General features: G+C 37.8%; 95 protein-coding genes and 2 pseudogenes (1 of these 97 only partly in view). 36 read left to right on the forward strand and 61 right to left on the reverse strand.

Annotated features, from left to right (window positions below):
• Positions 1-244, reverse strand: the beginning of a protein-coding gene (locus tag V5M36_RS09770) for a nicotinate-nicotinamide nucleotide adenylyltransferase (RefSeq protein WP_338558408.1). Its footprint begins 326 nt before the window's first position; 244 of the gene's 570 nt are visible here — the first part of the coding sequence; it begins with the start codon at positions 242-244; its stop codon lies off the left edge, out of view.
• Positions 245-347: 103 nt separating this feature from the next.
• On the opposite strand from V5M36_RS09770, the gene V5M36_RS09775 reads away from it, so the two are divergent.
• Both V5M36_RS09775 and V5M36_RS09780 read left to right on the forward strand, forming a co-directional pair.
• Positions 348-1,148: an enoyl-CoA hydratase-related protein gene (locus tag V5M36_RS09775; protein WP_338558410.1), complete on the forward strand. Its 801-nt coding sequence runs from the start codon at positions 348-350 to the stop codon at positions 1,146-1,148.
• Between the two features lie 200 nt (positions 1,149-1,348).
• Positions 1,349-2,131, forward strand: a complete 783-nt coding sequence (locus V5M36_RS09780; RefSeq protein WP_338558412.1) for a nitroreductase family protein — start codon at positions 1,349-1,351, stop codon at positions 2,129-2,131.
• Here V5M36_RS09780 and V5M36_RS09785 read toward each other — a convergent pair.
• Positions 2,128-2,445, reverse strand: a complete 318-nt coding sequence (locus V5M36_RS09785) for an NGG1p interacting factor NIF3 (protein WP_338558414.1) — start codon at positions 2,443-2,445, stop codon at positions 2,128-2,130. The two genes, V5M36_RS09780 and V5M36_RS09785, sit on opposite strands and share 4 nt — an antisense overlap.
• Before the next feature lie 52 nt (positions 2,446-2,497).
• Between V5M36_RS09785 and V5M36_RS09790 the strand changes: the two genes are divergently transcribed.
• Entirely contained in the window at positions 2,498-3,106 is a 609-nt protein-coding gene (locus V5M36_RS09790; protein ID WP_338558417.1) for a hypothetical protein, read from the forward strand.
• Between the two features lie 315 nt (positions 3,107-3,421).
• Here V5M36_RS09790 and V5M36_RS09795 read toward each other — a convergent pair whose 3' ends face one another.
• Positions 3,422-3,550 carry a KGW motif small protein gene (locus V5M36_RS09795; RefSeq protein WP_338558419.1) on the reverse strand — a complete coding sequence of 43 codons (129 nt, stop codon included), beginning with the start codon at positions 3,548-3,550 and terminating at the stop codon, positions 3,422-3,424.
• 169 nt (positions 3,551-3,719) lie between these two features.
• Positions 3,720-7,553 (reverse strand): phosphoribosylformylglycinamidine synthase, encoded by a 3,834-nt coding sequence (gene purL, locus V5M36_RS09800; RefSeq protein WP_338558421.1) that lies wholly within the window; start codon positions 7,551-7,553, stop codon positions 3,720-3,722.
• Between the two features lie 1,033 nt (positions 7,554-8,586).
• Here purL and V5M36_RS09805 point away from each other — a divergent pair.
• Together V5M36_RS09805 and V5M36_RS09810 are read left to right on the forward strand one after the other, a co-directional pair.
• On the forward strand, positions 8,587-10,224 hold the full coding sequence (locus V5M36_RS09805) for a sodium:solute symporter family transporter (protein WP_338558423.1): 1,638 nt from the start codon (positions 8,587-8,589) through the stop codon (positions 10,222-10,224).
• Between the two features lie 10 nt (positions 10,225-10,234).
• Positions 10,235-10,366 carry a putative transporter small subunit gene (locus tag V5M36_RS09810; protein ID WP_338558425.1) on the forward strand — a complete coding sequence of 44 codons (132 nt, stop codon included), beginning with the start codon at positions 10,235-10,237 and terminating at the stop codon, positions 10,364-10,366.
• Positions 10,367-10,479: 113 nt separating this feature from the next.
• Here the strand turns inward: V5M36_RS09810 and pstB are convergent, their stop codons facing one another.
• The 4 genes from pstB to V5M36_RS09830 form a co-directional block, all read right to left on the reverse strand.
• Entirely contained in the window at positions 10,480-11,403 is a 924-nt protein-coding gene (gene pstB, locus V5M36_RS09815; RefSeq protein ID WP_338558427.1) for a phosphate ABC transporter ATP-binding protein PstB, read from the reverse strand.
• Positions 11,404-11,416: 13 nt separating this feature from the next.
• Positions 11,417-12,811, reverse strand: coding sequence for a phosphate ABC transporter permease PstA (gene pstA / locus V5M36_RS09820; protein WP_338558430.1), 1,395 nt, complete (start codon positions 12,809-12,811; stop codon positions 11,417-11,419).
• Positions 12,811-14,190, reverse strand: a complete 1,380-nt coding sequence (gene pstC / locus V5M36_RS09825) for a phosphate ABC transporter permease subunit PstC (protein WP_338558433.1) — start codon at positions 14,188-14,190, stop codon at positions 12,811-12,813. The genes pstA and pstC overlap by 1 nt, the downstream gene beginning before the upstream one ends.
• Before the next feature lie 94 nt (positions 14,191-14,284).
• Positions 14,285-15,310 (reverse strand): substrate-binding domain-containing protein, encoded by a 1,026-nt coding sequence (locus V5M36_RS09830; RefSeq protein ID WP_338558436.1) that lies wholly within the window; start codon positions 15,308-15,310, stop codon positions 14,285-14,287.
• A 334-nt stretch (positions 15,311-15,644) separates the two neighbouring features.
• Between V5M36_RS09830 and V5M36_RS09835 the strand changes: the two are divergent.
• Positions 15,645-15,926 (forward strand): annotated as a pseudogene (locus V5M36_RS09835) (aromatic ring-hydroxylating dioxygenase subunit alpha); the annotation flags it as partial.
• 442 nt (positions 15,927-16,368) lie between these two features.
• On the opposite strand, the gene V5M36_RS09840 reads toward V5M36_RS09835, so the two are convergent.
• The 3 genes from V5M36_RS09840 to V5M36_RS09850 form a co-directional block, all read right to left on the reverse strand.
• Positions 16,369-17,739: an MFS transporter gene (locus tag V5M36_RS09840; protein ID WP_338558439.1), complete on the reverse strand. Its 1,371-nt coding sequence runs from the start codon at positions 17,737-17,739 to the stop codon at positions 16,369-16,371.
• A gap of 497 nt (positions 17,740-18,236) precedes the next feature.
• Entirely contained in the window at positions 18,237-19,769 is a 1,533-nt protein-coding gene (locus V5M36_RS09845) for a pyridoxal phosphate-dependent decarboxylase family protein (protein WP_338558442.1), read from the reverse strand.
• Positions 19,769-21,142 (reverse strand): diaminobutyrate--2-oxoglutarate transaminase, encoded by a 1,374-nt coding sequence (locus tag V5M36_RS09850; protein ID WP_338558445.1) that lies wholly within the window; start codon positions 21,140-21,142, stop codon positions 19,769-19,771. Before V5M36_RS09850 ends, V5M36_RS09845 begins: the two co-directional genes overlap by 1 nt.
• Before the next feature lie 470 nt (positions 21,143-21,612).
• Between V5M36_RS09850 and V5M36_RS09855 the strand changes: the two genes are divergently transcribed.
• A complete protein-coding gene (locus V5M36_RS09855; RefSeq protein ID WP_338558448.1) occupies positions 21,613-22,317 on the forward strand; it encodes an SIMPL domain-containing protein in 705 nt (234 codons plus the stop codon).
• Positions 22,318-22,679: 362 nt separating this feature from the next.
• Here the strand turns inward: V5M36_RS09855 and V5M36_RS09860 are convergent, their stop codons facing one another.
• Both V5M36_RS09860 and V5M36_RS09865 read right to left on the reverse strand, forming a co-directional pair.
• A complete protein-coding gene (locus V5M36_RS09860; RefSeq protein ID WP_338558451.1) occupies positions 22,680-23,774 on the reverse strand; it encodes a fatty acid desaturase family protein in 1,095 nt (364 codons plus the stop codon).
• A 12-nt stretch (positions 23,775-23,786) separates the two neighbouring features.
• Positions 23,787-24,854: a ferredoxin reductase gene (locus V5M36_RS09865; RefSeq protein WP_338558454.1), complete on the reverse strand. Its 1,068-nt coding sequence runs from the start codon at positions 24,852-24,854 to the stop codon at positions 23,787-23,789.
• A 151-nt stretch (positions 24,855-25,005) separates the two neighbouring features.
• On the opposite strand from V5M36_RS09865, the gene fabR reads away from it, so the two are divergent.
• The gene (gene fabR / locus V5M36_RS09870) at positions 25,006-25,701 is read left to right on the forward strand and encodes an HTH-type transcriptional repressor FabR (RefSeq protein WP_338558457.1); all 696 of its coding nucleotides are present in this window, start codon (positions 25,006-25,008) and stop codon (positions 25,699-25,701) included.
• A gap of 122 nt (positions 25,702-25,823) precedes the next feature.
• Here fabR and V5M36_RS09875 read toward each other — a convergent pair whose 3' ends face one another.
• On the reverse strand, positions 25,824-27,530 hold the full coding sequence (locus V5M36_RS09875; RefSeq protein ID WP_338558460.1) for an AMP-binding protein: 1,707 nt from the start codon (positions 27,528-27,530) through the stop codon (positions 25,824-25,826).
• A 318-nt stretch (positions 27,531-27,848) separates the two neighbouring features.
• Between V5M36_RS09875 and V5M36_RS09880 the strand changes: the two genes are divergently transcribed.
• Positions 27,849-29,051, forward strand: coding sequence for an iron-containing alcohol dehydrogenase (locus V5M36_RS09880; protein ID WP_338558462.1), 1,203 nt, complete (start codon positions 27,849-27,851; stop codon positions 29,049-29,051).
• 63 nt (positions 29,052-29,114) lie between these two features.
• Positions 29,115-29,918, forward strand: coding sequence for an enoyl-CoA hydratase-related protein (locus V5M36_RS09885; protein WP_338558464.1), 804 nt, complete (start codon positions 29,115-29,117; stop codon positions 29,916-29,918).
• 139 nt (positions 29,919-30,057) lie between these two features.
• Here the strand turns inward: V5M36_RS09885 and rapA are convergent, their stop codons facing one another.
• Entirely contained in the window at positions 30,058-32,886 is a 2,829-nt protein-coding gene (gene rapA, locus V5M36_RS09890; protein WP_338558466.1) for an RNA polymerase-associated protein RapA, read from the reverse strand.
• Between the two features lie 229 nt (positions 32,887-33,115).
• Positions 33,116-33,760 carry an RluA family pseudouridine synthase gene (locus V5M36_RS09895; protein WP_338558468.1) on the reverse strand — a complete coding sequence of 215 codons (645 nt, stop codon included), beginning with the start codon at positions 33,758-33,760 and terminating at the stop codon, positions 33,116-33,118.
• 292 nt (positions 33,761-34,052) lie between these two features.
• Here V5M36_RS09895 and V5M36_RS09900 point away from each other — a divergent pair, with 292 nt between their 5' ends.
• Entirely contained in the window at positions 34,053-34,748 is a 696-nt protein-coding gene (locus V5M36_RS09900) for a hypothetical protein (protein WP_338558470.1), read from the forward strand.
• A 331-nt stretch (positions 34,749-35,079) separates the two neighbouring features.
• Here V5M36_RS09900 and V5M36_RS09905 read toward each other — a convergent pair whose 3' ends face one another.
• The 4 genes from V5M36_RS09905 to V5M36_RS09920 form a co-directional block, all read right to left on the reverse strand.
• Positions 35,080-35,496: a GlcG/HbpS family heme-binding protein gene (locus V5M36_RS09905; RefSeq protein ID WP_338558472.1), complete on the reverse strand. Its 417-nt coding sequence runs from the start codon at positions 35,494-35,496 to the stop codon at positions 35,080-35,082.
• Positions 35,497-35,602: 106 nt separating this feature from the next.
• Entirely contained in the window at positions 35,603-36,898 is a 1,296-nt protein-coding gene (gene hemL, locus V5M36_RS09910; RefSeq protein ID WP_338558474.1) for a glutamate-1-semialdehyde 2,1-aminomutase, read from the reverse strand.
• A gap of 105 nt (positions 36,899-37,003) precedes the next feature.
• Positions 37,004-37,624, reverse strand: a complete 621-nt coding sequence (gene thiE, locus V5M36_RS09915; protein ID WP_338558476.1) for a thiamine phosphate synthase — start codon at positions 37,622-37,624, stop codon at positions 37,004-37,006.
• Between the two features lie 135 nt (positions 37,625-37,759).
• Positions 37,760-38,143, reverse strand: coding sequence for a DUF962 domain-containing protein (locus V5M36_RS09920; protein WP_338558479.1), 384 nt, complete (start codon positions 38,141-38,143; stop codon positions 37,760-37,762).
• 249 nt (positions 38,144-38,392) lie between these two features.
• Here V5M36_RS09920 and V5M36_RS09925 point away from each other — a divergent pair, with 249 nt between their 5' ends.
• Complete coding sequence (locus V5M36_RS09925) at positions 38,393-39,853, forward strand: CYTH domain-containing protein (protein WP_338558482.1); 1,461 nt, start codon at positions 38,393-38,395, stop codon at positions 39,851-39,853.
• Between the two features lie 111 nt (positions 39,854-39,964).
• On the opposite strand, the gene V5M36_RS09930 is transcribed toward V5M36_RS09925, so the two are convergent.
• Positions 39,965-40,597 carry a hypothetical protein gene (locus V5M36_RS09930; RefSeq protein ID WP_338558485.1) on the reverse strand — a complete coding sequence of 211 codons (633 nt, stop codon included), beginning with the start codon at positions 40,595-40,597 and terminating at the stop codon, positions 39,965-39,967.
• Between the two features lie 119 nt (positions 40,598-40,716).
• Here V5M36_RS09930 and V5M36_RS09935 point away from each other — a divergent pair, with 119 nt between their 5' ends.
• Entirely contained in the window at positions 40,717-41,112 is a 396-nt protein-coding gene (locus V5M36_RS09935; RefSeq protein WP_338558487.1) for a DUF3144 domain-containing protein, read from the forward strand.
• A 153-nt stretch (positions 41,113-41,265) separates the two neighbouring features.
• Positions 41,266-42,330, forward strand: a complete 1,065-nt coding sequence (locus V5M36_RS09940) for an amidohydrolase family protein (protein ID WP_338558489.1) — start codon at positions 41,266-41,268, stop codon at positions 42,328-42,330.
• Between the two features lie 83 nt (positions 42,331-42,413).
• Here the strand turns inward: V5M36_RS09940 and V5M36_RS09945 are convergent, their stop codons facing one another.
• The 3 genes from V5M36_RS09945 to V5M36_RS09955 all read right to left on the reverse strand — a co-directional run bounded on the left by V5M36_RS09945 (position 42,414) and on the right by V5M36_RS09955 (position 47,831).
• Entirely contained in the window at positions 42,414-45,191 is a 2,778-nt protein-coding gene (locus V5M36_RS09945) for a M16 family metallopeptidase (protein WP_338558492.1), read from the reverse strand.
• Positions 45,192-45,413: 222 nt separating this feature from the next.
• Complete coding sequence (locus V5M36_RS09950; RefSeq protein WP_338558494.1) at positions 45,414-46,241, reverse strand: PhzF family phenazine biosynthesis protein; 828 nt, start codon at positions 46,239-46,241, stop codon at positions 45,414-45,416.
• Positions 46,242-46,439: 198 nt separating this feature from the next.
• Complete coding sequence (locus V5M36_RS09955; RefSeq protein ID WP_338558497.1) at positions 46,440-47,831, reverse strand: L-cystine transporter; 1,392 nt, start codon at positions 47,829-47,831, stop codon at positions 46,440-46,442.
• Between the two features lie 105 nt (positions 47,832-47,936).
• On the opposite strand from V5M36_RS09955, the pseudogene V5M36_RS09960 reads away from it, so the two are divergent.
• A pseudogene (locus tag V5M36_RS09960) lies at positions 47,937-48,236 on the forward strand (flavin reductase family protein); the annotation flags it as partial.
• 114 nt (positions 48,237-48,350) lie between these two features.
• Here the strand turns inward: V5M36_RS09960 and V5M36_RS09965 are convergent.
• The gene (locus V5M36_RS09965) at positions 48,351-48,893 is read right to left on the reverse strand and encodes a M23 family metallopeptidase (RefSeq protein WP_338558499.1); all 543 of its coding nucleotides are present in this window, start codon (positions 48,891-48,893) and stop codon (positions 48,351-48,353) included.
• Positions 48,894-49,501: 608 nt separating this feature from the next.
• Between V5M36_RS09965 and V5M36_RS09970 the strand changes: the two genes are divergently transcribed.
• Positions 49,502-50,287 carry a pseudouridine synthase gene (locus tag V5M36_RS09970; protein WP_338558501.1) on the forward strand — a complete coding sequence of 262 codons (786 nt, stop codon included), beginning with the start codon at positions 49,502-49,504 and terminating at the stop codon, positions 50,285-50,287.
• A 118-nt stretch (positions 50,288-50,405) separates the two neighbouring features.
• On the opposite strand, the gene V5M36_RS09975 is transcribed toward V5M36_RS09970, so the two are convergent.
• A complete protein-coding gene (locus V5M36_RS09975) occupies positions 50,406-51,818 on the reverse strand; it encodes a heavy metal sensor histidine kinase (protein WP_338558503.1) in 1,413 nt (470 codons plus the stop codon).
• On the reverse strand, positions 51,818-52,486 hold the full coding sequence (locus V5M36_RS09980) for a heavy metal response regulator transcription factor (protein ID WP_338558505.1): 669 nt from the start codon (positions 52,484-52,486) through the stop codon (positions 51,818-51,820). The genes V5M36_RS09975 and V5M36_RS09980 overlap by 1 nt, the downstream gene beginning before the upstream one ends.
• Before the next feature lie 118 nt (positions 52,487-52,604).
• Between V5M36_RS09980 and V5M36_RS09985 the strand changes: the two genes are divergently transcribed.
• Both V5M36_RS09985 and uraH read left to right on the forward strand, forming a co-directional pair.
• Positions 52,605-53,105: a GlcG/HbpS family heme-binding protein gene (locus V5M36_RS09985; RefSeq protein ID WP_338558507.1), complete on the forward strand. Its 501-nt coding sequence runs from the start codon at positions 52,605-52,607 to the stop codon at positions 53,103-53,105.
• A gap of 33 nt (positions 53,106-53,138) precedes the next feature.
• Positions 53,139-53,537, forward strand: a complete 399-nt coding sequence (gene uraH, locus V5M36_RS09990) for a hydroxyisourate hydrolase (protein ID WP_338558509.1) — start codon at positions 53,139-53,141, stop codon at positions 53,535-53,537.
• Between the two features lie 661 nt (positions 53,538-54,198).
• On the opposite strand, the gene V5M36_RS09995 is transcribed toward uraH, so the two are convergent.
• Positions 54,199-55,902, reverse strand: a complete 1,704-nt coding sequence (locus tag V5M36_RS09995; RefSeq protein ID WP_338558512.1) for a M61 family metallopeptidase — start codon at positions 55,900-55,902, stop codon at positions 54,199-54,201.
• A gap of 179 nt (positions 55,903-56,081) precedes the next feature.
• On the opposite strand from V5M36_RS09995, the gene V5M36_RS10000 reads away from it, so the two are divergent.
• The 5 genes from V5M36_RS10000 (at position 56,082) to V5M36_RS10020 (ending at position 61,936) form a co-directional block, all read left to right on the forward strand.
• Positions 56,082-57,392, forward strand: a complete 1,311-nt coding sequence (locus tag V5M36_RS10000) for a D-alanyl-D-alanine carboxypeptidase family protein (protein ID WP_338558514.1) — start codon at positions 56,082-56,084, stop codon at positions 57,390-57,392.
• Between the two features lie 115 nt (positions 57,393-57,507).
• Entirely contained in the window at positions 57,508-58,794 is a 1,287-nt protein-coding gene (locus V5M36_RS10005) for an NAD(P)/FAD-dependent oxidoreductase (RefSeq protein WP_338558516.1), read from the forward strand.
• 135 nt (positions 58,795-58,929) lie between these two features.
• Positions 58,930-59,412, forward strand: coding sequence for an FKBP-type peptidyl-prolyl cis-trans isomerase (locus V5M36_RS10010; RefSeq protein ID WP_338558518.1), 483 nt, complete (start codon positions 58,930-58,932; stop codon positions 59,410-59,412).
• Between the two features lie 166 nt (positions 59,413-59,578).
• Positions 59,579-61,009: a deoxyribodipyrimidine photo-lyase gene (phrB, locus tag V5M36_RS10015; RefSeq protein WP_338558520.1), complete on the forward strand. Its 1,431-nt coding sequence runs from the start codon at positions 59,579-59,581 to the stop codon at positions 61,007-61,009.
• Between the two features lie 129 nt (positions 61,010-61,138).
• Positions 61,139-61,936, forward strand: a complete 798-nt coding sequence (locus V5M36_RS10020; protein ID WP_338558522.1) for a DUF4198 domain-containing protein — start codon at positions 61,139-61,141, stop codon at positions 61,934-61,936.
• Positions 61,937-62,152: 216 nt separating this feature from the next.
• On the opposite strand, the gene V5M36_RS10025 is transcribed toward V5M36_RS10020, so the two are convergent.
• Both V5M36_RS10025 and yaaA read right to left on the reverse strand, forming a co-directional pair.
• On the reverse strand, positions 62,153-63,493 hold the full coding sequence (locus V5M36_RS10025) for an HD domain-containing protein (protein ID WP_338558524.1): 1,341 nt from the start codon (positions 63,491-63,493) through the stop codon (positions 62,153-62,155).
• A 27-nt stretch (positions 63,494-63,520) separates the two neighbouring features.
• Positions 63,521-64,300 (reverse strand): peroxide stress protein YaaA, encoded by a 780-nt coding sequence (gene yaaA, locus V5M36_RS10030; protein WP_338558526.1) that lies wholly within the window; start codon positions 64,298-64,300, stop codon positions 63,521-63,523.
• A gap of 124 nt (positions 64,301-64,424) precedes the next feature.
• Between yaaA and V5M36_RS10035 the strand changes: the two genes are divergently transcribed.
• Complete coding sequence (locus V5M36_RS10035) at positions 64,425-65,054, forward strand: alpha/beta hydrolase (protein WP_338558528.1); 630 nt, start codon at positions 64,425-64,427, stop codon at positions 65,052-65,054.
• A 103-nt stretch (positions 65,055-65,157) separates the two neighbouring features.
• Here the strand turns inward: V5M36_RS10035 and V5M36_RS10040 are convergent, their stop codons facing one another.
• The 6 genes from V5M36_RS10040 to V5M36_RS10065 all read right to left on the reverse strand — a co-directional run bounded on the left by V5M36_RS10040 (position 65,158) and on the right by V5M36_RS10065 (position 71,344).
• Positions 65,158-65,793 carry an FMN-binding negative transcriptional regulator gene (locus V5M36_RS10040; RefSeq protein WP_338558530.1) on the reverse strand — a complete coding sequence of 212 codons (636 nt, stop codon included), beginning with the start codon at positions 65,791-65,793 and terminating at the stop codon, positions 65,158-65,160.
• A 46-nt stretch (positions 65,794-65,839) separates the two neighbouring features.
• Positions 65,840-66,211, reverse strand: a complete 372-nt coding sequence (locus V5M36_RS10045; protein ID WP_338558533.1) for a hypothetical protein — start codon at positions 66,209-66,211, stop codon at positions 65,840-65,842.
• 109 nt (positions 66,212-66,320) lie between these two features.
• Positions 66,321-68,567: a bifunctional prephenate dehydrogenase/3-phosphoshikimate 1-carboxyvinyltransferase gene (locus V5M36_RS10050; protein ID WP_338558537.1), complete on the reverse strand. Its 2,247-nt coding sequence runs from the start codon at positions 68,565-68,567 to the stop codon at positions 66,321-66,323.
• A gap of 21 nt (positions 68,568-68,588) precedes the next feature.
• Positions 68,589-69,698, reverse strand: coding sequence for a prephenate dehydratase (gene pheA / locus V5M36_RS10055; protein WP_338558540.1), 1,110 nt, complete (start codon positions 69,696-69,698; stop codon positions 68,589-68,591).
• 246 nt (positions 69,699-69,944) lie between these two features.
• The gene (locus V5M36_RS10060) at positions 69,945-70,175 is read right to left on the reverse strand and encodes a hypothetical protein (protein ID WP_338558543.1); all 231 of its coding nucleotides are present in this window, start codon (positions 70,173-70,175) and stop codon (positions 69,945-69,947) included.
• A 26-nt stretch (positions 70,176-70,201) separates the two neighbouring features.
• Positions 70,202-71,344, reverse strand: a complete 1,143-nt coding sequence (locus tag V5M36_RS10065; protein WP_338558545.1) for an acyl-CoA dehydrogenase family protein — start codon at positions 71,342-71,344, stop codon at positions 70,202-70,204.
• Between the two features lie 315 nt (positions 71,345-71,659).
• Between V5M36_RS10065 and V5M36_RS10070 the strand changes: the two genes are divergently transcribed.
• Positions 71,660-72,655, forward strand: a complete 996-nt coding sequence (locus tag V5M36_RS10070; RefSeq protein ID WP_338558547.1) for a glycosyl transferase family protein — start codon at positions 71,660-71,662, stop codon at positions 72,653-72,655.
• Positions 72,656-73,076: 421 nt separating this feature from the next.
• Here V5M36_RS10070 and V5M36_RS10075 read toward each other — a convergent pair whose 3' ends face one another.
• On the reverse strand, positions 73,077-73,343 hold the full coding sequence (locus V5M36_RS10075; RefSeq protein WP_338558549.1) for a YeaC family protein: 267 nt from the start codon (positions 73,341-73,343) through the stop codon (positions 73,077-73,079).
• 2 nt (positions 73,344-73,345) lie between these two features.
• Positions 73,346-74,251 (reverse strand): NAD(+) kinase, encoded by a 906-nt coding sequence (locus V5M36_RS10080; RefSeq protein ID WP_338558551.1) that lies wholly within the window; start codon positions 74,249-74,251, stop codon positions 73,346-73,348.
• Between the two features lie 288 nt (positions 74,252-74,539).
• Between V5M36_RS10080 and mrcB the strand changes: the two genes are divergently transcribed.
• A complete protein-coding gene (gene mrcB / locus V5M36_RS10085; protein ID WP_338558554.1) occupies positions 74,540-76,945 on the forward strand; it encodes a penicillin-binding protein 1B in 2,406 nt (801 codons plus the stop codon).
• A gap of 104 nt (positions 76,946-77,049) precedes the next feature.
• The gene (locus tag V5M36_RS10090) at positions 77,050-77,604 is read left to right on the forward strand and encodes a tetratricopeptide repeat protein (protein ID WP_338564147.1); all 555 of its coding nucleotides are present in this window, start codon (positions 77,050-77,052) and stop codon (positions 77,602-77,604) included.
• Between the two features lie 63 nt (positions 77,605-77,667).
• On the opposite strand, the gene V5M36_RS10095 is transcribed toward V5M36_RS10090, so the two are convergent.
• Positions 77,668-78,594: a thiamine phosphate synthase gene (locus V5M36_RS10095; RefSeq protein ID WP_338558557.1), complete on the reverse strand. Its 927-nt coding sequence runs from the start codon at positions 78,592-78,594 to the stop codon at positions 77,668-77,670.
• 137 nt (positions 78,595-78,731) lie between these two features.
• Here V5M36_RS10095 and hemP point away from each other — a divergent pair, with 137 nt between their 5' ends.
• Entirely contained in the window at positions 78,732-78,902 is a 171-nt protein-coding gene (gene hemP, locus V5M36_RS10100; protein ID WP_338558560.1) for a hemin uptake protein HemP, read from the forward strand.
• Between the two features lie 302 nt (positions 78,903-79,204).
• On the opposite strand, the gene V5M36_RS10105 is transcribed toward hemP, so the two are convergent.
• The 4 genes from V5M36_RS10105 to V5M36_RS10120 form a co-directional block, all read right to left on the reverse strand.
• The gene (locus tag V5M36_RS10105) at positions 79,205-80,500 is read right to left on the reverse strand and encodes a sensor histidine kinase (protein ID WP_338558563.1); all 1,296 of its coding nucleotides are present in this window, start codon (positions 80,498-80,500) and stop codon (positions 79,205-79,207) included.
• Between the two features lie 269 nt (positions 80,501-80,769).
• Positions 80,770-81,432 (reverse strand): response regulator transcription factor, encoded by a 663-nt coding sequence (locus V5M36_RS10110; protein WP_338558565.1) that lies wholly within the window; start codon positions 81,430-81,432, stop codon positions 80,770-80,772.
• Between the two features lie 262 nt (positions 81,433-81,694).
• A complete protein-coding gene (locus tag V5M36_RS10115) occupies positions 81,695-82,084 on the reverse strand; it encodes a NirD/YgiW/YdeI family stress tolerance protein (protein WP_338558567.1) in 390 nt (129 codons plus the stop codon).
• Positions 82,085-82,480: 396 nt separating this feature from the next.
• A complete protein-coding gene (locus tag V5M36_RS10120) occupies positions 82,481-84,238 on the reverse strand; it encodes a GspE/PulE family protein (RefSeq protein ID WP_338558569.1) in 1,758 nt (585 codons plus the stop codon).
• A 228-nt stretch (positions 84,239-84,466) separates the two neighbouring features.
• On the opposite strand from V5M36_RS10120, the gene V5M36_RS10125 reads away from it, so the two are divergent.
• Positions 84,467-85,474 carry a hypothetical protein gene (locus V5M36_RS10125; protein WP_338558572.1) on the forward strand — a complete coding sequence of 336 codons (1,008 nt, stop codon included), beginning with the start codon at positions 84,467-84,469 and terminating at the stop codon, positions 85,472-85,474.
• A 23-nt stretch (positions 85,475-85,497) separates the two neighbouring features.
• Here the strand turns inward: V5M36_RS10125 and tsaA are convergent, their stop codons facing one another.
• Positions 85,498-86,208, reverse strand: coding sequence for a tRNA (N6-threonylcarbamoyladenosine(37)-N6)-methyltransferase TrmO (tsaA, locus tag V5M36_RS10130; RefSeq protein ID WP_338558575.1), 711 nt, complete (start codon positions 86,206-86,208; stop codon positions 85,498-85,500).
• A gap of 105 nt (positions 86,209-86,313) precedes the next feature.
• Here tsaA and V5M36_RS10135 point away from each other — a divergent pair, with 105 nt between their 5' ends.
• Positions 86,314-87,093 carry a ferredoxin--NADP reductase gene (locus tag V5M36_RS10135; RefSeq protein ID WP_338558577.1) on the forward strand — a complete coding sequence of 260 codons (780 nt, stop codon included), beginning with the start codon at positions 86,314-86,316 and terminating at the stop codon, positions 87,091-87,093.
• 95 nt (positions 87,094-87,188) lie between these two features.
• On the opposite strand, the gene V5M36_RS10140 is transcribed toward V5M36_RS10135, so the two are convergent.
• The 10 genes from V5M36_RS10140 to cxpE form a co-directional block, all read right to left on the reverse strand.
• Complete coding sequence (locus V5M36_RS10140) at positions 87,189-87,617, reverse strand: hypothetical protein (RefSeq protein WP_338558579.1); 429 nt, start codon at positions 87,615-87,617, stop codon at positions 87,189-87,191.
• A gap of 355 nt (positions 87,618-87,972) precedes the next feature.
• Complete coding sequence (locus V5M36_RS10145) at positions 87,973-88,917, reverse strand: metal-dependent hydrolase (RefSeq protein ID WP_338558581.1); 945 nt, start codon at positions 88,915-88,917, stop codon at positions 87,973-87,975.
• 380 nt (positions 88,918-89,297) lie between these two features.
• Complete coding sequence (gene ahpF / locus V5M36_RS10150) at positions 89,298-90,863, reverse strand: alkyl hydroperoxide reductase subunit F (RefSeq protein WP_338558583.1); 1,566 nt, start codon at positions 90,861-90,863, stop codon at positions 89,298-89,300.
• A gap of 487 nt (positions 90,864-91,350) precedes the next feature.
• On the reverse strand, positions 91,351-92,268 hold the full coding sequence (locus V5M36_RS10155) for a hypothetical protein (RefSeq protein ID WP_338558586.1): 918 nt from the start codon (positions 92,266-92,268) through the stop codon (positions 91,351-91,353).
• 36 nt (positions 92,269-92,304) lie between these two features.
• Positions 92,305-93,435 carry a toxic anion resistance protein gene (locus V5M36_RS10160; RefSeq protein ID WP_338558589.1) on the reverse strand — a complete coding sequence of 377 codons (1,131 nt, stop codon included), beginning with the start codon at positions 93,433-93,435 and terminating at the stop codon, positions 92,305-92,307.
• A gap of 8 nt (positions 93,436-93,443) precedes the next feature.
• Positions 93,444-94,226, reverse strand: a complete 783-nt coding sequence (locus V5M36_RS10165; protein ID WP_338558592.1) for a tellurium resistance protein — start codon at positions 94,224-94,226, stop codon at positions 93,444-93,446.
• A 457-nt stretch (positions 94,227-94,683) separates the two neighbouring features.
• The gene (locus V5M36_RS10170) at positions 94,684-97,086 is read right to left on the reverse strand and encodes a CSLREA domain-containing protein (RefSeq protein WP_338558595.1); all 2,403 of its coding nucleotides are present in this window, start codon (positions 97,084-97,086) and stop codon (positions 94,684-94,686) included.
• Between the two features lie 10 nt (positions 97,087-97,096).
• Entirely contained in the window at positions 97,097-98,893 is a 1,797-nt protein-coding gene (gene rbtA, locus V5M36_RS10175; RefSeq protein ID WP_338558597.1) for a rhombotarget A, read from the reverse strand.
• A 271-nt stretch (positions 98,894-99,164) separates the two neighbouring features.
• The gene (gene hda / locus V5M36_RS10180) at positions 99,165-99,872 is read right to left on the reverse strand and encodes a DnaA regulatory inactivator Hda (RefSeq protein ID WP_338558599.1); all 708 of its coding nucleotides are present in this window, start codon (positions 99,870-99,872) and stop codon (positions 99,165-99,167) included.
• Positions 99,873-99,896: 24 nt separating this feature from the next.
• The gene (gene cxpE / locus V5M36_RS10185; RefSeq protein WP_338558601.1) at positions 99,897-101,108 is read right to left on the reverse strand and encodes a chloramphenicol efflux transporter CxpE; all 1,212 of its coding nucleotides are present in this window, start codon (positions 101,106-101,108) and stop codon (positions 99,897-99,899) included.
• Positions 101,109-101,242: 134 nt separating this feature from the next.
• On the opposite strand from cxpE, the gene purM reads away from it, so the two are divergent.
• Together purM and purN are read left to right on the forward strand one after the other, a co-directional pair.
• Entirely contained in the window at positions 101,243-102,313 is a 1,071-nt protein-coding gene (gene purM, locus V5M36_RS10190) for a phosphoribosylformylglycinamidine cyclo-ligase (RefSeq protein WP_338558603.1), read from the forward strand.
• Between the two features lie 7 nt (positions 102,314-102,320).
• Positions 102,321-102,950, forward strand: coding sequence for a phosphoribosylglycinamide formyltransferase (purN, locus tag V5M36_RS10195; protein ID WP_338558605.1), 630 nt, complete (start codon positions 102,321-102,323; stop codon positions 102,948-102,950).
• A gap of 588 nt (positions 102,951-103,538) precedes the next feature.
• On the opposite strand, the gene V5M36_RS10200 is transcribed toward purN, so the two are convergent.
• On the reverse strand, positions 103,539-104,336 hold the full coding sequence (locus V5M36_RS10200; RefSeq protein ID WP_338558607.1) for an alpha/beta fold hydrolase: 798 nt from the start codon (positions 104,334-104,336) through the stop codon (positions 103,539-103,541).
• A complete protein-coding gene (gene sppA / locus V5M36_RS10205) occupies positions 104,333-105,349 on the reverse strand; it encodes a signal peptide peptidase SppA (protein ID WP_338558609.1) in 1,017 nt (338 codons plus the stop codon). The genes V5M36_RS10200 and sppA overlap by 4 nt, the downstream gene beginning before the upstream one ends.
• A 135-nt stretch (positions 105,350-105,484) precedes the next feature.
• Here sppA and V5M36_RS10210 point away from each other — a divergent pair, with 135 nt between their 5' ends.
• Entirely contained in the window at positions 105,485-106,435 is a 951-nt protein-coding gene (locus tag V5M36_RS10210; protein WP_338558612.1) for a lysophospholipid acyltransferase family protein, read from the forward strand.
• Here V5M36_RS10210 and V5M36_RS10215 read toward each other — a convergent pair.
• From V5M36_RS10215 to V5M36_RS10225, 3 genes are all read right to left on the reverse strand, one after another.
• Entirely contained in the window at positions 106,418-109,024 is a 2,607-nt protein-coding gene (locus V5M36_RS10215; RefSeq protein ID WP_338558614.1) for a DNA internalization-related competence protein ComEC/Rec2, read from the reverse strand. The genes V5M36_RS10210 and V5M36_RS10215 overlap by 18 nt on opposite strands.
• An 87-nt stretch (positions 109,025-109,111) precedes the next feature.
• Positions 109,112-109,789 (reverse strand): lipoprotein-releasing ABC transporter ATP-binding protein LolD, encoded by a 678-nt coding sequence (gene lolD, locus V5M36_RS10220; RefSeq protein WP_338558617.1) that lies wholly within the window; start codon positions 109,787-109,789, stop codon positions 109,112-109,114.
• Positions 109,782-111,017, reverse strand: coding sequence for a lipoprotein-releasing ABC transporter permease subunit (locus tag V5M36_RS10225; RefSeq protein ID WP_338558620.1), 1,236 nt, complete (start codon positions 111,015-111,017; stop codon positions 109,782-109,784). Before V5M36_RS10225 ends, lolD begins: the two co-directional genes overlap by 8 nt.
• Positions 111,018-111,040: 23 nt before the next feature.
• Here V5M36_RS10225 and V5M36_RS10230 point away from each other — a divergent pair, with 23 nt between their 5' ends.
• The gene (locus tag V5M36_RS10230; protein ID WP_338558623.1) at positions 111,041-111,604 is read left to right on the forward strand and encodes a PilZ domain-containing protein; all 564 of its coding nucleotides are present in this window, start codon (positions 111,041-111,043) and stop codon (positions 111,602-111,604) included.
• 95 nt (positions 111,605-111,699) lie between these two features.
• Here V5M36_RS10230 and V5M36_RS10235 read toward each other — a convergent pair whose 3' ends face one another.
• On the reverse strand, positions 111,700-112,590 hold the full coding sequence (locus V5M36_RS10235) for a DMT family transporter (protein WP_338558626.1): 891 nt from the start codon (positions 112,588-112,590) through the stop codon (positions 111,700-111,702).
• Between the two features lie 33 nt (positions 112,591-112,623).
• Positions 112,624-113,094, reverse strand: coding sequence for a YaiI/YqxD family protein (locus tag V5M36_RS10240; protein WP_338558628.1), 471 nt, complete (start codon positions 113,092-113,094; stop codon positions 112,624-112,626).
• Positions 113,095-113,698: 604 nt separating this feature from the next.
• On the opposite strand from V5M36_RS10240, the gene V5M36_RS10245 reads away from it, so the two are divergent.
• Both V5M36_RS10245 and V5M36_RS10250 read left to right on the forward strand, forming a co-directional pair.
• On the forward strand, positions 113,699-114,400 hold the full coding sequence (locus V5M36_RS10245) for a 3'-5' exonuclease (RefSeq protein ID WP_338558630.1): 702 nt from the start codon (positions 113,699-113,701) through the stop codon (positions 114,398-114,400).
• Between the two features lie 234 nt (positions 114,401-114,634).
• Positions 114,635-114,922 (forward strand): hypothetical protein, encoded by a 288-nt coding sequence (locus tag V5M36_RS10250; RefSeq protein WP_338558632.1) that lies wholly within the window; start codon positions 114,635-114,637, stop codon positions 114,920-114,922.
• Positions 114,923-115,343: the final 421 nt, after the last annotated feature.

Here is a 115,343-nt window from a genome sequence, read left to right on the forward strand (position 1 = left end):
AAACATCAATCACATGTATAAAATGAATGCGTTTTTGATCTGATTCAGAAAAGTTAGACAAGATCATCTGCTGCCTTTCATCCGCTGAAAAAGGATTTTTGATATTCCTTTCAGCTTGTGCAGAACCTAAAGCTAAAATTATATTTTGGCTATTTTTTAAAGCAATCTTAATGGTTTGCATATGTGCCAAATGGAACGGCTGAAAGCGACCAATAAACACCAGATAATCAAATTTATATTTCATAACGACGCTAACTTTTTATGAACTCGCCAGTTGTGCCACTTTAATAAATATGCGACATAATAGCATTCATAAAACTTAATCAATTGAAAGCAAGGATAGTACGATGACATTGAGCTGTATTCAACAACCTCATGAACATTTGAACGCTAAATTGGATCAAGGCGTTTTAACATTGGCCATTAATCGTCCTCAAGCCAAAAATGCATTGTACAGCGAACTGTATCTCTGGATTGCTCAAGCATTAGATGAAGCTGATTTAAATCAAGAAGTTCGAGTCGTGATTTTACGTGGTGAAGATACTGACTTCAGTGCGGGAAATGACATGCAAGACTTTATGAAGTCTGCGGCGATGAAAGACCAAATTCGTGCACAGGACGGCCCTCCATTTGTATTATTAAAATCAGCGGCCAAATTCTCAAAACCTTTAATTGCTGCTGTGCGTGGTGTTGCAATTGGCATTGGTGTTACGATTCTATTGCACTGCGATCTGGTATATAGCGATGATACCGCCCTTTTTCAAATTCCATTTGTGAGCCTCGGTCTGTCTCCAGAAGGCGCTTCGAGTAAATTATTGGTTGAACAAGCGGGTTATCACAAAGCAGCAGAGCTTTTATTTACTGCACAAAAATTTAATAGTCAGGTGGCTTTGTCTGCCAACCTTGTGAATGCCGTAGTTGAAGATGCTTACGCTACAGCTCAAAAACAAGCTGAACATTTAGCAGCATTGCCTTTGGCGTCGTTAAAGCAATCTAAAGCCTTAATGAAGCACAATGTTGATGAAATTGTGGAATGGATTGACCATGAAGCTGTTATTTTTATGAGTCGTGTGGGTTCACCAGAAATGATGGAAGCCGTTCAGGCCTTTATGCAAAAACGTAAGCCTGACTTTACGCAGTTTAATTAATTTAGTGCTTTTAAAATTGGATTAATCAAAACTCAGTGCTTATGGAATACTTTAAATTCCATGATTTAAATCCTAAGTTTTAAATCTTAAGTTTTAAATCCTAAGAGTTGAAAATTAAGTTTTTAGATAACTGCACTGAGTTAACAAGTTAATTTAACCCTGATGATACCTATCCCCTTTACATCGTTTTGAGAGTTGATATGTCAAATTCTAAGCCAAATTCAAAAACAGATTCTGATCAAACCAAAAAGCGTTATCATGAGGCTGCTCCACTCAATATAGATATTGAAAATTTTAGAAAAGTAGTCAAAAGTCGCCGTTCTGTGCGCAAGTTTACGGATAAACCGATTCCAACTGATGTTTTAGATGACTGCCTGGATTTGGCTTTACTGGCTCCGAATTCATCGAACTTACAACCTTGGACGTTCTATGTCGTTCAGAACCCAGCCAAAAAAGAAAAGATCATTAAAGCATGTCTCAATCAGTGGGCTGCACGTACTGCTGCTGAATTAATTGTATGCGTTGCGCGGACAGATCGTATCAATGAAATGGCAAAACGAAATATCAATGAATTTCCATTTCCTGAAGTTCCACCCCTGATTAAAAAATACTACACCTACATTCCATTGAATTATAAAACTGGTTATTTCAATGCGCTGGGTCGTTTTAAAAAAGTGTCTTTTGGTGTGGCACGTAAGTTAGGTAAACAATTGCCTGTTACAGCTTTTACGCCTGCCGACTCTATTTTATGGGCCAGCAAGACCACTGCACTCGCATGTGAAAACTTGGTTTTAGCCATACGTGCACATGGCTTTGATAGTTGCATGATGGAGGGTTTTGATGAGCCATTGGTTCGTCAAACTTTAAATCTGAGTGATGAAGAGCATCCGATTATGGTGATTGGCGCGGGTGAACGTGCTGAAGATGGCGTATTTTATCCGCAATATCGTTTTAATCGTGATTTGTTTATTCAGAAAGTTTAAAACTGAATATCTAAAATTTGTATGAATTCAAAGGCAGGCTCTTCGTAAGGATGGCTTGCCTTTAATGCTTTTACCACCACTGATGCTTTGTCTTCTGGAACTATGGTTTCAACTCGCCATTCTGGAATTTGTTCTAAGCTATCCAACTCGCCTATAAATGGTTGCGCCCCCTTAATCGGTTTGAATTGACCTGTGCCTAAGACTTGCCATGCACAATGTTCATAATTACCGATGCCACCGGCACCTGCTTCAAAAATGGCGAGCTTGGTTGATTCAAGATGTGATTCAGGAACGTAGTAAATGAGTTTAAGCATTATTTATCAAAAATCTATATATTAATAGAAATTATAATCTCAAAATTCCATTATGAATAATCATCCTTTACTGCAATATATTTCAACAACTTCAAAACATTTATTATGGCAATTTGGAAACAGTGGAACTTTCGGAATTCCTGAGGCTTTAAAAAACTCAGCAAATGAGACTTATCTTCAGACAAAACTTTCGAATGAAGCTCTTTATTTTTTACAAGTTAAAACTTTTCTAGACACTTTTGAAATAGATGAAAGTGATGTTGAGAAGTTCATGAAAGAGAACCCTAATAATCAAAGGTTAGGCTTTGAAATATTTAAAATTTTAGAAAGTACTACTCTTGAAAAGCAAGCTCAAATGCTTGCGAAAGCATTTTCTTTATATGTAAATAAAATAGCGTCTAAGCAAAATTTTGATGAATATACTTATATAACTATGAGACTGAATAGCCATCTTCTTTTTTTAATAGATGAATTGTATTCCATTAAAACAAATCGAGATGATCCTGATTTTGAATATGACATTGAAAATCCAAACATGGAACTTTTAAACTTCGGATTTTTAATTGAAGTATCTTCTCCACTTTACCCAGGTTCAATCCCAATAAGCAGATTTAAAAGAACTGATTTCTTTTATTCTTTTTACGAAAACATTTTCAAATAAGAAATCAAATTAAATAATTTGTAATTTAAATGTCGCAAATTAGGCAGAGATACAAGGATAGACCCCGCTCATAAGTCGAAAATACTCATTAAGTTACAATAAATTGATTTGTAAAATCCCTTCTCCCTTTGGGAGAAGATTAGGATGAGGGAATACTTATTATGACGGTATTGCGTCAATAATGTCTTTTGAAAGAAGTCTAATGCACACTCTGCCTAATAAAAAACTTTTATCTTGCACAAAAGCACTCCCCATGTTCTATCACATGTGTGGAAGTTCAATCCAAATAAAGAATCGCAAATCAAAACTACTCATTTACACATTCAGAATATAACTCAAAGAAAGAAATAAAACCTGCAAAACAATAACCACACCAAACCACATCCATCCTTTTTGACGTAGAGCGACTTTATCAATACTTGTATAACGTTCAATTCTTATCATTTTATCACCTCATTCCAATTTAACATCGAACAGGTATAGCGCAAAAAATCATCACTGATTTCTATACTCTACTCAATGCAAAAATTAAACCAAGTTTTAAACTGTAACATGCTTTGTAAAGGCAAAAAAAAGCCCCTTTCGGGACTTTTTCTTTATTTATGAATTAACATTAACCAATAAATTGACGTGCGTTACGGAACATACGTAACCATGCACCATCTTGATCCCAATCTTCTGGTTTCCAAGAATGCTGAACTGCACGGAAGTTACGTTCAGGATGCGGCATCATAATCGTTGCACGACCATCCGTAGACGTCACACCAGTAATCGCCTCAGGTGAACCATTTGGATTTAATGGATAATGCTGAGTTGGATTTCCAAAGCTATCTACATAACGTAAAGTCACTTGATTGCCTGTATTCAGTGCAGCAATGCTCTGCTCAGAAGCAACCACACGACCTTCACCATGTGCAACAGCGATCGGAAGAATCGAACCTTCCATCCCTTGTAACAGGACAGAGTTAGATTTTTCTACACGAACATTCACAGCGCGCGCTTCAAACATTTCTGATTGATTACGATGGAAACGTGGCCAATTTTCCGCACCAGGAATTAACGGTGCAAGTTGTGACAACATTTGGCAACCATTACAAATACCGAGTGAAAAGGTTTCATCACGGTTAAAGAATTGCTCAAATTGATCACGCAATTTTGGATTGAACAATACTGACTTCGCCCAACCACCACCTGCGCCCAATACGTCACCGTAAGAGAAGCCGCCACATGCCACTAAGCCTTCGAACTCATCTAGGCTAACACGACCTGCAAGTAAATCACTCATGTGTACATCAATGGTATTAAAGCCCACTTTATCAAAAGCGGCTGCCATTTCAACATGACCGTTAACACCCTGCTCACGCAAGATGGCCATATTTGGACGACGTAAATTGATATATGGAGCTTCAATTTCTTCATTCAAGTCAAATGTTGCTTGAGCGATTAAACCTTTATGCTCTTTATTTGCGATCAAGCTATATTCTTGATCTGCTGTTTCAACATTGTCACGTAAACGTTGGATTTGGTATGAAACCTCAGTCCAAGCCTGTTGTAATTCAACACGATCAAGGACTAAATCATTCACTGTTAATGTATCTGATTGATTTACAGTACCAACAACAGCGATTGCATCTTTCAATGTAGATGCAGCGACTTCCGCTTCTAAGCTTGCCCAGTCTGCTTTAGAAATTTGGAGTACTGCACCAATTTCTTCTGCAAATAACGCCGCTGTAGATTGTGGTTCAAGTGCCACACCTAAACGCGATGTAAACATCATTTCAGCAACAGTTGCCAATAAGCCACCATCACCAATGTCATGATAAGCCTTAATCAAGCCACGGTTATTCCAGTCTTGTACCAATGCAAAGAAGTCTTTGAATTCATCAAAACTATCGACATCAGGTGTAACAGAACCGATTGCTTTATAGACTTGCGCTAAGATCGAACCACCTAAGCGGAACTGACCTTTAGAAAGATCAATACGAACCAGTACAGATTCTTCATTTTTCAATTCTGGTGTAAGTGTCTTACGTACATCAAGTACTGGTGCAAATGCAGTAATTACACCTGACATTGGTGAAGTTACAGACTTATCTTCACCCTCATCATTCCACGTGGTACGCATAGACAATGAGTCTTTACCCACTGGAATTGCGATGCCCAACGCAGGACACATTTCCATACCAATGGCTTTCACGCCTTCAAATAAGGCTTGATCTTCGCCTTCTTGACCAGCAGCAGCCATCCAGTTTGCAGACAATTTAATGTCGCTAATCTGCTCAATGTTGGCACACATGATGTTAGTAATAGATTCAGCGACAGATAAACGTGCAGAAGCTGCAGGATTTAACAGTGCAACAGGTGGACGCTCGCCCATTGCCATCGCTTCGCCGGTATAACCTTGCAAACTTGTTGTGGTTACCGCAGCATCAGCCACAGGCACTTGCCAAGGGCCGACAAACTGATCACGCGCAACCATACCCGTAATCGAACGATCACCAATGGTAATAAGGAATGACTTAGAGGCAACTGTTGGATTTTTTAAGACACGGAAAATGGCATCTTTCAATTCTACTTTAGAGCCATCAAAGTCATCGCCTTTGCGTTCTATTGCTTCATAAGAACGACTCATGCGTGGCGTACCACCAAGCATCACTTGCATTGGCATATCCACAGCTTTGTTTTCAAACAGCGGATCTTCAACAGTCAAGTGACGTGCTTCAGTGGCTTCACCCAATACTGCAAACGGGCAACGTTCACGTGCACAAATCGATTCAAACAATTCTAAAGAACTAGGACGAATTGCAAGTACATAGCGCTCTTGTGCTTCATTTGACCAGATCTCCATTGGAGACATACCAGGCTCTAATGATGGAATCTTACGAAGATCAAGCACCGCACCCAATTCATGGTCATTCACCAATTCTGGCATTGCATTTGAAACACCGCCCGCACCCACATCATGTACAGATACGATTGGGTTGTAGTCTTCCATACGCCAGCAGGTATCAATCACTTCTTGGCAACGACGTTCCATTTCTGGGTTTTCACGTTGTACCGAAGCAAAATCTAGATTTTCACCCAATTTACCACTGTCTACAGAAGATGCTGCGCCGCCACCCAAACCAATCAACATGGCTGGACCGCCCAAAACAATCAGCAAATCACCTGGTAAAATCGGATCTTTTTCAACATGGTCAGGACGAATATTACCGTAACCACCCGCAATCATAATTGGCTTATGGAAACCTTTAACATCACCATTGACTTTTTGTTCAAAGGTACGGAAATAACCATTTAACGCAGGACGACCGAACTCATTATTGAATGCTGCGCCACCCAGTGGGCCTTCAATCATGATTTGCAGTGGAGATGCCATACGCGATGGTTTGCCGTAGTTCTCTTCCCACGGTTGTTCAAAGCCCGGAATATTCAAGTTCGAAGTAGTGAATGCCGTTAAACCCGCTTTTGGTTTACCGCCACGACCTGTCGCACCTTCATCACGAATTTCACCGCCCGAACCTGTTGCAGCACCAGCAAAAGGTGCAATTGCAGTCGGATGGTTGTGCGTTTCTACTTTCATTAGTATATGAGCAGCTTGGCTCTTATATTTATAAACGTGGTGACCTGACTCAACATCTAGTTTTGGATAAAAACGGTGAGTGTCGTAACCCACAATCACAGAAGCATTGTCTTTATATGCTGACAATACATCTGTAGGTGATTCTTTATAGGTATTTTTAATCATTTGGAACAATGACAATGGTTGTTTTTCACCATCAATCGTCCATTCAGAACCAAAAATTTTATGTCGACAATGCTCAGAGTTCGCTTGCGCAAACATCATCAATTCGATGTCATGCGGATTACGACCTATTTTATTAAATGCTTCTGTTAAATAATCAATTTCTTCATCAGACAGTGCAAAGCCAAATTCAGAGTTTGCTTTGACCAATGCTTCTTTACCTTGACCCAAGATATCAATTGAGTTCAATGGCTTTGGTTCAGTCTCTGTAAAGAGTGCGGCTGCTTGATCGATTTCTGTAAATACTGATTCAGTCATACGGTCATGTAGAGCCAGCTTAACCTGATCAGAAACTTCAGAAATACCTTTTAAAGTAAACAAAACACCGCGTTCTAAGCGGTGTATCGGTGTATTACAATTGGCAAAAATATCAGTCGCTTTAGATGACCACGGAGAAATCGTCCCCAAACGTGGTGTCACAAGAATCTGAATTTCATCAGCTGCTGCTTGGCGAACTTCAAATAACTGACCGTCATTTAAAAGCGCTAGTGCAGATTGTTGCTGCTGCTCGTTAAGCGCTTGATCAAACAGATAAATCCATTGACTTTCGATTGATTGAACTGAACTCATTGACGTTAAACGATTTAAGAGTTGAGTTTTCTTAAAAGAAGAATGTGCTGATGCACCGGCCACGATATACATGCTGATTTGGCTCCGCGGGCAGGATCTTGTGGATCATACCGCCAATGTGACTTGATAGAGAGCGCATATTCTACTTCGTATTCGCTTAATCAGCTAGATGAAAAAGCAAGTTTATCCTGATTAATGAATGCTGATTTTTATAAAATTCATTTAATTTCAGTGAAAAGATTTAAATTTTACACACTTTAGCAAATCTTAAAGTCGCTATATCCGTCATTTTAAACGACTATATTGATATCCAGTATGCATTTCGCTTTCGTCATGTTGAAGTCTTATTGATGATTTTAAAAGCACATTTGGTTTCTTCTTTTAAGCTATTCACCCAGTCACAAATCAAACTATATAGCAAATCAATGATCTGATCAGACTGCCAGTCATTCTTCTCATTACACTTTTAATCGTACTTCTAAAAATTCAGACACATTTTGATCATTCAGCATAGATCCCGATGTTAAATATTCACATTCTAATTTTTAGACACTTGAAGACGCTGCTCTTTCTGATATCCAGTAAATTTGAAAGGATGATAAACAGTCATTTAAATGATATTCATGGATTAATCATTAAGATCTTTTCATGAGAAAATAGTGCCAAAACAGTCTCAACTTATTACATAAACGCTACATTTTAAAATTTTGTTACTTGTTTTTTAAAAAAAATGATTTAAAACATATAGATAAATATAGTTCATTATAAGCAATTGTTTTAAATAGTATTTAGTTTCGCTCAAAACAAATAGATTTGAATGAAGATCTCCATATATCAGGCAAATTACTGGATTAATGTTGACTTCATCAGTATTTATGATGTTGTCATGTTACACTCAAAAACTGCTTTTTTGGGTATCCCATCATTAGGTCTTACCCGCAAACGTTAACGCGTGTTGTAGAAAATGGATAAATATCTTTTTATTACAGGTATTTAAATTTTTACAACATCCTGCTCTGTCTATACAAGAGCCTTAATCTGCCATTCATCAGATTGCTTATTTAACATCAAGCTAATCGAGGAATGACCCGCTTAAGGAATGAATATGTTTCAATTTTCTAGCACATCAGTTGTGCTATTGATGCTTTGTTTTTACGGTATTACTTTTTTTCTTTCGCTCAAAATCGGGCAAAAAAACGAAAATGTCGATGGCTACATGGTCTCGAATGGCTCGATCGGTTTTGGTATGGCTGCGGCTAGTATGACCGCCACTTGGATTTGGGCCGCTTCATTTTATGCAGCTGCTTCAGCAGGCTATAAATATGGTGTATCGGGCGCATTCCATTATGGTTTCTGGGGTGCATTGATGATTTTATTCATCTATCCCTTCGGCAAACGCTTTCGTAAATTAGCACCTAATGCCCATACCCTTGCCGAAATCATGCATGCACGTCATGGTAGTCAAAGCCAAATGATTTTGGCGGGTTCAAATATAGTCGGCAGTGTCATCAGCTTGATGGTCAATTTTACTGCCGCAGGTGCCTTGGTTGAGATTTTATCGCCATTGAGTTTTGTTCATGGCGTTCTCATTACCGGTATTGGGGTTTTATCGTACACCCTATGGTCTGGTTTCCGCTCATCAGTATTTACTGACTTCGGTCAGTTGATAGCCATGATCCTTGCTGCTGTGATCATTATCCCCACGTTATTTTTTACACTTGGTGGTCCAAGCCTGTTCCAAACAGGAGTGTCTAATCTAACGACTGAACAACTCGACTTTTTCTCAAAAACTGCATTTTTAGAACAAGGTGCACCCTTCTTTGTGGCAGTTTTAGCATATGCAATTGGTAATCAAACCATTGCTCAGCGCTTATTTGCTGTTCGTGAAGACTTAATAAAACCAAGTTTTATTACAGCAACCATTGGTTATGCAGCCATCGTAATTGGTCTCGGCATGTTAGGTTTATTGGCGCTATTTGCAGGCATACAGCCGATTGATGGCAACTTAAACAACCTCATTCCACAAATGGCAGCGACATATTTGTCCCCATTTATGGTTGCTTTGCTCTTTATCATGGTTATCGGGGCTCTATCATCCACTGCTGATTCAGATCTATCAGCACTGTCCGCCTTAGTCATGACCGATATTTACGGTAAGCAAATTGCAAAAAATCGTCCTGATCCGAAAAAAATGCTGTTCATTGGTCGGATCACCATGATCGTGGCCACGATGCTGGGCATGATCTTTGCCACGATGAAGTTTGATATTTTATCAATGCTGATTTTTGTCGGTGCACTTTGGGGTGCAATTGTATTCCCTGTTATTGCCAGTCTGTATTGGGACAGAGTTAATGCACGCGCCTTCAACTGGTCTGTACTCACTGCATTTGTTGCATTTTTATTGATTCGTTTTGAACTTATTCCATTACAAAGCTTCACAGCACTTGGCTTTGAAATTATTGCCACAGTGGGTGCAGGTGTTGTTTTAGGCCTAATGAGTTTTGGTTTCTTTGGTAAAAATGTGGCACTCGTGGTTGGGATTAGCTCCATCTTGATATTAATGCCCAACACAATCGATTTTTTACGTCACCACCTCACCCTTTTGAGTTCGCTGACTGCTTATGGTGCAAGTGCCGTGGTCTGTACCATTTTAAGCTTACTCAATAAACAACCAGCGTTTAATTTTAATAAAATCAATGAAAAGGTCATTGAATTCCACGATCTACCTGAACAAGGAAAATAAGGAGCCTCACATGAACCCTACTTTTTTAACACTCTACTTAATGCTATGGCCAACACTAGCGGTTGGTGTACTCATCACGCTCTGTGTCGGTTTATATCGGGACTATAAAGTAGCACTCGATAGCGGTGAATCATTGGTTTAGTGTCCAACATAAAGCACTGATATTAAAAAAGAGCCTCTAGGCTCTTTTTTAATTATTGTCATTCTAAAAGCATTCTCAAATCATTTTAAAGCCATTTTAAAAGCTGATTAAAATTAACCAAAGCGACCTGTGATATAAGCTTCAGTAAGCTGATGCTCTGGCTGCGTAAATACTTTTTCAGTTGAGTTTACTTCGATCAAATCACCCAAATGGAAATAAGCAGTACGATCCGATACACGTGCAGCTTGTTGCATTGAATGCGTCACAATTGCGATCGTAAATTGAGTTGAAAGCTCAGAGATCAACTCCTCAATTTTCGCAGTCGCAATTGGATCCAGCGCAGAACATGGTTCATCCATTAAAATCACTTCAGGGCTCACCGCAATAGTTCGTGCAATACACAAACGTTGCTGTTGACCACCTGAAAGACCCGTACCTGGCTGGTTTAAGCGATCTTTGGCTTCTTCCCACAGACCCGCTTTACGCAGACTATTTTCCACAATTTCTTCAAGATCATATTTATCACGAGCCAAACCATGAAGTTTCGGACCATATGCAACATTGTCAAAGATAGATTTTGGGAATGGGTTCGGCTTTTGGAACACCATACCGACTTGTGCACGAAGTAACACGACATCCAAGTTAGGATCATAGATATCTTGATTATCCAACAGTACTTTGCCCGTTACACGACAAGAATCAATCGTGTCATTCATGCGATTTAAAGTACGTAGAAATGTAGATTTACCACATCCCGATGGACCAATAAATGCGATCACTTCATTTTGATAGATGTTTAAATCAATGCCTTTAATCGCTTCAGCTTCGCCATAATAAACATGGACATCTGAAGTGCTGATTTTAACTTGATCAGACTTAGCATCTTTCTTACTTGAAGACTGTGTATCGAATTGAGAAACAAAAGAAGTAGACGTTTGTTTCTGATTCGCATCAGTTAATGTAGATGAAGTGTTTTCTGAATTCACTGATTTATCCTGTTCTAAGGGATTATTTTTTGTCGCTGTAAAAGTACTCATATCATGCCCTCAATTACCAGCGTACTTCAAATTTTTTGCGTAACCATATTGCCAGACTGTTTAAACTAATCATTAAAGCAAGCAATACAATAATGGCTGCGGCAGTACGTCCTTCAAAGAAATTACGTAATTCATTACCTTGCCATAAGAAGATCTGTACAGGTAACGCAGTAGATTGATCAAATGGAGTTGCAGGTACGCTCGCAACAAAAGCACTCATACCAATTAATAACAATGGGGCTGTTTCTCCCAATGCTTGTGCTACACCAATAATTGCACCCGTCAAAATACCCGGTAATGCAAGTGGAAGAACATGGTGGAATACGGTTTGTAAACGAGAAGCACCTAAGCCTAAAGCCGCTTGACGAATCGAAGGAGGAACGGCTTTTAATGATGCTCGGGTGGTAATAATAACGGTTGGCAAAGTCATCAAACTGAGAACTAAACCACCAACCAATGGCGCAGATAAAGGTAAATGCATCCAACCAATAAAGATCGCTGCACCCAGTAAACCAAACACAATCGATGGTACTGCTGCCAAGTTATTAATATTGACTTCAATAATATCTGTCAAAACATTCTTAGGTGCAAATTCTTCCAGATAAATGGCGGAAGCTACACCGATTGGAATCGAAATAAAGATCACAATCAACATCATGAACAAAGAGCCCATGAAAGCGCCTGCCAAACCTGAGGTCGCTGGTGAACTACGCGAGTCTGGACTGGTAAAAATGTTGGTGTTAAAGGTACTTTCGATCACACCTTTGGCTTCTAAATCATCTGCCAATTGACGAACTTCAGGGCTTAACTGTTGTTGCTCATCAGCCAGTGATCGATCGATCTTACCTTTGAGCCAAACATCGACATTTGCATCTGCCAATACTTTAATATCTTCTCTTTGACCCAATAAACTCGGATCATTCATAAACATATCTCGAATACGATACGTTTCTGAACTGGTATATAGAGTCGATAAGTCATCGCGTTGATTCGCAAGCGATGGATCCTTAGCCACAATCGCATTGACGATTAAGGCATCCCAATCCACCATACCCACTTCAGTTTGCCAAGCGATATAACGCTCTTGGAACTGTGCTGGCGTTTCAGTATCTGTTTGAACAGGCTGTTTTGACACTTGCACAATGGCAGGGTCAAAATAAACAGGAAGTTCCATACTACTTTGCCAAAATGCTGGCAAACCTTTCGCCAAGATACTGCTAAATAGTAAAGCTACAAACAATAGACCCGCTACAACTGATGACAAACCAAACATCCGAAAGGCTTTTTCCTTACGATGTCGTTTCGATAATGTACTGGCAATTTTCTGTTTACGTTTTTCACGCAGTTCGATTGCTGCTTGTGGGTCATTCATTGGTTGACCTAACGGAGAAGGATTTGAAGTGCTCATTAGTCGTATTGCTCACGATATTTACGCACGATAAACAGTGCAACAATGTTTAAGCCTAACGTAATCACAAATAATGTTAAGCCCAGTGCAAATGCAACCAATGCTTGAGGACTTGCAAAATCAGTATCACCTGTAAGTTGGTTAACGATTGTGATTGTGACGGTTGAGACAGCTTCTAATGGGTTGATATGGAGTAATGGACTATTACCTGCTGCCAGTACCACAATCATCGTCTCCCCAATGGCACGAGATGCGGCTAATAAAAAGGCACCGATAACGCCGGGTAATGCGGCAGGCAAGACCACCTGACGAATTGTTTCGGACTTGGTCGCACCTAAACCTAATGATCCATCACGTAATGAGCGTGGTACTTGCGTAATAATGTCATCAGAGAGTGATGACACAAATGGAATAATCATAATCCCCATCACAAAACCTGCTGTCAGTGCACTGGTAGCATTGATATGCAACCCAATAAGTTCACCCGCATCTTTCATGAATGGACCGATAATCATTAAAGCAAATACACCATAAACAATGGTTGGAATACCCGCTAAAATCTCAATGGTCGGTTTTGCCCAAGAACGAAAACTTGCAGAGGCATATTCTGCTAAATAAATGGCAATCATGAGACCGATAGGAATCGCGACCATCAAGGCGATACCACTCACCATGAGTGTGCCCCATAATAATGGCAAGAGACCATAACGCCCTTCAGCACTACCTGAAGTACTAAAGCCTGGATTCCATTCTGTACCGAAGAAAAAATCAATCGGATTGACAAAACTAAAGAATCGCATTGCCTCACTAAACATCGACATCACAATACCGATCGTGGTGAGGATGGCTACGCCTGAACACAAGGCTAAACTTATATTTAGAATTTTTTCAACATGATTACGGGCACGGTATTGATCTGATATTTTTTTCTTGGCCCAAACTAAGCCCATCAATGCGGCAGAAATGACCACAGCCACTTTTGCAAAAACACCGATACTTTGAAACTTAGCCAACTGCTCTGCGGCAGATAATTCATAAGGAAGAGCTTGATCACTCACCCCAAACCCAGAGGCAATCGCCTGAACACGATCCACTAAAACACTAATGCTCGCGGGGTCTAACGTTGCAGATATATCTGCAGGGATATTATTTAATACAACATGTTTTAAAACAGTGGGTTCTACCACAGTCCATGTCAGTAAAATGAGGAATGCTGGAATACCACACCACAACGCGACTAAAGCACCATAATACCCGGGGCGTGAATGTAAAATAGCCGAGTTGTTGCCTTGACCTGCTAATTTGCGGCTTTTGGTTAACCCAATTTGATAGGCAATGGCAATCAAAGCCAATAACACACCTATGAGTAGCAGATTCATGTGTTCTCCAACGCTTTATCGATCTAAACTCAGACAAACTTTTGTTGAGCAAAAAACTGTAGGCGGTTAAAACCGCCTACAGCTGAATGACTCATTACTTAACAGCTTTACCTGCTTTGAAGTCTGCTAGAACTTTTGCACGTTCTTTATCAGACATAGAAATCAGACCTGCTTTTTCCAATTTTGAACCTTTACCAGATACTTTCTTATTCAAGAAGTATTCAGTAAATTGTGGCAATCCTTTAATTGATTTTAAATGTTCACCCTTCACATAAAAGAATAAAGGACGTGAAACAGGATAAGAACCATTTAGAATTGTATTTTCAGATGGTGCAACGTTATTCACTGTCGCAACACGTAAACGGTCACGGTTTTGATCATAGAAACCTAAACCAAATACACCTACTGCACTTGGAGACGTTTTTAAACGTGCCAAAGTTTCAGTGTAGTCACCAGCAATTTCAATAACTTTTCCATCTTTACGGAAAGTTGTACAAGCTTTCTTTTGTGCATCTTTATCTAACGCTTTGATTGCGCTGTAAGATTCACAACCTGCATCAACCATTTTCTCTTGGAAAACTTCACGAGTACCGTGATTTGACGCTGGAATTACTAAAGTAATTGGTTCATTCGGCAAAGATTTGTCGATTTGATTCCAGTGTGTATATGGGTTAGCGACCATTTTACCATTTGATGGCAATTCAGCTGCTAACGCTGCAAAAACATGTTGTGGACGTAACTTATACGCTGCTTTATTTGAATTTGAAGCAAATACGATACCGTCATAACCAATTTTAATTTCAAGAACTTGATTAACGCCTGCTTTCTTACACGCCGCTAATTCAGTATCTTTAATTTTACGTGAAGCGTTAGCGATATCGATTGTGTTATCACCTACACCGCCACAAAATTGTTTTAAACCGCCTGACGAACCGCCAGAACCAACAACTGGAGTTTTAAACTGTGGAAATGTATTACCAAATTCTTCAGCGACAATACTTGCGAATGGCAATACTGTAGAAGAACCTGCGATTTGAATGGTGTCACGTGCTGCATTTGCAGTAGTCGCAACAGCTGCCCCAGAAAGTGTTAACGCAATTGCAATATTAGTAAAGCGCATTTTATAGTCTCTCAATTTATACAAATTTGAAGTACGCTACTTTTTATTCAGTTGAGTACTTATTTCGATCTATGCATTTTGATTTTAAAGTATGACAAATAGGTTACAGCCAGATGACGATTTCATGATATTTGCTGTGAAATATGACAATAAGAAGTAAAAACACAAAAGTTAAAAGATTAACGATCTCCTTTTAATATCAAATAAATAGCGAAAAATTCTTGTATATAAGGACTTAAAATAGTCCTATTAATTTCTAAACGCTATATCGTCACACAGTGCAGTTCACGGTTAAATTTAATTCGATTATTTAGAGTGGGTCTGTCGAATAGATGCCCGCCAAGTGATTATGAATGCAGCCTCACCCATGACTGCTCGTCAAACTCGACTGTTTGCGCCGATTTGTCGGAATTACGATAAAGACTTAGCCGTCGAAGATGCTTATGATTTTAATTTGAAAATATTCGAAGAAGACCGTCTTATTGTAGAAAATCAAAAACCTGAATATCTACCACTTGATTTGAGTATGGAAGCACACTTTCCTGCAGATCGAAGTTCGAGTATGTATCGAAAACTACTGAGGAAGATGGGATTTAGTCCTCTATTCGCGGCCTAACCCGTAAGGTTATCTATAAATATTTTATTTAAATCGATCTCTTGCCTAATTCAAAATAAAAGATCATTCAGATAAATAATTTGATCTGTAAAATTTTTTTTCTCTCTTGGAGCAGAAGCCTAGGATGAAGGAGTACTGATAATGAGTTTATTTTCTAAAATGACTTATAAAAAGAGTTATCACGAATAAAATCTAATAAATAAGGAGATCATTTGATCTCCTTATTTATTGCGATATGTAATTATCTCTTTTTAAAAAACTACTATCCTGAATTGAAGCTTTAACAAATCCCTCTTCTGTCAAAACAGAATTAAGTAAATATCAAAATAAGGCTGGGTGAATTCTTCACGTGATCAATCATTTTAAAAAAATTAGAGTTCTCATTTCAATCATGACTCAAAATAATGATTTATGAATCACTGATAAATTAATTATCAAGAAATTAACGAGATGTATCCACAAGAACTCCGTGAGAATCCTTGCTTATTTGATGGCGCTTAATTAAAAACACACTGATTAATGCTGCAACCAAGGGAACACCGAGTGCATAAAAATATCCTGTTACTCCATGCTGAGTCAGTATGAATCCACCGATTGCAGACCCAATGATCGCTCCCATACGTCCCATCCCAATTGCCCAACCTGTTGCTGTTGCACGAACTTGAGTGGGATAAGCCGCAACCACCAAATAATTCAGAGCCAGTTGTTGACCACCAATACCGAACCCCGCTAATGCGATCAAGGCAAAAATATAAACCCATTGTTGAGTTTCGATCAGCATTCCTAATCCAATCACCACAAATAATCCCACCACCAACATAAAAGATAAGATTTTGGTGGTATTGAGTTTAGGCAAAAGAAAAGCCAAAGGTATCGCGAACACGATAAATGCCGCATTGACAGTCACAGATGCAAAAGGTGCTTGTTCAGGTGCTAAACCTGCTTGTTTCAGAATCGTAGGTAACCATGACAGCAACATAAACCAAGCGATCCAGTTGAAAAAATATGTTCCCCAAATACCAATCGTGGTTCGAGCTAAACCATTTTGAAATAAGATGGGTAGTTTTGCTTTTTCTGCTTGAACTTTATCAAGAATAGGTAAGTCTTGCGCTTGTATAGTAATGACTTGCGGCGAAATTTTATTTAATATTTTTTGGATCGTACCAAGTGCTGAAGGTTTTACATTTTGTGCTAAATATTCCAGTGATTCTGGCAAGATAAAAAATAAAGCAATCAAAAGGATGAGAGGCGTTAGTCCACCAATGACATAAATTCCTTGCCATCCCAAAATAGGTAAAATTTGTGCTGCAAGTAAACCTCCACACATTGCGCCAGCTGGCAAAGCCAATAACACCCCTGTAGTGACGATTCCTTTATATCGTTGTGGGGAATATTCAGCGGCAAGTGCGAGAAGTACAGGTGTTGCACCTCCCATGCCTAAGCCAGCGATAATACGAAGTACAAATATTTGATCAATATGATTCACAAAAGCTGTTGCTAAAGTCGAGACTGAAAAAATTGCCGTACAAAATAACAAAGTCTTTCTTCGACCAAACTTATCGCCAAGCAAACCCAATCCCATTGCACCAATCGTCATTCCAACAATACCTGCTGTCAAAATTGGTGCTAATGAACCCGGCTCTAAACCAAAATGATCGACTAAAGCAGGTGCCGTAAATGCAACAGCTTGAGTATCGAATCCATCAAATAAAGCGATCAAAAAGCAAAGCGAAATAACCATCCATTGGTAACCCGACATTCGCTGATCGATCACTTCTTTAATGATGGATCTTTGATGCGTGCTGTTTTCCATTTTAAATCTTCATATTTTCCATAATCGTCATTACTTTAGAAACTGAACTACTGATGGTCAATAACCTATAAGGTATGTAATTATGCTTTTATAGTTATATTTATTTCTGGTTCTATTTATTTCTGGTTCTATTTATTTCTGGTTCTGTTTATTTCTGGTTCTATTTATTTCTGGTTCTGTTTATTCATTGATCTCTTCGATCTCTTTCACAAGTCGAAAAATGATCATTGAGTGGCCATAAACTGATACGTTAAAATCCCTCCTCCCTATGGGAGAAGGTTATGATGAGGAAATACTCATGATGAGTCTGTTGTATGAATAATGCCTTTTTAAAGAAGTCTATTTATAGATTGCTTTATTCATTAATGGATTACCTTATAACCAGTTAATTTTTAAATGTTCCGATCATTTATTATTCTCTTCATTTTATATTTTAATAATTTTGAAAATAAAAAAAAGGAGATCAAATGATCTCCTTTTTCTGTTTCAACAGCAGATTAATCTAATGTTGTCACGTAAGTACCATCCGCAATTGGACCTTTGATTCGATCAGCTTCTGCCAACACAAGGTTAAGCAGATTCTTCACGTTATCTAGTGTCGCAACAGGGCTTAATGTCGTCATTTTCAATGATTGATTTTGACCTACTTTGGTCACACCAATATTCGCTTCACCACGTGCAAACAATTCGTCTGCGACGTTTTGGTTAAGTGTATCCAATAATTCCACAGGATAACCTGCAGGAATCACACGGAACAATACTGAAGCAAACTGTGGATCTACCAGCATTTCAAGACCATCAGTTGCAGTAATATAATCTGCAACGTCACGTGTCAAACCAACACCATGGTCAATCATTGAACCGTAAAGCTCTTCGCCTAATGATTCAACAGTCATCCAAAGTTTCAACGCATCAAAACGACGCGTGGTTTGCAATGACTTCGACACAAGATTTGGCACACCATGTTCTTCATCATAAGCTGAGTTTAAATATTCAGCTTCATAATGCATGAAACGATAGTTTGCTTCATCTTTAAGTAAGAATGCACCACATGAAATCGTTTGGAAATAATGCTTATGGAAATCAAGTGTAATCGAGTCTGATAACTCAATACCATCCAACATCGAACGATAATCATTCGATAAAATCAGTGCACCACCCCATGCCGCGTCGATATGCATCCACGTGTCATATTGATTGGTGATTTCACGAATTTCTTTTAATGGATCGATTGCGCCTGCATCAGTTGTACCTGCAGTTGCAACAACACATGCCACGATCTTACCTTCAGACTGAAGGTGAGCCATGGTTTTCTCTAACGCATCGGTATCCATCTGTGCATTGTCGTTCACAGGAACAGTCACAACAGATTGGAAGCCCATTCCCATCATTGCCATGTTTTTTTGCACAGAGAAATGTGCGTTTTCAGAACAAATGACTTTAACGTTACGCATTGCTTCACTTGGCACGCCATCGCGCTGAACAGACCACGGATTACCGTTTTCGTCTTTCCAATTTTTCGCAATACACGCATCACGGGCAAGTAAGACGCCCATTAAGTTAGACTGTGTACCACCAGATGTGAATACACCAGCTTGACCTTTACCATAACCCACTTTTTGACGTAGCCAGTCAATTAACTGAACTTCCATCAAAGAACCCGCTGGGCTTTGATCCCATGAGTCCATAGATTGGTTGGTCGCATTAATCAACACTTCTGCGATTTGACTAGTGACCATGGTTGGGCAATGCAAATGCGCAAGAGAATGCGGATGATGTACTTTCAAGCTTTTGTTTAAGAATAGCTCAACCATACGATCCAATGCTTTTTGAACACCCAAACCTTCTTTTGAAGGATTAAATGAAATTTCACTGCGAAGCTCTTTGATGCTACCGCCAGTGTACATTTTATCGTTTTGCAACCATGCAGCTACAGCTTTTGTAGCCTCACCCATTGCTGACTCATAGTCAGCAATAGATGCAGCATCATTGCAGAGTAAAGCTTTACGATGTTCTGCAAAATCAACCATTACGCGCCTCGAACAGCAACAAGTGCTTCAGCAAGAGCTTTCTTAAAGCGTACAATGACTTCTACACATTCATCATGTGTAATAATCAATGGGCAAAGTAAACGAATCACTGTGCCGTTACGACCACCTTTTTCTAACAATAATTTGTTATCAAAACAAGCGGCTTGAATCGCTGCAGCCAATTGACCATCACCTGGTAATGAACCCATGTGATCTGCCGCTTGACGCTCGTCTACGATCTCAACACCCAACATTAAGCCACGCCCACGTACGTTTCCGATGCATGGGAACTCATTCGCCAATTTTTTCAATTCAGCTTGTAAGAAATCACCACGTTCAGTCGCGTTTTGTGCCAGATTTTCATCTTTAATGGTTTGGATCGTTGCAAGACCAGTACCCATTGCCAATTGGTTACCACGGAAAGTACCCGTATGACCTGCAGGTTGCCAAGCATCAAACTTACGTTTAATACCCAATACAGCAAGTGGCAAACTACCACCAACAGCTTTAGACATCACAACAACATCAGGCTCAATTCCTGCATGTTCGAAAGCAAACATTTTGCCCGAACGCGCAAAACCAGCTTGAACTTCATCAAGAATCAAAACGATATTGTGCTTTTCAGTCACTTCGCGGATTTTTTTCAACCATTTGGTTGGTGCTGTAACCACACCGCCTTCACCTTGAATCGCTTCAAGAATGACAGCCGCAGGCTTAGTCACACCACTTTCTACATCTTCAATGAAATTTTCAAAGAAATACGTTAACGCATCTACACCAGCTTCACCGCCAAGACCAAGCGGACAACGGTATTCATGCGGATATGGCATAAATTGTACGCCAGGCATTAAGCCATTTACCGCATTTTTAGCAGACAAATTACCTGTCATCGCTAAAGCGCCATGTGTCATGCCGTGGTAGCCACCTGAAAAACTGATCACAGTGTTGCGACCGGTATAGGTTTTAGCGAGTTTTATCGCTGCTTCTGTACCATCTGCACCAGATGGACCACAGAATTGCAAACAATATTCAGCCTTACCGCCAGGTAACTGCTCAAGAAGTGCTTCAGTAAAAGCATCTTTTAAAGGTGTTGTTAAATCCAAAGTATGCAACGGTAAACCGCTTGCAATCGTATCTTGGATACTTTGAATGACCGCAGGGTGATTATGGCCCAAAGCCAATGTCCCTGCCCCAGCTAAACAATCGAGGTACTCTGTACCTTCAACATCAGTAACCCAACAACCTAAAGCTTTTGCTATCGCCAATGGTAATTTACGTGGATAGCTACGAACATTGGATTCCATCTGACTTTGGCGAGTTAAATAGTATTCGTTAGTAGAATTAGGGGCAGGATTTACAGAAGAAACGCTCATATCGAATTACCATCTCTGATATGGGTTGAAAGAAATAAGTCGGGTGACTTGCGGTCCTTTGACTCGGTGCTTTATAGAATTTCCAGCTTGATAGTTTTAACGATCATTACTAGAGCGCGGATGATACCTAATTTTTCAGTAAAATAAAGGAATTTTAGAACTTTATACACGCTTAATTTCGTTAATCACTCACAATACTATCAAGCAGCAATCATTGTCATCTTACAATGTGACAAGAGAAAGAAAACAGTCCATTTCTAAATTTGTAACGTGAATCGCTAAATTAAAAACAAAATAGTTTATTTATAAAACCTAAATAACTGTTTTATATTGATAAAATAGCATATATTAAAGTTGTAAATTAAAGTGTTTTTTTACAATCAAACCACAAAATCTTCAGAATTTTCAGATTATTTAAATTTAAGATTTATCTATCCGATAAAAAATCTCTCAAAAGAATAGGAAACAAAATGAAGTACTCAACCCTACCCGTTTTGCTCGCTACGGCGCTTTTAAGTACCTCATTATTTGCTCGAGATGATAATCAGCTCAATTATAATGTGGTAAATTTACAAGCTGATGCGACTCGTCAAGTTTCTAATGATGAAATGCATGTCGTTTTGTTTGTCGAAAAAAGCCATAAACAGCCAACTGAGCTTTCTTCACAAATTACTCAACTTATGAATCAAGCCACAACAATTGCGAGTAAACACCCAAAAGTTAAAATCGAAACAGGTTCTCAAACCACTTATCCTGTCTATGACAACGACAATAAAAAGCTAAGAGAATGGCGTGGTCGTGCTGAAATTCGTTTAGAAAGTAAAGATTTTAAAGCAACCAGCCAATTGGTGAGTGAACTACAACAGTACTTCCAAACCGAATCAATTAATTTCGCTGTCTCTGATGACCAACGCAAAAAAGTTGTGAATGAGCTTATGGTTGAGGCATCTAAAAACTTTCAGCAACGTGCTCAAATACTCGCGCAGTCATGGCAAAAAACGAGCTACAACCTAGTCGATTTAAATATTAATACCAGTAACTCATATCCTCAACCTGTCATGATGCGCTCAAGCATGGCAAAATTTGCATCTCCTGAAGCTGACGCAGTTCAAAATGTGGCTGCGGGTGAATCTAAAATTACTGTAAATGCTAGCGGCTCAATCCAGTTTAAGTAAGACAAGAGATGATTGCTCTTCAAGTTTAAGAATTATTCTGAATTGTCTGTAAAATATTTACAGGCTTTTTTATGCTGACTTTAAGCTAATATTTTTCAGCTATATTTTATTTCAGTTATAGCCCATTTTTAAACGATATAAGTGCGACATAAAGATTTCTTAATATCTTCAAACATAATCAGAACGATTGTTTTAATCTCATTTTTTAGATGAATACTGTTTTCCAGACTCACTTTAAGAACATTAATTTTTAAGTTTAAGTCAATAAATTTGTTCTTAAAGCGAATAAGTTTGATCTTAATATTAAGAGTTTTGCTCATAAAAAAAGCCACTTTTTTAAGTGGCTTTCATTTTTATATTCATTATTTTTTAAATGGAAACGCATATTTCACAATACGACCCAAGACTTGTCCGTACTGTTTAAAGAGGCTCGCGTTGTTGTAGTTAATTCCATATTTTTCACATACAGCTTTAACCTTTGGTCCCATTTGGCGATAACGACGAGCTGGGATATCAGGATATAAGTGATGTTCAATTTGATGACTCAAGTGCCCAGTCAAAATATGAAATCCTTCTGAACCGGTTAAGTTTGAAGATCCACGAATTTGGCGCATGTACCAATGACCGCGACTTTCATTTTCCAACACCGATTTTGGAAACACTTCAACGTCTTTGGTAAAATGACCACAGAAAATAATACTAAAAGTCCAAATATTACGAATTCCATTCGCGACCAAGTTTCCTGCAAATACTGGTAGTGCAGCTGGACCTGCAATCAATGGGAAAAAGACATAGTCTTTAAACATCTGTTTAGACATTTTTTTGCCCATTGGTTTCCAACGGTCGCTAAACTCTTGTTTGCTCATGCGCCCTTTCAAATACTTACCAATTTCTAAGTTTTGAATTGCAACACCCCATTGGAAAAGTAAACAGAATGGAATGCTATATAAGGGTTGCAGCAAATAACCTTTTTTCCAACGTTGTTCTGGGAAGAGTCGAATGATGCCATAGCCAATATCATCATCCATCCCTTTAATATTGGTATAGGTATGATGCTTAAAGTTGTGGGTCTGACGCCAATCTTCTGAAGTTCCAACAATGTCCCACTCATAGGTGGTTCCTTTGAATTTCGGATCGTTCATCCAGTCATATTGACCGTGCATGACGTTATGTCCGAGTTCCATATTTTCCATGATTTTAGCGAAGCCTAACAGACCTGTACCCAAAACCCATGCTGGCGGAAACCAACCGGCAAATAAACATGCACGACCTACAATCGAGCTATATCGAATTGCAGCATAAACACGCTTTATATATTTTTCGTCTTTCTCACCAATATCATCAAGGACTTCTTGCTTGATGGCATCAAGTTCACGTGCAAGTTCGTCCAATTCATACTGGCTTAATTCACGATTTTTAGGATTCTTAAAATATTGTAACTTTACTGGCATATTCATAGAAATACTCGCTTAAAGATCAATTACTAAGTCAGTCTGAGCTGAATTGACGCAAATTTTTAATAGATTCCCTGGCTCTGTGTTCTCAGCACCATTCACGAGATTCTTGGTCGAGCCTTGTGCTTTGTGACATGCACATTTATTACACACACCCATACGACAGCCATGTTTAGGCATAATATTTTGCTGTTCAAGTGCAAGCAAAATAGACTGTCCTTTTGGAATCAGTACATTTTGATTGGATTTAGACAAGGTCACAGTGATAAAGCCAGTTTCATCATTTACGATTGGCGTTAAGCTAAATGCTTCGCTTTTTACTTCTTTCGCCTGTGCAAATACTTGTTCAGCAGTTGCCACAAATCCTGATGGACCACAGCTATATACCGTCATCTCAGCTAAATTTTCAACAAGCTGCTGATGTGCTGTATTAAGACGATCATCCATTGCCTCTTCTTGCGTGTAAAAAACATGCAATTTGAAGTTTGGATACTGTATCGCCCACTGCTCTAGCTCAGTTTTAAATGCAACATCATGCTGATTTTTAACCCAATACATCAATTGCACTGGCTTCTGCTCAATTTGCTTTGATTGCACCAAGGTTTTCAATAGGCTGTACATCGGTGTAATACCACTGCCCGCTGCCAACAATAGTAATGGCGCAGTATTTGATTGAATCAGCATATCTCCATACGGCACGCCAAACTCAATCACATCACCAATCTTTGATATTTCGCACAACCACGTGCTCACAATCCCTTTTTGAATCTTTTTTACAGTCAGCAAGACATGTGATTCATCTAGTTGCGTCAAGCTATATGTACGCTCATAACGTCGGCCGTCATGGGTGACAATCACAGGATGATGTTGCCCTGCTTGACCCATTTTAAAATTTTTATTGATTCGAATTTTAAGACTGACAGTATCTGATGCCGTTTCACTTTTTTCGACAATACGCCCAAGTGAATCATTCACCGACCAAATCGGATTTAATTTTTGAAGCCAAAAATCTGCAGCATTGGCATCAAATACAGATGACACAATTGAACCCAAAATAGTTTTTGGTTGCATAACAGCGTGCATATTTGGCTCACTAAAAATTGATTAAGAGTTATTATACACATGTATATATATTTGTATATATGCTTGTATCGTTACTTTGATAGATCAAATCATTCCACTTGCTGCACAGCGAGGCTATACTAAGACTATAAATCTATTAACTTGATTCTCTATGCGTCCATCTACTTTAGCGAACCCAGCCACTTTGACACAATCTGAGTCCACAACTGTATCAGTCCATGGAACAACTCGCTCTGTAGGTAGAAAAGCCACCATAAGCAAAGAAGAGCTTTTTCAAGCAGCATTAAATTTAATTGGTCCACAAAAAAGTATTGCTTCGCTTAGCTTACGTGAAGTAGCACGCGAAGCAGGCATCGCCCCGAATAGCTTTTATCGACATTTTAAAGACATCGATGAACTTGCCATTGAATTGATTGATCGATCTGCTGTTGTACTTCGACAAATTCTGCATGAAGCACGTCTAAAGGCATCTCAGCATTCGAGTATTATCAGAAGTTCAGTTGAAGTTTTTATTGAACAATTGGATGCAGATGAAGGAAATCTCAGCTTATTGTTAAGAGAAGGCTATACAGGTTCATCGTCTTATAAAGACGCCGTCGAAAAACAATTAAATTATTTCCAGCAAGAACTTCAGGAAGATTTAGTCCGTCTTGAAAGCGCCAATAACAGTAAAATGGCACATCCTGATTTAGCTGCAAAAGCCATTACTCAGCTGGTTTTTAATATGGGTGCAAAATTGCTGAATATGCCAAATGAAGACCGAAAGTTAGTGGCTGAACAAACGATGATGATGATTCGTATGATTTTAGAAGGTGCACGTCATATCGAAATGAAAAATTCTCGTTAAAAACGCTCTAGGACTTAGGTTACTTGCGTTTATTTTTAGTCAAAAAACCCTTTATTTTAGAATTAATAAAGGGTTTTCTGATTTACATACGCTCAATTATTCAAATACATTATAAAAATGATTTACTCCCAAACCACAACTTGGCTACGCTGAGCCCAAGCTTCAATATGCGGCTCATAACGTTCTTCAATTTTATTGCGCTTAATCTTCATGGTTGGCGTGAGTAGATCATTTTCCATCGTCCATAAATCATTAACGACCAAAAAGAAACTGATCTTTTCATGAGGTTCAAGTGTTTGATTAATGCTTTCTTTTAATTGTATAAGCTCTGCCTCAATTTCTTCACGATGATTATCCACTTTCAATTTATTACGAACATCTTCAGCCAACATCACAAATGCAACCGGTTGAGGATGACTTGCCCCACCAACACATACAGATTCGATCAGCGGATTTTCCCCAATTTTTTGTTCAATGGGCACAGGCATCACATATTTACCTTTAGCCGTTTTAAAAATATCTTTTACTCGTCCAGTAATTTTTAAACGACCTCGATCATCAATAATGCCAAGATCACCTGTACGTAGAAAATGATCAGCCGTGAGATCTTCAGCAGTTTTTTCTGGATTTTTATAATAACCCAACATCGTTCCTGGACTTTTAACCAAGATCTCACCATTTTCATCAATTTTACATTCTGCACCCGGCTGTACATGACCGACAAAGCCACTTAAATATTCACCCTGACGTGTGACATGAGAATAACCACAGTTCTCAGTCATTCCATAGACTTCAAGAAGCTCTAGCCCTAAGCTGCGATACCATTTAATGATATTGACGGGTAATGGCGCTGCACCTGTAAGCGCATAGCGAACATGATTTAATCCAAGTTTGGAGAGGAGTTTCTTTTTAATCAAATTTCCTAAAAATGGTATTTTAAAGAGTATATTTTGTTTTTTAGGAGAAATTTTATCATTCACACCCAAATAGAACTTTGTCCATAACCGTGGTACTGAGAAGAAAATAGTCGGTTTAGCACGATTCAAATCATCCACAAAGGTATCTAATGAATTTGCGAAATATACGGTCAGACCACAGATCATCGATGAGGCTTCAATGAAAATTCGTTCAGCCACATGAGCAAGCGGTAAATAAGATAACGCTCGATCGGACTCAGTCACTTTGAATGTGGTTTTTAATGCACTTGCTGGCGCCAACATCGTTTTAAAGCTTTGCATCACCCCTTTGGGTAAACCAGTACTTCCTGAAGTATAAATAATGGTTGCCAAATCATCTTGATGTGGAAGTTGAATGTTTTCTAAAGGCGTAGTTTCAACAATGATTGAATCCCATGTCGGTGCTTCAGCATAAGCTGGTGCAAGGGGTAATCTGATGCATGGCATATCTGTAGGAATAATTTCACGCACTTCATTCCAACTATCCCCAACACCATCCAATTTACCAATAAAAATCAGTTTGGTTTCACTATGCTCTAATACGTATTTGGTACCTTCAGCATTTAAAGTGGTATATAACGGTATAGAAACATGACCCGCCATCCAAATCGCTAAATCGGCCATAATCCAATGTGCGCTATTTTTACCATAAATCGCGATATGACTATGCGCAGGTAGATTTAATGACAGCAAATGATTAGCCATTGAACGTACTTGTTGACCAATCTCACCCCACGTATATGACAATACCTCTCCGCTCGGTAAAGGTTGGACAAAGTGTGTCTTATTCCTTTGTGTTTTTTCCCAATGCAACAAATAATGAATATGAGATTCTAGATATTCATTTTGATCTGTTAGCTGTCGTTCTTCCATGATGAATAAACTCCTTTTCATCTTTTAAAATTGAATCAATCTCTTTTTGCTTATTTTTTAACCACATCAATTGATAACATCATCTTTACTTAATTCATGTAAAAAAATCAAGCAAAATCATAAGATTATTTATATAGTTTAAAAAAATGAATGTAAGCTACTCTTTTTAAGAATATTTATTTTTCTTTAATAAAATTATGACTCTACATTGAAAGTATCATTGGCATTTTCTTATGAATGGAAAGAAGTTTGTCGCCAATGCAATCCTTCCGTGTTTAACCTATTAATATTTAAGTATCATGGATTGAGATTCAGCATATGGCAAAGATTGCCACCATTCTTCGTGCAAAAGCACAACTTTTAGCAGTAAAGGCTCTTACAGTTGCTTTACCTGTTAGTCATCCACTCGTTTTTGCTGGTAAAGACTCAACCTTTAGTCTTTGTTCCAATATTGCACAACTCGGCATGCAACATGTATTCATCGTGACTGATGCTGTCTTATTTGAATTAGGGTTAATTCAACCAATAGAAGCTCATCTTAAAAACAACGGAATCAAAGTCACTGTTTTCTCAGGTGTATTGCCAGATCCAACCTGCGAAATTGTCGAAAAAGGTTTAGATTTATTTCATCAATCAAAATGTGATTCTGTACTCGCTGTTGGTGGGGGTTCAACCATCGATACTGCGAAAGTTTTAGCGCTTGCCTCTGCCAACAATAAATCTCCACAACAATTGGTGGGTATTTTAAAAGCACGTCAATCTGCTACCCCGCTTTTTGTCATTCCAACAACAGCGGGGACAGGTTCAGAAGTGACTGTTGCCGCTGTGATCTCTGACAGCAAAACACATATTAAAAGTCTAGTGATTGACCCTAAAGTGGTGCCTTTAGCAACGGCTTTAGATCCTATCATCATGCAAGGCATGCCACCTTCGATTACTGCTGATACAGGAATTGATGCTTTAACCCATGCCATAGAATCTTGGACCAGTAAATTTTCAAATAAACAATCTGATTATTATGCATCCGCAGCCATGAAATTGATTTTAGATAATCTCGTTACGGCGTGGAAAGATGGAAATAATCTGGAAGCTCGAGAAGCGATGGCTTTAGGCTCACATTATGCGGGTTTAGCGATGAATTCTGCTGGTATCGGTTATGTTCATGCACTGGCACATCAACTAGGTACGCAGTATCAAATTCCACATGGTCGAGCAAACGCAATTATTCTGCCTTATGTGCTTGAGTTTAATCGTGACGCATCTGCAAAACGTTTCGCTGAAATAGCATATAAAATGAAGATTGCTCCTGTACACGTTTCAGAGCCACAAGCTACAAATATATTTATTAATAAAATTAGAGCTTTGCTGAAAGAAATTCAAATTAAAACCTCCGTGAAAGGTCTAGATCCCAAAGATTTCCCGCAGATGATTGAATCAGCCTTTAAGGAAGCTCACGGCATTTATGCTGTGCCAAAATATATGAGTTATCGCGATGCAGAAGGAATATTAAAACAGCTTTAAATATTCTGTTTATGGTAATTTGGATTTCATCATTTAGATACGCTGATTACAAGGATTGTAAATATGCTTCGATGCTTAGAGGATGTTCATCCACATTTAAATCTCAGTTTAGTACAAACTGTACTCACGATTGAGATTAATCGCCCAGAATGCAAAAATGCGTTGAATGGCGATCTTTATACGCTTATTACAGATGTTCTAAATGAAGCAGATACTAGCCCAGACGTTCGTGTGGTCATTCTCAGAGGAAATGCAACCGACTTTAGTTCAGGCAATGACCTCAAGTACTTCTTAATGCTTGCTGTTCAGACTCAAGAGAGTATTTCGCCTGGCTCAACACCACCTTTTCTATTTTTAAAAGCACTTGCTCAATTTTCAAAGCCAATCATTGCAGCTGTACGTGGTGTTGCGATTGGTGTAGGAGTTACGCTGTTATCACATTGTGATTTGGTTTATGCAGATCACAGTACCTCATTTCAACTCCCCTTTGTCAATTTAGGTCTGACTTTAGAAGGTGCTTCCAGCCTGCTTTTTTCACAGAAAGCGGGTTATCATCTTGCTGCTGAATTATTATTGACTGGGCAAAAATTTAATGCCGAGAAAGCGCTCAGTGCACGATTAATCAACGCGATTGTTGAAGATCCTTATACTTTTTCAACAGCGCAAGCACGAGAACTTGCCTTATTACCGACTGCATCCTTGCAAATTGTTAAATCACAAATGAAACATAATCTTCAACAAATTTTAACGTGTATAGATCATGAAGCTAAAATTGTGTGTCAACGTATTCAATCGCCTGAATTAATGGAAGCCATTTCGGCCTTTATGCAAAAAAGAAAACCTGATTTCAGCCAATTTAATACTTAAAAAGATAAAGTGATTTTTTCTATTAAAAACTGAGCATAAACACAGTAAATCCTAATCTGCTCTATACCTTACTCAATATAAATGTGACATATAAAAAAAGCACCCGAAGGTGCTTTTTAAATGCTTTGAAACAACAGTATCAAGGCTTAACCACCACCATCACACGAATCGCTTCAGGCGTCATCGTTAAACCATCCAACAAACCTAAACCTTCTTTTTGCAATTTTTGAAGACGTGAAATTTCATCTTCACGGATACTTGAGTTGAATTGTTTCAAGTAGCTTAAACGATCAATCTCATACTGCCATTTGTTGCCATAAATTTCTTTAGATTGTTGTTTCAAGTCAGGCAATACGCCTTTGGCAATATCTAAAGCTTGGTTATAACGCTCTTCAATCACGACACGACGCGCTTTGATCACTTGACGACAGCTATTGCCATCCAGATGATGTAAATACGGTTTTAAAATGTCTGGAGCAATCTTATTGGATAAATCCTGACCTTTTTCACTGAGTAATACGCGTATCAATTGTGTTGGTAAACTCGATGGAAGATTTAAAGCTTTCGGCGCTACGACACCTACTTTAAACCAAACTTCAACCAAGACAGAACCCTGCGGTAATGCAGCAGATTTTAATACGGAAACATTGGTACTACCGAAAGATTGCGTATTAATGATTTCCATCACGCTTTCAGTAAATGGATGTTCCAGCGTAATGTACTCAGCATCGTCACGAATTTGTGCTTGATCACGATAGAACGTCAATGTCATTCCATCTTCATCCAGCGGTAAACCTTGAACTTGCATTTGTTCAGTCGGTTTAATAATCACCGTACCATTACTTTGCTCATCAAAATCAATATTGGTTGATGCCATAAAACGCTTCATGAACATTGGCAACAAAGTGTTGTCGTCATATTCTTCAAGCGCTTGAACAATTTCTTGAGCCACAACAGGACGACAAGAGTTGTATTCAAGTAAACGGTCACGGCCTGCTTGCAATTCATTTTCAAGCGCTTGACGTTGAACATTCACAGCTTCAAGCAAATCTTCAAATTGCTGACCCAAATCCGCCAATAGACAGCCTTTCAAGTCCATGATGAAATTTTCTTGAAGTGTTTGCGCTGTAGGCGAAATATTACTGAAAATATTCAATGCTTCGTTATACCAACGGAACATACGCTCTTGAGCTGTACCCAATAAATAAGGCACATGAATTTGAATACGGTTTTCTTGACCAATACGATCTAAACGACCAATACGTTGTTCTAAAATATCTGGATTAGAAGGTAAATCGAATAAAATCAGATCTGAAGCAAACTGGAAGTTACGGCCTTCTGAACCAATCTCAGAACACAGTAAAATTTGTGCGCCATACGAATCTTCTGCAAAATACGCAGCCGCTTGGTCACGCTCCAACAAGCTCATACCTTCATGGAACATTGCAGTTCGAATACCCGCATGAATACGTAGTGCACTTTCTAAAGCTTCAACGACTGGACCACTGCGCGCAATAAGCAATACTTTCTTGTGTTTTAACTGTGTGCGTAGCATTTCCATAATCCACGATATACGCGGATCATTTTCCATCCAAGCACCATCTAACTGTGCTTCTTCAGGCCACATTTGTTCACGTAATTTTCCGTCTTTAGACCAATGTTCTGGCGCTTGCAACGGCGCAGGCTGACAGTCACGACCTGGAAAACCTTGAATCGCTTCACGCGTATTACGGAACAATACACGTCCCGTACCATGACGGTCTAAAAGCTCATGAATTGCGCGGAAACGTTGTTCTGGCTCATCTTCAACTTTATGACCCAATAACTGTTCAATTGCTTCAAAATGCTCAGCTTCAAGAGGAAAATCTGACATTAGAACTTCAGCAATTTTAGCCGTATGCTGATATTTTTCTTCTTCATCCAAGAAGCGCTCAAGTGAACTAAAGCGCTGCGGATCCAATAAACGTAAACGAGCAAAATGGCTTTCAACACCCAACTGTTCTGGCGTTGCAGTCAACAGCAATACACCTGCAGTTTTTTCAGCCAGTTCTTCAATCAGGTCATAACGGTCATTACCGCCTTCTTCTTCAGACCACATGAGATGATGCGCTTCGTCAACCACCAATAAATCAAAGCCTGCCTCTACCGCTTGTTCACGCAAATCATCATGGTCGATCATCAAATCAACAGATGCGATAATACATTGCTCAGTTAGGAACGGGTTTTGCTCTGGATCATGTTCTTTTATAGAAGCAGTACGGGTCAAATCGAATAATGAGAAATTCAAATTGAAACGGCGACGCATTTCAATCATCCACTGATATTGCAAAGAATCAGGCACCAAAATCAGAATACGTTCTGAACGCCCTGTTTTCAGTTGCTGGTGAATAATCAATCCTGCTTCAATGGTTTTACCTAAACCCACTTCATCTGCAAGCAAAACACGTGGGGCAAAACGTTTACCCACTTCATGCGCGATATAGAGCTGATGTGGAATCAAACCGACACGTGAGCCGATCATGCCGCGTAGAGGGCTATTTTGCATATTGGCTTGCATCTGCATCGCTTCAATACGCAAGTCATACCATTCTTTATAATCAATTTGGCTAGCAAGAAGACGATCTAGAGGCTTAGACAGTTGAATCGTTGCACCCAATCGCGTTTCATTTAATGCTTTGCGTTCTTCGGTGCCATCTTCTAAAGTTCGAATTACGTTATAACGAATCACATCATTACGTTCTTCAAAAGACTCAACTTTCCAAGTCACGCCTTCTTGATCTAGAAGCTCATCATTTACGTTAAAAACAATTCGAGATAGTGGTGCGTTGTTGCGTGCATAAACGCGTGTTTCATCACTTTTTGGAAATAAAATACTGATTGATCGTTCATCAACATCAATCAATACACCTAAACCAAGTTCTGTTTCTGTATCTGATAACCAACGTTGACCAATAGCAAATTGCTGCAATTTCTTCCACCTTATCTCAAGTTAGGACTGAAAAACCAAAGCTCAATCAGGAGAATATTTGAGCAAAGTTTAACGTCTTTAAGCAATATATTTTGACACAAAGCCCACCAAAAAGTGAGCATAATTTAAGAATGATTAACTTTTAATCAAGTGATTGAGTTTTTGTGTGGAAAATTCAATCCAGATTCGATTATATCCACTCTCTCCATCATCAAAATTTAAACGAAAATCAAAAAGGCACTGGACTATTAAAATCCATACGCTCTTCAGTAATAGGATGATAAAAACTCAATTGCTCTGCGTGTAAACAAAGACGAGGCATGAGGCTCTGATGTTCTGGACTTGCGTATAGGGTATCACCGACGATGGGATGTCCCAAATATTGCATGTGAACGCGTAGTTGATGTGCTCGACCAGTAATAGGCGTTAGTTTTACCCGTGTCACTATTTGATCTTGAATTTGGAATTGCTCCATAACCTGCCAATGTGTAAGCGCAACTTTGTTATGCTCAGGATCAACAATATGTAATGGAGGACGTGTTGGATCATAAACCACAGGAATATCGACAGTACCTTCGCCTTCTAACTGCCCGACGACCAAGGCTTGATAGGTTTTATCTGTCTGTCTTTCTTGAAATTGTCTTGAAATTGATTTTTGACCCGCTTTTGATAGGCCAAAGACTAAAATACCCGAGGTATCCCGATCTAAACGATGGATGAGCAGTGTTCGACGTTCTTCTTTGAGTAACCGATTGATGGCACAGTCTTGTAAGTCTTCCGTCTTTCCGGGGACTGAAAGCAGACCAGCAGGTTTATGAATAACCATGAAATCTTTGTCACGATAAATCAGGTGCTCTTTTAGAAAGTTACTCAAAGTTCAATTCCTAGCAGATCGTGAAAATAGGCAGCAATGATAGAAAGCTTAGCATTAAATTTCAATGTAAAATGAGAAAAACTTATAAGTTTTATTCAGAAAATAACGATTAAGATGATTTTATTATTTTGACTTATCCAAAGCATCAAATGAACAATAAAGTGAATCGATCTAGTTTTGAACATTCAGCTTTAAAACATGGCTTAAAGCTGTATTATATTTAGACAAATTGTTATTCATCCAAACTGAATACAAAAAGATAAAATATAACAATATAGAATGAGTATTCTTCATGATCAAAAAATCACTGCAAATCTCTAGCATCTTATTAAGTTGCGTACTTTTAAATGCCTGTGCTACACGTACATTAATAGAAAAAGATAAAGGAAGTCGTACCACCACCCATCAAATTAATTTAATCAATGACACCGTTATTGCTTTTGGAAAACCAGCATATGCAGTCAACAACCTTCCCAATGACAGCATTGTGATCATTGGCGAGCGTCATAGTTATGTGCTGACGCAAGGTGGTACTCGATTTACGACAATTATTTCTTCGCTAGATCCCAAGAATATTGAAATCACACGCTCATTGGCTTTTCTGTCTGAGAAAAATGATGGTCATTTTAGCGGATTATTACCCATCACCTATACCAAACTGAGTGAAGATGTCACCAAAGCCGATCGTCAATTTTTTATCCAAAATAGTGCTAGAGAATGTACATCGTCTAGTGACCAGCGTTTGAAAGCCCAACGCTTTTGTTTTGATATAAAACTTGAAGGTGTTGTTTATCCGCAGGCTAGAAACACTCAATCTCTTACAGCACTGAGTAAACCCTATGAAGTGCGGATCTATACCAATCAATACAGTAAAGAGTATTCAAAAAATTCATCTACAGCTGCCCAGAAACTGGTTCTATTACCGTTTGCAGTCGGCTTTGATGTGGTGACTCTGCCCTTCCAAGCGATAGCTAAAATTTTCGACTAAACTTGAAAAGCACTGTTTTATAAATCTGTATTGTCAGATTTAGGATTTAGGATTTAGGATTTAGGATTTAGGATACTAAACGAATGGTCTTAAATTAATGATCTTCAAGTCTTAATCGCAAATACTCAGCTTAAAGAGAAGACTCACCTCACCTAGATGATTAAGATTTTTTCTATTTAAATCATTGAGATTAGATGTTTGATCTTAATCTCAATGATTTTATACGCTTTGCGGTTAAATCTTTAACTACGATCCGCAATTAAAACTTTCATTAACAATGAATATTAAAAATATTTATTTAAAACAATGGCCTAAATCGAGAATTAGAAGGTTAATCTGCAAGTGCCAAGAAGACTTGAATCGCATGTTGTGCAATTTCAGCATCCTCATGCGATTTAACACCTGAAACACCCAATGCCCCAACCAAGTGATCTTTATAGATAATCGGTTCAGCTCCTTCAAGCATGCCCGAAAAAGACGAGACCGTTAAAAAACCCAATTGACCGTCTTTAATTAATTCCTCAAGAATTTGTGAGGGTAAACGACTCAGCGCAGAACATTTTGCTTTTTCGACAGCCAAATTAGCCGTCATTGGCGCGGCGCCATCCATACGTTTCATCGCCAATAAAGTACCTGACTCATCAACCACCGCAATACTGACATTGAATTTCTGATCAATGGCGTATTGATGCGCACGAGTAAGTAAGAATTCAGCATCTTCCAAAGTTAAATAGTGTTTGGTTTTCATTTCTCGTGTATTTCCCTGAATTTTATACTCGACACATTCTTCATCAAACAAAGCCCACAGCACGTATGCTGTGGGCTTATATTAATAGATTTTTATCCTAAATCTATTAGAGAGTCGCAAAAACTTCTTTAGCTGCTTGAATTGTATACACAATATCTTCATCAGAATGCGCACTTGAGAAGAATCCCGCTTCAAATGCAGAAGGCGCAAGGTTCACACCACGTTGCAACATGCCATGGAAGAACAAACGGAATTTATCAACATCACATTTCAAAATAGAATCAAATCCAGTGATTTCTTTTTGATCTGTGAAGTACAGACCGAACATTCCACCCACTTGTTGCGTATAAAAAGGGACGCCTGCTTCGTCTGCTGCTGCTTGTAAGCCAGTGAGCAAGGTCGTAAGTTTAGCCGTTAAGTTTTCATAGAAACCTTCAGCACGTAAATGCTTAAACATTTCAATACCTGCACGCATCGCGAGAGGATTACCTGACAATGTTCCCGCTTGATATACCTTACCGAGTGGAGCGATACATTCCATGACTTCGCGTTTACCACCAAATGCACCCACTGGCAGACCTGCGCCAATGATTTTACCTAGTGTGGTTAAATCAGGTGTCACACCATAGTGTGCTTGTGCGCCACCCAGTCCAACACGGAAACCTGTCATCACTTCATCAATAATGAAAACTGAACCATATTCGTCACAAACATCACGAATTACTTGTAAGAAGCCATCAATAGGTTTAACCAAGTTCATGTTGCCCGCAACAGGCTCAACAATCACCCCTGCAATTTCAGAACCGAACTTCGCAAAACACGCTTTAAGCATCTCAATATCATTATATGGAAGCGTTAAAGTGTGCTTGGCAAAATCTGCTGGAACACCTGCAGAAGTGGCTTCACCTTCGCCACTGGTCAATAAACCAGAACCTGCTTTCACTAATAACGAGTCTGAATGACCGTGATAGTTTCCTTCAAATTTGACAATTTTGTCACGACCCGTATAACCACGCGCTAAACGAATGGCGGTCATTGTCGCTTCAGTTCCCGAGTTGGTCATACGAACTAACTCGATAGACGGCATAATTTCACAAATGATATCTGCCAATGTCGTTTCATGAACAGTCGGTGCACCAAAACTCAAACCATCAACAGCCGCCTCTTGCACCGCTTTGATAATTGCAGGATGTGCATGACCTAAGATCATCGGCCCCCATGAACCAACGTAGTCAACATAGCGTTTACCATCAACATCATATAAGTAAGCGCCTTTGGCTTTTTCAATAAAAACAGGCGTACCACCCACGCCATTGAAAGCACGTACAGGTGAATTCACACCACCTGGAATGTGTTTGCTGGCTTGTTTAAACAATTGTTCTTGCTTAGCAGATAAAGTCATGGAGATTCTCAACTCAAAAATTTAAATGATTTAAAACAAAAAAAGCACTTGCGTTTTTTCAGCAAAATTCAATCTTTTCAGAAATTTTTAGGTCTTCTTATAACCTTATGCCTTTTCAGCGAATAACTCAGACCAGTCATAGACTCGTTGAGCAACCACTGACATTGAACCACCCAATACATCACTGATCACCGCACAGAGATCAGCACCCGCTTCAATCACCACGCCCGAATTTTCTACCGTCAAACCACCAATGGCACAAATAGGAACATTCAGTTTTTCTTTAGCGAGCTTAAGGATGTTGAGCCCGATATTTCCCGCTTCAGGTTTGCTCTCTGTTGCATAGATTGCACCGAAAGCCACATAATTAGCACCATCTGCAATGGCTTGCTCTGCGAGTTCTATAGAGTTATTGCAACTACGACCGATCAAAACATTTTTTGGCAGACGAGCGACAGCTTCTACAATTGAACCATCGCCTTGACCCAAGTGCACACCAACGCCATATTGCACTGCCGTTTCTAAGTCATCATTGATCACAAAAGGAACGTTGTATTGATTACACATGTTTTTCATGTATTCAATTTCGTAAGCTTGATTTTCTTTCGCCACGTTCTTACGACGATATTGAAGTACTGCGACTTCATAAGTCGCCATTGCCCCTTCAAGTTTGGCCAATAGAAGCTCAATCGGATCATCATTGGTAATTAAATAAAGACCGCGCATATATCTCTAACCTAAAGCAAATTAGTTTGATTATATGACAAAGCTCTGCAAGGGCGCAGACGTATCTGAAAAGAAAAACAAAAAGCCTAGCATAAAATAGGCTCTTTAGAAGGTATTGTTCAATCCTGCGACAGATTAGCGATCTATTTTGTCGTACTTTCGATCTTTCAAACTAAGATTTCCACGCAGAATATCCGACAACATACGCCAATCTGAAATGAAACTGTATAAGGGCTGTTTAAAACTCGCAGGTTTATTCTTTTCAAAGATGAAATGCCCTACCCATGCACATGCGTAGCCCGATAAAAGTCCGTAAACCAAATATTTGGGTTTACGTTGACGAATAGCTTTAGTAAAAAAATAAATTCCGACACTACTGCCCGCTGCATGTAAGCGACGGCTGACAATATTGCGATGTTCGGTTAAATAGAAACGATAAAACTCTGAATAATTTTGAATAGGTAATTTAAATTCATGCGATTGGTTTAAATCTAGCTTGTGTTTAACTTGAGCATTCATGACAACAACATCCTGTTCGTTTTTCCATCACATTAATTCAATTCCATCCCAAAGAAAAGAGCATTATGTTAAGCAAACAAAGAAGCAGCATTCACAAAGATTTCATCATTTTTAGATTAGCTTCATTTTATATGCTTTGAATCAGTTACAATCTGACTGAAATATTGAATGAATTTCTCTCTTTTTCATTCAGTTTGGTCACTCACTGAGTCGATCTTTTATAGAAAAATATGCTTTTAGGATTAAACAATGATTGAAGTTGAATTGAAATTTCAAATTCCAGAAACTCGCCGAAATGCTTTACTTAAAGCAGTCGACCCTAAAAAATCCGAAATTATTCAACTTCAAGCAAAATACTATGACACTGCTGAACGCACCCTGTCTCAACATGGTATTGCATTACGTCAACGTTTAGAAGGTACGCGCTGGATACAGACACTTAAAGCTGCAGGTCAAAGCCACTTGCACCGTTTCGAAGATAATCATGACTTAGGTGAGTTAGAACAAGCACCGCAGTTGGATTTATCCATTTATGCGCAGAAACCTGAAGCAGAGGCAATACTCAAAAAAGTATTGGGAAACAATTTCGATGCTTTACAACTTCAGTTTGAAACGGATATTCAACGTACCTTACGTGTCATTGAATTTGAACATGCCCAAATCGAAGTCTGTGTTGACGTTGGCGTAGTAAAAACCGATACAAAACAACAAGAAATTCATGAAGTCGAATTTGAGTTGAAAGCCGGTTCAGTTGAATCTCTTTTAGCATTCAGTTCTGAATGGGTCAAAAAGTATCAACTTTGGCTCGATGTGCGCAGTAAAGCTGAGTTTGGAAACTTACTGGTACTTGATCTCCAAGTCAGTCCTGCCGTTCAGGAAAATGAAATCATTCTGGCCAAAAAAGAAAGCGCTGAAAAAAGTATTCGCCATTTGATTGCTCATCATATGCAACATTTATTGCCCAATATTGCCGCCATTTCAGCTCAAGTTTCTGAAAAAGAGCATATTGAACAGGCCCATACGGCGCTGAATCATTTGTATTTAACTTTATTTATTTTTAAAGATTGGACGTCAAAAGGTGTAGATAAATGGGCGAGTCAATTATTAGCCTTTAAAAATCACTTTGAGAATCTTAAGCATTTTGAGCATATGCAAAGTACTTTAGGTGCACTTTTACAAAACCCTAAAACAGCTGAAAGTTTGAGTAAAGATGTTCTATATGCTCAAGAAAAACTGAATAATTTAGTGAAATCTACACAAAATGTTCAGCACTATTTAGAGCTGTTAATGTTTAGCTTGGGTGCTTCCAAAAAAGTACAAAGTCAAGATTTGAAATGGTACGCACAGAGCACCTTACAAAATCAGTATAAGACCTTGCAAGAAGCTTTAAGTAGTGCAGATCTCACAGATTTTGAAAGTTTAGATACGCTGGCGCTACGTTTAAGTGAACTCAAGTTTAGCTTTCCAATTTTGACGCAAATTTTTGATGTTAAGAACTTACAGAAATATGGCAAAGCGTTAAATGATGCTCAACACGCTGCTGAACAATATCAAATTTTGGCAGCATCAGCATCCTATTTACAGCAAACTGAATTGGAAGCAAGTGACTGGTTTGCTTTAGGCTGGCTCACTGCTAAGCAAGAAGTCTATGCAGAAAAACTTTTGGAAGCGACTGAACAGTTCTTGGTGAGTCGTAAGTTTTTAAAATAATGTGCGCTGAAAAAATTAAGTCTTCATTCAATTGATCTAGCATCAACGTGCTAGATCAATATCGATTAAATTCAATCTATGCAAAATTAAATTTGTTGATATAAAAATTTTTCAACGATTTTTCCCAAATACACGCCAAGTATTATTATCTGCCAATGGATCACTATAACTGTCATTGCGCTGTTTACGTGGCTTGTCACGTGCATCCACCAATTCAAAATGTGATTCGGTACTCAGTACAATCCCATTCACATAAAAACGTGTTCGAGTGTAATCACTTTGACCGTGTTGGAAGACGTAGGTTCGTAAATCTATAAACTCACGATGCGCGACCAATGCGGCTGTGTCATCTGTGTCAAGCCAACGTGACATTGCCATAACTTGTTCAGGTTCAAATTGACCACATTTTTCAATTAAACTGGCAATCCCACGAAAAGTTTTAGATTCCTTTGCACGCGTTTTATTGATTCGAATGCGATCGACATGAAAATAGAATAGCGGTAGATTGAGATGACTGGGTAAATGTATCGCATCAGGGACTTCATCCTCCATAAAAGGCTGAAATAGATCCTGTGCTCTTTCAATCAACCCTGTCCACTGCCGATAATAATCTTCGACTTGTTGCTTAGTTCCATAATAAATCGGTAAGCCTTCTACATTGGCAAGATCTACAGGCGGCCAAATATTTTGACGTAATAATGCAATATCACTTTTTAAACTTTGTACTGCGATAGCATCCTGCATATTCTGCTCCAATCCGAGATAAAACTACTTAGGCTATTTTTAGATTAAGTGAAAGGTTTAGTTTATGCAAGGCTTTGCCTATAATAGCGCATTAGATATTTATGCTAGGAACAGTTTTCATGGTGCAAAAAATTGAAGCAACAGATGTCACAGAAGAAGAAGCGTTAAATGCTGCTTTCTTTGAACGTGCTGATGATTTTATTAAACAAGCCAATGAATTTTGTCGTATTGAAAAAGGTTCTACTATCAAACCTACTGAAATCCGTGGTCAGGTCAGTGCTGCCATGTTATTTGGTACTGCGCGTTTTAATACTTGGGTTGCTGCCAATGGCTTTAAAGATGGCAATGAAATGCGTGAAGCTAAAGACCAAGTGATGTCTTATGTCATGCAACAATTTCAAATGATGCTTGAAGACAACTATGATGAATATTGTGAACAGTTTGAAAACTATTTACGTTTCCGTCATAACGAAGAGTTCCATGCCAATAAGCATGAGCACAAACCTACGCATTAATGACAATGTTTTAGATTCTTCATACTATTTAAAAAGCCCATTTGGGCTTTTTTTATTGCTTTTGGTTTCATCAATATGGACAAAAATACAATTCATCATTGAGCGTTTTTGTCGTATTTTAAATCTATGGATGATTAAGCAGAGAAAAAAAGGATGAAACACTTTGATTTTGCATTCATTGATGCGCATATCCATCAATGGGACCCGTACAATACGCCTCATGCTGCAGCATTAGCCGTCAAGTTATTTGGTAAGCACCCTTATTTGTTAGATAAGGTTGTGCGATTAGCCAAACCTAAAGATTTGATCGACACACTGGGTTTGACCACACATATCACTGCCCCCTACTTACCCGCAGATTATCAAAAAGATCTGGCGCATTATAACGTTGAAAAAGTGGTCCATGTCGAAGCCAGTTGGAAAAATCAAACAGCAAAAGGTGTCGTCGCCGAAACGAAATTTATTGAGTCCCTACCCTTTGACTCATTCGGTTCAAATCTCGGGGCTATTGTGGCTTCAGCTGATCCAAGAGACAGTAATTTTAAGAAAATTTTAAAAATGCATCATAAAGCCTCACCTCATTTTCGGGGTATACGTAAAATGGGGGCTTTTCATGAAGACTCTGCGATCCATGCATGGACGGATGAAGCACATTTATATACTCAAAAAAAATTTCTAAAAGGTTTCGAAGCTTTAGCGCAACACAATTTAAGTTTTGATGCTTGGGTTTATTCCACCCAACTGAACGATGTCATTGCGCTCGCGAAACAGTTTCCTGAAACATCAATTGTACTGGATCATTTTGGCACCCCTGCTGGACTATTTGGTCAAGTGGGTAAACACACGGGGATCACACAAACCGCACGGGACAATATTTTCTTTCGATGGAAAGAAGATATTGAAGAGCTGGCACAATATCCAAATGTTTATACCAAAATGTCGGGTTTGTTCATGCCTGTTCTTGGACATCAATTTCATAGCCGAAAGCAATTAGCGAGCAAAGAAGAGGTTTTAAATCTCGCTCTGCCGCTCATTAGTCATGTGTTGCAATGCTTTGGGACTTATCGTGTCATGTTTGCGTCTAACTTCCCTATGGATCGTGTCAGCACATCATTGGCGAATATCATTGATGCGTTTAGTGATGCTGTCGCAGCATATGACCCAAATGCCGTTGCACAAGTTTTTCATCATACGGCGAAACAGTTTTATCGTTTATAAAGCTTATAATCTATGAAGCTTTGAATTTGTAGAGCAAAAAAAACTCACCAATAGTGAGTTTTTTTTGTATTCATTTAATACATTTATTTCTTAACAGTGCTCTCATTTTTCGCGTATTGATCTGCCATCACCTCTACAAACTGATCCAATTTAATATATTTTTTAATCACAGCATCTATATCTGCTTTGCTGAGTTTGGCAAACTCCTGATCGCGTTGTTCACGACTCAACATTTTTTTATTACGTTCAAGCTGTGAGTTCAACATACGATGAATTCGGCGTTCATCTTCAAGCAAGGTGACACGCTGTTTCATAATGTCAGCTTTAGCTGCTTCAAGCTCTTGCTCAGTCACGCCTTTATTCAACAGATCTGTTAATACTTTATGGACAACCTGTGAAACTTGAGCTGATTTTCCTGACGTATAATTTGCACTGATCATCAAGGCACCTACATCCTTATCTTGATTCAAAGTTAAATCACTACCAAAACCATACACTAACGCATTTTTCTCACGTAACTCCATCGCCAAACGTGAAGAGAGTTGTGAGTCGCCGAGAATATGACTAAAAATAATTAAAGCAGCCGCATCTTGATGCTCATTACCCACAGGTAATCCCATAAAGCCTTGATAATTACCGAACTCGCGTTGCTCAGCCAATGCATGAACTTTTTGAGCAGCATATTCATGATGCTTCATATCTAGAGATTGATAAGGTTGAGTTGAACTCCAATTTCCAAATTGTTGAGATAAAAACGTCAATAAGGCTTTGGCGTTGAAATCACCTGTCACTGCAATTTGTGCATGATTAAGCGCAAAAAAGTCTTGATATAACTGCTTCACTTGCTCAACCGTCGCTTCACTAATTTGCTTTTTGGCAAGTTCTGGCTCAAAGTGATAACGTAAATCACCTGGTTGATATTTTTCCAATAATCTTGAAATCGTTAATGCAGCTACAGTTTCAGGTTCAGTATATGGACGATTTAAACTCGATAAACTTTGAGACTTAATTAAGTCAAATTGAGTTTGTTCAAATTTAGGATTTTTTAATACTTCAACGATATATTTAAAAAACTCTTCAAATTTTTCTTTTTTTGCTGAAATCTGAATCGTCATACCATTTTCAGACGAGCTTGCGCTTGCTTGACCACCAGCTTCAATCGACTTATCCGCGATATCTTGCAAGCTATATTTATCTGAAGCTCTCAATAACAAATAAGAGGTAAAATCAATAATCTCAGCTTTATTAAACAAAGATTCTGCTGTACCAAAATTTACAGAAAGCGTGGTATAGGTTTTATCATCTCGTGTACTGGTTGGGAACAACGCGTACTTCATGCCATTTTTCAATTCACCACGTTGTATTTTAAGCTCCGTCGCTTTCAAATATTCTTTTGATGTCGAGAGAAATTGCGCCACTTCCGCTTTATAAACACTCGCATCTTTTAAAGGCTCGGGCTTTTCAGCAACTTGATCTAGCGTTTTGGTTTTTTCCGTTTCTTGACTTTTTTGCTGTGCTTTTTTTTGATCTTCTGGTGTAGGGAGAATATCTGCAGAAATACGATGTTGAGGCGTCAAGAAATTGTTAATTACTTGATTGACTTCATTTAAACTGATTTTTTGAACGTCAGACTGATCTTTGAAAAATTTTGCCCAATCACCATTTTTAGAAACGACATAGTCACTTAACACTGAACCTACTGCTGATGAGTTACTCATCATACTGTCATAGCTATTTTGAGCCAGATTTTTAATTCTTTTTAACTCAGTCTCATCAAACTGATTTTTTTTTTCAACACCATTCACCAGCTTTTCAGATACCAATTTTTCATCGTGGTTGGGTGCATATAAGGCCCCCATAAACACCAGGTTAAAATCTTGCGACAACCAAGTCGATGAGATCACTTGTGTTGCCGTGCCCGTTTCGACAACATCTTTATATAAACGCCCGCTGGGTTGCATGGTAAATAGATAGGGTGACAAAGCCAAAGCATTTTGAATTTTGTCATTTTTACCATTTAAATAAATATTAAATTTACCAAAGTCACTGCCTTTGTTGACTACAAACTTACGATTTTCCAATTTCGTAGAGTCAAGATTTGGAACTTTAGCTTGTTCTGGTATTTTGCGCGCAGCTAATGGGCTGAAATTTTTATCAATTGAAGACAGGATTTCTGCTTTATTAAACTTACCAGCCACCACAATCACAGCATTATTGGGTGCGTACCAAGAGCGATAGAACTTATTGAGTTCATCCATTTTAATCGACTGGAGTTCATTTAAATCACCGATAGGCAAACGTCCTAAATGCTTATTCCCATAAGCTGACTTCCAAATTTCATCCATCAACACAGAAAAAGGTTGATCCATTCGCACTTCACGTTCGCGCATTACGATTGAAATTTCAGCAGGCACAAACTTTTCTTGTAGAACCAATTTATCCATGCGTTCTGCTTCAAGGTAGATCATTCCTTCAAGAGCAGTTTTTTCAGGTCGCATTACACTTGTATACTTGGTCGAATAATAATCGGTACTAGCATTATTCATTAATGTGTATCGATCCAAACGACTTTGGAATTCTTCACCTTTTACATTCTGCGTGCCTTTAAATGCCAAATGCTCAAGCAAATGCGCCATTCCCCCTTTACCTTGTGGGTCATTCAAAGCACCTGTGAAATATACGACATTCATAAAGACTTTATTTTCTTTATCGTTCGGCGCCAAAATGATGCGCAAACCATTGTCTAACTTATATTCTTCAATATTATTTTCTGTCTTGATCAGCAGTGCTTGAGCAAATCCACTGGTACTTATACCGATAAGAAGCAACGACAAACTTAAGTTTTTAAACTGCATTAACATACAATGTCCAAATTTTTAATATGAAATTTTTCATTTTTTTAGCGTAGACGTAGAAAATGAAAGTTAAGGTGGGAGAATAAAAATAACCGCTCAAACATTAAAATAAATCCAATATTCGAACGATTAATTTTAAATACAATGACTAACTTTAAATAAAATTAATTGTGCTAGATGACGCTTGTTTTAAACAATGATAAATAGTTTTAAAAATGACACCTAATTTCAAAAATTGAGTTCAGCAGTCATATACAGTTTCGCATAGCCTGAAATTTCAATACGATCATTACCTTTAAGCTCACAATATAGCTCACCACCGCGCTTAGAACTTTGAAATGCCAATAATTTGTTCTTATTCAATTTTTCAGCCCATAAAGGTGCCAAGCCCGTATGCATAGATCCCGTGACAGGATCTTCATTAATTCCTTTGTGTGGCGCAAAATAGCGTGCGACATAGTCAAAATGATTTGATGCCGCTGTAATAGTGACGTCTGGACTAGCTGCTGCGGTGATTGACGTACTGACTTCATAGGCCTCAGCAATCGCATTAATCATCGCTAAGTTTGGCTTAGCTTCAATGACATCTTGTTCAGATGCACAGACTAAAATATAAGCCTGTTGGTTTAGATAAACTTCAAAAATCGGTCGATCAATAACCTCATTGAGTAGTTCAGGATAATCTTCAACTTTATACGGTTTACGAATCGGGAAATTCATTTGAATCATCCCATCGCTGGCCTGAGTAATCTCAAAAATACCTAAATTTTTAACATGAAATTTTAACTTTTTCGCTTGTGTATAGTCTTTGAATAAAACAAAACTACTGGCCAGTGTTGCGTGCCCACAGAAATCAACTTCAACGGTGGGTGTAAACCAGCGAATCTCGTAATTTTCATCATCAATTACTTTGATAAAAGCAGTTTCAGCCAAATTATTTTCAGCAGCAATATTTTGCATCATCGATGCGTCTAACCAGTCATTGCTTACAATAACAGCAGCAGGATTCCCTTTAAATAATTCTGTTGTGAATGCATCGACTTGGTACATTTTCATTATAAATATTCCTCAATTTTAGACATATTTTACTGAATTAAATGCTTATATACAGATACACTGAAATTTAAAAAAAAGACACAGTCAATTTGTGGAATAATTTATCGAAATTTTTGAGCTTAAAACAAATAAAGTATTAAAGTATTACTGAATTTTCTGAATGAGATGATCCAGCTCATATTTTTGATTCATCACTCTTTACCGATTGGATAATTCAAGATTTTCATCACTCATTAAAATTTCTTTATCTGTCTGTCCCATCAACTGACTCGTTACCATTCCTGCCGTCATTGATCCATCGACATTTAATGCCGTCCGCCCCATATCAATCAGTGGCTCAATCGAGATGAGAAGAGCAACTAAGGTGACTGGCAACCCCATAATAGGCAATACAATGAGCGCAGCAAAAGTAGCTCCACCACCTACACCAGCTACTCCAATTGAACTGAGCGTTACAACACAAACCAAAGTGATCATCCACACTGGATCTAAAGGATTAATTCCTACTGTCGGTGCAACCATCACAGCGAGCATTGCAGGATATAAACCAGCGCAACCATTTTGACCAATGGTCGTTCCAAAAGATGCTGCAAAACTTGCAATAGATTCAGGTATACCTAAACGTCGTGTTTGAGCCTCAATACTTAAAGGAATACTTGCCGCACTAGAGCGACTGGTAAATGCAAACGTCAAAACAGGCAATACTTTTTTAAAGAACCGAATTGGGCTAACGCCTGTTAAAATCAATACACTTGCATGTACTCCAAACATAATCGTTATACCTAAATAAGAAGCGACCAAAAACCCACCCAAATTCATGATATCAGCTGTGTTTGAACTTGCGACTACTTTAGTAATTAACGCAAAAACGCCATAAGGTGTCAGTGCCATCACCAAACGAACAAGCTTCATTACCCATGCTTGTAAAGTTTCAATTGCCACAACAACGCTTTTTCCTTTTTCGGCATCATCTTTAATTAAGTTAAGACCTGCGATACCCAATAATGTCGCAAAAATCACCACACTAATAATAGAGGTTGGCTTTGCACCAGTAAGCTCCATAAATGGATTCGTTGGTAAAAATGATAAAAATACCTCTGGGATACTTAGATCTGTCACCTTAGCAATATAATTTGTATGAATCGCATCTAAACGTGCGGTTTCTTGCGCACCTTGTACTAAACCGGCTGCACTTAATTCAAAAAGGTTTGTAACAAATATACCAACTAAAGCCGCAATAGATGTCGTTACTAATAATGTGCCAATGGTAAAAAAGCTAATCTTCCCTAATGAAGATGCATTGTGCAACTTAATCACAGCACCTAAAATAGAAACCAAAACCAAAGGCATAACGACCATTTGTAAAAGCTTCACATAACCATTTCCAACGATATTAAACCATTGAATAGATTCACCTAAAACTGTTGCCGATGAGCCATAAACTACCTGTAGACACAACCCAAAAATCACGCCTAAACACAAACTTGCAAATACTTTTTTCGATAGACTCCAATCGGTCTTACGGGTTTGCATGAGCAATATAATTAACGCAATGAATATGAAAATATTCAAGATTAATGCGTAGTTCATCGACTTTCCAAAAAAAATATCTACTAAATTATAAGATGATTAAAGTAATAGCTTTTATCATTTATATAGATATTGTTAATTATTTTTAATCATAGATAGTATTGAATAATGCCGGCTAAAGTCTCTGTTGTTCTCGATAAAATTACCTAAACACGTCAGCTTGTAGAAAAATCAGGCTACTTTGTATTACAAGTTTCAACGCTCAAACAATAAAAATTAGTTCAACAACTCGGTTCAATGAGTCAATTTGATGATCCTGACAAGTTATTACACTGCAATACACCAATTTTTCAGTTTGATGGATATGACTTACCTGAAGTTGAAGGTTGCTCAGGTTGGCTCATTTGCGAATTGATTCCTGAGCTACATCATCAACAAACACATGATTTACTTATCGGAAAATTAGAAATTTAGGGTCGAGTTAAATTTTCAATTGTATATTCATTTCTGCTGATTTATTTAATTGATCATGACTAAACTATTTATAAGCTGCTAATTAATCTAAATTTTTATTTTATTTTACTTTAAATAAGGATAAGGATTAATCGCACCCTCACCATTCAAATAAATCCCATAATGCAAATGTGGCGGTGTATTTTTAGCATTGCCTGTATTTCCAACATACCCAATGACCTCACCAACTTCAACCCAATCGCCTTCTTGAATATGATCCGCATATTCATCTAAATGTGCATAATAATGTCGACTCAGATTCGGGCCAACAATCCAAACCACCTGACCACCAAGTGTATTCAAACCCACTCTCTGTACGATACCTTGTGTTGCGCTCAATACGGGTGTCCCGCGCTTGGCAAAAATATCAATACCTTGATGAGTACGTCCATTACTTCGTGCAGCACCCCAGGTATCTTGTATCTGTTGAGGTTTTACACCTTTTACGGGCATAGACAATTGTTCAGGTAACTTTTTTTGAGTCAGCTGCCAATATAAATAAGGATAGTTAAGGCCGGCAGCCTCTCCAGATGACGGAGGATGACATGCACTCAAAAAAATACTCGAACTTATTAAAACTAAAGATGCTAGGGCTTTTTTATATTTCATAAATTCACTTTATTAATCAGCTGCTCTCTAAAAATATCGTGGCTTTTAAATTGAGATTAAGCATAAAAACATCTAAGCAGAATGGCTCAGGTTGAAAACAAATGATATAACTCAAATGTATAGTCTATTCTTCACTCATCTTTAACGATCAAAATTTATGCACTGATATTTTTATGTGCACCATCAGAACTTGAGCGACTTAGTGAGTTATATCTTAGTTAGTTATATACAGTTATCTTGAATGATTTAGCGACTTACCGAAGGAGTGTGAATATTATTTTAATTAGCTGAGAAGCCTCTGGTCATATTTTTATCGTATCTAGGCACCTTCTAAATATAACGATGATCAATTCTACGGATTAAAATTATCTAAATTCTAATTTTTATAATTTTTGATGTTCTATTTCAGCCTTATTGAAATATTCAGGTTAATTTCATTCATCTCATGTAGAGAATAAAGTTGAAGAAGATAAAACAGAATCTGATATAGTATCGCAACATAGTGGTCTTTGATTTAAAGTCTTTTTATCTCTTCTCTCCTCGTAGATAATAAAAGCGAAAATCCAAACATCACAAAAGAATTTATTTAATATTTTTAGTAGGTTATAGTGAAAATAGTTATCCTGAACAAGCCTTACGATGTTCTTTCCCAATTTCGTAAAGACGAAGCACACATGACAATGTCTGACTTTGTTAGCGATCCTGACCTACGTTTAGCGGGTCGTTTGGATATGGACTCAGAAGGTTTGGTATTTTTGACAGATCATGGTGGTCTGAATCAATATATCACCAACCCTGCGAATAAAAAGTTTAAAACCTACGTGGTACAAGTTGAAGGTACTGTTACAGAAGATTCACTTGAACAATTGCGTAAAGGTGTTGAACTTAAAGACGGTATGACATTACCTGCACAAGCCGCTTTAATTGAACAACCAGAATGGTTGTGGGATCGTGATCCTCCTGTACGCTTCCGTGCTTCTGTACCCACCTCTTGGGTAGAAATTTCAATTTGTGAAGGTCGTAATCGCCAAGTACGTCGTATGACTGCTGCAATTGGTTTCCCGACACTCCGTTTAATTCGTACCAAAATTGGTGCTATTGACTTAGTTCAGCTTGGGCTTCAACCTGGCGAAACTAAAGAAATTGAACCTTTACTTTATCCAGACTTCCAAAACATCCCTGCGGAAGAACCATATCGCTCTCGTTCATATGTTAAAAAAGCAGGCGGTACAGGCGGAAAACCGATTGTTCGTAAGAATAAAGATGGTTCTGTAAAGAAAACATCAGGTACAAAACGTATTTGGCAAATGGATGATAGCGAAAAGCCAAAACGTAGAACCAACGGAACTACGCGTCCTAACTCTAAAGCACCACGTGGACGTGGTCGCGGTTAATTAGATCAGGCGAATAAGATCACTTTGCAAAAAAGCCCACTTCTGTGGGCTTTTTATGCTGCGTTTTTCATCATATAAAATTATTCATTTGCTTATAAAAAACTCACTCATAAGTAATTTAATGAATGAGCATTTTTGAGTTTGATTCATTTTTTGAATCCACCGCATCAAGTACTAGACTAAAACTCACCCCTCTTTCTGAGTTTTCGACGCCAGCAACACCCTCATGTAGTTGCATAATCGATGCGACAATTGCGAGTCCTAAACCACCTGTTTGTGCTTTATGGTGGCGACTCTCATCCACTTGATAAAACCGCATAAATAAATGTTCAAAATGTCGTTCATCAATAAAGGTTTGTGCCGTCGTCACTGTAATTTTGACTTGACCCTTTTCGGCGACACTATCAAGCCAAATAGATTGACCTTGCTGACCGTAATCAATCGCATTAACCAAGAGATTGGACAGTGCGCGTTTTAATAAATCCGTATTTCCATACACATAAAGTTCTGGACTTAGATTGGTTAAAATTTGAATATCTCTGTCTTCAGCCAAGAAGTCAAAATAATCAACCATTTCAAGTGCCATTTTAGAAACATCGACCACTTGCATCTCAACTTGATAATCATGTTGAGTTGAACGTGCAATGAATAACATGCTTTCAATCATTTTATTTAAACGTTCATATTCTTCTAAATGCGAATCTAACAATTGCTCGAATTCGTCGGTGCTCCGAGACTGGCTCAAACTAATCTGTGTCTGCCCCATCAGATTATTCAACGGCGTTCGCAACTCATGTGCGATATCCTCAGAGAAGTGTGCCAATTGATCATAACCCGTTTGAATTTTATCTAACATGTTATTCATGGCATCTTGCAACTGCTGAACTTCTATATTTTGGCTTTTCACCTCAATTCTTTGATGTAACTTTTGAATATTAATTTGCTGTGTTTGTTCAATTAACTGTTTCAAAGAAGCCAATAAATAGCGCCCAACCCATGCACCCAATATACTGGCCAATAAAACACCCAAAGCACTATATATAATCAGTTGATACAAATATTGCTTTAAGGTGCTCTGCCCTTCATTAAGTTGTTTCGCTGCAATTAATTGATAAGGCTGCTGATTAAACTCTACGGTCTTATAGGCCAAACGTGTGGACGCTTGATCAGCGGCATTATAACCAAAAGCAATCCCTGAGGTTTGAGCCAACTTTGGAATCTGAATATTCAATGGATTGATGTTAATTAAACTTTCATTCTGATTTTTTAAAATAAGTAAATTATCTTCTTGCCCTAACATATTTTCATATAAACGTGGATGTTTGACTAAGATTTGAAAACTGGCTTGATCTTGTAAAAACACTTCAATGCGCTCAATCCGCGCCTTCAAAGCTTGATCTTGTTGTTGTTCAATCAATACACGCATATGTTGATAGGACAATACGCCGACCGCACTAAAGACGAGTAATGATATAAGACTAAAAGCGATGCTCAATCGAGTCGTTAAACTCCAATTATGACTTGGCCGCATTATAAAATATCCAGCTTATAGCCCATTCCACGTATGGTATGAATCAATTTTGGCTGAAAGGAATCATCCACTTTGGCTCTTAAACGACGAATGGCAACATCAACCACGTTGGTATCTGTATCAAAGTTAATATTCCATACAGATGATGCAATTTGCGTACGGCTTAGAGTTTCTCCTTGATGTTGCATCAGCAATTGCAACAGCAAAAATTCTTTTTGGGTTAATTCAATCTTTTGATTATCACGGCAAACTTGTCGTTGAGTACGATGCAAGCTCAAACTTCCAACCTGTAAATACTCTAATTCATCTGGAGTACTTCGTCGCAATAAGCTTCTGACACGGGCTAAAAGCTCAACATATGAAAAAGGTTTAATCAAATAATCATCTGCACCCAGTTCCAAACCTTTAACGCGATCTAATACATGATCTTTAGCCGTCAACATCAATACCGGTATTTTAGAAAATGTTCTTAAGTTCTGTAGCACTTGCCAGCCATCGAGTTTGGGCAACATTACATCTAGAATAACCAAATCTATGGTTTGATCTTTCAAACATGACAACGCCTGCAACCCATCGTGAGTGATGGTGCAGTGGTAGCCCGATTCTTGTAAGCCTTTGGCAAGAAATTGGGCAATTTTAACTTCATCTTCTACAATTAAAATATGCATTTAAGTATTCTAACGCAATGAAGGCAGATTAAGATTACAAATCCGTAATCTAATTGTCATCCTCTTTATTTCTAATTGAGATTATGCTGTTTACTATCAAAAACAGCGTTTTATAATTATGAAGCTTTCAATTACCGCACTCAGTACCGTATTAAGTGGACTCAGCTTACTGAGTTTAAATACGTTTGCTCAAGCAGCACCCAGTCAAAGTTATACAATGGATTTAAAACTGGCGAATCAACTTGTGAATCAGGTTATGCAAACCTGTACGACTCAGGCTAAACCCGCTGCTGTCATCGTACTTGATCAAGGTGGCAATGTCATCAGCAGTCAACGTCATGAAAGCATCGGTATTCATAACCTGATTGCAGCAGAGCGTAAAGCTTTTACAGCGTATTCAACTAAAACGTCAAGTTTAAACTTTATGCGTAATGCGCAAAAAGACCCAGATTCACATAATTTAAATAGCTTACCTGAGTTGTTATTACTCGGTGGTGGCGTTCCAGTTATGTATAAAAATCAGTTGCTCGGTGCCGTTGGTGTCGCAGGTGCTGGTGGTTCGGTTCAAGATGACCGCTGTGCACAAGATGGCATTCAAAAAGTTTTAAAAACACTTTAATTTTATTTCAAAATGAACGAGAAGGAAAAGATGATGAAAAAATTAATTCTAGCAACAAGTGCATTACTGTTCTCTGGTTTAGCTTTGGCTCAAAACCCTTTAAGTGTCCATGTATTAAATATTGAAACAGGTTTGCCTTCATCTAAAGTTGCCGTTGTTCTTGAAGCGCAACAAGGTGACAAATGGGTTAAATTGAATGAAGGTATCACCAATGAGCAAGGTCGTATTTCTGAACTTTATCCAAAAGATTCGACTTTGAAAAAAGGCGTTTATAAAGTCACTTTTAAAACAGGTGAATGGTCTAAAGACAATAATAAGCGTACTTTCTTCCCAGAAATTCCTGTGGTATTTACCATAGATGGTACTTTGGATCATTATCATGTGCCATTGTTGTTAAGTTCTTATGGTTATTCAACTTACCGTGGTAACTAAGATTTAAGTTTCTCAAATTCCTATCCTGCAAACTTATCTTCTGCTAAATCAATAAAAGCTCATAAAAGTGGGCTTTTATTGATTTTAAGTACTTTAAATGCCTTTAATTATCAATAGAATCATCAGCCAATTGAACAACGTTATTTTGTTGGATATATGAAATATTATTTTAAAACACCATATAAATCTAAAAATTTTCAATTATTTACTATCATTCGTCCGCTTTAATTCATCACTGATTTTTACATCAAAAAGCTCTTTCATCATATTAAACGCTCTCACCAATCAAAAATGATTATTGAGTGGCAACAAATTGATCTTTAAAAATTCATTCTCCTTTGGAAGAAAGTTAGATAGAGGGAAACTAACGATAATGTTGTGTGGATAATAACTTACGAAAGAAGTCTATTAAAAAATACTGACGCTCTGATCCAAAGAATTAATTTAATCATATTTTCAACTTAGACCATTAGAACTCAGGTTATTCAAATTATTGTCTTCGAAAAATATTTGTATCGAAAAACCATAAAATCTTATTTTATTTAGAAACGATGTAAAAATATAATTTTGCAAGAGTCTTAGTTACTCAATCACAATAATTAGTTTAATACAAAAAAACCCCATGCCATAGCATGGGGTTTTAATGAAATTTAATTTCAAATTAAGCTTTCAGCCATTTCTCAGCTTTAACTTGATCTTCAACTTTTAACTCAACTTCTGTTAAATCAGACGCTGAAGACTTCACTTCAAACTGCATCAACTCATCACGGCGGAACGCATAAATTGTATATACACCTTCTAACTTGGCATATTTATCTAACAACTTTGACGTCGCCTTCAAACCATCAATGGCAATAATCACGTCATGTGCAGAAAGTCCTGCTTTCACTGCTGCACCGTCACGACGTGCTGACTGAATCAACACACCTTCAGGTTTATCCACAAGTTTTAAACCAAATGGCAAAGATTTATCATTTTTCAGGATATAACTCAGACCAAACTCTGGAAGTAATTGCTCCAATGGCAACTCATCAGTGGTATTAATCAAATGATTAATTTGTTCAGACCAATCATCACCTGTAAGTGCTTTACAGAGTTCAAAGACTGTATGCTCATTTACCTGCACGCCATTTTGCGCATTTTCATACAATTTACGCATGAGTGCATCTAAACTTGAACCGCGTAAACGCAAGCCTAAATCTAGACACAGTGCAACCAAACAACCTTTGTTGTAATAGCTAGTGCCCGCATTATTCGAGTTTTCATCTTGACGATAAAACTTTATCCACGTATCAAAACTAGATTCTGCAACAGTTTGTATCGCACGTCCTGGATTTTGCAAATAACGATCAATTTGAGCTTTCAACAATTCAATATAAGCCGCCTGATTAATTACACCACTACGTAATAAAATCAAATCGTCATAATAAGATGTAAAACCTTCAAAAATCCAAAGCAAAGAGGTGTAACCTTCTTTGTTTAAGTCATAGTTTACAAAATTTTCTGGGCGAATGAATTTCACCAACCAAGAATGAAAATATTCATGACTACACAGCCCCAAGAAACGTTGATAATCTTTTGAGGGTTGTTCAGGCTCATTGGCTTGAGGAAGGTCATCTCTTGGTGTAATTAAACTGGTGCTATTTGGATGTTCTAAACCACCATAACTATTGCCTGTCGCCATAGTCATAAAAGTATAGTTTTCAAACGGCGCAGAACCAAACATTGCAATTTCTGTGTTGCAAATTTTTTCGATGTCTTGATGCATGCGCTCGATATTCATTGAATGTTTGCCTGAAACAACAAACTCATGCGCAATCCCCTGCGCTTCAAAACTAAATCGAGTTTGATCTGCCAATTCAAATGGTGAATCAATCAAATCTGCATAATTTTTTGCTTTAAGTGTATAACGACCTTTCACCAATGATTTCGCTGGCATACCGGTTGCAATTTGAAAATGCTTTAACTCTTTCGGTAGAAAAACTTCAACTTCAACTGGACTATTTTCCTGACCTTCTAAACCTAAACATGCGCATGCAGGATTGACATATAAACGATGCTGATCAACATATGCGCCGCGCACAGATAAGTCATAAGCATAGACATCGTATTCAACAGTGATTAATTCAAAATCAGTATTAAACAGACTCCACTTGTTCTTGTCTGTCTTCTGAATTTGTAAAAGACGGCCATCTTCATCATAAGCTCGCACAGATTCAATGTGCTTTGAAAACTCACGAATCAGATAACTTCCAGGAATCCAAGTAGGTAAAGAAAGGATTTGTGTCGGCTGTGCAACAAAGCGCAAAGTCACGTGAATAAGATGCTGACGGTAGTCGTCAAATTCGATCTGATAATGCAACATAATAAGTGTTTAAAATACTAAAGAGCTAATTTGTAATTAGATTAGCATTTTTTTAACAAGAGAGGAGTGAATCGTCTTAATTGTCTACAAAACTGACTAGCGAGGAGAAAAAAAAAAGCTTAGCATTCGCAGTGCTTAAAATATCTCTGCCATTGGATTGGCTCGTAAAGGTAAACCCGTTGAAAATCACTACTGCTCTTATTGTATACCTTGTTTTATTTTGTTCAACGTGGGTGAATGCCGCATTACTGGATATCGACCCACTCAGTATTGAATCCGAAGCTTGGAGTGTTTTAGACCCACAAACAGGTCAAGTCATTGCTGAACATAATAGTCATGTTAAACGTTCTCCAGCTTCACTGACCAAAATGATGGTCGCTTATATTGCCCTCAAAGAAATTAAGGCAGGTAAACTGGATAAAAATGAAATTTTAACGGCGACGCCTGTCGTCAATATGGTGCAATGGGATGAGTCTCAAATGTACTTAAAAACGACCGAGCGCATCAGCATTGATCAACTCCTTGCTGGCTTAGTCGTAATGTCTGCCAATGATGCAGCCGTTAGTTTAGCTGAACGAATTTCAGGTTCTGTTCCTCAGTTTGTACAGCGCATGAATCAAGAAGCACGAGCTTTAGGCATGTCTGATACCCATTTCTCCAATCCAGCGGGTATCACGATGGATGATCATTTTTCGACTGCATATGATTTGGCATTGCTTGGACAAGCAGTCACTACCGAAACACCAGATTATTTGTATTATTCAAAACAGCAGAGTTTTACTTATAATTTACATTATCATCGTGCAACCAATATTCTACTCAAACAAGATCCTTCTGTAGATGGTTTGAAAACTGGCTTCACCAAAGCTGCTGGTTACAATATCGCAGTCACTGCGAATCGTCCTTCCCTGATGTTAGATATGCCGAATCGACGTCTAGTTGTCGTTGTACTCGGTGCAAAAAGCGGTCTCAAACGTGCAGAAATCGCACATAAGCTGATGAATCTTGCTTATAGCTATACGCGCAATGAAATTGCCATTAAAGATAAACAATTAATCGCTGAATTACCTGTTATTCAATCAAAATTGAAACTGTTTAGAGTTGAAGCGAAACAGCCGAAAATCATGACGACATCTTTATATGATTCGAAGGCAGTCATCAATATGAATAATTTTGACAATCAAACTCATCGTTTAGTTGAAACAGATGAATTAGGCACATTACGCGTAGTTGAGCCTTTGCAAAAAACGCAAACCCATTTCAACGTTGAGTTAAGCACTCAGGCATTAACGGCTCCTTTGGCGCAAATGATGCAATTGGCAAAAGTTCAGGTTTATCAAAACAATCAATTGATTCAAACCTTCTTCATTGAAGATGAAGTGAAGATCGAACAGGCCAATGTTTTCCAGCGCTTCATTGCTTGGTTACAGCAGATCTTTTCTTTTGGATCTGACGCTACAAAGCAAGCCAAAACCTACCCTTTGGGTTAAGCAAATTTTTATTGTAAATCTGTAACTTGTACAACAAAAATGATCAAAAAAATTCAAAGAGATGGCATATTACTGCCATCTCTTCTGATCTCAGAATAACAAAAGGTTAAAAAATATGACGAATCTTCATCATATCGTTATTGTTGGTGGTGGCGCAGGTGGTTTAGAACTTGCGACTCAATTAGGTGACACATTAGGTAAATCAAAAAAAGCCAAAATCACTTTAATTGATCAAAAACTAACACACATTTGGAAACCACTGTTACATGAAATTGCAGCTGGAACCATGAATCCAAATGATGAAGAAACCAACTATTTTGCCCATGCAGCTAAGCATCATTATGAGTTTATTGCGGGGCGTTTAGAACAGGTTAAAAATCAAACCAAGAGTATTCATTTAAAAAAGACCATTGGCTCAAAATTGGCAGCTTCGCCTGAACAGTTTGAGCTAAGCTACGACACGCTCATTTTAGCAGTCGGTTCTGTATCAAATGACTTCAATACTGCTGGAGTTAATGAATACTGTCATTTCCTAGACAATCCACATCAAGCCACCGTATTTCAGCAAGATTTACTGAACTTATATTTAGACGCACAAAATCGTGATACTGATCGAGAGCTACACATTGGTATTATTGGCGCAGGTGCTACTGGCGTTGAATTGGCAGCAGAGTTGGTGCAAGCGAAAAAGAATTTCTACAAATATGGATTAAATAAAATTAATCCTGAAAAAGTTAAGATTACCCTGGTTGAAGGTGCAGATCGTATTTTACCAGCCCTGTCTGAAATGATGTCTTCGCACAGTAAAAAACAACTTTTGAAGATGAATGTTGATATCGCTACGTCTAAGCGTGTTGAAAAAGTCGATGCAGAAAATATTTACTTTAATGATGGTACGCATATTCCAGCTGAACTTAAAGTATGGGCGGCAGGTATCAAAACGCCGAAAGTGATTCAAGATTTAGAAGGTTTTGAAAAAGACCGTATGGGTCGCTTAGATGTTTATGCCACATTACAAACTAAATCTGATCCTAATATCTTCGCATTTGGAGATTGTGCACATTGTATCTTAGATGCGCGTGAAGCAGCTTTAGGACCGCGTGCGCAAGTGGCTAGCCAACAAGCAGCATTCTTAGTAGATGCTATGAAAGCTCGAATTGCTGGTAAATCACAGCCTATGTTCAATTTCTCAGATAAAGGCTCTTTGGTTTCACTTAGTGAGAATAAAGCAGTGGGTGAGTTATTCGGTCAAGTCAACGTCCAAGGTTTTGTTGCAAAGTCGATGTATGTCTCTCTGTATCGATTACACCAAGCGACCATTTACGGTTACACGCATGCTGGATTATTAACTGCTAAAGATTTTGTCACACGAAAAATTGCACCCAAAATCAAATTGCATTAAAATTCCAAAACCCACCCCAATGTATAAAAAAACAGCCATAAAGTGGTTCAAATGCATTTTTTTGGTAATTTTAGTCTACAAAAATGATATTTCACTTTATGATGTACCCTTAAAATATTTGAATGGATCATTAACATGACAGTTATTGCAAATAACCTTGTGGTTTTATTTAACTACACGTTGACTAACGCAGAGGGTGAAACTCTCGACCAATCTCAAGGTGAACCACTTGCATATTTGCACGGTGCTGGAAACATCATCCCAGGTTTGGAAAAAGCTTTAGAAGGTAAAACTGTTGGCGAAAAATTGACAGTAAATGTACCTGCTGCTGAAGGTTATGGCGAATATAACCCTGATCTAGTTCAAGAAGTTCCAGCGCAAATGTTCCAAGGCGTTGAAAACATCGAAGCTGGCATGCAATTCCAAGCACAAACTGATGATGGCGTTCAAATCGTAACTGTTAAATCAGTTGACGGCGAAAATATCATTGTTGATGCTAACTTCCCATTGGCGGGTCAAGATCTTACTTTTGATGTTGAAATCGTCGAAATCCGTGAAGCTTCTCAAGAAGAGTTAGATCACGGCCATGTTCATGGTGCAGGTGGTCATCACCACTAAGATCGATTCGATCTAAAGAAAAGGCAAAGTATTTTACTTTGCCTTTTTTTGTGCTCGTCGATTATTAAATCATGGTAAATTTTGAATTGATCATTACATGAATCCTACCTAAAAACTCATTTGATTTTATATAATTAAGCAATATTTTCACTTCTTTATATTCATTATGCAGCTGATTTGGTTTAGACAAGATTTACGTATTCATGACCATACTGCGCTTTGGCATGCCACCCAAGCAGGTCCATGTATTGCTTTGGTCATTTTGAGCCCAAAACAGTGGCAATTACATCATGATGCAGCGATTAAAATCGATTTTTATCTTCGTCAACTCAAGCAACTACAAAGCGATCTAAATGCCCTCAACATTCCTTTAATTATACATACGCTTGATCTTTGGAAGGACATTCCCACCTATATTCAAGATCTGTGTTCCAAACTCAAAATCGTAAATGTGCATAGTAATATTGAAGTCGGGGTCAACGAACTCAATCGTGATGTGAAAGTACAAAATATCTTAGAAGCACAGTCAACACGCTTTGAACTGTACCACGACCGAACTTTATTTCCTGTCGGCAGTATTCGTAATAAATCTGATCTGCCCTATCAAGTTTTTGGTGCATTTAAAAAGAATCTGTATGAAAAACTTAGTATCGCCTTAGCACCTTGTTATCCAGCTCCAAGTACTCAATCTGAAATTAAGGTTAAGGATTTAAATAGTGATTTATTGGATGCAGAAATACTACCGACCATTCATGACTTTTATCCTGATTTTATAGAGCGTGAACAACTTTGGCCTGTTGGAGAAGACAGTGCTTGGAATATTTTAGATCAGTTTTTAGATGATCATGTTCGTTACTATAAAACACAACGGGACTTTCCAGATGTGAATGGCACCAGCCAGCTTTCTACTTATTTGAATATTGGAATCCTCTCCATTCGACAGTGTGTTCAAGCATTGTTCCGTGAACACCATGGGCATTTTTTTATCGATCACGAAGGACAACAAACTTGGTTAGATGAATTGATATGGCGTGAATTCTATCAACATATCTTATTCGACTTCCCTCGTGTTTCTAAACATCTACCGTTTAAATCCAATACACAAAACATTGTCTGGCGAAATGCGCCTGAAGACCTTCAAGCTTGGCAGCAAGGTCAAACAGGTATTCCCATTGTAGACGCGGGTATACGACAAATGCTGGCCACAGGTTGGATGCATAACCGAGTTCGTATGATCGTCGCGATGTTTTTAAGCAAGAACTTACTTATTGATTGGCGTAAGGGCGAACAATGGTTTATGCAACATTTAATTGATGGTGATTTAGCTGCCAATAATGGGGGGTGGCAATGGTGTGCTTCAACAGGAACTGATTCTGTTCCCTATTTCCGAATTTTTAATCCCGTCAGTCAGTCACAAAAATTTGACGCCGAAGGTGATTATATTCGCCGCTGGGTCCCTGAATTGGCACATTTAGACGCAAAGACCATTCATGACCCTTATGCCAAAAACTCGCAGATGAAGCTCGATTATCCAAGACCTATTGTGGATTTAAAGCAAAGTCGAGTTCGGGCAATTGAGGCATTTAAATCTGTATAGAAACATGCTGTTTTCAATGTTTAAATTCTGAGCCAATAAGATAATTGCATAATCGATTTCTTTGTTTATACTGATAATGAATCTTATTTACATTAACAACTCACATTCATTAAAAGTGATCTAGAATCGATGAAAAAAATTATCTTATTGGCGAGCCTATTCTCTACGTTGAGCTATGCACACGATCCATTTGTTGCACCACTCAGCTATGTCACCTCAAATACTCAAATTCCAGTCTTGTCGGGTTATGCAGAACATGCTTTTGACAGCGAATATGCACTTAAAGATGCCAGCTTTACTGTTGTTGATCCCTCGCAGAAAAGCTCAACCATTAAAGCTGACAACGCCTTAAAATCAGTCACTGTATTTGATCTCTTGCTACCGACGGATGGTACCTACAAAATTTCATCAAAAGTAAACTATCCAATTAAATATGCATTGCATAACAAATTATGGAAACCGTTTTACGAAGTCAGCGCTCAGGATGCTGGTGAGCTAGCAAAACGTGACTACGTAATTGCAGATGATTTCCCTAAGAACCAGCCTCCAAGTTTTCAAGAAATCCAACGTGAGTGGACACTTGAAAGTTATGTCACAAAGAATAAAGTATCGACATTAAATGCAAAAAATGATGCACCAATTCAAGTCAGTTTTTCTGTGCATCCCAATCAAATCAAAGTTAATCAAGCTGTTCAGTTAAATGTTTCAAAATCAGGAAAACCGCTTAAAAATGCACAAGTAAAATTTTTAGCTGAAGGTCAAACAGAAGATCAAGCCGTTGAATTAAAAAATAATGCACAAGGAACTTCCGAGCTTAAACTTCCAAAAACAGGCCAATACCGTATTGAAGTCACTGAAAAAGTGGATATGAAACAAAAGCCACAGAATCAGTATTACATCATTGTGGCTATAGATGTTCAGCATTAAGGCTTGTGTCTAAAGATAGATCCATAATTTAAATAGTATACGCAAATGCAAATACGGATTGATAAGTTAATCGAGATTAGCTTATCAAATTTAATTTTTTCGCCTCTTCAAAACTCATCAGGGCTTAAGTTGTGTAATGGCTATCTCTAAATTATTTTTTGCCGTTGTTTCAAGATTAATTAATAAATATGAGGACATACCTTAATATCTTAAGTATTAATTAATCATATTTTTTTGAGCCAAGAGTTTTCGTAAATGATGATCTTCACGTTTAATAAAATCTTGCTCATAGAGTGCAAATGTTTGAAATAACTTTTGTATCATTTCTTCGACCATCATTTTATTAAGACGCTGAGTCATGATTAACAAATAACAAACTTCTGCGACTTTATTCAAACTAAATGAATATTCGCTTTTCGCAGCTCGAATCAATTCTCTGGTATCTGAGCTGACGCTTTCCAAATCAAAAGCTTGCGGAAAAATGTATTCAGATAAGCGTATTGATACATCCTCTAACATATCCAACGACAAATATTCGGTCATATACATGCAATAGATTAGTAAAGGGGCTCTTAACTGCTCACAATCATTTTCTAGCTGAAATAAGTAATGCTGAATTTGTGGTGCTTGAAGAAGCCAATTTTTATCATTTCTTATTTTAATTTTTTTGGGTTTCTTTTTAAGAAAGTAATAATAAATTAACGCTCCAAATGGCAATAGCAAGAAAAATGCACCCAGCCCTACCAATATACTTAGACCAACTACAGTACCGATAAGAACACTGATCAAGAAAAAAATGAGCAATTCACCAAAAAGATATTTAAAAGTATCCCAAAAATATCGTTTTTGTTTGCGAAATTTTTGATCATTTTTCAATCTTAAAGCATTAAACTTATATAAAGTTTGAATTGCCCAAATCTCATTTAATTCAACAAAGCTTTGTAAATTGGCTTTTGCTCTTTGTTCAAATTTTTCTTGAATATAAAAAGTTTGATAAATCGGCTGCATTTGATAAAAATCACTCAAAACCTCTGATCTTTTATTTAAATACGTTGCTGCATTTACCCATGCATATTCCAATTTGATTTGTTTTTCATATTCAGCAAATCGATCAGATTGGCTTCCTAAAATTGCCAGATCAATGTCTAATAACGTATTAAGATCTGTGTCGTCAGATGGCAGATGCTTTTGTGTCGCAATAATCCAGTGATAAACCTTTTCCAATTGAGCTTCAGATAAAAAATCCTGACAATATTGCTTCATCAACTCCGCACTTAGCAACTCGTTGTCTTTCGCTTTAGGGTCATAAACAACATCATGAAACCAAATCGCAATTTCTACAGCTAAAGAATCATTCAAGAGATGCTTAATCTGATGATAGAGCTGCAAACACTCCACGATGTGTTGCTGCTGATGATAATAACGCTGTGATTCGGAATAAGCATCGTTCAACAAGGTATAAATGGCATCATGATGTGCTTTAGACCATAACGATTGTAATGCCGAGCGTTCCCAATACTGACAAAAGTCTTGCTGATACTGCTCACTCAACAGCATTGGGCACACTCCTCTGCTCAAACGCGCTTATGCAACCTGCTCATCACGTTTAAAGACTAACTCACCTTTTAATGAGCTGTCAGCATCAAAATAATAACCATCGCTATCAAATGACTTTAACGCTTCAGCTTCCGAGATTTGATTCTCGATAATATAGCGCGCCATCAATCCACGCGCTTTTTTAGCATAGAAGCTGATCACTTTATATTGACCATTTTTCTGATCAAGAAAAACAGGCTTAATAATCTCGGCCTTAATTTTGCTTTCTTTAACCGACTTATAATATTCATCAGAAGCAAGATTGACCAAGAGTTCTGATTCTACATTTTCGAGATCTGTATTGATGAGATCCGTGATGATCTCTCCCCAAAATGCATATAAGTTCTGACCGCGAGCGTTAGCAAGCTTGATGCCCATTTCTAAACGATAAGGCATCATTAAGTCTAACGGTCTTAAAAGGCCATATAACCCAGAGAGCATACGCAAGTGTTGTTGTGAAAACTCAAGATTTTGATCGCTTAAATGATAAGCATCTAAACCAGTATACACATCACCTTTAAAGGCAAAGATAGCCTGACGCGCATTACTAAAATCAAATTCCTGTTGCCAATCACGAAAGCGTTCAGCATTCAAAACAGCAATTTTTTCACTGACTTTCATCAATTTGGCTATTTCTGAAGCTGATAAGCTACGACTTATGTCTATAAGCTGTTGAGAGTGGTCTAAAAGTCTTGGTAAAGTGTGTAAATCGGTTGGAAGTGCCGACTCATAATCTAAAGTCTTAGCAGGGGAAATTAAGGCAAGCATAGAAAACTGATCAAAAAATAATTAATCAAACTATAACAGTAGACTTATTTTATTTCCAATTGTGTTTTTTTTGTATGATTGACTGTAAAATATTCAACTCCCCTGCTAGTTAATCGGTATATTTATGTCTGAACACATGTTCATTCAAGGTCCTGTTGGCAAAATTGAGGTTTATGTTGATTATCCTCAGGGCGATGTAAAAGGATTTGCGGTCGTTTGTCACCCTCATCCACTTCAAGGTGGAACTCCCCAACACAAAGTCCCAACACTTTTAGCGCAAATGTTCCTTGAACGTGGATATATAGTCTACCGTCCGAGTTTCCGAGGTTCTGGTCAGAGTGAAGGTGTTCATGATGAAGGCTTTGGTGAAACTGAAGATATTCTAACTGTCATTAAACATGTTCGTTTACAGCATCTTAGCTTGCCGTTTTATGTTGGTGGCTTTAGTTTCGGCGCACATGTGATGGCAAAAGCTTATCATGCTCTACCTGATGAAATTCAACCTGAACAAGTCATTTTGTGCGGTTTACCGACTGCTACAGTCGCAGGCTTACGTCATTATGTTACGCCAGCGATTAAGGGTGATATCTTATTCATTCACGGGGAAGCAGATGAAATAACGCTTCTTTCAGATTTGATTACTTGGGCTAAACCACAACGTCATATTTTGACGGTACTCCCTGGTGCCAATCATTTCTTTACCGGTTATTTAAAGCAACTTAGAATTGCAATTGCTCGTTTCTTGATCGCATAGTTTTCAGATTCTTAAATTTTTTGATTCTTAAAGTTTTAGATCCTTATAGTTTTGGATTTTAGACCACCTTCAGGTGGTCTTTTTGATTTATCGATCTCTATTGTTAATTTGATTGAGCATCAGTGTTAATTTGACTCTGCATTAAAGCATTCAGCTCTGTTCGCCCTTGACTCAAAAAAGCCTCTGCGACATTCTTTGCATCTTGAGATGATCTATTTTGACTCAATTTAAACTTACCCACCATGTGCTTTATTTCTATTTGAATACCCACAATTTGGCTCATTTCCTCTGCAATAAAATCAGCAGGCGCATCTGTCATTTTCCAAGGTACAGGCTGATTGGATTCATGTTGACGTGTTAATTTAGCCAAAATACCTCTGAGTTTTCTTTGATCTTCAATAATATGCGCAACGCCTTTGACATGGATCACAACATAATTCCACGTAGGCACCGTTTTATGATGCTCTAATTTGCCAGCATACCAATTGGGAGACACATAAGCGTGATCGACATGAAAAACAATCAAAACGTCTCGAGGTTGTTTTAAAAGCGTATACAAAGGATTTTCTTTGGAGATGTGTGCCAGCATCATATGTTCATTGCTGTCATACAAAAAAGGCAAATGATTGGCCTCTATCTCGCCATCAACATTAGTCATCAAAGATCCGAATGCAGTTTTCTCAATATATTGAATGAGTACTTCTGGTCTGTTTTCCTCAAAATGAGAAGGCAAATACATTTCTTATTTTTCCCGATAAAAAGCGCTATTAAAGTTCTAAAACGACCTACTTCCATTCAAAGTCACTAAATGAATCATCTTTTTTTAGAGTATGCTCGACTGCTTGTGAAAGCTGTTTGATAACACTTTGGGTTTCAATACGACTAAACCAATCTTCTTCTTCATCAGCGTATGCGCTAATTTCACACACCAGTAAACCATTCTGATCTTTCACACTACAATTTACGCCAATTGAAACAGGATGATCTTCTACACTTACCGCAATTTTTTGTTGTTCATCTTCTTTCGTATTAAAGCCATAGGCTTGTAATTGATTCGAAAGTAAATGCGTGACGTATGATTGTGTCACATGGCAAGATTCTTTTTCTTTCGCGTGTGAATGCTTTTGACAGTCTGCTAAAAATTGTAGTTTTCTCATGTCTTCATCCATAGGCATTTTATTTATATAGATTTAGAATAAGCAATAAACACAAAACAGCCAAGCAAAAGCTTGGCTGTTTTAGACCAATGATACAAAAAGTGACGAACTACTCAGACACTTGAATGCTCAAGCCTGCTTGATTTGTTAACTCAGTAAATGTTGGGAAACTGGTTGCAACCGTTTCTGTGCCAATAATTTTGATTTCACCAGAAGTTCGTAATCCAGCCATCGAAAAACTCATGGCAATACGATGGTCATGGTGCGATTCGATTTCACCGCCATTAAAGATGGCAGACCAATCACCAGATTTACCTTTACCTTCAATAATGATGCCGTCTTCTGTTGGCGTACAGTCAATACCCATGGTAATTAAGCCATCTGCCATCACCTGAATACGATCAGACTCTTTCACGCGAAGCTCAGCAGCACCTGTTAAAATGGTACGGCCTTCTGCACACGCAGCAGCAATGAATAACGATGGAAATTCATCAATAGCCAGTGGCACTTGATCTTCAGGCATATGAATGCCTTTGAGTGTGCGTGTACCACGGATACGAATATCCGCAATCGGCTCACCGCCAGCGACGCGTTCATTTTCAACGCGGATGTCTGCACCCATTTGCTTTAAAATTTCAATCACACCAGTACGCGTTGGATTAATACCAACGGCTTCTAGCGTAACATCTGATCCTTCGGTAATCGCAGCACCGACCATGAAAAATGCAGCAGATGAAATATCAGAAGGCACGTGAATATCCGTTCCCACTAACTTTCCACCACCTTGCAATGAAATACGATTTCCTGTCGTTTTTACCTCATAACCAAATGCACGCAGCATACGTTCTGAGTGGTCACGCGTAGGTTCAGGCTCTGTAATTGAGGTTTCACCTTCAGCCCACAGTCCTGCCAGTAAAATACCTGATTTAACTTGTGCAGAGGCCATAGGTAAATCGTAATGAATACCTTGAAGATTTTGATTACCTGAAATTGAAATCGGTGGCGTGCCACGCTCGCCTGTGGTTTGAATCTGTGCTCCCATTTCGCGTAATGGCTTAGCAATACGCTCCATAGGACGTTTAGACAACGACGCATCGCCCGTCATCACAGAATCAAACTTTTGCGCAGACAACATACCCGCCAGTAAACGCATAGAGGTCCCAGAGTTCCCCATATACAATTCACCTGATGGCGCTTTTAAGCCCTGCATGCCGACACCATGAATGGTGACTTCACCATTCTTCGGTCCTTCAATATTCACACCCATTTCACGGAATGCTTGAAGTGTTGCCAGTGCATCCTCACCTTCTAAGAAACCAGTGACATGCGTCGTCCCTTCAGCAATCGCTCCAAACATGATCGAGCGATGAGACACTGACTTATCACCTGGTACGCTAAACTTACCTTGGAATGATTTAGCCCCGGGCAAAATAGTAAACTGTTGTGTCATGCTCTTTTTCTCCATCAAGGGTTTCTTAGCAAGCATATGATTGAAGTGTTGTCGTGCCGCTTGCGCATGTCCGAGCAATCCCATCAGTGCTTGAGAATCTTCTTCTTCAATTAATTTACGAATCGTTGACAGTTGGCTTTCAAAACCATCTACTGCATTTAAAATGGCTTTTTTATTGGCAAAAAAGATGTCGTGCCACATTTGTGGATCGCTCGCTGCAATTCTAGAAAAATCTCTAAAACCACCTGCTGCATATCTGAAAATATCAAGATTATCTTCACGACTTGCCAGTTGCTCAACCAAATTAAATGCCATTAAATGCGGTAAATGACTGGTATGGGCTAACACTTCATCATGCTTTTCCACATCCATACAAATGACTTCTGCTTTCGCAGCTTGCCAAAATCGCGTCAATTTTTCGACTGCCCACACTGCCGATGTTGGTAACGGTGTCAAAATCACTTTATGATTGACAAATAAATCCACTTTACCTGCGTGAACGCCCGTGTGCTCTGCGCCAGCAATCGGATGCCCCGGTACAAAGCCAATTGGCAATTGTTCACCAAATACAGCCTTTGCAGCATCTACGACATTGCCTTTTGTACTGCCGACATCCGTCAAAATCACATTCGCCGTTAGATACGGTCGAATAATTTCCAATGTTTTTTGCGTTGCACGAACAGGCAAGGCCAAAATCACCAAGTCTGCATTTTTAACTGCTTCTATCGGATTTGTATAGCCTTCGGAAATTAAGCCAAGCAACTTGGCATCATCTAGCGTTTTTTGCGAACGAGTTGAAGCCACTACATTTTCAGCAAGATGCTGAGCGACAATTACTCGGGCTAGGCTTGAACCAATCAAACCTAGTCCGATAAAAGCAACTTTTTTAAATAAAGGTTGAGTCATAATCTAAATATTCAACTCAACTTAAAGAACAGCGATTGGGTATGAACCCAGTACACGAACTTCTTTAACCAGTGGATGTATTTCAGCGATTGCCGCTTTGACGTTGTCTTGATCAACATGACCTTCAAGATCAATGAAGAATACATAAGCCCATTTTTCAGGTAAAGCTGGACGTGTTTCAATACTGGTTAAGCTGATATTGTGTTTTGCAAAGGGTGCTAAAATTTCAAGTAAAGCCCCTGCACGATCATGCGCTGAAACCAAAAGTGAGGTTTTATCATTACCACTTTGAGGTACTTTTTCACGGCCAATCACCAAGAAACGCGTTGTGTTCTCAGGATTATCTTCAATATTGCTGGATAATATTTCTAGATCATATAAATTTGCCGCAATATCTGAGGCAATGGCTGCCGAATGCCATTCATTACGAATACGGCGCGCAGCTTCTGCATTTGAACTTAATGCAACACGTTCAACCCCAGGATAATGTACATCTAACCAACCACGACATTGAGCCAATGTTTGTTGATGTGCATAAATCTGTTTAATACTGTCTTTACGTGTATTCGCAGAGATAAGAAATTGATGATGAATACGCAATTCGACTTCACCAATCACATTTAAATGCGATGATTTAAAGCAATCTAAAGTGTGATTAACAACACCTTCAGACGAGTTTTCGACTGGCACAAGTCCATAATTTGCACTGCCCGCTTCAACTTCACGGAACACTTCATCGATCGTTGGCATTGGACGAATGACAGCATCTTGCCCAAAATGTTTGAGTACCGCTGAATGGGTATATGTGCCGACTGGTCCTAAAAAAGCAATACTTTGTGGTGCTTCTAGTGCCAAACATGCTGACATGATTTCACGAAATAAACGCGCCATGGTTGTATCTGACAATGGCCCTTCATTGCGCTCCATAACATTACGTAAGACTTGCGCTTCACGTTCAGGACGATAAAACATTGGATTTTCTTCAGAGGCAAACTTGGCTTTTGCAACTGCTTCTGCCAGTCTAGCTCGACGATTGATCAATTGTTGTATTTGTTGATCTACCGAGTCGATATCTTCGCGGATTTGGACTAAGTCTAAAGAATTCGTAGTGTTTTGATCATCGTTGATCATTGTTATGTCGCCTTACAGATCGGTTATTTAAACAGTATAACAATAGTCAGCTTTGAAATGTTAAGCAACCGAACTTTGCTCCAATCAGTTTTAAAAATATACAGTTGATTTATTCATCAATTTGATCAATATCACTAATCACCGTTAAAATACTGGTTCAAATACCGGCGATACAAAAATAGCGCGTTATGAATCATCTTCATAAAGCGCCAAATCTTTGAAAGTTGCTCATTTACGTGCGTATTCTTACAATCTTAAACTGGGCTGAAACACACCTACCACAAACCAAATAGATGAAATAATCCAGAGTAAAAGTGCATAAAGTCGAATTTGCTCCGCATTCCAGTCCCAGGTCATCCATCCAAAAGTCAGTGCAGATTTAAGTCCAACCAACCATTGTGCACCACCCCAAGACAGCAACCATTTATAAAAGAGTGACTGTATCAGGAAAAGTATAATCCACCAGACAAGACTCAATGATTGCTACCTCACGAATTAACGAATTAACGACCTAGAATACCGCGAGCGACAATCTCTTTCATAATTTCATTGGTTCCGCCATAAATACGCTGAATACGCGCATCGACAAAGAAACGAGAAATTGGATATTCAGTCATATAACCATAACCACCAAAAAGCTGTAATAAGTTATCTGCGATTTTCATCTGCATATCCGTACTAAAACATTTGAGTGCAGCTGCAGTTTCAACATCCAATTTGCCTTGCATATACAGCTCGACGTTTCTTTCATAAAACGCCGCAGTTGCAAGCTCATCGATTTTTGCTTGAGCCAAGACAAATCGTGTATTTTGAAAACTACCTATCGCTTGACCAAAAGCTTGACGCTCTTTCACATACTCTGCTGTGATCTCAATTGAACCTCGAATCGCTCCAATCGCAGTGGCTGCAATGGCCGTACGCTCACGCGGTAATTCTTGCATTAAATAAGCAAAGCCTTGGCCCGGCTGACCTAAGAGCTGATCTTTAGGTACTTTCACATGATCAAAGAAAAGTTCTGAGGTATCTTGCGAATGTAGACCTATTTTCTCTAAATTGGTGCCTTTTTTGAAACCGTCTAAATGCGTATCTGCCAATAACAGTGATACGCCTTTAGCACGTGCTTGTGGATCTGTTTTAACCGCTAAAACCACAAGATCAGCATGTTGACCATTGGAAATAAAGGTTTTTGATCCATTGAGAATGTAATGATCGCCCTGCAAAATTGCACTGGTACGCATTGCTTGCAAATCTGAACCCGCACCCGGCTCGGTCATACCGATCGCGCCAACCACTTCGCCCGATACCATTTTAGGTAACCAATATTGTTTTTGAGCTTCAGACGCAATATTGAGAATATAAGGCGCAGCAATTTCCGAATGACACGAGATTCCTGTAGAAATGGCGCTAAAACCTGCACGCGCAGACTCTTCAACCAACATCAGGGAATAATGCGTTGGCACACCATAGCCGCCATACTCTTCTGGTACATCGACACAGAGAAAACCATTCTCACCCAACTGATTCCAAATTGATCTTGGATAAAGTCCTTCACGCTCCCATTGATCATAATAAGGCGCAATATGATCCTTCATAAAACGTCTAAAATTATCACGAAATAGTTCTAAATCAGCATCGTAAGCGAGCATATTCTTCAATCCTTGTTGAGATTCAACACTTCACTATCGCACTCTTTCAAAATTTCACGCTATGAAAGTCGATCTACGATAAAAAGTGTTTTTGTTGTTGTTTCGGTTTATTTAAAATTCTGCTCCTGCATGCTAATCATTTTCGAACCTGCTGTCATGGGCTAAATAAGTCTAGATATCGTTCACTTGAGTCAATTTGTCTACTGATATTGAAAAAATATCGATTCAACAAAACCGCATAAAACTTGAGATATGATTCGCTTCGGTTATGTCCTAGTATAGAAAGCATGATGTATTGAAAGTTAATATTTAAAGATGAGCCAAAAACGTAACCTATATAAAGATCTTGAACATCCCTTTGCACAATACGTTCGAATCGTAGGTAAAGGTAAAAATGGGTCAAGATCACTGAGCTATGATGAAGCATATGAAGCATTTCGTTTGATTTTGAACGATGAAGTTCTCGATGTGCAATTGGGCGCTTTCTTAATGTTACTTCGCGTTAAAGAAGAGTCAGTGGATGAGCTTACAGGTTTTGTTCAAGCCACTCGTGATCAACTGAAATTCAAACCCTTAGATGTCGATTTAGATTGGTCATCTTATGCTGGAAAGCGTAAGCATTATCCTTGGTTTATATTGGCAGCGCTTACGCTGGCTCAAAATGGTTTTAAAATCGTCATGCACGGCGCATCAGGACATACATTAAACCGTATATATACCGAGCAGGTTTTAGAAGACTTAGGCTATTCAATTTGTCAAAATGAAGATGATGTTGCATTACAACTGCAAGCCAAAAATTTTGCCTATATTCCGCTGGATGTTATTTCCCCTATCCTAAGCGATTTGATTGCGCTCAGAAACGTGATGGGTTTACGCTCTCCGATTCACACGCTGGCACGTTTAATCAATCCATTTAATGCTAAAGCGACTTTACAAGCGATTTTCCATCCGGTATATCGCAGTTCACACCAACAAACCGCATTTCAATTGGGCTACTTAAATAGTGCTGTGATTAAAGGTGAAGGCGGCGAATTTGAACGTAATCCCGATGCAAAAACATTAATCTGTGGCGTAAAACAAGGCGAGCTTTATGAGCTTGAATTGCCAAAATTAACAGCGGATCGCAGTCCTATTGAGGAAGATTTGAATTTAGATCTATTTAAAGCCGTTTGGCAAGGCCAACAGAATCATGACTATGGTGAAGTCGCAGTGGTTGAAACGATGACAATTGCATTATTTACCATGAATGCTTGTCAATCTTTTAAAGAAGCACAAATTAAAGCATCGACCATGTGGAAGAATCGCTGTTAAGCCTCATGATTATGTTTAGGTTGATTGCTGAGTTAAATTAATTATTGTTAATCAATCTCTTTCTTAAGTCAAAAATTACGCATTAAGTTGCAATCAATTGATACGTAAAAATCTTCTCCCTTTGGGAGAAGCTTAGGATGAGGAATACAGATGATGAGATTGTATAATTAGGAAGTTATGTGAATAATGACTTTTAAAAGAAGTTTAATACTTAAAATATAATGTTTAACTTCCATATCTATAAAACAATATTTATAAAACATCAGTCGTAATATGGCTTTGATCGAGCTCAGTAAAACCGAGAACCGCAACCCAGTTAATCTTAAATACGCCTGAAACTGAATTAAATACGCTGGCTCATCCTGAAAATAAAAAAGACACCGAAGTGTCTTTTTTATTTCATATCTAAATGCCCGCTAGATTATACAAAACGAATTGGCTGAAACTCTGGTTCAGGAACGTGAGAATCACATTCATCCCCTTCATCTTTATGGCCTTTGTCGATATATCCAGAACGTTCATTTTCAGGCAAATTTTGTACTTCCCAGGCGATGACTGCTTGCATCGAAATTTGACGTTGTTCTTTCGTGAGTACAACACCATTCGGCCATTTACCAATCTCAACTGCTGTTTTTAAACGCGCTACAATATCGGCATCTAAAACAGAAAGCATTTGTTCAATATTCATGGTCAATCCTGTTGTTGAAATGATTCAAAATCTTGGTTCCAACCGAGCTTAGTACGACAAGCCATATAAAAATCATAGCCCGGTGGATGTAGTAACATTAATTTAAAAGGATGTTTGCGAATGTGCAACCAATCCCCTTCATTGAGTGAAACGCTATTTTGACCGTCGGCACTGACCATGGGTAAAACGCGATTTTCACAAATTTGCATTTTAATTTCACTATGTCCACCCACCACAATCGGGCGTGAAGACAAGGTATGTGGATGCATTGGCACTAAAGCGATGGCATCCATACTTGGGTGCAAAATAGGCCCGCCACCCGACAATGCATAAGCTGTAGAACCTGTTGGTGTAGACACAATTAAGCCATCACTATGCTGTCGATATACATATTGACCATCAATATACAGGTCAAACTCAATCATGTGAACAGACTTACCCGAGTGTAAAACCACATCATTTAATGCAATTGCATCATAAATGATTTCATTTTTACTGCGAATTTCCATTTCCAAAAGAAAACGGCGATCCAGTTGAAATTCACCTTTAAGCACTTGATCAAGCTTAAACAATACTTCAGTCGGTTTAATGTCTGTTAAAAAACCAAGTCGGCCACGATTAATCCCAATGACAGGCGTATTGTATTTAACCAATGCACGCGCCGCATGCAATAAAGAACCATCACCACCGACAACAATCACCAAATCGACCACTTCACCCAGCAATGCTCGGCTGACGGTTTGAATATTGGTAAAAGGAACTAACTTTGCGGTTTGGGAATCAAAAACAGGATGTAAACCTAAGCTGATGATGTGATCATGAATCAAACTTAAAGTTTCGACGACAGAAGATTTATCTGGTCGTCCAATGAGTCCAATATTTCGAAAGGTCTTGGCTGATAGTTGCACGTACGCCACGGCTCCTGAAGAATTCTTGCGATATAATAACACTAACATGCTGTTGCTTACTATTTCATGTCAGCGGCAATTTAAAGAATATCAATAGACTTACTCAAGACTTACTCAGTTTAAGTCTAATTTATTCAAACGACGCTATTTGCTACTTTGCAGCATTGATTAGCCTGACTCAAGTAAAAATTTGCAGTTTTTATTCTGTAAATTCACAGTTTTATTATTGCAAAAAAACGAAAAGCTTCGCATCATAATCGAAATAAATCAGGGCTAAGACCTTAATCTATGAAGTTTGAACGTGGTATTGGCTTAATTGCACTCATTTTTTCTGTATTGGTGATTGGAGCATTTGTTGCTTTTAGCATCTATTTGATTAGTATCGACAATGTGATTCGAGATAAGTTTGAAGGGAATCGTTGGGATATTCCGGCAAAAGTTTTCGCGCGTCCTTTGGAGGTCTATGCCAATGCGTCGATTGAGCAAAGCGATTTTCAGAAAGAATTAGCCTTACTGGGTTATAAAAACTCGCAAGATTACAGCAAATCTGGGAACTTCTTAGTCCAAGATAATACAGTCTACGTGCACACCCGAGGTTTCGATTTTGGCAACAGCGTTGAACCAGAGCAAATTTTACAGGTTTCTTTTGCACAAGGCCAAGTATCAGAAATTAAAGCAACCAAACCATCTAATACCGGTATTGCTCGCTTAGAACCGCTGCTGATTGGGGGGATTTATCCTCAGCATAATGAAGATCGCGTACTGATCAAACTGAATAAAGTTCCTAAACCCCTAATTCAAGCCTTAATCGCGACTGAAGATCGTAACTTTTATCACCATCATGGGATTTCTTTGCGTGGTACAGCTCGCGCATTAGTCAGTAATGTGACTGGTGGTAAACGCCAAGGGGGTTCAACCTTAACGCAACAATTGGTCAAGAATTTTTATTTAACTCCCGAACGTACACTCAAACGTAAAGTAAATGAAGCTTTCATGGCCTTGCTGCTCGAACTTCATTACGATAAAGATGAAATTCTTGAGGCATATTTAAACGAAGTCAATCTCGGTCAAAATGGTAATTATTCGATTAATGGCTACGGTTTAGCTTCACAGTTTTACTTTGGTTTGCCGCTTCGCGAATTAAGTATCGCGCAACAAGCCTTTTTGGTTGGACTCGTTCAAGGACCAAGTTTGTATAATCCTTGGCGCAACCCAGAATCTGCGGAAAAGCGTCGTAACATCGTATTAAATAATATGCTGGTGATGGGTTATTTAACTCAAGAACAGTATGAAACCGAATCAGCTAAACCCTTAAATGTCATTAGAAAACCAACGACTGGTCCTGCCCGTTTTCCTGACTTTCTAGATATTGTCCGTCGACAATTAAAATCGGAATATCAAGAGAGTGATTTAACCAATCAAGGATTACGCATTTTCACAACCTTAGATCCAATTGCACAAACCAAAGTTCAAAAAACATTTACAGAAACGGTTTCGCGTTTATCTAAAGCCAATCCAAGCCGCTTAAAAGAATTACAAGGCGCTGTATTAGTTTCACATCCAGAAAATGGTGAACTGGTCGCTGCTGTAGGCTCAACTTCAGATTTTACAGGGTTTAACCGTACTGTTGATGCCAAACGTCAAGTGGGTTCCCTGCTTAAACCTGTGATCTATTTAAGCGCATTAGAGTCGGGTCGTTACAACTGGGCAAGTGGTGTCGAAGATCTGCCCATTAATGTTCCAATTGGTGGTGAAAAATCTTGGACACCTAAAAACTATAGCGGATCGGGTAATGGCTATGTACCGATGGTGCAAGCTTTGGCAAACTCCTATAACCTTGCCGCAGTTCGTTTAGGGCAAGAATTTGGACTGTCCACGTTTAGCAATAACTTAAGTAAATTTGGTGTAACGTCAAACATTCCAAACTACCCTTCAATCTTCCTGGGTGCGGTCGATATGTCACCAATGGAAGTAATGAGTATTTACGGTAACTTTGCTACAGGTGGCTTCAAATATCCGAATAAATCGATACGTGCAGTCGTCGACTCATCAGGCCGCTCTTTAGATCGCTATAGTTTAAATGTCCAACAAACCATAGAACCCTCTTCAGCTTATTTATTGAATTATGGTTTACAACGTGTCATGACATCAGGAACAGGCCGCTCAGCCTATAATAGTCTTGATCAAAGCTTAAATTTAGCAGGTAAGTCTGGTACGACCAACGACACACGCGACTCTTGGTTTGCAGGTTATTCAGGTAACTATTTAACCGTAGTTTGGTTAGGATTAGATGACAACAAAGTGACGGGATTAACAGGGACTTCAGGTGCATTACCTGTATGGACCAATGTGATGAAACAACTTCGTCAAAAACCTGTCAATTTAAGACAAACTGAAAATGTACAATGGCATTGGATTGATACTGCAAGCGGTGAGTTATCTGCACAAGGCTGTGAAGGTGCATTGTATGTACCCTTATTACGCCATACCATTCCTAAACGTGCAACAGCATGCGGTATGCCACATTATCAAGTTGAACCGACTTACAGTCCTGATACGCAAATTAACCCAGATAACGCACCTTCAGAGGATAGTATTGAAAGTTATATTCGTGAAAGCGAAAACGAGATACAGCAAGATTTATCCAATAAGTCGAGCACTCGTATGATTTCAAGTGGCAGTTATCAAAATTAATAATCAATGATCACGCTTGTTAATAAGTGATCAAAATGATTAACGAGTGATCACGACGATTAAAAGGGTATTCGATTAAATTAATGGGAAGAGTTTCTGTAATGATGTTTTATAAATCAGCACTATTCGGTTTGGGTATAATGGCTTTGGTGGGCTGTCAATCGACACCTCCTCTTACGCCCCAACCCAAAAATGATCAGACCAAAGCTGAATCTACTAAGACACCGTCAACACCTGATGGGATAAAAATTACGCCTTATGATCGTCCTGAAATTCAGCGTGAAACAATTGTCATTCCAACCCAGAAGACTGCTCCGCAACAATTCGATGATGGACGCCAGCTTCCAGCATTTAAAGTATTGATGCAGCAAACTCAAAATGCATTTAAACAAGGTCAATGGGATGCAGCTGAGCAAGCAGCAATGCAAGCTCAGCGACTGGCACCACAATCCGCCGAAACTTATATGTATCTTGCAATGATTTCAAATCATAAAAACCAAGCACGCAACGCAGAATCATTGGCACGTCGTGGTTTAAGTTATGCACAGTCGAATACGATGAAACGTCAGCTCTGGCAAATTATTATGAAATCTGCGCAGTCTCAAGGAAATGCAAAAACCATCACTGAAGCTCAGGCTCAAATTAAAAATTTCCAATGAGGCCGTTTAGACTCATTTTGATCTTCCAATGAGCAACTTATAGCTTCTGGCAATTTCGCCTCTTTAAAAATGGCGTATTCCAGCCAAACCGTATGCGCCATGATTAATCGCAAGTTCTAAGTCCGTTGGATTTAAACCACCCAATGCAAACACGGGAATATCGAGATGCTGTGCAAGTTCTTGAAAGCGTTTCCAACCTAAAACTTCTGCATTAGGATGTGTCCGTGTATCTTGAACAGGACTTAGAAATACCGCATCACAACCAATATGCTGTGCATGTTGTAGTGTCTCAATATCATGGCACGACGCAATAAAGATATGCGTAGTTACTAATGAATTTGATGACATACTTAACAGTTGATCGTGTCTTAAATGTACTTTCGTCACCAGCTTTTGCGTATCCGCATTTAGTTTTGACCAAATATCGATGTTAATAATCAATTGATTTAAATGTTCTGCGCTACATGACTCAATCTGTACAATTGAACGTTCAAGTGTCTGATGGCTATATTCGCTCAGGTTGAGCTGTGGCCTGAAATATAAAAATTTCTCGCGATCAAGCTCATGTAGAGGCTTTAATTCTGCTGATATTTTAATGTATTTTGGCCAAATTAATTGACTGATAATACGCTGATTTGCTTTTGGAAAATTTAAATCGGCAAGTTCTGTACGTTCATACAACGTCCATGGGTGTTTTGCCGCTTTCAACTGTTCATCTGAGATAAAACCTTGAAAAAAATGTAAATTCACAAAAATATCTTCATATTCATGTTGGATAACAGTCTTTGCATGCCATTGAGAAATATCAACGCCGACTTCTTCGATAACCTCACGGCGACAGGCCTCTACAGCAGATTCACCTTGTTCTATTTTTCCGCCTGGAAACTCATATTTATTCCCTTGATGTTGCGTTGAATTACGCCAACCCACCAAAATCTTGTTCTTACTTAATAGCAATGCAATCGCGATATTTACAACAGGCTTATTCATCATTTTCAGCTTTTAAAACTATGTCTTATTGTAAGCAAATATAGTTTTTTTATAAATGCTCTAAATTAACGTTGACAGCTCTATTCGATAATGATTATCATTTAAACCGTTCACCACATACCACGGAGTCGAAAATAATGAACGCACCATTTAGCTTATTTACACGCAATAATGAGACACACCAATCTTTACCAATGCTCCACTCAAACAACTTATTTGCTCTAGGGCGTGAGATCAGAATTATGCATGCGGGTGAAGAATATCGCTTGCGCTTAACTCGTAATAATCGACTCATTCTAACCAAATAAAATCTTTTTTAGATTTAACAATAATAATCGTGGAACTAAGCAGTATGAATCCCCTCCATACTGCTTTTTTTAATTTTTAATTTTTAATTTTTAATTTTTAATTTTTAATTTTTAATTTTTAAATTCTTAAATTCTTAAACGAAGTGCATCACAGTTATTATTTAGCTGAATATATTTTGGATTTTTGGAAAGATGTTTTGAATAAAATACTTACCCAACTTAGATGTAAGTGAAATTCAAGTTTCATTGCTTATAATGATCGCTTAAGCATTTAATTTTTATTTTAGATTAGCTGCCTCACTCTAATCTTGATGAGCTAAGACCAGATTCACTTTAAGACCTCCATAATTAGAAGCTGAAAAAGTAATTGTTCCCTGATGGAGTTCTATAATTTTTTTACAAATCGATAATCCCAAACCTGAACCTTGAGTCTTGGTTCCCAGTTCACGATAAAATCGATCACCTAAGCGTACTAGCACTTCAGCGGGCACACCATCTCCTTCATTTTCTATACTCAAATAAATTTGATCTGACTCACTTCTCAAATCAATAAAAACAGACTTATGCGGCTCACTATAACGAATCGCATTATCCAGTAAATTACGTAAGCAACTTAATAATAATTCTTTATTTGCGATCACTTGAACGTCAGTAACATCAAGTTGAAATTGAATCTGCTTCTCCAAATTAAAGGGTTCTAAAGACTTTAAAACCTCTAGAATAAGATCATTAAGTTGAAACTTCACTTTTGGTAATTCTGAAATATTCGAGGGATCAAGCCGTGCAAGTAAAAGTAAATTTTCTAAGATTTGACTTCCCCGGCTGACATCCATCTGAATTTGTTGTAAACCTATTTTTAATGCAGCGTCGGATTCACCATATTTCCGATTCAACACTTGCAAACGCATTTGAATCGCAGACAAAGGTGATCGTAATTCATGTGAAGCATCTGCGGTGAAGCGTTGTTCAGCGACGATAGATTGCTCTAAACGTTTCAACATTTTATTCAGTTGTTGAACCATTGGTTGAAATTCTTTTAATTCAGGTGTCGACTGTTGAATAAGACTTAAATTATTCACATTTTTTTCAGCAATATCTGCAGATAAACGATGAATAGCTTTAAACTGGCGTCGTATTGAAAAGTTGACTATCCCCCACTGTAATAACCATAGAACCATTAATGCGGCAAAATAACCTAAACTCGAATTAGCCAGCTCTTGAAAGCGCACACTCAAGGGCTGATACATGGTTAAACGTTGCTGATCATCTACCACATAAAAACGTCTTAATAATTGCTTGCCATTCCAAGCCACTGAGAAATGTTCATCTATTAGAAAAACAGTTTCTTGAGCTGCGCTAAAAGAATCAAAATCTGTTGTTTCTGTTAGTAGCTGCTGACCTAACTTTAATTGATATTGAATATCGAACTCTTCACTGAGTTCATCAAGTTGAATACCTGAATGCGAGCTAATGTCACTCGACAGCAGCAAGTTTGAAACTTCATCCATAATTTCATCTTGCATTTGCATGGTCTGATAGATCGAAATACCGACCAACAATAATAATGCGATGATTCCTGCTGTAATTGAACTTAACATCGACGACTGAACCAGCTTCCTCTGTAAGGAAACTGGCTTAGATGTTTTGGATACAGAAGTCGCTGACATAGACAAAAACTCAGTTATATTCAGTTATGTTTAGGTAAAATATTTAAAGGGCTCTAAATTGAAAGCTAATTTAAAGCGCCCTAATTTCAAAGCGCATTCACTTTATAGCTTGCTTATTTAAGTGGAATAAATGAACTAAATCAACAATCTTGTTAATTCAATTCGTTAATTTAATTCGTTAATTCCATCAATCCCAATGCTCAAGTTGGTTGATTCATTCGATATCCCAAACCTCGAATAGTCTTAATCAGATCGCTGCCAATTTTTTTGCGTAACTGATAGATATATACCTCAATCGCATTACTTTCGATTTCATCTCCCCAGGCGTATAGCGATTCTTCCAACTGTTCACGGGTAATGACATGCTCAGGCTTATACATCAATTTATATAAAATTTGAAACTCTTTGGCCGTTAAATTTACACTTTGCTGATCTTTCAACACAGTCTTGGCTTGAATATCTAAAATAAGATTTGCATAGTGAATTTGATCTGAAGAGGTACTTTGTTTTTGCCTTAACTGACTTCGAATACGAGCCGAAAGTTCTTCTAAGCTAAATGGCTTGACCAGATAATCATTTGCGCCTAAATCTAAACCTTCAACCCGATCATGGATACTGTCTTTCGCTGTAATAAAAATAACAGGCGTTTCACTTTGTTTTTGTCGAATGACTTTCAGGATCTCATCACCTGTGGCCTGTGGTAAGCCCCGATCCAATAAAACACAGTCATATTGATGCTGTTCTATCGCTAAAATGGCATGATCTCCACGTTCAACCCAGTCGATGTTATAACCATCCATTTCCAACCAAGCCTGAATACTTTCTGCTTGTGAATCATCATCTTCTGCCAACAAAATTCGCATCTTCTTTCTCAATATTCATTTTTAGTTATTTCTACATCATGCCCGAAAATTTAACGTGTTCAAAATAGTGCGAACTATATTTTCATCTACGGATGATAAGTTCCCATAAAAAAGCCACATCAAAAATGATATGGCTTTTCCATTGAGGATCAAAAATTATGCGTTGAGTCTGCAACATTCATTCATGATCTTATATTCCTGATTTTAGACTCATGATTTAATAGTCATGATTTAATAGTCATGAATTAATAATTTGCTGATCTTAAAACTGTACTGCATCAACATCAATTTCGACACGTTTCGCAGGTTTGTAATCAATATCAACTTCACCGATAATTACAACTGGTGTTTTTGCTGAAATTGCTTTGCCCTGCCATAATTCATCGTCAATATCAACGGTGATACTGCCTGTGCTGTCACGGAATTGATATTTCTCATCTCCAGTCGACTTCACGACATAACCTTTTAACTTAACTTTGGTATCATCTTTCAAAGTTAAGGCTTCTTTTACAGTGGTTATCGCAGTCGGTGCAATCGCTGCTTGATTCACTGAAGTTTGATTTGCCACAGTATTTGCCACAGTATTTGCTACTGCAAAAGTTGTAGTAGCGGCTAAAGTTGCTGCGATTAAAGCTTTATTGAATACATTCATTTAGTTTCTCTCTTGTTCGTGCATCATTTCGATGAAGTCATTAAAACAAACCAAGATGAGGTGAATCTTAAGAAAGCATTTTTTTTAAAAAAATTCTTTAAATAACATTTACAGAAATGTCGAATAATGAAACGCTGAAAAAATGATTTAAAATTTTCCACAATAAAACTTTCCCATAAATTAAAAAAACATTGCGTGGCAATAGCTTAATATTTATAGATTATTTTTTATAAATTAATATTTAAAATCCCTTCTCCTTTTGGAGAAGGTTGGGATGAGTGTGTTGTATGAATAACGACTTTTAAAAGAAGTCTATTAAATAAAGCATTTTCCAAAAGCATAAATTGATGATTAAAACTTAAAGCAAAATTTCTACAACTTATTGAGAATGTGTCATTAATTCAAAGGCACTACACGAAGTACCTCTTCCAGAGTAGTCATACCCTCAATGACCTTACGTGCCCCTGCTATACGTAAAGGTTCTATCCCTTCTTTTTTGGCTTGTTCACGTAGATCATTCAAACTGGCATTTGCGCTGATCTTTTGCTTAGACTCTAAAGTGACTGGCATAAACTCATAAATACCCACACGGCCTTTATAACCTGTATGTCGGCATACCTCACAGCCCTTGGCCTGATAAACCTGCTCAGGCATATCAATCAGATAATCAAAGGTTAAATGCTCCCAATCTTGAGGGTTAATCGCCATTTTTTCTTTACAGTTTGGACAAAGTTGACGAACTAAACGTTGTGCAAGCACGCCTAAAATTGTTGCTGCTGTCAGGAAAGGTTGAACACCTAAATCATGTAAGCGAGTCAGACTCGAGGGTGCATCATTGGTATGTAACGTTGAGAGAACCAAATGACCTGTTAATGCCGCCTGAATCGCCATATTGGCCGTGTCTTGGTCTCGAATCTCTCCAACCATGATAATGTCTGGATCTTGACGCATTAGCGCACGTACGCCATCTGCAAAGTTTAAACCAATACCTTGGTTCACCTGCATTTGATTAAAACTGGGCTCCAACATTTCAATTGGATCTTCAATCGTACAAACATTCACCCGCTCTGTCGCCAGTTGCTTCAGAGAAGAATATAAAGTCGTGGTTTTACCTGAGCCTGTTGGGCCTGTCACCAAAATAATCCCGTGACTATTTTCAGTGAGTGCATGCCATTGCGACAAAAGTTTTTCTTCAAAACCCAGCTGCTTAAAACTTCGCACCAATACATCAGGGTCAAAAATACGCATCACTAACTTCTCACCAAAAGCCGTCGGTAATGTTGATAAACGTAATTCTGTATTTTGGCCTTTTGGTGTCCGTGTTTTTAAACGGCCATCTTGCGGTCGACGTTTTTCAGCCACATTCATCCGACCTAAAATTTTTATTCGGGAAATCACGGCCGTGAGCGTATTTGCTGGCATGTTATAAATAGTATGCAAGACGCCATCAATACGAAAACGCACCTTGCCTTTTTCTTCACGAGGTTCAAGATGAATATCACTTGCACCTTGTTCAAAAGCAAACTGAAGCACCCAATCCACCAACTTAACAATATGCTGATCATTGACATCTGGAGCTTGTGTATCCCCAAGCTGTAAAAGTGCTTCAACGCTTTTACGCTGTAATTCATAAGCATTACTTTTTTGAGCTGAATTTACAGCGCGGCTAACCTGATAATATTCAACAATATAGCGTTTAAGTTGTTCTGGACTGAGTAAAACTTTAATGACTTTCTTAGGACTTAAACTTTTTTCTAAATTACGTAACCAGTCCCCCTTAAAAGGCTGATCCGTACCTATCAATATATGATCAGCATTCACCTCTACAGCTAAAATATTATTTTTAACCGCAAACTCTTGAGACATGACATGTGTCAAAGCCGAAACATCAGCTTTTAAAGGATCAATGACATAAAAAGGTAAATTTGCCTTTTGCGCCAACCATTGACATAAACTGGTTAAGGTCAACCGTTTCTCAGAACGCGTTTGATCAACTAAATTAAAATGTGAAATCCATTGCAAAGGATGCCATTTGAGTTGTTCACGTTGGCGATGAGTCGTTTGGACGAGCAGTTTATCGCGTTCCGATACACGTCCATCTTGTAGTAACTCTTCTAAACACCAAGTCGTATCAATTTCAAAGTCAAAATTCATTATTGCAGCCCTAATCCTTCATGTGACTATAACAAATTCTTTTTATAAAAATTACTTTTCAAAACTTCAAAATCAAGAGTAAATAAGTACGCTTAAAAAGAATCAACTAAAATCAACACATTAATTAAATTATGCTAATGCACACTATTAGAAAATCTAAAGATTTGATAAAAATAACTTTTTGAAATATTCAAATGTCTAATAAATTTTTTTAAATATAGGTTAATTATGAAAATAAAAGCGCTTTCTTTGTCAATATTCTCATGCATTTTATTGACAGCATGTGGTGGAAGTAACAATTCGAATTCATCTAATAGCTCAAATTCTACTTCTGCAAATGATCAAACTAACACAAAAATTGCTGATCAAGCCTGGACTTCATTCAACATCCATGGAGATGATTCAAAAGGAAAATTGGATTTTGAAATTGATCAACGAACCATCAAAGACGGTCAATATTACTCAAAAATTGATCAAACATCTGATAATACTGAATATTATAATTTGGGTTTATTTGTCACTGCAGATGGTGGGTATGGTGATGGTCCGATTCATCCTGAGTATGGTGTACAACTTGGTTCTGCTAATGGTTCTAACGAGAAACAAATATTAAGCCCTTACTCACCGGTAGGATCTAAAGGATTTCAAATAACAGTTTATTATAAAACTATAGATATCAGTGGTAAATCCATAAGTGAGAGTATTAATCCTGAAGATATTTTTAAAATTCAAAATAATTTCAGAACAAATAGTATTTCCAAAACATTACTTAACTTTTATGCTAAAAATTCATCAATAAAACTTCCAGAAGGTTCAAAATGTTTGGTATTAACAAAATCTGAAAATAATCAAGGACATCTTGAACTGGATAAATCCTCTAAAGACAAGAAAGAAATTATCGATATTTGGAATACTGAGGCCAGCAAAAATGCCAATGAGACAATAAAGAAATTGTTCAAAGATACAACTGCCTATATTACCGATAAGCCTGATCTGGATAGTGTTATCGCTAAATTTCAAAACAATTTTTATGCTGGATACCAAATCGATAAAGGAATTGATTATCTTTTAACTGAAGAGATCGGAGATATGAAATCCCTTGCTGATCATGAAAACCTTACAGCAGAAGAGAAAAAATTGAAATTAGAGTCAATTGATTTACTCAATACAACATGCACTTATTTTAATGAAACAGCAAGTAAAACGATTCGTGATTCAATCAAAAATATTAAATAAAAGATAATTTTGAAGTACAGGAACTAATTCAGCTCCCGTACTTCAACGTCAAATTCATTCACTTTAAATTTGACATTAAAATCAGCAAATTTCATTCCATAAATACGTTCATCATCATGTTGATATGCAGGTCTCGGATCTAATGCCAGTACTTGTTCCAACTCATTCAAAGTCTGACTGTTCATTTTTCTAGAGTCGAGTAATGCTTTCTTATGATTCAGCGCCTGCTCACTCCATTGCACTTTCTTGGTTTTAGGTTGCTCTTGTGCATAACCACTTTTCGCTTCCTCAATTGCGTCTGAATATTGAATATAGGGTTTAATATCCAGAATTGGTGTGTTATTCAATAAATCACTACCCGTCACATATACACGCACAGATTTTCCAACTTTTTCTACTTTTCTTAATTGCACTACTGACAATCCAATCGGCGCTGGTCGATACATGCTGCGCGTCGCGAAAACGCCTATCTTCTTGTTTCCTCCTAAACGAGGCGGTCTTACTTGAGGACGAAAATTTTCTGATTCATTTTGATTTTTATTGTCATGAAATTGCCAAACTAGCCAAAGATGACTAAATTCTTCAATTCCTTCAAAAGCCAACAGATCATTATAAGGTGCGACCATTTCGATATAAGATTCGACCTGAACCAAATTCGGTTGACGAGGAATTCCAAATTTCTCCATATAAGGAGATCGCATATAACCAATAATTGGCATTTTTACTTCGGTCATAATCACTTTTTCTGATAAGCTCAATTCAATATATTCAGTTTATCGAGAATGATTTTAGATTAGAATACTAAGCTGTTCTAATTTGATAATTTATTGAGACCTTTAATGGCTGCTTTCAACGTCGAAAAGATTACTCACGTACACCACTGGAATGACACATTATTCAGTTTTAAAACCACTCGTGATACTGCATTGCGTTTTAAAAACGGTCAATTTGTGATGATTGGTTTGGAAGTCAATGGTAAACCTTTAATGCGTGCGTATTCAATCGCCAGCGCAAACTATGAAGAAGAGTTAGAATTCTTCTCAATCAAGGTTCCAGATGGTCCATTAACCTCTATTTTACAAAAAGTAAAAGTTGGCGATGACATTCTTGTTTCAAGAAAACCGACTGGTACATTAGTTCTTGATGACTTAAATCCTGGTAAAAATTTATACCTTCTTTCTTCAGGTACTGGCTTAGCTCCATTTTTGTCGACTATTCGTGACCCTGAAACCTATGAGCGTTTTGAAAAAATCATCGTTGTTCACGGCACACGTTTTATTTCAGAATTGGCATATCAAGATCTAATTCTCAATGAACTTCCTAATCACGAATTTTTTGAAGAGCTAGGAATCAAGGATAAGCTGATTTATTATCCAACTGTGACTCGTGAAGATTTTCATACTCAAGGTCGTGTGACTACTGCGATTGAATCAGGTCAATTGTTTGAAAAAATTGGTCTACCTCGTTTCAACCCTGAGACTGACCGTGCAATGCTGTGTGGTAGCCCTGCATTCCTTGATGACGTCGTTGAACTACTCGATCAACATGGTCTTAAAGAATCTCCTAAAATGGGCGTTCTCGGTGATTATGTGATTGAGCGAGCTTTTGTCGAAAAATAATCAGATTTAAAAAACCGAGCAGCATGCTCGGTTTTTTTAGCTTAGATTTACAATTAAATAGATTTATAATTGTTTAGATTTATAATTGTCGAGAATTATAATTCTTTAAATTTAATGAACTTGGGTTGACCAAACTTAACATTATCAAAACCAATAATACCGGTCACTTGTTGCTTAGAATCTATCGGCGAGGTCAAGTCACGGTCAATTAAACCAACCTTGTGTTCCTGCCCTTTAGAATCCACCATGATAATTTGTTCAGCTCGAATATTGATAATTTGCGGGCTAAAGTTTTCAATTGATACTTGAAAATAGTACTTATTATCTTTAGATAAACTGGTATTGTTTGCAGTTAACTTTAAATCTTTATTATTCAATTCATTAGCAATAAGAATTTTATCGCCAAGTATAATTTCTTTATTTTCAATTTCACTTGTATTTTGAATGTCCGTTGGTTTTTCGGGTTGTTTATTACAAGCCATTAATGGCAATACCAACAATGCAATACCAATATACTTTATCATTATTTATTCTCATTATGATTATTAATTAAAAATTTAATTAAACAATACGACAATATAATAAAGTTAAACAACACATACTGTTTAACTAATGTAATCTATAAAATATATAAATTCCCTTTTTGATGAGTTTTAATGAATGATTCCAAGCCATCTATTAGATCCCTTTCATAAGTCAAAAAATGATCATTGAGTGGCCGTAAATTGATAGGTAAAAAATCCCTTCTCCCTTTGGGAGAAGGTTAGGATAAGGGAATACAAATTATGAGTGTATTGTGTGAATAATGACTAATGTTAGAAGTCTATTAAAAGCCAATTTTTTAATAATAATTGGCTTTTAATGAATGACTTTTTTTCATTACTTATGCTTTGCTGCCATTTGAGCAGTTTGTACTGCAGGTGAGACTTTAAAATAAGCCAGTGCTTGCTCTGTATTTCCTTCTGACTCAGGATGGAAATTAGGCGAGATCCAACGCATCACTGATTTTGCCAAGAACGTGAAAGTAGGAACATTACCCGTACGCTTTCCAGTACGCTGCAATTCCCAGAGTAATTTGAATACATTGGCTTTTGCCATTTTTTGCATTTCTTCAAGACTATCTTGACGCGCCAAACTGCGCCCTATATCAACCATTAGATACATAAATACAGGGAAAACGCCGGCCATTAAAATTTGACGTGAGATATAAAATCCGAGTTTATTTTGTAGTAAATGATGGAATAGGTCAAAAGCAACATTTCTATGTTCTACTTCCTCAGCCAAATGCCATCTAAATAAATCACTCATTTCAGGATCTGCATTCTGCTTATCCCAATTGTCACTGTGATCAAGCGTCCATTGTCCAATAACACCCGTAAAATGCTCAATCGCAGCAATAATGCCAACGCGAGTAATTAACCAATATGACTCAATCAGCTTATTTTTGAATATCGACAAACCAAAAGGTTGATCTGCAAGCAATTGACCGAAAATAGCTTCGGCTGTATTTAATCCATTCTCCAACGCATAGTTATTGGCTTCCATAAACTTCTGGCCCACGATGTGCGCACGCGCATGAATCGCTTCTTGCTTTATAAATGCTTTTACATCTTGTTTTAATTCATCATCTTGAATTAATGGCAGTGCTTTATTAAACACGCGACAAAACCAAAACTCCCCTGCTGGAAGTAATAAATTAATTGCATTGTAAGTATGTGAGGAAAAAGGATCGTTCGGAATCCAATGAATAGATGCTTCTGAAAAATTAAAAGCAACAGGACGAGGCGTTATTTTATGCGTTTCATTATATGACTCAGTCTTCATTTTATTTATCTTATGTGACTTATTAAAAATTATCATAAACAAATATTTATATATTGACAATTGGCTCAATTTCAATCAAACCTGTTGATTATGTCAACCTAGATAAAACTATAGAAATCCATTAAAAAGATTAAATATCTCCTTAAAAAATAAAGGAAAAAAAGGAACTAAGGATGTTAGCGTCCTCAGTTCCTATAAAATGAAATTTCAAATAATTCTTAAACAAAGTGATGTTTAACTAAAATGATCCTGGAATAAATGTATCTTGAAATAACTTGATCATCAGCTAAAGTATTGAGTCTGTACATAAATCAAATAATGCACAGACTCGTTTTATTAACGATCTTCTTTTTGAATTCAATGAGGATCGTATCGCTTTTTTACTGCCCAGAACGAATCATATAATCAAATGCTGATAATGACGCCTTCGCACCTTCACCCGTAGCGATAATGATTTGCTTGTAAGGAACAGTGGTACAGTCACCCGCAGCAAATACACCTTTCACATTGGTTTCGTTACGATCATTGATGATGATCTCACCACGGTTTGATAATTCAACCTTTGATGATTTTAAGAAATCTGTGTTGGGTAATAAACCAATTTGCACAAAGATCCCTGCCAATTCAACTGTTTTAATTTCATCTGTTACACGGTCTTTGTATTTCAATGCAGTCACTTGTGAACCATCACCAACCACTTCAGTTGAAAGTGCATTCATAATCACCGTGGTGTTTGGCAAACTATTCAATTTGTCTTGTAGCACTTGGTCAGCACGGAGTTTGGTATCAAACTCAACCAAAGTTACATGCTCAACAATACCCGCCAGATCAATTGCCGCTTCTACACCAGAGTTACCACCCCCAATCACTGCAACACGTTTGCCTTTGAACAGTGGACCATCACAGTGTGGGCAGTAAGCCACACCACGGGTTTTATATTCTTTCTCACCCGGTACATTCATTTCTCTCCAACGTGCACCTGTCGATAAGATGATCGTTTTAGATTCAAGTTTGGCACCATTTTCTAAAGTCACTTCAACCAAACCATTGCTGGTTTCGTCTGCACCTTTAATAGCAGACACCCGTTGTAAGTTCATGATGTCCACACCATACTCACGCACATGTGCTTCCATTTCAGCAGCGAACTTAGGACCTTGGGTCTTTTGTACCGAAGTAAAGTTTTCAATATCCATGGTATCCATCACTTGTCCGCCCATGCGTTCAGCAACGATACCTGTTTTGATGCCTTTACGTGCTGCATAGATTGCTGAAGTATTCCCCGCTGGCCCACCACCAATCACCAGCACATCAAAAGCCGCTTTGGCATTTAATTTGATGGCATCTTTTTCAGCAGCGCCGGTGTCTAATTTCGCGATGATTTCTTCCAAAGTCATACGACCTTGACCGATATGTTCATCGTTTTGAAATAACATCGGTACAGCCATAATTTTACGTTCTTCAACTTCTTCTTGGAAGAATGCACCATCAATCATGGTTGCTGTTGTACCAGGGTTATTAATCGCAATTAAGTTCAGTGCTTGAACCACATCTGGACAGTTGTGACAGCTAAGCGATACGAAGACATCAAAATCAGCTTTGACGTTGAGATCTTTAATTTGCGCCAATACTTCATCAGACACTTTTGGTGCATAACCAGACACTTGTAACAAAGCAAGGATTAAAGATGTGAACTCATGTCCCATCGGTAGACCTGCAAAGTGAACTCGAGGTTGTTCTCCAACTTTCGCAATACCAAAGCTTGGTGCACGTTTATGCTGACCATCAAAACGAGCGGTCACTTGATCAGAAAGAGCGGCAACTTCGCTCACCAATTCTTTAATTTTGTCAGATTTATCAGATCCATTTAGTGAAGCCACGATTTCGATTGGGCTTTCAAGACGTTCAAGAAGTGTTTTTAATTGCGCAGAAGTATTTTGATCTAACATGACTAACGTCTCCAAAGGAGTCAATATTTATTGAATGAGGCTATCTTATGTGAAAAGACAAGATAGTTAAAACAGTTTGTTTTTATTGTTATCATCGGAAAAATGGATTCAAGGCATGATTTAGCTGAAATAATGCCTTGAATGATATCCTACATTTTGAGTTCTATTACTAGGTAGTATTCGCTTCTATCAATTTAATAAGATTTAAAAAATCTGTTGCATTAAAATACTTTAAGCTAAAAATTAAAAATGGCTAATGTTTCATAAAAAATGATGAGTTTTAGCGAAGAACTTCAGAGACTTCGCAATGATGTCAGCTAACTGACTAATTCTAGTGCTATGAAATCTTCAAAAAAGTAGCTATCGCAATAAGCTTTTATTTAAATCAATCTCATCAAAAAAGATTTAAGCTTTCATCTATTTAAATCATTAGATAAAGATTCAAGAGCGTTTATTCAGATTTATCACGACATACATTAAAACGAGGTTAATTGAAACTTTGCTCAATCTTGAGTGCACGGCGTTTCAATCGAATCGATAAAATGAATAATACGATACTCAAAAATAGACTGAAGAGTGCCAGAGCGATAAAAATAATACGAATTACATCAGATGTTTGATTTGCTTTTTGCACTTTAGAATCAATATTTTGTGCAATTGGAGAGACTGAATGCCCATAAACTTGATGCTGCATCACCCAGAGTTGCTCGGGTTTAAATGCATACTCAATAAAGTTTTTTTGCAACCGCTCAGCTTGAATCAATTGCGCAACATAAGCTGTAGCAACGTCCTTATCAATTGGCTTGTGCAGTAACGCTGTCTGTGCCAGTACGTAGGCTTTAACAGTGGAGTTGGTCTCTGTCTCATTTAATAACTTCGCAATCTGACTCTGTTGAATAGACTGATCATACTGCACCAAATAATGCTGCTGTTCATGATCATCATCTCGTAAATCATATTGCACATAGGTTAGACCCGACCAAATCACGATAACAGCAATCAACCAAGCGACAAACTTCAATACAAACGATTGGAACCGTGTATAAAAAAAGCGGATCTTTTTTAATATCCAGATTGCAAAAAAAGCACCCGTAAAAGACAGTATTACTTTCAGTATTAACCAGCCAAACCATGCGATTAAATTAAAAAAATAATCTGGTTGATTATTAAAATCAGTAATCGCGGAATCTACTGTATAAGGTAAGTGCAACTGCTCCACGACCTGCGTTAGACCAAAAAAGCTGTAAACGAAATCTTGCTGTACAAATATTGAAATTGTACTTAAAACAAACAACAGCGAGGCTCCCCCACTGAGCAAACTGATCTTGCTTTGGCGTTTTTTTAATACAGTCAAACCTGATGAAATTTGCGTTGCTTGAACAAGATGATCATCTTTAGCCGTCAACAGTGAATCCTCTTTGGTCTATTCGTTAAGATTAATTTAAGGCAGATGTTGAGTATTGGTACTTGAATCAATCACTAATTGCTTTAAGTTATTTTGCAAAGCGCGAATACGTGTTGATGCTTCTTCACGTTTCTGCATACCTTCTTTCTGAATTAAAATTACATCATTCACTGTTTTAATGAGGGTGTTTTGAACATGTTCAAGTGTTTCGATATCAATCACTGAACGTTGATTGGCTTTTGCTGTATCGACAGAGTTTTGATGCAACAGATCGGCATTACGTTTGAGCAAGTCATTGGTTGCATCATCAATCGTATTCGCCAGTTGCACACTGTTCTTTTGCTCATGTAATGAAATTGCCAAACTAATCTGGTTTTTCCATGCAGGTAAAGTGATATTTTTTATCGCATAAAACTTATCGACCAACATCAAATTGTTCGATTGGATAATACGAATCATCGGCAAAGTTTGCATCGCCGATTGTTGTAAAACTTGTAAATCACTCACTCTTTTTTCTAGATTATTCGACAAATGATTAAGATCATAGACTTGCTGATTGGTTTGTTGATCTTGATCCTGAGCTGACAGCGTCGCAATTTCATGCTGAATTTCTTGCTGTTTTAATTTCCCAGCAGCAATATAAATACCCAATTGCTTATATTCGTCTTGAACGCCATCGAACATTTTATCTAAAGTACCGACACGTGCTTTCAGACCTGATTGAGATGTTTCGATTTCTTTGACTAATGAATCGATCTGCTCTTTAGTGGTATTAAAGTGTTGATCAAAATTTTGTTTTGCCCCTCTAAATTTACTTAAAATGCCACCTAAAAAACCTGAACTTTTAGGTTTATTCAAAATACTCGAGGTATTTAATTGTTGTGCGACACTCACGACCTGATTCAGTTTTTGACCCGTCACATCCAGATCTTTATTTTTAACTAAATTTAGCAATTCATCGGTATAAGTGGATGTTTTGGTCGCAATATTTTTACCATATTCAGCCACACTCGCATGATTGATTTCAGCGAGTTCTTTGCGTGCATTTAATACCTCATTGAAATCTTCAGGTTGCAAGCCAATTTCTTTCAAATTTAAACGTTCAAAATCTTGTTGTTGTAATTCAGTCGAAGAGACTACAGGTAAATTTTGGATTGAATCTGACATAGCACACCTTATTTTTTATCTAATGAATTTTTTAAAGATTGAATGAGTTTTTCCCGACTTTGATCTAATTCTTGCAATGACGCAAGTGATTGCTTTTCGGTACTCTGTTTTAAATGATATTGCCAAGCGGGAATCAGCACTTGCTGAGCCTCTTTAAATCGATCAATCAGACCGAGTGATAGCTGTTGAGTCAATTGCATCTGAGCCAATGCAATATCATTGCTGCTCTGTAGCGTCTGTAAAGTCTGTATTTTTTTAGATAATCGCTCTGCAAAATTATCTAATGGATGACGATTTTTAATGAAGCTTGGGTATTCAACTAAAAACTGTTGTGCAGCCAAAATATACTTGGCCATTTGCTCTCTATAACCATTCGCTTGCTGATATCTTGAATGAGACTTTTGAATCTCAATGTGTAAACGCTGGCTTAATGTATCCGCTTCCAAGATTAAACGATCTAAATCTTTTCGGTATTTAATTTGATCGGCATTAAATTCTAAATCTAGGCCTAACCATTTCTGTAAAGCATTAAACTTACGCTTTTTGAACGTTTTTTTTGAGCGATTAAGTTCTTGAACGATTTGAGATATGGTTTGACTCAATTTCATTGTCAATTGGGGATCAATACCATTTAATAACACCGCCTGTGCTTGAATCATTTGATCTGCATAATGGTTGAGCCGCGCTTGATCATCCAACAATGGGACTAAATTTGAACGCTTAATGCTAAGAAGTTCTTCAGCACTGACTTCAATCTGATCTAAAGGTACAAGCTCAGTAAATTGTTTCATATAGATAAATTTTAAACATGGACATTTATATTAAAACGTTAATTTCATTTATGTGTAGCAAATTGCAATTTAAAAATATTTATTGCTGATGATTTTATAGCACAAATTTTTATAAATATTAGAAAATAGACTACTTTCAAAAGTCATTATTCATACAACAGACTCATCATGAGTATTCCCTCATCCTGACCTTCCCCCAAAGGGAGAAGGAATTTTTACCAATCAATTTATGGCAACTCAATGATCACTTTTCGGCTTATGAAAGAAATCTAATGATTAACTGTATGTCGAAATGCTTCATTAAAAAATACAATTAAATTCTATAAATGATTTTAAGCGTTTTATTTCGAAGTAAATATTTTCAATTTTCACCCTCTATGCAGATGAGCATTGATGTGAAGATAAAATAGAAAAAACCAGTTCATTCAAACTGGTTTTTGGGAATTATCTTGGTTTTTTATTTAAAATGAAATCTTCTAAATAAACCCAGTCCGAATAAAGCAAACAAACTCAACCAGCCCATAGCACCGCCTCCACTGACTCGGACGCTATCCGCTGCTATCGCAGTATTATTCAAACTGATCGTACCAGTGTTCGAAATATCACCATCGGCATCGTAGACTCTATATTCTAACTTATAATTAAATACATCAAGAGAGTTGTTTAATTGAGCCGTGATGTTTCCACCATAACAAACTTCTTTGCTGTCTAATCCTGGACAAGGCCCCTGTCGATCTGCACGAATATTTACTGTACTCGGTATTCTGCTGAATCGAATGGCTTGAGTCTCACCACGTTCATTTAAATAAAATGCGGACTTATTTGGTTTATTTTCAATTGCTGAAATTGTTCCGTCACCGTCATCATTTGCGATCTTCAAGATGTCTAAATTAATTCTCGTATTCGATGCATATTCCACAACAATATCGGTATTATCAGGCACATTGGGTGCAATATTCGCAAATTGAGCAGAAACATAAGCAGATGCTGATGCTTTAGGCTCTTTATTGAGTATTATGGTGTATTTACAAAACTCCTTGTCACCCGATGGCGTTAAACGATCATCCGTACGATACATGACGATTTGCTGTAAAGCCTTATTCCACTCACATTTCAGATTGGGATCAGGTCTGCCCATAAACACCCCGTTACTTTCAAGCTTACCGACACCTTCTGGATTGACCACTACATCATAATTTTCCGCAGTAAAATGCTCTATTTTTCGGCCACCATTACTTTCCACAGATTCGTAAGGTAAATTGTTGGTAAAAGGGTTTATAAAAATAGGACGATATTTTCTTACTGCTTCAGTATTTTTTTTCAGATTATTATTTTCTTCTAAACGAATTCTTAATGACGGTAATAATTGGGGGTCTGTCGTACTATCATTAAGGAATCTTTCAGCATCATTCGCCCTATCTTGATAGTTTTTTAATAAGTCAGTCACAGAGATATTGATTTTACTCAGATTAACCGCTGTCAATTTCTGCAATTCAGTGGCACCGATATCACAAGTGTTCCGAATATCACTTAAATCCGGTGTATTTGAGGTCGCAAGGCGTAAAACTCCACGCTGATCTACCGTATAACAACCTAAAGCAGCCACATCGACTAAATCTGTCTTTGTATTGTTATCTTTAGGAAAATACATAGACATAAAGCCTGTCATTTCTTGTGGATTTTGTAGAGGATCAAATAAATTTTCAAAAACTTGTCCATCGAGCACTATCGTGTCTAATTTAGCATTTTCTAAAATTTTACGTGGAAGCTCACACTGTTCAGTTGAACTGGTTAAATGAAGTGCATTTGAAAATACTTCAATACCTGCTGAATCTAGCTGCGAAACATCTCCAGCCGTATATCGACATGCCTTGGCATTATTAAATCCAATCACATTAAATTTAAGACTCTTCGTACCCGCCTTATTGTAGGCAAGAATTGTCTGTGCGATGTTCTTCACAATGGTATTGCTAAGCAAACTCAAACCTGAAGAAGTACTGAATAAAGGATCGTTTCCTTGAAACGAATGAAATTGGAATATACTTCCTGAAGCCTGATTGACTATATTTTCAGTGAATGTACTCGATAGGATCGATGCATTAGGCTGCCCACAAAATGCAAATAAGCTTTGATTGTCAGCTGCACCGTTCTTAATGTAAGTTCCTGTAATGATATCAATTTTACGAGGGGTGTACTTTAAATTATCTAAACAGGACATCGCGAGAATACTTCCTGTCGCTGCTTTATTTCCGCTAAATTCACCGCCTTTAATAGTTAACGAACTATTCACATCATTGAGATAAATCGCCCCACCAGATCGTGCAGTTGAATTTACAATCGATACATTTGATAGTTCAGTAACACCACCCACCAGTAATGTACCTCCAACACCCGTGCTTTTTGCATCTTTAAGGATCAAATTTTGCAAGGTTAAATTCGGTTTACTACCATTTGTAGTATTAAATATACGACTTACATTTTGACCACTGATGGTGGTTTGTATCGGGATAGCAGCAGGGAAATTATTGGTGATTGCACCTTTCCTCGTATAGTCTTCAGGGTTCTTCCCTCGAATAACCACAGGTGCGTTTGGTTGCAACTCCTTAGTTAAGTTATAATCACCTTTCTCAAGCTGAATAATATTAGGGACAGAAGAATATTGCTGGCCTTTGGAACATCCTCCATACGCTCTATGCAGTGAAGCTGCTTTTAATGCCTCTCTTAAAGAACATTTACTTTCATTTTCACCATCTTCATCCGCAAAAGTGTTCACATAAATTGTGGTGTCTTGTACTGCAGCTACAAGTGACATTGCCGTTAGCACAGTTAGCGTAAACAAACCTTTTTTATAATTTTTCATTAGATTAATCCTATTTTTTTCTGAATCGACGCAAACCGATTATTCCTAACAACACACTCAGCATTCCAAATCCAACGCTTCCGCCTGATGTTTTAACTTTATCGTTTTTAAAATCATTAGGTGGTCTTTGTACGATGTTGGTCTTAATCTCAATATATGGATTGACTGAATCACTAAAACGCGTTGTTGATGTCACGACTAGAAGATTAAATTGATCTGAGCCATCCCAATTTCCATCTGGTATGTAAGTCACATCACCATCCTGATTTAAAGTGGTTCTACCCTTACTAGGCGTATTGGTCTGAACAATTTTCATGCACCCTGGCTGCCATGTTTTACCATTTGGCTCATTCCCCAAAAGAGTTTGACACTGATCTGGTGTTATTAGCTCACCGTCTAACAATAGATCAGCAATACTCATTTTGGCAGTTCCACCAAATAAAATGTCAGAGCCAATTAAGTTACTACTCATTTTCTGCACAATAAGTTCAATCGCACCACGATCACACAATTCAGAATTTGTTTCGCGCTGCTGATTTCTTTGATCACGAACTTCACATTGGGTTAAGTTACTGTTCGGGGTGGGACCGTTATTCACAATTAGAGAATCAGATAAACTTTTATCAGTAACTAAAAGGCGTGGTCTGAAATAACCTAAAGCTATATTGTCATATAGTTTAAATGGACAAAGAATGCCATTAGAAGAAATATCACATTTGCCTTCTGCTGTTTCAGACGCAATTAAATTGATCGTTCCCAAACTTTGCGACTTGATGCCAGCACAACCCACAGAATATAAATTATTGGTTAATTTCTCAGATGAATTGCCTGCAACAATCTTACAATCTTCATCGCCATTCTTTGCCAATATACTATTTGCTACGACTGCTTTCCCAAAAGGCGCATCAAAAATTAAGCCTTTATTATTTAAAATCATCGTGATGTTATTAATTTTGGTGCCATCCATCACTCGGACGATGTGAGCATTATTATTAAAAATAGTTGAATTTGAAATTTCACTTGTATACGCATCAGCTAAATTTTTTAAAACTGCCTCACTATATGCATCACGTGCATAGAACAATGATCCGTTGTTTGTTGATGCTGAATTGTCTCTGACCACTGAATAAAAAACTTTATAACGTGGCGATTCACTATAAATGACTGCACCTTGTTCAGCCTGATTGCCTTTCATGATTGTATTTTCAATATTCACGCTGCTTGTGGGTGCTTTATCTGCAGCATAACTACCAGCATCATAAATTGCGCCACCTTGTCTAGCCTTACCATTTAATAACTGAGAAAACTGTAAATTAAGTAATTCTTTGTTATAAATTAATCCGCCTTGATCTTTACAACGCGCTGCATCACAGCCCATCAAAGTAACTTCATTAATAGAAACGATAACCTGTTGATCTTTTTCATCGGAAGTCGTTGGTGCACTTCGCTCGATATAAAGAATTCGATCATTCCCGATCATTTTTAAAACAGCATTATTACGACCAAAAACATTATCGTTAAGATCTGCTTGATACTGGGTTCTGATGTTTAAGCTTTTTGAAATTGAGAGCTGACTGTTAAGACGATATTCTTTATTACTCAATATAATGGTTTGAGAAGCATCTTTTCCTCCACAGCCATTCAAACCTGATTCAGGACGACCTTTGTTAATATATTCAATCGCTTCACGTAAAGAACACTGATCATCAGCTTTAACAGCATCTTCAGTGGTTGTGACAACAATATCAGCACCAAATGCGTGACTTGCCAAAAAAAACATTAACATACCTATGCTTTTATTAAGCATTTTTATCTCCCTGATTTTATTCTTTATTTTTTTATAGCCTACAGTACTTTTGTTTTGCTATTTGTCCATTTTGCGTACTTTGTCACAATTTATTCTTTTACTCAATATCTTTTAGTAACCGAATATATTTTAGAATGACGCTTCATTTTATATCAAATATGTGATCAACATTATAAAAGCTGCTGAATGAGTGATTTTAAGAGATTAAAAACTTCTTATATTCAACAAAAATTCTTTTTATCAGTCACAAGGGTATTTTTATTTCAAATGATCAACGTTGATATTGATCAATCAATGCATAAATTTGCTTGATGGTTGAATTGGATAATTTAACTTTTTCACCTTGTAACATTTTTTCTAATTGATCTAAAGATCGTAACAAAGTACTGGTCTGTGTCGGACCATTCATCAGTAAGTATTCAGTGATTTGTGGGTCAAAATGAACCCCCTTTCGTTCTAAAACAGAGTAAAGCAATGATTGTCTATCTGCATAAGACTGACCACTCGGCACTTTAACACTCACAGCCTGAGTCAGTCGCGACTGTAGATCTGGTAACTCTAACTTTAATTCTATCGGTGCGAATCTTGATGAGAAGACCAATTGCCCGCCACCATCATTATTATTATTGATTAAATGAAATACTGCTTTCTGCCAATGTGGAACGCCGCTAATCGCCTCAATATCATCCAAAGCTACAAGATCATAGCGCTCCAATGAAGTAATCGCTTCAATGGGGGCATCGAGTAACTCGAGTAATGAAACCTTAATTGCAGATTTTCCGACTTCTAAAAAGGAATCACAAATGGCGGTGAGTAGATGACTTTTACCTGTTCCCGCACCGCCATATAAATAAAACCGATTTACCAAACCTGCATGTAATTGCCTCACTGCATCGATAACAGGTCCCCAACCCGGCCCAGAAAAATCACTGATTCTGGCATCCAGTTGAGGTTCTATATCAAGTTGCAATTGACGCATATAAGCTTTGATTCCTTAAAATTCTTAATGATCTTCAAGGTCAATCTTACTCGATTTTTCAGATGCTTGCTGATTATTTATAGAAGAATCTTTAATTTCAACATCAATATCAAATTGATCAGATTGGATACTAATTTCACTTGCTCCGACTTGTTCAACAACGACATTTGGCACAGCATAGAGCTGACTTTTTTCATAGCTATCTCGTAGATGTTTGAGCAATACCACAATCACTGCTGCAACAGGCAATGCAATCAACATTCCGAGAAAACCTGCCAATTGTGCCCCTGCCAATACAGCAAACACCACAGCGACTGGAGAAAGTCCAATTTTATCACCCAATAAGAAAGGTTGTAAGACATAGCCTTCAATCGCTTGGCCAATCATAAACACGACTAAGACCAGTGCCAGTTGCATCCAATCTAAGCCAAACTGAAAGAATGTTGCTATAACAGCTGCGATGATCCCTACAGCAAATCCTAAATAAGGAATAATGCTGGCCAATCCTGCGATCATCCCAATAATTAATCCCACTTCTAGCCCGATCAATTGTAAACCAACGGCATACACAATCCCCAGCAATACCATCACCAAAAACTGACCTTTGACAAATGCACCCAATACGCTGTGACATTCGCCAACAATTTGTAAAGTACTTTGTTCATATGGACGAGGGATGAGTCGACGTAAACTATCCAACATGCGTTTCCAGTCGAGTAAAAAATAGAACGCAATAATTGGAATTAATACTACTGTACCGCCAATTTGAATAAAGTTGAGACCCGATTGAGCTAACTTTAATGCCATAGCTTGAATGCTATCCGCACTGTAATTCGTTTGGACATAATCCATGACGGCTTTAGACAATTGATCAGTGTCTATTTCCATAGGCACCAGATTAAATGTCTGAGACAACCACGGTAAGAATGTGTAATTGAGCCAATGTATGCCTGCAGGAATACTTGATTTGGCATACATCAATTGTTGCCATACCAACGGCACTAAATACCAAAATGCCAACGTGACGATGACACCAATCCCTAAAAAAACCATCGTGATAGACAGCCAACGAGGCAATCCAAATTTGTGTAATTTATTCACCAATGGACTGAACAAATAGGCAATTAAAAATGCACCTACAAAAGGAATGACGACTGGTTTCAAAAGGTACAAAACCCAAAGAACAAGCGCAATCCCAGCAACAATAAAAATCCGTTTTAATGTACGATCTTGCATGCAGCATCGCCTTTTTATAAATGATTGGTTATTGAAATAAAAATATTTCGATAAAGATAGCATTTTAGTGCATAAATAACATATGAGTTTCGTATATTCAGGTATAATCGCCGCGCGAATGCGGAGACTTCATTATGAGCAACTCAACTTCTACCCCAAATACTGGTTTAAGCTATAAAGATGCAGGTGTCGACATTGAAGCGGGCGACTTATTAGTCGATCGAATCAAATCAGTTGCTAAGCGTACTTCTCGTCCTGAAGTGATGGGCGGTTTAGGCGGCTTCGGCGCTCTTTGTAAAATTCCTAAAGGTTATGAAGAGCCTGTTCTCGTATCTGGCACGGATGGTGTAGGTACAAAATTACGTTTAGCCCTTAATTTGAATCGTCATGACACGATTGGCCAAGACTTGGTTGCAATGTGTGTAAACGATCTTTTGGTATGTGGCGCTGAACCTTTATTCTTCCTTGATTATTATGCAACAGGTCATCTCAATGTAGATGTTGCTGCAAATGTTGTTACGGGAATTGGTGCGGGTTGTGAACTTGCGGGTTGTGCATTGGTTGGCGGTGAAACTGCTGAAATGCCTGGCATGTATGAAGGCGAAGACTACGATCTTGCAGGTTTCTGTGTCGGTGTCGTTGAGCAAAGCAAAATTATTGATGGTACCAAAGTTAAAGCTGGTGACGTTTTGATTGGTGTTGCCTCTTCAGGTGCACACTCAAACGGTTACTCTTTACTTCGTAAAGTATTAGATGTAAAAAATGTTGATTTGAATCAAATCATTGATGGTCGTTCACTTGCAGATGTTGCAATGGAACCGACTCGTATTTATGTAAAACCTATTCTTGAATTGCTCAAACATGTTGACGTTCATGCAATGGCACATATCACGGGTGGTGGTCTTCCAGGCAACTTACCACGCGTACTTCCAAACGGCGCACAAGCTGTTGTCAATGAAGCGTCATGGGAATGGCCTGAATTATTCAAACTCCTTCAACGCGAAGGTGGTGTTGAACAGTTCGAAATGTATCGTACATTTAACTGTGGTGTTGGCATGGTGATCGTGGTTGATGCAGCTGATGCAGACAAGACTGTTGAGCAATTAACAAATCTTGGTGAAAAAGCATGGAATATGGGTCATATCCAAGACAATGCTGAATCTGTAGCGGGTGCTGATGAAAAAATCCGTGTGATTTTCGCTTAAGTCTCCCATGATTAAAATTGCTGTTCTCGTTTCGGGCAGTGGATCTAACCTTCAAGCCTTGATTGATGCAAATCTATCAGGGCAAATTGTCGGGGTTATTTCAAATAAGCCTGAAGCCTACGCCTTACAACGTGCAAAAACTGCGGGTATTGAAACCGCTGTGATTGAGCACAAACAATATCCAAGCCGTGAAGCATTTGATGATGTTATGCATCAAAAATTGCTAGATTGGAATGTTGATTTGGTGGTTCTTGCTGGTTTTATGCGTATTTTAAGTGCTCGATTTGTAGAAGCTTGGCAAGGGAAAATGGTGAATATCCACCCTTCACTTTTACCCTATTATAAGGGCATGCATACGCATCAACGTGTACTGAATACCGGTGATGTATTACATGGTTGTACAGTGCATTACGTCACTGCTGAACTGGATGCTGGTCAAGCTTTGACACAAGCCGTACTAAAGGTAAAAGCAGACGATACTGTCGACTCACTCGCAAATCGTGTGCATGAACTTGAGCATCTGATCTATCCTCAGGCTGTGGAATGGATCTGTAATGGTACGATTCAACATACGCCACAAGGTGTATTATTTCGCAAAAAAACCATGAATGAACCGATTCAATTTTGTAAGTTCTAAATCTTATTCATTAAAAAACGTCTCTACTGAGGCGTTTTTTAATTCTCAATTAAATCATTTTCGTCATTAATTTTATAAATGGATATTCTTCAAGATTAAAAATGAATACAACTCAGAGATTTCAAACGACAATATTAATCACAATGAATAAAAGTAAAAATTTAGAATAGATTTCTTTTATAGTTCATTACTCACACAACATTCATTATGAGTATTCCCTCATCCTAATCTCACCCCAAAGGAAGAAGAAATTTTTACCTATCAATTTATTGCCATTCAATGATCATTTTTTGAAAAAAGTTGAATGTCGTTAATGTCACAAACAACATCAAAAACCGCATCAAAAAACAAAGTCAATAAATCGAATAAACGATTGAATTATTTTTCAAGGAAAATTGAGATTATTATTGAATAGTGATTTGATCCTAAATAAGGAATATTTTTATTTTGTTCAAGACATGATAAGAAAGCTTTATGGTGATAAAAATAACCGATCAAAGCAAAAATCAGAATAATTTACTTTTTAAGTGAGCACGTATCCATCAACGACGCTTAATTTCTAAAACCAAACGTCGCTAATAAATAACGTTATAAAGACTGAAGCAGTTTTTTAATTAACGCTGCAATTTCTGACGGACGTTCCAAAGGAAACATATGCCCTCCCTCAACAACAGTGAAAGGAATACCAAATTTCTTTTTAACTTGCTGTGGATATTTACGCGCTAAAAAAGGACCTTTCGACGCTACTAACAAATGCATCGGCACTTTTGGTTTTGCTTGAGATAACCACCACAAAGAAGGATTGGTTCTAAAAATCTCTACTTCAATCATTTTGGGGATCGTCAACTCGACCCCACCCCGTACATGATCGTCACTTAAGGCGAACTGAATATAATCATCAAAACACTGCTGATCAAATTCTTGATAAAAACCTTTTGGACGGAGTAATTCAGCCGCTTGTTCACGACTCTCCCAATGATCACGACGACGTAGGGACAAAGCCGCAGGCGACATAGTATCAATGGCCTTCAAACGCAAAGTTTTTGCAATATGCATAGCAAATGAATCATGCCCCATGATCAGAGGCGGATCGAGCATGATCATTTGCTCAAACAGCTCAGGACGATCCAGTGCAGCTTGAAAGGTTAATACTGCACCTAAGGAATGTCCCAAACCAATCACTTTACGTCCCTGAGCTTTTTGCACAATACTGTCAATGACTTGGTTCGTCATACTGTTCCAATGATTATCGACAGGATAGCGCTGATCATTGCCAATCAATGGAACATAAATAATGTCGTATACGTCAGCAAGAGAATCAAAAAGCTTTTGATAAACCTGCGACGGCACGCCATTGGCGTGTGCAAAATGAATCAGTGGTTTCATTGAATTTTTGTCGTTTGCTCGGTTTGGATTTGTTGTGAAATAGCGGATGCGATACCTTGACCAACACTGCTACCCATTCGATTCAAAACAGAATCAAAAGGACTGTACTGGATCGTGTAATTCACTGTTTTATCAGTTTTTAGTTCACGTTTCAATGTATTTAAGCTACCGATACGGTCAGCAATACCGAGTGCCACAGCCTGATCACCCGTCCAGAAAAGACCAGAAAATATAGCTGGATCTTGAGATTTTAGCTTAGTACCACGTCCTTTTTTAACCGCATCAATAAAGTGTTTATGAACATTATCTAATACGTTTTGAACATGCGCTTTTTGAGCAACATCAACGGGCTGAGTCATTGATAATAATGCTTTATTATCACCAGAAGTCATCGTGCGGTCTTCAACACCGAGCTTCTGCATTAAACCATTCACACCATAATTCGGCATGATCACACCAATTGATCCGACCAAGCTTGATGGATTAACAATGATTTCATCTGCAGCTGACGCAATATAATAAGCACCTGAAGCCCCTGTATCACCAATTACAGCATATAACTTTTTATCTTTGTGAACACTTTTCAAGTATTGTATTTCTTGCCAAATTTCATCAGATTGTACAGGTGAACCGCCTGGTGAATTGATATTCAATACCACGGCTTTACTTGATTTGTTCTCAAATGCTTTTTTCAGCGATTTTACCGTATCAGCGCTATTTACACTCTGTGAATCAGAGGCAATCGTGCCGACGATATCAACAATAGCCAAATGTGAGCCTGCTGTTGCTGAGCTATCAGTAGATGCTGTTTGACATCCTTTCATCATCAACAGAAGAATAAATAAAATATAAGCAAAGGTTAAGAATTTAAAAAATATGCCCCAGCGTCTTGCTCTACGTTGCTCTTCAACCGAAGCAAGTACCGCTTTTTCTAAAATCTGCCATTCTTTACCAGAAGGCTGATGATTAGGGCTCGTGTTTTCATTTTTCGGTTGAGGTGGCCAATCGGACATGCATACCATCCAAAATAATTTTTAAGGGGTCATTATATACAGGGAATGACGTTAAACTGTCTAATCTAAAACATTTAACATATAATATTGCCAAATCGCAATATACTTTGAACCTGATAAAGATTTTGAATTCCGATGCCTGAACCTCAACATTCAACAACAACTCGATTACTTAACTTTTTTAGCCGTCGACCTATTCGTTTCTCTCGTTTTTTTGCTCGCTCTCTTGCAGCTATTATTAACGCTCTAAGAATAACCAAAACCGTTAAAACGATCTCCTTAAATATCGATATTTGCTTACCAGAAATTCCTTTGGATCAAAAAGATCAATTGGTTCGAGCTGCGGTACGCAATGAACTTCAATCTTATATGGAGTTTTTTAGTATTTGGGGCAGTGCAAACGATCAAAATATTGCTCGGATCAAACATGTAGAGGGCGCACATTATTTCCATGAAGCGATCGCAGAAAAGAAGGGTATCATTCTGCTGGCACCGCATTTTGGTACTTGGGAAGTCATGAATGCTTGGTTTGCTCAATATACTGAAATGACCATTATGTATAAACCGATTAAAAATATCGAAGCAGATCAATTTGTTCGTGCTGCACGTAGTCGTGAACAAGCCACGCTAGTACCGACAGATGAATCGGGTATTCGACAAATCTTTAAAGCACTCAAGTCTGGTGGTACTACGGTTATCTTACCTGACCACACGCCCAAACATCCCAGTGACCAAATCAACTATTTCGGCTTACCCTTATTTTCAAGTAATTTAAGTGCCAAATTAATTCAAAAAACCAAAGCCAAAGCGTTATTGGTCTATGCCATCCGTAACGAAACAGAAGATTTTAATATTTTTATTGAACCAATAGATGAGTCAATTTATCTAGGTTCACCCGCTGACGGAACCTTGGTCATCCATCACGCTATTGAAAACTTAATTAAACGTTACCCAGAACATGCGCATTGGAGCTATAAGCGATTTAGAGCGCATCCTCAATTGCATAATATTTATAATATCCCTCAAGAAGAAGCCTTAGCTGAAATCAGCAAAGTAAAAAACGCTGCATTAATCACCACGATCTAACCATTGTCTTTTCTTACGATAGACTTCAAAATCCATTTCATTCTTTTGATCGATTTGAAATTTTATACTTCCATGCTGAATTGTATTCAGATGCGGAATAGATAGTTGTTGAAGACGATTGATAACTATAGGGTGAGGATGGTTATATTGATTCCCAAATCCCGCGGATATAACCGCTAATTTAGGCTTTAAATGTTTTAAAAAGGCATAAGATGAACTATGTTGACTACCATGATGTCCTAAAACCAACACATCAACATTGAGGTCGGGATACATTTTCAAAAGTTCATATTCTGTTTGCCAACCCGCATCCCCCATCAGTAAAAAGTTTTTATATTGGCCTGCATTAAAGACTTGTATATAGATGACGCAAGAGAGCTCATTACGATTTTGACTCACATTGAGTAATTGCTCCTGAGTCGGCATTAGCACTTCAAGCTTAACATCTGGCATATTCCATATTTGACCCGCATAACAGTACTCAAAATTTTTAGCATTAAATCTCGCATCAATCTCATTCGAATAGACTGTTTTAATTTTCATAGCTTGCTGAATTGAATCAAATGCGCCTGCATGATCTTGATCTAAATGAGTCAAATAAAGTCGATCAATTGAAGCTACGCCTCGGTTAAATAAATAGGGCAAAACAACTTGCCGACCAATACTAAATTTAGCTTCATCAAAACTACCTCCGGTATCGATCAAAATATTTTTCTGATCATTCTGAACAAAGATCGCCTGCCCTTGTCCAACATCCAATATTGTCAAATTAAAGCTCAGATTGTTTTTAATCGGAAATAAGAGCGGTAATATACAAAAGGCAGCCCAATATTTAGGTACAACACCACGAGGTAAAAATAAGATAAAAATGCCTAAAGCCATTAAAACGATGATCAAAGGCGTCAGTGCTAACCATGATAGTTGTGGATTGAATATCTTTTCGAATAAATTTAGGCAGCCTAAAAGTAAGCTAATTGCATAATCAGCAAGATGGAAAAATAATAGAGCTAAAGGTTCAGCGATAAAATAGCTTATCGCCCCCACAACCTCTAAAGGAACAATAACTACGCCAATCAAAGGAATAGCGAGTAAATTCACCCATGGAGAAATCCATGAAATCTGCTGAAAAATAATGGCAACCAATGGAAAAAGAGCAATAAACACTTTCCATTGCGAGTCAAATAACATCCGTGCCCAGATGATTATACGGGAGTGATTATTGTGAGCAGGCTGATCGAATGCAATATCCTCGGTCTTTTTTGTGAGTGTTTGATAGACACGAATCAGAATAAAACATGCACCATAGGACAGCCAAAAAGCCGCTGATAAAATACTAAAAGGATCAAAGAGTAATAAAATACTGGCGCTGCATAACAAAAGTTTTAAGGCATGAACTTGCTGTTTAAATAGAACCACGACACTTAAAATCGTCACTGTGAGCAGTGTTCTTAATGCAGGAATTTCAAAACCCACAAAAGCGGTGTATAAAAACACGCAGCAAAAAAAAGGAATAACCCATAAATAAGGTCGTGGAATACTTAAAAATATTTGAGGTCTTAGTCGAGTTATCAGTGCATTGAGAATAAAACATAAAATCACTGCAAAAATCAGTACATGTGGTCCTGATATAGCCAATAAATGAGATATACCTAAAGTTTTAAATTGGTTCTGTACAGCATCTGACAATAAGCTTTCATCCCCAGTCAATAATGCAAGTACCAATCCCTTATTGGTCAACGATTTATCCAGGAAAAGATTTCTAAATTCTAAGCGTTGTTTCTCTGTATATAATTTAAATTGGGCAATTAAGCTTTTCTGATCACGGATATGCTTATTGAATCCAAAGCTTTCTACTTCAGCAACTGCTAAAGGCTGAATGCTACGAATATTGACTGTACCCATGATATTTTGTTGCAGTAACCACTTTTCGATATCGAATACACCAGCAACAGCATAGCTATGCGAAGGCTTAAGCTCTCCTTGAATATGATAATAATGTCCGAGTTGAAATGGGTTATGTTGAGTTGTCTTTAGACGCCCTGGATCATCACCAGCGTTCTCAGATATCGATAATGCATGTTCAGCGTTCTGAATTGCGCTCGACCCATCAAACTTAAATTTATCACTAGAATCGTCCCTAGAATCATCCCTCTTGAAGCGCCCATTCACTGTAGTTTTGCTGGTTTTTGCATAGAGCATTAAATCGAAATGATGTCCATTTTCTGACAATATTGTCGCACGCTGTTTAATTCGATCTGGCCGACTCACATAAGCGCTTTCATCAATTTTATCGATATATACAATATACGATATTTCAGATGCATCATTTACTCGCATCTGAAGCCGTTCATTTAATGCGGTTTGGGCAAAAAATTGTCCGAGATAAAAAGCACTCAAGCCCAATAAAAAACAACGAATCGTTTTTAAGGAATAATGTTGAATACATTGAAAATAACTAAAAGATAAAATTAAACTGAGAATACTGAATAACCAACACCATGTTGCAAAATTCAAAAAACTTGAATTCAACACATATCCCATTGTTGAAATACCCACAATCCATCCCAACATCAGGACTATCATATTCATAATTAAACTTATTATTCTTATTTAGAAACAATTAAAGCCCATTTAAATGAGCTTTAACAAGGTTATCGATCGGAATTTATTTAAGCTTTAAACCCAGATACCATCCTGCATATGGAGAATACGATCTGCTGATTGAGCCAACTGTTCATCATGTGTAACGATCAACATGGCCATGTTAAATTCAGAACGTAAATCAGACAACAACTCAAATATCGTCACTGCTGTTTTTCGGTCTAAATTACCTGTCGGTTCATCAGCCATCATCAGTTTTGGTTGCGCAGCCAACGCTCTTGCCAACGCAACACGTTGACGCTCACCACCCGATAGCTCACCAGGTTTATGCGTCATACGATGCGAAAGGCCAACGCGTTGTAGCAGATACTCTGCCCGCTCTTTGGCTTGTTTAAAAGTCGCTTCTTTGCGCAACATCAAGGGCATCGCAATATTTTCTAATGCAGAAAACTCTGGCAACAAATGATGAAACTGATATACAAAACCTAGATGCTCATTGCGCAAAAAACCACGCTCCGCTTCACCTAAAGTATCAAAGCGCTGACCATTTAAAAATACCATACCTTCTGTTGGGCGATCTAAACCACCCAATACATGTAGTAGCGTACTTTTACCTGAACCGCTCGAACCAACAATCGAAACAAATTCACCTTGCTCAACTTGTAAATCCAAACCTTTAATGACTTCTACTGTTGTTTTGCCATCGGTAAAATGCTTATTAATATTCTTCGCTTCTAACACGACATTACTCATAACGAAGTGCCTCCGCAGGTTGAATTTTTGCAGCTCGAAATGCTGGATAAATCGTTGCCAAGAAACTCAATATTAATGATAAGCTGACAATCGTAAGTACATCTTGCCATTTTAAATGAGAAGGTAAGTAGTTGATAAAGTACGCATCAAACAAATTAAGTCCTAGGGTCGTATTCAGCCAGCCCATGAAACTGCTAATGCTTGTAGCAAAGATAATCCCCAATACCGCACCTGCAAGTGTTCCAACAACACCAATTACAGTGCCTTGAACCATAAATATTTTGGTAATCGTCGTTGGTGAAGCGCCCAGCGTACGTAAAATTGCAATATCAGATTTTTTATCGGTCACAACCATCACCAGTGATGACACAATATTGAATGCAGCGACCAAAATAATGAGGAAAAGTAGTAAGCTCACCATAGCTTTTTCCATTTGGATCGCACTGAATAAGTTCCCATGGGTATAGGTCCAGTTTGACGCATAGAAATTACCAGGTAATTCACTCACCACTTCATCAGCCACTTGAGGCGCTTTAAAAATATCGTCAAGTTTCATACGAATACCTTGAGCACCATCAGGTAAACGAAGCAGCGTTGAAGCATCATTCAGTGCGATATAACCCATCATCGAGTCAACTTCAGCACCAATACTGAAAATCCCCACAATTTTAAATCGCTTAAAGCGTGGCACAACGCCTGCAGGTGAAGGTGTTGCTTCAGGTAAGACCAATGTGACATTGTCATTCAGACTCAGACCCAATGCATCAGTCATTTGCTTACCTAAGACAATCCCAAACTCACCTTTTTTCAGCGAGCCAATATCGCCTTGAACCATATGATCTTGAATAATGGATACATTTTTTTCGTATTCTGGTTCAATACCTGAAACCATAATACCTGCGACTTGTCCCTGTGCGGTGAGCATGCCTTGTAATTGTGTAAAAGGAGCAACACCAACCACATGTTCGTGCTGATCTATTTTCTTGGCAAGCTCAGGCCAGTCTGTTAAAATTTGTGTCGATGAAACAGTCGCTTGGGGTATCATACCCAAGACACGATTTTTCAGCTCGCGATCGAAACCATTCATCACAGATAAAACTGTAATAAGAACAGCGACTCCTAAAGTCAAACCGATCATGGATACTAAAGCAATAAAAGAAATAAAGTGATTACTACGCCGTGCGCGAGTGTATCTCAACCCTATATACAGCGAGATCGGTTTAAACATACCATCTAGTCCGAGGTGTTTTAATGGAAACTCTACAGCATCAAAGTGGCGATAATGAAAGACGCGTCATGTCTCGTATTGATGCTGCATTAAGAATAAATTATCAGATTATCTCTGAAGAAGTCGCACTCAATGATCCGTACGATTCAAATTTTGTATTACCACGCTATTTTCTCTTACTTGCAGAATTAGATCAATTTGATCATGCGCTTACATACGAATTAGAACAATTAAATCAAAAAGATCAACAAATTGCTCGAATCTTATCCTTATTTAACCAAAAATTAAACCTTATTACGGGTTCTCTTTACGATTCTATTGTACAAACCATGTTACCAATCCCAGATCAAGTGAACTTATCTGAGACAGGTTTAAGCTTTTATACCGATCAAGAGATCCCTGTTAATTCTTATATCCACCTTTCACTGAGTCATCCTGAAAATTACTTTCATATCGCCGTTACTGCACATGTGGTGTACAGTGAAAAAGAACCTGATGGTCGATATCGTACTGGCGCTTATTTCATCACCTTACATCCTCAGGATCGAGTCAAACTGACACAAGCAATCAATCATTTATCTGAATAAATCAGTTCAATCAATTTATTCAGATTAGTTTTCTATTGAAACACTCATCACACATCAATAAAAAAAATCTAGGCATGATGATTTAATTCACTTTTTTAATTTGCTTTAAATGTTGCACGTAAATCTTTATAAAAATACGTCAATAAACCCAATAATAATACCGATGAGCCGACAAAAACCATGGTCGTCAACTTTTCATCATTCAGAAATGCACCAATTAAAAGAGCAATGAGTGGTGTCATGACCGTAGTTAAAGACAATGTCGTTGCTTTGATACTTTTTACCAATTTAAAATAGCAAAACATCGCCAATAATGACGCCATAATAACGGAGTAAAACAAGCCGATTAAAGCTTGAGTATTGGGAATATGACTTGGTGCATGCTGCCAAATAAATGGCAACATGCACATTGCAAACATGCTTGATATTAAAATAGAACCCGTTGCTTGTGAGAGTGGTTCAAGTGGTGCGTTGACTTTTTTAATCCAAAAAATTGAAGCACAATAGACCAATACACTAATCAACATTAAGAAAATGCCCATCGGCTGAACATGCTGATCATTTCCGCCCAAACAAATGATCGCTAAACCACATAACGCGACAAACATACCGAGCCATTGCAGTCGATATAAATTTAATTTAAAAACAAAATGGCCTATCAAACCCGCCATGATTGGCGCTAAACCAAACATTAAAGCAAGAATGCCTGAACTTACATAATCTGTAGCGAGATAGGTAAAAAATTGCGAGCCAATAAAACTAGATGCTCCAGCAATATAACTGTGTATGGCCAAAGCGTTCATCGGCAGCTTAGCTTTAAACACCCATAACAATACAAAAGCCAAAGGCAATGCTAAAAAAAATCGAAAAGCCAAAGCCCATAAAGGATAAAGATCACTCACACTCCAAACAATTGCCAAAGGCGTAGTTGCCCAGATAAATATCAATAAGGCATAAGTAACGACAATATTGCTTTTAGAATGCATGAAGTGCTCTGAATGAAAGAATGATTATTGTAATTACAATGCAGTTTTACGTTTTTGCTTCAGAATTGTTTGATCTAAAGCACTGGAAAACTCCCGCTTATCTCGCTCAGATATAGGTGCTGGCCCACCTGTTTGAACGCCAGCTCCACGTAAAGTATCCATGAAATCACGTAAATGTAAGCGTGCTTTAATATTGGAAATCGTCCAAATTTCGCCGCGCGGATTAATCGCAACACCACCCTTTTCAATCACTTCAGCAGCTAAAGGTATGTCTTGTGTCATTACAATGTCATGCTCTTTCATGCGAGCGATAATTTCTTTATCCGCTTGATCAGCACCCTGCATGACTTGAATTGATTTAATTCGAACGGAGGGCGTAATTCCAACATTTTGGTTTGCCACAAAAGTGACTTCTAATTGATAACGGTCAGATGCTCTTAAAATGACTTCACGTAGAATTTTTGGCAATGCATCTGCATCTATCCAAAGTTGAAATGGTAACAATTTAATCTCAGTAGTCGATTATTTAACTTCATTTTAGCAAATTCTCATAGAACAACGTGTGATATTTTGCCTTCGATATATTCTTGGATGAGGGTTTTAATTCAACTCATCTTCAAAATCATTTATTAGAAACAATAGACGTCTTCACTCAATCAAAAAATCATTGAACGTTAATAAATAGATATTTGGAAGTGCCTTCTCCCTTTAGAAGACGCTTAGGATGAGTGAGTACCGATTGAATGGTTATCGAGTAAAAATGACTTCTGAAAGAACCTACCGATTTCTATTCAATCTTTAAGCCTCATGAGTTCAAATAGAAATACTTTTATGAATAGATCTCTGTATAGACTCGATCCATCATTAATAACTAATGTTTCAACACCTGCTTAGGCTAATCTCGCCCGACAGGGATTTTGAATCGTATATTTAATCTAAACACATTCACAAAATTGAATAGAATAGTTTATAGAGCTCATTAAGTAGCATTAAACAGCTTTTATTTTAGCAAATGTCATGAAAATTTAAGAATATGAATATTTGAGCTGTAATGCAGCTTTTGAAAATGTTAAATTTATTAAAATTCGCCGTAATGTTGGAATAGTTCATGCAAGCTATAATTCTCGATACTGAAACTCATACCTTAAATGGACTACCCATCGAGATTGCTTATGCGCCTATTCAAATTGAAGCAGGTAAATTAAGCCTGAATCGCGAACAAATGTTTGATCAGCTGTATAGCATTGGGGATGAAAAACTTTCTTTTGCTGCGATGGCTGTACACCATATTTTAGAATCTGATTTAGTGGATCAACCTGATTACAGTACATTTACCCTGCCGCAAGATACGACTTATATTATTGGTCATAATATTGATTATGATATACGTGCGATACAAACCTGCGGAGTAAATACGAGTCATATTAAAGCAATTTGTACATTGGCACTGGCTCGCGTCGTTTGGCCAAATGCTGAAGCTCATAATATTTCTGCTCTCATTTATATGATCAGTAACGGGAGTGAAAAAGCCCGCGAAATGCTCAAAGGTGCGCATCGAGCAGATGCTGATATTATTTTAACAGCCAACATTTTGATGCATATCATTTACAAGCTCAATGTACAAAGTATTGAAGATCTTTTTAAACTTTCTGAAGATGCACGCATTCCGAGAACCATTAATTTTGGTAAACATAAAGGAACGGCTATTGAGGATCTACCAAGTGACTATGTTTCATGGCTACTTCGACAAGATGAACTCGATCCATATCTCAAAAAAGCTCTAGAAAATAGTAAAATAAAAACGCTCTAATTCTATCGATGATTTAGAACTTTATATTTTATAAGTAGGTTTTATAAGTGAATTATATAAAAATCAGTATTGAATCATCACTTCAATGCTGATTTTTTATCAAAAAAAATGATCAAGGAATGAGCTTATCTAGATTTATTCAGATAGATTAATTTAGATACAAAAATTAAAGATGCATAGATGAAATTTAAGTTATGGTGTAAGCGCTTAAACTCAGTTTATTGGATAAAAAAAATGACCAAATTTATAGCTAAAAAACAAAATCATACTGCCCTTTTCCTCACTAATATTCATGCAAATTTTGAAAGCAATGTTAAAGCGCTTAACGGTATTAATCCTAAACACCAACTATTCATTAAAGAAGACCCTATTTCTAAACTACACGTCCAAGTCGTAGATTCGAAACAGCCACACCGTTTTGTTCGTGTCGAGAAACAAGATATCAAGAATGCCAATTCAGATCGTCAAGCGCTCTACCATCTTTTTGCTACAGTTCTTAATGAGCTGGAAATAAAAGGTTAATTGATTTTAAAGACACATTAAAAAAGCTCGCATTTCTGCGAGCTTTTATGTTGGATGGCTAGTGCTGATTTCTTGTTTGATCTAAAGAACACTTGATCTTAAGAAGAAACGCAATAAGCTGTCATTGATCCGTCCAACTTCAAAGTAGCATCTTCATTTAGAGACCTACTGTAAATATGAATATAAAGATGATTTTAAATTTATTCAAGCCTGAATACATTTCAAAACATTCTCTATATAAATATTGAATTGTAACTCCTTAAAAAGGAGAGGATAATTAGCCCTGCTTATTTTATCAAAACACTTATATTTTTTGCAGCAATTCGACATCGTTTAGAATTAAATTTCTCGAATAAAAAGTAGTTCATTAATCATTACCCTCCACTACAAATACTCAAATACTCAAATACTCAAATACTCA

It is taken from the genome of Acinetobacter sp. KS-LM10 (assembly GCF_036896575.1).
GTDB classification, from domain to species: domain Bacteria; phylum Pseudomonadota; class Gammaproteobacteria; order Pseudomonadales; family Moraxellaceae; genus Acinetobacter; species Acinetobacter avistercoris.

Excerpts from the sequence above, each read along its gene's own strand:
- V5M36_RS09995 (WP_338558512.1), bottom strand. The coding sequence starts at position 55,902 with ATGTTGCATTATCAGATCGAATTTGACGACTACCGTCAGCATCTTATT.
- V5M36_RS09940 (WP_338558489.1), top strand. The coding sequence starts at position 41,266 with ATGAAACACTTTGATTTTGCATTCATTGATGCGCATATCCATCAATGG.
- V5M36_RS10160 (WP_338558589.1), bottom strand. The coding sequence starts at position 93,435 with ATGTCAGATTCAATCCAAAATTTACCTGTAGTCTCTTCGACTGAATTA.
- V5M36_RS10025 (WP_338558524.1), bottom strand. The coding sequence starts at position 63,493 with ATGCTGTTGAGTGAGCAGTATCAGCAAGACTTTTGTCAGTATTGGGAA.
- V5M36_RS10200 (WP_338558607.1), bottom strand. The coding sequence starts at position 104,336 with ATGAAACCACTGATTCATTTTGCACACGCCAATGGCGTGCCGTCGCAG.
- V5M36_RS10165 (WP_338558592.1), bottom strand. The coding sequence starts at position 94,226 with ATGAAACAATTTACTGAGCTTGTACCTTTAGATCAGATTGAAGTCAGT.
- tsaA (WP_338558575.1), bottom strand. The coding sequence starts at position 86,208 with ATGACCGAAGTAAAAATGCCAATTATTGGTTATATGCGATCTCCTTAT.
- V5M36_RS10135 (WP_338558577.1), top strand. The coding sequence starts at position 86,314 with ATGGCTGCTTTCAACGTCGAAAAGATTACTCACGTACACCACTGGAAT.
- V5M36_RS10090 (WP_338564147.1), top strand. The coding sequence starts at position 77,050 with ATGTTTTATAAATCAGCACTATTCGGTTTGGGTATAATGGCTTTGGTG.
- pstA (WP_338558430.1), bottom strand. The coding sequence starts at position 12,811 with ATGAGCACTTCAAATCCTTCTCCGTTAGGTCAACCAATGAATGACCCA.
- sppA (WP_338558609.1), bottom strand. The coding sequence starts at position 105,349 with ATGTCCGATTGGCCACCTCAACCGAAAAATGAAAACACGAGCCCTAAT.
- hda (WP_338558599.1), bottom strand. The coding sequence starts at position 99,872 with ATGCGTCAATTGCAACTTGATATAGAACCTCAACTGGATGCCAGAATC.
- V5M36_RS10005 (WP_338558516.1), top strand. The coding sequence starts at position 57,508 with ATGACGAATCTTCATCATATCGTTATTGTTGGTGGTGGCGCAGGTGGT.
- V5M36_RS09975 (WP_338558503.1), bottom strand. The coding sequence starts at position 51,818 with ATGCGGCCAAGTCATAATTGGAGTTTAACGACTCGATTGAGCATCGCT.
- V5M36_RS09785 (WP_338558414.1), bottom strand. The coding sequence starts at position 2,445 with ATGCTTAAACTCATTTACTACGTTCCTGAATCACATCTTGAATCAACC.
- yaaA (WP_338558526.1), bottom strand. The coding sequence starts at position 64,300 with ATGCTTGCCTTAATTTCCCCTGCTAAGACTTTAGATTATGAGTCGGCA.
- V5M36_RS09930 (WP_338558485.1), bottom strand. The coding sequence starts at position 40,597 with ATGCAGGATGCTATCGCAGTACAAAGTTTAAAAAGTGATATTGCATTA.
- V5M36_RS09905 (WP_338558472.1), bottom strand. The coding sequence starts at position 35,496 with ATGAAAACCAAACACTATTTAACTTTGGAAGATGCTGAATTCTTACTT.
- V5M36_RS10050 (WP_338558537.1), bottom strand. The coding sequence starts at position 68,567 with ATGACTCAACCTTTATTTAAAAAAGTTGCTTTTATCGGACTAGGTTTG.
- purM (WP_338558603.1), top strand. The coding sequence starts at position 101,243 with ATGAGCAACTCAACTTCTACCCCAAATACTGGTTTAAGCTATAAAGAT.
- V5M36_RS09965 (WP_338558499.1), bottom strand. The coding sequence starts at position 48,893 with ATGAAATATAAAAAAGCCCTAGCATCTTTAGTTTTAATAAGTTCGAGT.
- V5M36_RS09945 (WP_338558492.1), bottom strand. The coding sequence starts at position 45,191 with ATGTTAATGCAGTTTAAAAACTTAAGTTTGTCGTTGCTTCTTATCGGT.
- V5M36_RS09790 (WP_338558417.1), top strand. The coding sequence starts at position 2,498 with ATGAATAATCATCCTTTACTGCAATATATTTCAACAACTTCAAAACAT.
- V5M36_RS10065 (WP_338558545.1), bottom strand. The coding sequence starts at position 71,344 with ATGCTCGCTTACGATGCTGATTTAGAACTATTTCGTGATAATTTTAGA.
- V5M36_RS09950 (WP_338558494.1), bottom strand. The coding sequence starts at position 46,241 with ATGAAAATGTACCAAGTCGATGCATTCACAACAGAATTATTTAAAGGG.
- V5M36_RS10250 (WP_338558632.1), top strand. The coding sequence starts at position 114,635 with ATGACCAAATTTATAGCTAAAAAACAAAATCATACTGCCCTTTTCCTC.
- V5M36_RS10020 (WP_338558522.1), top strand. The coding sequence starts at position 61,139 with ATGAAAAAAATTATCTTATTGGCGAGCCTATTCTCTACGTTGAGCTAT.
- V5M36_RS10095 (WP_338558557.1), bottom strand. The coding sequence starts at position 78,594 with ATGAATAAGCCTGTTGTAAATATCGCGATTGCATTGCTATTAAGTAAG.
- V5M36_RS09855 (WP_338558448.1), top strand. The coding sequence starts at position 21,613 with ATGAAGTACTCAACCCTACCCGTTTTGCTCGCTACGGCGCTTTTAAGT.
- cxpE (WP_338558601.1), bottom strand. The coding sequence starts at position 101,108 with ATGCAAGATCGTACATTAAAACGGATTTTTATTGTTGCTGGGATTGCG.
- V5M36_RS09880 (WP_338558462.1), top strand. The coding sequence starts at position 27,849 with ATGGCAAAGATTGCCACCATTCTTCGTGCAAAAGCACAACTTTTAGCA.
- V5M36_RS10170 (WP_338558595.1), bottom strand. The coding sequence starts at position 97,086 with ATGAAAAATTATAAAAAAGGTTTGTTTACGCTAACTGTGCTAACGGCA.
- V5M36_RS09900 (WP_338558470.1), top strand. The coding sequence starts at position 34,053 with ATGATCAAAAAATCACTGCAAATCTCTAGCATCTTATTAAGTTGCGTA.
- V5M36_RS09925 (WP_338558482.1), top strand. The coding sequence starts at position 38,393 with ATGATTGAAGTTGAATTGAAATTTCAAATTCCAGAAACTCGCCGAAAT.
- pstC (WP_338558433.1), bottom strand. The coding sequence starts at position 14,190 with ATGAATCTGCTACTCATAGGTGTGTTATTGGCTTTGATTGCCATTGCC.
- V5M36_RS09840 (WP_338558439.1), bottom strand. The coding sequence starts at position 17,739 with ATGGAAAACAGCACGCATCAAAGATCCATCATTAAAGAAGTGATCGAT.
- V5M36_RS09850 (WP_338558445.1), bottom strand. The coding sequence starts at position 21,142 with ATGAGCGTTTCTTCTGTAAATCCTGCCCCTAATTCTACTAACGAATAC.
- hemL (WP_338558474.1), bottom strand. The coding sequence starts at position 36,898 with ATGACTTTATCTGCTAAGCAAGAACAATTGTTTAAACAAGCCAGCAAA.
- V5M36_RS10105 (WP_338558563.1), bottom strand. The coding sequence starts at position 80,500 with ATGTTAAGTTCAATTACAGCAGGAATCATCGCATTATTATTGTTGGTC.
- V5M36_RS09980 (WP_338558505.1), bottom strand. The coding sequence starts at position 52,486 with ATGCATATTTTAATTGTAGAAGATGAAGTTAAAATTGCCCAATTTCTT.
- V5M36_RS09865 (WP_338558454.1), bottom strand. The coding sequence starts at position 24,854 with ATGCACGCTGTTATGCAACCAAAAACTATTTTGGGTTCAATTGTGTCA.
- V5M36_RS09775 (WP_338558410.1), top strand. The coding sequence starts at position 348 with ATGACATTGAGCTGTATTCAACAACCTCATGAACATTTGAACGCTAAA.
- V5M36_RS09795 (WP_338558419.1), bottom strand. The coding sequence starts at position 3,550 with ATGATAAGAATTGAACGTTATACAAGTATTGATAAAGTCGCTCTACGT.
- V5M36_RS09935 (WP_338558487.1), top strand. The coding sequence starts at position 40,717 with ATGGTGCAAAAAATTGAAGCAACAGATGTCACAGAAGAAGAAGCGTTA.
- V5M36_RS09780 (WP_338558412.1), top strand. The coding sequence starts at position 1,349 with ATGTCAAATTCTAAGCCAAATTCAAAAACAGATTCTGATCAAACCAAA.
- purL (WP_338558421.1), bottom strand. The coding sequence starts at position 7,553 with ATGTATATCGTGGCCGGTGCATCAGCACATTCTTCTTTTAAGAAAACT.
- thiE (WP_338558476.1), bottom strand. The coding sequence starts at position 37,624 with ATGCGCGGTCTTTATTTAATTACCAATGATGATCCGATTGAGCTTCTA.
- V5M36_RS10215 (WP_338558614.1), bottom strand. The coding sequence starts at position 109,024 with ATGAATATGATAGTCCTGATGTTGGGATGGATTGTGGGTATTTCAACA.
- V5M36_RS09810 (WP_338558425.1), top strand. The coding sequence starts at position 10,235 with ATGAACCCTACTTTTTTAACACTCTACTTAATGCTATGGCCAACACTA.
- V5M36_RS09860 (WP_338558451.1), bottom strand. The coding sequence starts at position 23,774 with ATGAATATGCCAGTAAAGTTACAATATTTTAAGAATCCTAAAAATCGT.
- V5M36_RS09985 (WP_338558507.1), top strand. The coding sequence starts at position 52,605 with ATGAAGCTTTCAATTACCGCACTCAGTACCGTATTAAGTGGACTCAGC.
- V5M36_RS10120 (WP_338558569.1), bottom strand. The coding sequence starts at position 84,238 with ATGAATTTTGACTTTGAAATTGATACGACTTGGTGTTTAGAAGAGTTA.
- hemP (WP_338558560.1), top strand. The coding sequence starts at position 78,732 with ATGAACGCACCATTTAGCTTATTTACACGCAATAATGAGACACACCAA.
- ahpF (WP_338558583.1), bottom strand. The coding sequence starts at position 90,863 with ATGTTAGATCAAAATACTTCTGCGCAATTAAAAACACTTCTTGAACGT.
- V5M36_RS09955 (WP_338558497.1), bottom strand. The coding sequence starts at position 47,831 with ATGAACTACGCATTAATCTTGAATATTTTCATATTCATTGCGTTAATT.
- V5M36_RS10010 (WP_338558518.1), top strand. The coding sequence starts at position 58,930 with ATGACAGTTATTGCAAATAACCTTGTGGTTTTATTTAACTACACGTTG.
- V5M36_RS10075 (WP_338558549.1), bottom strand. The coding sequence starts at position 73,343 with ATGAATATTGAACAAATGCTTTCTGTTTTAGATGCCGATATTGTAGCG.
- V5M36_RS10225 (WP_338558620.1), bottom strand. The coding sequence starts at position 111,017 with ATGTTTAAACCGATCTCGCTGTATATAGGGTTGAGATACACTCGCGCA.
- V5M36_RS09845 (WP_338558442.1), bottom strand. The coding sequence starts at position 19,769 with ATGGTTGATTTTGCAGAACATCGTAAAGCTTTACTCTGCAATGATGCT.
- pstB (WP_338558427.1), bottom strand. The coding sequence starts at position 11,403 with ATGAGTACTTTTACAGCGACAAAAAATAATCCCTTAGAACAGGATAAA.
- V5M36_RS10140 (WP_338558579.1), bottom strand. The coding sequence starts at position 87,617 with ATGATAAAGTATATTGGTATTGCATTGTTGGTATTGCCATTAATGGCT.
- V5M36_RS09805 (WP_338558423.1), top strand. The coding sequence starts at position 8,587 with ATGTTTCAATTTTCTAGCACATCAGTTGTGCTATTGATGCTTTGTTTT.
- mrcB (WP_338558554.1), top strand. The coding sequence starts at position 74,540 with ATGAAGTTTGAACGTGGTATTGGCTTAATTGCACTCATTTTTTCTGTA.
- fabR (WP_338558457.1), top strand. The coding sequence starts at position 25,006 with ATGCGTCCATCTACTTTAGCGAACCCAGCCACTTTGACACAATCTGAG.
- purN (WP_338558605.1), top strand. The coding sequence starts at position 102,321 with ATGATTAAAATTGCTGTTCTCGTTTCGGGCAGTGGATCTAACCTTCAA.
- lolD (WP_338558617.1), bottom strand. The coding sequence starts at position 109,789 with ATGAGTAATGTCGTGTTAGAAGCGAAGAATATTAATAAGCATTTTACC.
- V5M36_RS09885 (WP_338558464.1), top strand. The coding sequence starts at position 29,115 with ATGCTTCGATGCTTAGAGGATGTTCATCCACATTTAAATCTCAGTTTA.
- V5M36_RS10245 (WP_338558630.1), top strand. The coding sequence starts at position 113,699 with ATGCAAGCTATAATTCTCGATACTGAAACTCATACCTTAAATGGACTA.
- pheA (WP_338558540.1), bottom strand. The coding sequence starts at position 69,698 with ATGATCAACGATGATCAAAACACTACGAATTCTTTAGACTTAGTCCAA.
- V5M36_RS09875 (WP_338558460.1), bottom strand. The coding sequence starts at position 27,530 with ATGGAAGAACGACAGCTAACAGATCAAAATGAATATCTAGAATCTCAT.
- V5M36_RS10035 (WP_338558528.1), top strand. The coding sequence starts at position 64,425 with ATGTCTGAACACATGTTCATTCAAGGTCCTGTTGGCAAAATTGAGGTT.
- V5M36_RS10125 (WP_338558572.1), top strand. The coding sequence starts at position 84,467 with ATGAAAATAAAAGCGCTTTCTTTGTCAATATTCTCATGCATTTTATTG.
- V5M36_RS10230 (WP_338558623.1), top strand. The coding sequence starts at position 111,041 with ATGGAAACTCTACAGCATCAAAGTGGCGATAATGAAAGACGCGTCATG.
- phrB (WP_338558520.1), top strand. The coding sequence starts at position 59,579 with ATGCAGCTGATTTGGTTTAGACAAGATTTACGTATTCATGACCATACT.
- V5M36_RS10110 (WP_338558565.1), bottom strand. The coding sequence starts at position 81,432 with ATGCGAATTTTGTTGGCAGAAGATGATGATTCACAAGCAGAAAGTATT.
- uraH (WP_338558509.1), top strand. The coding sequence starts at position 53,139 with ATGAAAAAATTAATTCTAGCAACAAGTGCATTACTGTTCTCTGGTTTA.
- V5M36_RS10145 (WP_338558581.1), bottom strand. The coding sequence starts at position 88,917 with ATGAAGACTGAGTCATATAATGAAACGCATAAAATAACGCCTCGTCCT.
- V5M36_RS10115 (WP_338558567.1), bottom strand. The coding sequence starts at position 82,084 with ATGAATGTATTCAATAAAGCTTTAATCGCAGCAACTTTAGCCGCTACT.
- V5M36_RS10070 (WP_338558547.1), top strand. The coding sequence starts at position 71,660 with ATGAGCCAAAAACGTAACCTATATAAAGATCTTGAACATCCCTTTGCA.
- V5M36_RS09830 (WP_338558436.1), bottom strand. The coding sequence starts at position 15,310 with ATGCGCTTTACTAATATTGCAATTGCGTTAACACTTTCTGGGGCAGCT.
- V5M36_RS10040 (WP_338558530.1), bottom strand. The coding sequence starts at position 65,793 with ATGTATTTGCCTTCTCATTTTGAGGAAAACAGACCAGAAGTACTCATT.
- rbtA (WP_338558597.1), bottom strand. The coding sequence starts at position 98,893 with ATGCTTAATAAAAGCATAGGTATGTTAATGTTTTTTTTGGCAAGTCAC.
- V5M36_RS10210 (WP_338558612.1), top strand. The coding sequence starts at position 105,485 with ATGCCTGAACCTCAACATTCAACAACAACTCGATTACTTAACTTTTTT.
- V5M36_RS09920 (WP_338558479.1), bottom strand. The coding sequence starts at position 38,143 with ATGAATGCTCAAGTTAAACACAAGCTAGATTTAAACCAATCGCATGAA.
- V5M36_RS10235 (WP_338558626.1), bottom strand. The coding sequence starts at position 112,590 with ATGCATTCTAAAAGCAATATTGTCGTTACTTATGCCTTATTGATATTT.
- V5M36_RS10045 (WP_338558533.1), bottom strand. The coding sequence starts at position 66,211 with ATGAGAAAACTACAATTTTTAGCAGACTGTCAAAAGCATTCACACGCG.